At 64.5% G+C, this 112240-nt stretch carries 120 protein-coding genes and 1 tRNA gene (1 of these 121 cut by a window edge); 47 read left to right on the top strand and 74 right to left on the bottom strand.

All coding sequences use genetic code 11. The features are described 5' to 3' along the window. Together BLR03_RS09730 and BLR03_RS09725 are read left to right on the top strand one after the other, a co-directional pair. Nucleotides 1-884 carry the 3' portion of a bifunctional glycosyltransferase family 2/GtrA family protein gene (locus BLR03_RS09730; RefSeq protein ID WP_091252044.1) on the top strand. The gene continues 355 nt to the left of window position 1, outside the view, so the window shows 884 of its 1239 coding nt (coding positions 356-1239); its start codon lies off the left edge, out of view; it ends in the stop codon at nucleotides 882-884. A 131-nt stretch (nucleotides 885-1015) separates the two neighbouring features. Continuing rightward, complete coding sequence (locus BLR03_RS09725) at nucleotides 1016-2809, top strand: glycosyltransferase family 39 protein (protein ID WP_091252042.1); 1794 nt, start codon at nucleotides 1016-1018, stop codon at nucleotides 2807-2809. An 86-nt stretch (nucleotides 2810-2895) separates the two neighbouring features. On the opposite strand, the gene rpsI is transcribed toward BLR03_RS09725, so the two are convergent. Further along, nucleotides 2896-3405, bottom strand: a complete 510-nt coding sequence (gene rpsI / locus BLR03_RS09720; RefSeq protein ID WP_018773707.1) for a 30S ribosomal protein S9 — start codon at nucleotides 3403-3405, stop codon at nucleotides 2896-2898. Between the two features lie 36 nt (nucleotides 3406-3441). After that, nucleotides 3442-3885 (bottom strand): 50S ribosomal protein L13, encoded by a 444-nt coding sequence (rplM, locus tag BLR03_RS09715; protein WP_015937805.1) that lies wholly within the window; start codon nucleotides 3883-3885, stop codon nucleotides 3442-3444. Between the two features lie 316 nt (nucleotides 3886-4201). Here rplM and BLR03_RS09710 point away from each other — a divergent pair, with 316 nt between their 5' ends. The 19 genes from BLR03_RS09710 to BLR03_RS09620 all read left to right on the top strand — a co-directional run bounded on the left by BLR03_RS09710 (nucleotide 4202) and on the right by BLR03_RS09620 (nucleotide 20203). Then, nucleotides 4202-4903, top strand: a complete 702-nt coding sequence (locus BLR03_RS09710) for a prepilin peptidase (protein ID WP_091252039.1) — start codon at nucleotides 4202-4204, stop codon at nucleotides 4901-4903. Between the two features lie 271 nt (nucleotides 4904-5174). Further along, complete coding sequence (locus BLR03_RS09705; protein WP_091252037.1) at nucleotides 5175-5369, top strand: Flp family type IVb pilin; 195 nt, start codon at nucleotides 5175-5177, stop codon at nucleotides 5367-5369. A 120-nt stretch (nucleotides 5370-5489) separates the two neighbouring features. Continuing rightward, nucleotides 5490-5693: a Flp family type IVb pilin gene (locus BLR03_RS09700; RefSeq protein ID WP_368086957.1), complete on the top strand. Its 204-nt coding sequence runs from the start codon at nucleotides 5490-5492 to the stop codon at nucleotides 5691-5693. Then, nucleotides 5693-6136 carry a TadE/TadG family type IV pilus assembly protein gene (locus tag BLR03_RS09695; RefSeq protein WP_091252034.1) on the top strand — a complete coding sequence of 148 codons (444 nt, stop codon included), beginning with the start codon at nucleotides 5693-5695 and terminating at the stop codon, nucleotides 6134-6136. Before BLR03_RS09700 ends, BLR03_RS09695 begins: the two co-directional genes overlap by 1 nt. Next, nucleotides 6124-7134, top strand: coding sequence for a pilus assembly protein TadG-related protein (locus BLR03_RS09690; RefSeq protein WP_091252032.1), 1011 nt, complete (start codon nucleotides 6124-6126; stop codon nucleotides 7132-7134). The genes BLR03_RS09695 and BLR03_RS09690 overlap by 13 nt, the downstream gene beginning before the upstream one ends. Before the next feature lie 24 nt (nucleotides 7135-7158). Continuing rightward, complete coding sequence (cpaB, locus tag BLR03_RS09685; RefSeq protein WP_254788347.1) at nucleotides 7159-7908, top strand: Flp pilus assembly protein CpaB; 750 nt, start codon at nucleotides 7159-7161, stop codon at nucleotides 7906-7908. After that, nucleotides 7905-9098 carry a CpaE/TadZ family protein gene (locus tag BLR03_RS09680; RefSeq protein ID WP_091252028.1) on the top strand — a complete coding sequence of 398 codons (1194 nt, stop codon included), beginning with the start codon at nucleotides 7905-7907 and terminating at the stop codon, nucleotides 9096-9098. The genes cpaB and BLR03_RS09680 overlap by 4 nt, the downstream gene beginning before the upstream one ends. Then, the gene (locus BLR03_RS09675) at nucleotides 9098-10543 is read left to right on the top strand and encodes a TadA family conjugal transfer-associated ATPase (RefSeq protein WP_091252025.1); all 1446 of its coding nucleotides are present in this window, start codon (nucleotides 9098-9100) and stop codon (nucleotides 10541-10543) included. Before BLR03_RS09680 ends, BLR03_RS09675 begins: the two co-directional genes overlap by 1 nt. Nucleotides 10544-10698: 155 nt before the next feature. Further along, the gene (locus BLR03_RS09670; protein ID WP_368086960.1) at nucleotides 10699-11487 is read left to right on the top strand and encodes a type II secretion system F family protein; all 789 of its coding nucleotides are present in this window, start codon (nucleotides 10699-10701) and stop codon (nucleotides 11485-11487) included. A gap of 10 nt (nucleotides 11488-11497) precedes the next feature. After that, entirely contained in the window at nucleotides 11498-12388 is an 891-nt protein-coding gene (locus BLR03_RS09665; RefSeq protein WP_091252024.1) for a type II secretion system F family protein, read from the top strand. Nucleotides 12389-12655: 267 nt separating this feature from the next. After that, nucleotides 12656-12859, top strand: a complete 204-nt coding sequence (locus BLR03_RS09660) for a Flp family type IVb pilin (RefSeq protein ID WP_091252022.1) — start codon at nucleotides 12656-12658, stop codon at nucleotides 12857-12859. Between the two features lie 124 nt (nucleotides 12860-12983). Further along, nucleotides 12984-13376: a TadE/TadG family type IV pilus assembly protein gene (locus tag BLR03_RS09655; protein ID WP_091252021.1), complete on the top strand. Its 393-nt coding sequence runs from the start codon at nucleotides 12984-12986 to the stop codon at nucleotides 13374-13376. After that, nucleotides 13364-14338 (top strand): TadE/TadG family type IV pilus assembly protein, encoded by a 975-nt coding sequence (locus tag BLR03_RS09650; protein WP_091252019.1) that lies wholly within the window; start codon nucleotides 13364-13366, stop codon nucleotides 14336-14338. The genes BLR03_RS09655 and BLR03_RS09650 overlap by 13 nt, the downstream gene beginning before the upstream one ends. Nucleotides 14339-14340: 2 nt before the next feature. Beyond that, on the top strand, nucleotides 14341-15111 hold the full coding sequence (locus BLR03_RS09645) for a Flp pilus assembly protein CpaB (RefSeq protein ID WP_091252018.1): 771 nt from the start codon (nucleotides 14341-14343) through the stop codon (nucleotides 15109-15111). Next, the gene (locus BLR03_RS09640; protein ID WP_091252016.1) at nucleotides 15108-16301 is read left to right on the top strand and encodes a CpaE/TadZ family protein; all 1194 of its coding nucleotides are present in this window, start codon (nucleotides 15108-15110) and stop codon (nucleotides 16299-16301) included. Before BLR03_RS09645 ends, BLR03_RS09640 begins: the two co-directional genes overlap by 4 nt. Next, entirely contained in the window at nucleotides 16298-17788 is a 1491-nt protein-coding gene (locus BLR03_RS09635; protein ID WP_091252015.1) for an ATPase, T2SS/T4P/T4SS family, read from the top strand. Before BLR03_RS09640 ends, BLR03_RS09635 begins: the two co-directional genes overlap by 4 nt. A 7-nt stretch (nucleotides 17789-17795) precedes the next feature. After that, a complete protein-coding gene (locus BLR03_RS09630) occupies nucleotides 17796-18731 on the top strand; it encodes a type II secretion system F family protein (RefSeq protein WP_091252013.1) in 936 nt (311 codons plus the stop codon). 7 nt (nucleotides 18732-18738) lie between these two features. Then, the gene (locus tag BLR03_RS09625) at nucleotides 18739-19623 is read left to right on the top strand and encodes a type II secretion system F family protein (protein WP_091252011.1); all 885 of its coding nucleotides are present in this window, start codon (nucleotides 18739-18741) and stop codon (nucleotides 19621-19623) included. Between the two features lie 169 nt (nucleotides 19624-19792). Continuing rightward, nucleotides 19793-20203 carry an Hpt domain-containing protein gene (locus tag BLR03_RS09620; RefSeq protein WP_254788340.1) on the top strand — a complete coding sequence of 137 codons (411 nt, stop codon included), beginning with the start codon at nucleotides 19793-19795 and terminating at the stop codon, nucleotides 20201-20203. On the opposite strand, the gene BLR03_RS09615 is transcribed toward BLR03_RS09620, so the two are convergent. After that, complete coding sequence (locus BLR03_RS09615; protein ID WP_091252007.1) at nucleotides 20200-20970, bottom strand: response regulator transcription factor; 771 nt, start codon at nucleotides 20968-20970, stop codon at nucleotides 20200-20202. The genes BLR03_RS09620 and BLR03_RS09615 overlap by 4 nt on opposite strands. 464 nt (nucleotides 20971-21434) lie before the next feature. Between BLR03_RS09615 and BLR03_RS09610 the strand changes: the two genes are divergently transcribed. Beyond that, nucleotides 21435-22493 (top strand): sensor histidine kinase, encoded by a 1059-nt coding sequence (locus BLR03_RS09610; RefSeq protein WP_254788337.1) that lies wholly within the window; start codon nucleotides 21435-21437, stop codon nucleotides 22491-22493. Nucleotides 22494-22613: 120 nt separating this feature from the next. On the opposite strand, the gene BLR03_RS09605 is transcribed toward BLR03_RS09610, so the two are convergent. The 8 genes from BLR03_RS09605 to BLR03_RS09570 all read right to left on the bottom strand — a co-directional run bounded on the left by BLR03_RS09605 (nucleotide 22614) and on the right by BLR03_RS09570 (nucleotide 27994). Continuing rightward, complete coding sequence (locus BLR03_RS09605; RefSeq protein WP_175460481.1) at nucleotides 22614-23504, bottom strand: tRNA pseudouridine synthase A; 891 nt, start codon at nucleotides 23502-23504, stop codon at nucleotides 22614-22616. 31 nt (nucleotides 23505-23535) lie between these two features. After that, on the bottom strand, nucleotides 23536-24096 hold the full coding sequence (rplQ, locus tag BLR03_RS09600; RefSeq protein WP_091252006.1) for a 50S ribosomal protein L17: 561 nt from the start codon (nucleotides 24094-24096) through the stop codon (nucleotides 23536-23538). 77 nt (nucleotides 24097-24173) lie between these two features. Further along, nucleotides 24174-25184, bottom strand: a complete 1011-nt coding sequence (locus BLR03_RS09595) for a DNA-directed RNA polymerase subunit alpha (protein WP_018773683.1) — start codon at nucleotides 25182-25184, stop codon at nucleotides 24174-24176. 134 nt (nucleotides 25185-25318) lie between these two features. After that, nucleotides 25319-25720 carry a 30S ribosomal protein S11 gene (rpsK, locus tag BLR03_RS09590; protein ID WP_018773682.1) on the bottom strand — a complete coding sequence of 134 codons (402 nt, stop codon included), beginning with the start codon at nucleotides 25718-25720 and terminating at the stop codon, nucleotides 25319-25321. 50 nt (nucleotides 25721-25770) lie between these two features. Then, nucleotides 25771-26145 (bottom strand): 30S ribosomal protein S13, encoded by a 375-nt coding sequence (gene rpsM, locus BLR03_RS09585; protein WP_003803743.1) that lies wholly within the window; start codon nucleotides 26143-26145, stop codon nucleotides 25771-25773. Between the two features lie 179 nt (nucleotides 26146-26324). Beyond that, a complete protein-coding gene (rpmJ, locus tag BLR03_RS09580) occupies nucleotides 26325-26438 on the bottom strand; it encodes a 50S ribosomal protein L36 (RefSeq protein WP_009358722.1) in 114 nt (37 codons plus the stop codon). Between the two features lie 69 nt (nucleotides 26439-26507). Then, complete coding sequence (gene infA / locus BLR03_RS09575; protein WP_009358723.1) at nucleotides 26508-26729, bottom strand: translation initiation factor IF-1; 222 nt, start codon at nucleotides 26727-26729, stop codon at nucleotides 26508-26510. A gap of 188 nt (nucleotides 26730-26917) precedes the next feature. Further along, nucleotides 26918-27994, bottom strand: a complete 1077-nt coding sequence (locus BLR03_RS09570) for a P1 family peptidase (RefSeq protein WP_091252004.1) — start codon at nucleotides 27992-27994, stop codon at nucleotides 26918-26920. Nucleotides 27995-28343: 349 nt separating this feature from the next. On the opposite strand from BLR03_RS09570, the gene BLR03_RS09565 reads away from it, so the two are divergent. From BLR03_RS09565 to BLR03_RS09555, 3 genes are all read left to right on the top strand, one after another. Beyond that, nucleotides 28344-29294 (top strand): carbohydrate ABC transporter permease, encoded by a 951-nt coding sequence (locus BLR03_RS09565; RefSeq protein WP_217639755.1) that lies wholly within the window; start codon nucleotides 28344-28346, stop codon nucleotides 29292-29294. Nucleotides 29295-29449: 155 nt separating this feature from the next. Next, nucleotides 29450-30271: a carbohydrate ABC transporter permease gene (locus tag BLR03_RS09560; RefSeq protein WP_091252107.1), complete on the top strand. Its 822-nt coding sequence runs from the start codon at nucleotides 29450-29452 to the stop codon at nucleotides 30269-30271. Between the two features lie 99 nt (nucleotides 30272-30370). After that, complete coding sequence (locus BLR03_RS09555) at nucleotides 30371-31717, top strand: ABC transporter substrate-binding protein (protein WP_091252002.1); 1347 nt, start codon at nucleotides 30371-30373, stop codon at nucleotides 31715-31717. Between the two features lie 111 nt (nucleotides 31718-31828). Here BLR03_RS09555 and map read toward each other — a convergent pair whose 3' ends face one another. From map to rplN, 12 genes are all read right to left on the bottom strand, one after another. Beyond that, on the bottom strand, nucleotides 31829-32656 hold the full coding sequence (gene map / locus BLR03_RS09550) for a type I methionyl aminopeptidase (RefSeq protein ID WP_091252000.1): 828 nt from the start codon (nucleotides 32654-32656) through the stop codon (nucleotides 31829-31831). 264 nt (nucleotides 32657-32920) lie between these two features. Further along, the gene (locus tag BLR03_RS09545) at nucleotides 32921-33490 is read right to left on the bottom strand and encodes an adenylate kinase (RefSeq protein ID WP_175460480.1); all 570 of its coding nucleotides are present in this window, start codon (nucleotides 33488-33490) and stop codon (nucleotides 32921-32923) included. 5 nt (nucleotides 33491-33495) lie between these two features. Beyond that, nucleotides 33496-34806 (bottom strand): preprotein translocase subunit SecY, encoded by a 1311-nt coding sequence (gene secY, locus BLR03_RS09540; RefSeq protein WP_091251996.1) that lies wholly within the window; start codon nucleotides 34804-34806, stop codon nucleotides 33496-33498. Nucleotides 34807-34992: 186 nt separating this feature from the next. Then, complete coding sequence (rplO, locus tag BLR03_RS09535; RefSeq protein ID WP_091251994.1) at nucleotides 34993-35484, bottom strand: 50S ribosomal protein L15; 492 nt, start codon at nucleotides 35482-35484, stop codon at nucleotides 34993-34995. Then, nucleotides 35485-35691 (bottom strand): 50S ribosomal protein L30, encoded by a 207-nt coding sequence (gene rpmD, locus BLR03_RS09530; RefSeq protein ID WP_056626615.1) that lies wholly within the window; start codon nucleotides 35689-35691, stop codon nucleotides 35485-35487. A gap of 3 nt (nucleotides 35692-35694) precedes the next feature. Next, complete coding sequence (rpsE, locus tag BLR03_RS09525) at nucleotides 35695-36375, bottom strand: 30S ribosomal protein S5 (protein ID WP_175460479.1); 681 nt, start codon at nucleotides 36373-36375, stop codon at nucleotides 35695-35697. A 26-nt stretch (nucleotides 36376-36401) separates the two neighbouring features. After that, on the bottom strand, nucleotides 36402-36785 hold the full coding sequence (gene rplR / locus BLR03_RS09520; protein WP_091251989.1) for a 50S ribosomal protein L18: 384 nt from the start codon (nucleotides 36783-36785) through the stop codon (nucleotides 36402-36404). Nucleotides 36786-36787: 2 nt separating this feature from the next. Further along, a complete protein-coding gene (gene rplF, locus BLR03_RS09515) occupies nucleotides 36788-37324 on the bottom strand; it encodes a 50S ribosomal protein L6 (protein WP_091251986.1) in 537 nt (178 codons plus the stop codon). Between the two features lie 18 nt (nucleotides 37325-37342). Continuing rightward, the gene (rpsH, locus tag BLR03_RS09510; protein WP_056425243.1) at nucleotides 37343-37741 is read right to left on the bottom strand and encodes a 30S ribosomal protein S8; all 399 of its coding nucleotides are present in this window, start codon (nucleotides 37739-37741) and stop codon (nucleotides 37343-37345) included. A 94-nt stretch (nucleotides 37742-37835) separates the two neighbouring features. Next, the gene (gene rplE, locus BLR03_RS09505; RefSeq protein WP_018773672.1) at nucleotides 37836-38417 is read right to left on the bottom strand and encodes a 50S ribosomal protein L5; all 582 of its coding nucleotides are present in this window, start codon (nucleotides 38415-38417) and stop codon (nucleotides 37836-37838) included. Next, nucleotides 38417-38776, bottom strand: coding sequence for a 50S ribosomal protein L24 (rplX, locus tag BLR03_RS09500; RefSeq protein WP_024366125.1), 360 nt, complete (start codon nucleotides 38774-38776; stop codon nucleotides 38417-38419). Before rplX ends, rplE begins: the two co-directional genes overlap by 1 nt. Nucleotides 38777-38779: 3 nt before the next feature. Beyond that, complete coding sequence (rplN, locus tag BLR03_RS09495) at nucleotides 38780-39148, bottom strand: 50S ribosomal protein L14 (RefSeq protein ID WP_003803789.1); 369 nt, start codon at nucleotides 39146-39148, stop codon at nucleotides 38780-38782. 397 nt (nucleotides 39149-39545) lie between these two features. Between rplN and BLR03_RS09490 the strand changes: the two genes are divergently transcribed. Next, on the top strand, nucleotides 39546-40577 hold the full coding sequence (locus BLR03_RS09490; RefSeq protein ID WP_091251985.1) for a YncE family protein: 1032 nt from the start codon (nucleotides 39546-39548) through the stop codon (nucleotides 40575-40577). Nucleotides 40578-40868: 291 nt separating this feature from the next. On the opposite strand, the gene rpsQ is transcribed toward BLR03_RS09490, so the two are convergent. From rpsQ to rpsJ, 11 genes are read right to left on the bottom strand one after another with little or no spacing between them, the layout of a single operon-like run. Next, nucleotides 40869-41177: a 30S ribosomal protein S17 gene (rpsQ, locus tag BLR03_RS09485; protein WP_091251984.1), complete on the bottom strand. Its 309-nt coding sequence runs from the start codon at nucleotides 41175-41177 to the stop codon at nucleotides 40869-40871. Further along, nucleotides 41174-41503 (bottom strand): 50S ribosomal protein L29, encoded by a 330-nt coding sequence (rpmC, locus tag BLR03_RS25200; protein ID WP_066436863.1) that lies wholly within the window; start codon nucleotides 41501-41503, stop codon nucleotides 41174-41176. The genes rpsQ and rpmC overlap by 4 nt, the downstream gene beginning before the upstream one ends. Nucleotides 41504-41505: 2 nt before the next feature. Then, nucleotides 41506-41922, bottom strand: a complete 417-nt coding sequence (gene rplP, locus BLR03_RS09475; protein WP_018773668.1) for a 50S ribosomal protein L16 — start codon at nucleotides 41920-41922, stop codon at nucleotides 41506-41508. Then, a complete protein-coding gene (rpsC, locus tag BLR03_RS09470; protein ID WP_091251983.1) occupies nucleotides 41923-42759 on the bottom strand; it encodes a 30S ribosomal protein S3 in 837 nt (278 codons plus the stop codon). After that, nucleotides 42760-43125, bottom strand: a complete 366-nt coding sequence (gene rplV / locus BLR03_RS09465) for a 50S ribosomal protein L22 (RefSeq protein ID WP_003803798.1) — start codon at nucleotides 43123-43125, stop codon at nucleotides 42760-42762. 38 nt (nucleotides 43126-43163) lie between these two features. Beyond that, nucleotides 43164-43445, bottom strand: a complete 282-nt coding sequence (gene rpsS / locus BLR03_RS09460; protein ID WP_018773666.1) for a 30S ribosomal protein S19 — start codon at nucleotides 43443-43445, stop codon at nucleotides 43164-43166. A gap of 12 nt (nucleotides 43446-43457) precedes the next feature. Next, a complete protein-coding gene (rplB, locus tag BLR03_RS09455; protein ID WP_091251982.1) occupies nucleotides 43458-44297 on the bottom strand; it encodes a 50S ribosomal protein L2 in 840 nt (279 codons plus the stop codon). Nucleotides 44298-44326: 29 nt separating this feature from the next. Then, entirely contained in the window at nucleotides 44327-44632 is a 306-nt protein-coding gene (gene rplW, locus BLR03_RS09450; RefSeq protein WP_018773664.1) for a 50S ribosomal protein L23, read from the bottom strand. Continuing rightward, entirely contained in the window at nucleotides 44629-45249 is a 621-nt protein-coding gene (gene rplD / locus BLR03_RS09445; RefSeq protein ID WP_090575302.1) for a 50S ribosomal protein L4, read from the bottom strand. Before rplD ends, rplW begins: the two co-directional genes overlap by 4 nt. 4 nt (nucleotides 45250-45253) lie before the next feature. Beyond that, a complete protein-coding gene (rplC, locus tag BLR03_RS09440; protein WP_003803812.1) occupies nucleotides 45254-45904 on the bottom strand; it encodes a 50S ribosomal protein L3 in 651 nt (216 codons plus the stop codon). A gap of 17 nt (nucleotides 45905-45921) precedes the next feature. After that, nucleotides 45922-46230 carry a 30S ribosomal protein S10 gene (gene rpsJ, locus BLR03_RS09435; protein ID WP_003803825.1) on the bottom strand — a complete coding sequence of 103 codons (309 nt, stop codon included), beginning with the start codon at nucleotides 46228-46230 and terminating at the stop codon, nucleotides 45922-45924. Between the two features lie 398 nt (nucleotides 46231-46628). Between rpsJ and BLR03_RS09430 the strand changes: the two genes are divergently transcribed. After that, on the top strand, nucleotides 46629-48062 hold the full coding sequence (locus tag BLR03_RS09430; RefSeq protein WP_091251981.1) for a GH1 family beta-glucosidase: 1434 nt from the start codon (nucleotides 46629-46631) through the stop codon (nucleotides 48060-48062). A 24-nt stretch (nucleotides 48063-48086) separates the two neighbouring features. On the opposite strand, the gene BLR03_RS25195 is transcribed toward BLR03_RS09430, so the two are convergent. The 7 genes from BLR03_RS25195 to rpoB all read right to left on the bottom strand — a co-directional run bounded on the left by BLR03_RS25195 (nucleotide 48087) and on the right by rpoB (nucleotide 60809). Then, nucleotides 48087-48209, bottom strand: a complete 123-nt coding sequence (locus BLR03_RS25195) for a hypothetical protein (protein WP_272914133.1) — start codon at nucleotides 48207-48209, stop codon at nucleotides 48087-48089. 131 nt (nucleotides 48210-48340) lie between these two features. Then, nucleotides 48341-49531: an elongation factor Tu gene (gene tuf / locus BLR03_RS09425; protein WP_091251979.1), complete on the bottom strand. Its 1191-nt coding sequence runs from the start codon at nucleotides 49529-49531 to the stop codon at nucleotides 48341-48343. A gap of 265 nt (nucleotides 49532-49796) precedes the next feature. Beyond that, on the bottom strand, nucleotides 49797-51911 hold the full coding sequence (gene fusA, locus BLR03_RS09420; protein ID WP_091252105.1) for an elongation factor G: 2115 nt from the start codon (nucleotides 51909-51911) through the stop codon (nucleotides 49797-49799). Nucleotides 51912-51980: 69 nt separating this feature from the next. After that, a complete protein-coding gene (gene rpsG, locus BLR03_RS09415) occupies nucleotides 51981-52451 on the bottom strand; it encodes a 30S ribosomal protein S7 (RefSeq protein ID WP_011692813.1) in 471 nt (156 codons plus the stop codon). A gap of 1 nt (nucleotide 52452) precedes the next feature. Further along, a complete protein-coding gene (rpsL, locus tag BLR03_RS09410) occupies nucleotides 52453-52827 on the bottom strand; it encodes a 30S ribosomal protein S12 (RefSeq protein WP_018773658.1) in 375 nt (124 codons plus the stop codon). 464 nt (nucleotides 52828-53291) lie between these two features. Further along, complete coding sequence (locus BLR03_RS09405; protein WP_091251978.1) at nucleotides 53292-57191, bottom strand: DNA-directed RNA polymerase subunit beta'; 3900 nt, start codon at nucleotides 57189-57191, stop codon at nucleotides 53292-53294. Between the two features lie 102 nt (nucleotides 57192-57293). Further along, the gene (gene rpoB / locus BLR03_RS09400; RefSeq protein ID WP_091251976.1) at nucleotides 57294-60809 is read right to left on the bottom strand and encodes a DNA-directed RNA polymerase subunit beta; all 3516 of its coding nucleotides are present in this window, start codon (nucleotides 60807-60809) and stop codon (nucleotides 57294-57296) included. A 464-nt stretch (nucleotides 60810-61273) separates the two neighbouring features. Here rpoB and BLR03_RS09395 point away from each other — a divergent pair, with 464 nt between their 5' ends. Beyond that, nucleotides 61274-62473: an acetyl-CoA C-acetyltransferase gene (locus BLR03_RS09395; protein WP_091251975.1), complete on the top strand. Its 1200-nt coding sequence runs from the start codon at nucleotides 61274-61276 to the stop codon at nucleotides 62471-62473. An 82-nt stretch (nucleotides 62474-62555) separates the two neighbouring features. Then, entirely contained in the window at nucleotides 62556-63044 is a 489-nt protein-coding gene (locus BLR03_RS09390) for an aminoacyl-tRNA deacylase (RefSeq protein WP_175460478.1), read from the top strand. Nucleotides 63045-63171: 127 nt separating this feature from the next. Here the strand turns inward: BLR03_RS09390 and BLR03_RS09385 are convergent, their stop codons facing one another. The 10 genes from BLR03_RS09385 to BLR03_RS09340 all read right to left on the bottom strand — a co-directional run bounded on the left by BLR03_RS09385 (nucleotide 63172) and on the right by BLR03_RS09340 (nucleotide 72117). Continuing rightward, complete coding sequence (locus tag BLR03_RS09385) at nucleotides 63172-65025, bottom strand: bifunctional metallophosphatase/5'-nucleotidase (RefSeq protein WP_091251971.1); 1854 nt, start codon at nucleotides 65023-65025, stop codon at nucleotides 63172-63174. Nucleotides 65026-65289: 264 nt separating this feature from the next. After that, nucleotides 65290-65667 (bottom strand): 50S ribosomal protein L7/L12, encoded by a 378-nt coding sequence (rplL, locus tag BLR03_RS09380; RefSeq protein ID WP_091251969.1) that lies wholly within the window; start codon nucleotides 65665-65667, stop codon nucleotides 65290-65292. 77 nt (nucleotides 65668-65744) lie between these two features. After that, a complete protein-coding gene (gene rplJ, locus BLR03_RS09375; protein ID WP_091251967.1) occupies nucleotides 65745-66335 on the bottom strand; it encodes a 50S ribosomal protein L10 in 591 nt (196 codons plus the stop codon). A gap of 343 nt (nucleotides 66336-66678) precedes the next feature. Continuing rightward, entirely contained in the window at nucleotides 66679-67788 is a 1110-nt protein-coding gene (locus BLR03_RS09370) for a GNAT family N-acetyltransferase (protein ID WP_091251966.1), read from the bottom strand. 152 nt (nucleotides 67789-67940) lie between these two features. Then, nucleotides 67941-69053 (bottom strand): GNAT family N-acetyltransferase, encoded by a 1113-nt coding sequence (locus tag BLR03_RS09365; RefSeq protein WP_091251964.1) that lies wholly within the window; start codon nucleotides 69051-69053, stop codon nucleotides 67941-67943. 198 nt (nucleotides 69054-69251) lie between these two features. Then, entirely contained in the window at nucleotides 69252-69959 is a 708-nt protein-coding gene (gene rplA / locus BLR03_RS09360; protein ID WP_091251962.1) for a 50S ribosomal protein L1, read from the bottom strand. Between the two features lie 185 nt (nucleotides 69960-70144). Then, complete coding sequence (gene rplK, locus BLR03_RS09355; RefSeq protein WP_024365990.1) at nucleotides 70145-70576, bottom strand: 50S ribosomal protein L11; 432 nt, start codon at nucleotides 70574-70576, stop codon at nucleotides 70145-70147. A 129-nt stretch (nucleotides 70577-70705) separates the two neighbouring features. Beyond that, nucleotides 70706-71566 (bottom strand): transcription termination/antitermination protein NusG, encoded by an 861-nt coding sequence (gene nusG / locus BLR03_RS09350; RefSeq protein ID WP_091251960.1) that lies wholly within the window; start codon nucleotides 71564-71566, stop codon nucleotides 70706-70708. A gap of 113 nt (nucleotides 71567-71679) precedes the next feature. Further along, the gene (secE, locus tag BLR03_RS09345) at nucleotides 71680-71949 is read right to left on the bottom strand and encodes a preprotein translocase subunit SecE (RefSeq protein ID WP_175460477.1); all 270 of its coding nucleotides are present in this window, start codon (nucleotides 71947-71949) and stop codon (nucleotides 71680-71682) included. A gap of 95 nt (nucleotides 71950-72044) precedes the next feature. Continuing rightward, nucleotides 72045-72117: transfer RNA gene (locus BLR03_RS09340), tRNA-Trp, on the bottom strand. Between the two features lie 277 nt (nucleotides 72118-72394). Here BLR03_RS09340 and BLR03_RS09335 point away from each other — a divergent pair. Then, on the top strand, nucleotides 72395-73612 hold the full coding sequence (locus BLR03_RS09335; RefSeq protein ID WP_091251956.1) for a pyridoxal phosphate-dependent aminotransferase: 1218 nt from the start codon (nucleotides 72395-72397) through the stop codon (nucleotides 73610-73612). Nucleotides 73613-73695: 83 nt separating this feature from the next. Here BLR03_RS09335 and BLR03_RS09330 read toward each other — a convergent pair whose 3' ends face one another. Both BLR03_RS09330 and BLR03_RS09325 read right to left on the bottom strand, forming a co-directional pair. Further along, a complete protein-coding gene (locus BLR03_RS09330) occupies nucleotides 73696-74328 on the bottom strand; it encodes a LuxR C-terminal-related transcriptional regulator (RefSeq protein ID WP_091252104.1) in 633 nt (210 codons plus the stop codon). A gap of 80 nt (nucleotides 74329-74408) precedes the next feature. Then, nucleotides 74409-75785, bottom strand: coding sequence for an ATP-binding protein (locus BLR03_RS09325; protein WP_091251954.1), 1377 nt, complete (start codon nucleotides 75783-75785; stop codon nucleotides 74409-74411). A gap of 124 nt (nucleotides 75786-75909) precedes the next feature. Between BLR03_RS09325 and BLR03_RS09320 the strand changes: the two genes are divergently transcribed. The 5 genes from BLR03_RS09320 (at nucleotide 75910) to BLR03_RS09300 (ending at nucleotide 80143) form a co-directional block, all read left to right on the top strand. Continuing rightward, on the top strand, nucleotides 75910-77649 hold the full coding sequence (locus tag BLR03_RS09320; protein ID WP_091251952.1) for a PspC domain-containing protein: 1740 nt from the start codon (nucleotides 75910-75912) through the stop codon (nucleotides 77647-77649). 1 nt (nucleotide 77650) lies between these two features. Next, nucleotides 77651-77914: a hypothetical protein gene (locus BLR03_RS09315; RefSeq protein ID WP_091251950.1), complete on the top strand. Its 264-nt coding sequence runs from the start codon at nucleotides 77651-77653 to the stop codon at nucleotides 77912-77914. Nucleotides 77915-77917: 3 nt separating this feature from the next. Next, nucleotides 77918-78172: a PspC domain-containing protein gene (locus BLR03_RS09310; protein ID WP_091251947.1), complete on the top strand. Its 255-nt coding sequence runs from the start codon at nucleotides 77918-77920 to the stop codon at nucleotides 78170-78172. A 154-nt stretch (nucleotides 78173-78326) separates the two neighbouring features. Next, nucleotides 78327-79352 carry a 6-phosphofructokinase gene (locus BLR03_RS09305; protein ID WP_091251945.1) on the top strand — a complete coding sequence of 342 codons (1026 nt, stop codon included), beginning with the start codon at nucleotides 78327-78329 and terminating at the stop codon, nucleotides 79350-79352. Between the two features lie 80 nt (nucleotides 79353-79432). Further along, on the top strand, nucleotides 79433-80143 hold the full coding sequence (locus tag BLR03_RS09300; protein WP_091251943.1) for a GNAT family N-acetyltransferase: 711 nt from the start codon (nucleotides 79433-79435) through the stop codon (nucleotides 80141-80143). A 17-nt stretch (nucleotides 80144-80160) separates the two neighbouring features. On the opposite strand, the gene BLR03_RS09295 is transcribed toward BLR03_RS09300, so the two are convergent. From BLR03_RS09295 to BLR03_RS09265, 7 genes are all read right to left on the bottom strand, one after another. Next, nucleotides 80161-81744, bottom strand: a complete 1584-nt coding sequence (locus BLR03_RS09295) for a DHA2 family efflux MFS transporter permease subunit (protein ID WP_091251941.1) — start codon at nucleotides 81742-81744, stop codon at nucleotides 80161-80163. An 82-nt stretch (nucleotides 81745-81826) separates the two neighbouring features. Then, nucleotides 81827-82390, bottom strand: coding sequence for a PadR family transcriptional regulator (locus tag BLR03_RS09290; RefSeq protein WP_091251939.1), 564 nt, complete (start codon nucleotides 82388-82390; stop codon nucleotides 81827-81829). A gap of 167 nt (nucleotides 82391-82557) precedes the next feature. Further along, nucleotides 82558-82995 (bottom strand): ankyrin repeat domain-containing protein, encoded by a 438-nt coding sequence (locus BLR03_RS09285; RefSeq protein ID WP_091251937.1) that lies wholly within the window; start codon nucleotides 82993-82995, stop codon nucleotides 82558-82560. Beyond that, entirely contained in the window at nucleotides 82992-84074 is a 1083-nt protein-coding gene (locus BLR03_RS09280; RefSeq protein WP_091251935.1) for a CAF17-like 4Fe-4S cluster assembly/insertion protein YgfZ, read from the bottom strand. The genes BLR03_RS09285 and BLR03_RS09280 overlap by 4 nt, the downstream gene beginning before the upstream one ends. A gap of 105 nt (nucleotides 84075-84179) precedes the next feature. Beyond that, nucleotides 84180-84920, bottom strand: coding sequence for a flavodoxin family protein (locus BLR03_RS09275; protein WP_091251933.1), 741 nt, complete (start codon nucleotides 84918-84920; stop codon nucleotides 84180-84182). 53 nt (nucleotides 84921-84973) lie between these two features. Then, nucleotides 84974-85591, bottom strand: coding sequence for a nitrobindin family protein (locus BLR03_RS09270; protein ID WP_091251931.1), 618 nt, complete (start codon nucleotides 85589-85591; stop codon nucleotides 84974-84976). Between the two features lie 172 nt (nucleotides 85592-85763). Next, on the bottom strand, nucleotides 85764-86498 hold the full coding sequence (locus tag BLR03_RS09265; RefSeq protein WP_175460476.1) for a permease: 735 nt from the start codon (nucleotides 86496-86498) through the stop codon (nucleotides 85764-85766). Between the two features lie 245 nt (nucleotides 86499-86743). Between BLR03_RS09265 and BLR03_RS09260 the strand changes: the two genes are divergently transcribed. From BLR03_RS09260 to asd, 8 genes are all read left to right on the top strand, one after another. Further along, on the top strand, nucleotides 86744-87442 hold the full coding sequence (locus tag BLR03_RS09260; RefSeq protein ID WP_091251927.1) for a winged helix-turn-helix transcriptional regulator: 699 nt from the start codon (nucleotides 86744-86746) through the stop codon (nucleotides 87440-87442). 269 nt (nucleotides 87443-87711) lie between these two features. After that, nucleotides 87712-88683, top strand: a complete 972-nt coding sequence (mshD, locus tag BLR03_RS09255; protein WP_091251926.1) for a mycothiol synthase — start codon at nucleotides 87712-87714, stop codon at nucleotides 88681-88683. Nucleotides 88684-88824: 141 nt separating this feature from the next. Beyond that, nucleotides 88825-91089 (top strand): RNA degradosome polyphosphate kinase, encoded by a 2265-nt coding sequence (locus BLR03_RS09250; RefSeq protein ID WP_091251924.1) that lies wholly within the window; start codon nucleotides 88825-88827, stop codon nucleotides 91087-91089. Nucleotides 91090-91100: 11 nt separating this feature from the next. Beyond that, nucleotides 91101-92078: an NUDIX hydrolase gene (locus tag BLR03_RS09245; protein ID WP_091251922.1), complete on the top strand. Its 978-nt coding sequence runs from the start codon at nucleotides 91101-91103 to the stop codon at nucleotides 92076-92078. Nucleotides 92079-92156: 78 nt separating this feature from the next. Beyond that, nucleotides 92157-92960: a thymidylate synthase gene (locus tag BLR03_RS09240; protein WP_091251919.1), complete on the top strand. Its 804-nt coding sequence runs from the start codon at nucleotides 92157-92159 to the stop codon at nucleotides 92958-92960. Continuing rightward, nucleotides 92957-93550 carry a dihydrofolate reductase gene (locus tag BLR03_RS09235; RefSeq protein ID WP_091251918.1) on the top strand — a complete coding sequence of 198 codons (594 nt, stop codon included), beginning with the start codon at nucleotides 92957-92959 and terminating at the stop codon, nucleotides 93548-93550. Before BLR03_RS09240 ends, BLR03_RS09235 begins: the two co-directional genes overlap by 4 nt. After that, a complete protein-coding gene (locus tag BLR03_RS09230) occupies nucleotides 93550-93768 on the top strand; it encodes an NF038396 family protein (protein WP_091251916.1) in 219 nt (72 codons plus the stop codon). The genes BLR03_RS09235 and BLR03_RS09230 overlap by 1 nt, the downstream gene beginning before the upstream one ends. An 87-nt stretch (nucleotides 93769-93855) precedes the next feature. Then, nucleotides 93856-94998 carry an aspartate-semialdehyde dehydrogenase gene (gene asd / locus BLR03_RS09225; RefSeq protein WP_091251914.1) on the top strand — a complete coding sequence of 381 codons (1143 nt, stop codon included), beginning with the start codon at nucleotides 93856-93858 and terminating at the stop codon, nucleotides 94996-94998. Between the two features lie 6 nt (nucleotides 94999-95004). Here the strand turns inward: asd and BLR03_RS09220 are convergent, their stop codons facing one another. Next, nucleotides 95005-96126 (bottom strand): winged helix DNA-binding domain-containing protein, encoded by a 1122-nt coding sequence (locus tag BLR03_RS09220; RefSeq protein WP_091251913.1) that lies wholly within the window; start codon nucleotides 96124-96126, stop codon nucleotides 95005-95007. A gap of 138 nt (nucleotides 96127-96264) precedes the next feature. Between BLR03_RS09220 and BLR03_RS09215 the strand changes: the two genes are divergently transcribed. Next, nucleotides 96265-96771, top strand: a complete 507-nt coding sequence (locus BLR03_RS09215; protein WP_254788334.1) for a hypothetical protein — start codon at nucleotides 96265-96267, stop codon at nucleotides 96769-96771. 25 nt (nucleotides 96772-96796) lie between these two features. Here BLR03_RS09215 and BLR03_RS09210 read toward each other — a convergent pair whose 3' ends face one another. The 6 genes from BLR03_RS09210 to BLR03_RS09185 all read right to left on the bottom strand — a co-directional run bounded on the left by BLR03_RS09210 (nucleotide 96797) and on the right by BLR03_RS09185 (nucleotide 102797). Further along, nucleotides 96797-97948: an amidohydrolase gene (locus BLR03_RS09210; protein WP_091251908.1), complete on the bottom strand. Its 1152-nt coding sequence runs from the start codon at nucleotides 97946-97948 to the stop codon at nucleotides 96797-96799. Next, nucleotides 97930-99042: a mandelate racemase/muconate lactonizing enzyme family protein gene (locus BLR03_RS09205; RefSeq protein ID WP_091251907.1), complete on the bottom strand. Its 1113-nt coding sequence runs from the start codon at nucleotides 99040-99042 to the stop codon at nucleotides 97930-97932. The genes BLR03_RS09210 and BLR03_RS09205 overlap by 19 nt, the downstream gene beginning before the upstream one ends. 116 nt (nucleotides 99043-99158) lie before the next feature. After that, nucleotides 99159-99965 carry an amino acid ABC transporter ATP-binding protein gene (locus BLR03_RS09200; protein WP_091251905.1) on the bottom strand — a complete coding sequence of 269 codons (807 nt, stop codon included), beginning with the start codon at nucleotides 99963-99965 and terminating at the stop codon, nucleotides 99159-99161. Further along, a complete protein-coding gene (locus BLR03_RS09195) occupies nucleotides 99962-100957 on the bottom strand; it encodes an amino acid ABC transporter permease (protein WP_091251903.1) in 996 nt (331 codons plus the stop codon). The genes BLR03_RS09200 and BLR03_RS09195 overlap by 4 nt, the downstream gene beginning before the upstream one ends. Beyond that, a complete protein-coding gene (locus tag BLR03_RS09190; RefSeq protein ID WP_091251902.1) occupies nucleotides 100954-101904 on the bottom strand; it encodes an ABC transporter substrate-binding protein in 951 nt (316 codons plus the stop codon). Before BLR03_RS09190 ends, BLR03_RS09195 begins: the two co-directional genes overlap by 4 nt. A 26-nt stretch (nucleotides 101905-101930) precedes the next feature. Beyond that, nucleotides 101931-102797 carry a hypothetical protein gene (locus BLR03_RS09185; RefSeq protein ID WP_091251900.1) on the bottom strand — a complete coding sequence of 289 codons (867 nt, stop codon included), beginning with the start codon at nucleotides 102795-102797 and terminating at the stop codon, nucleotides 101931-101933. 275 nt (nucleotides 102798-103072) lie between these two features. On the opposite strand from BLR03_RS09185, the gene BLR03_RS09180 reads away from it, so the two are divergent. After that, the gene (locus BLR03_RS09180) at nucleotides 103073-104500 is read left to right on the top strand and encodes a PucR family transcriptional regulator (RefSeq protein WP_091251898.1); all 1428 of its coding nucleotides are present in this window, start codon (nucleotides 103073-103075) and stop codon (nucleotides 104498-104500) included. A gap of 90 nt (nucleotides 104501-104590) precedes the next feature. On the opposite strand, the gene BLR03_RS09175 is transcribed toward BLR03_RS09180, so the two are convergent. Genes BLR03_RS09175 through BLR03_RS09160 form a run of 4 tightly spaced genes read right to left on the bottom strand, consistent with a single transcriptional unit; the run spans nucleotide 104591 to nucleotide 107949 of the window. Beyond that, nucleotides 104591-105658: a UDP-N-acetylmuramate dehydrogenase gene (locus BLR03_RS09175; protein WP_091251896.1), complete on the bottom strand. Its 1068-nt coding sequence runs from the start codon at nucleotides 105656-105658 to the stop codon at nucleotides 104591-104593. Nucleotides 105659-105716: 58 nt separating this feature from the next. Next, on the bottom strand, nucleotides 105717-107024 hold the full coding sequence (locus tag BLR03_RS09170; protein ID WP_091251895.1) for an MFS transporter: 1308 nt from the start codon (nucleotides 107022-107024) through the stop codon (nucleotides 105717-105719). Between the two features lie 14 nt (nucleotides 107025-107038). Further along, entirely contained in the window at nucleotides 107039-107476 is a 438-nt protein-coding gene (locus tag BLR03_RS09165) for a MaoC family dehydratase (protein ID WP_091251894.1), read from the bottom strand. Between the two features lie 2 nt (nucleotides 107477-107478). After that, nucleotides 107479-107949 (bottom strand): FAS1-like dehydratase domain-containing protein, encoded by a 471-nt coding sequence (locus tag BLR03_RS09160; RefSeq protein WP_091251893.1) that lies wholly within the window; start codon nucleotides 107947-107949, stop codon nucleotides 107479-107481. 252 nt (nucleotides 107950-108201) lie between these two features. Between BLR03_RS09160 and BLR03_RS09155 the strand changes: the two genes are divergently transcribed. Next, nucleotides 108202-108633, top strand: coding sequence for an ArsR/SmtB family transcription factor (locus tag BLR03_RS09155; protein WP_091251892.1), 432 nt, complete (start codon nucleotides 108202-108204; stop codon nucleotides 108631-108633). 53 nt (nucleotides 108634-108686) lie between these two features. After that, complete coding sequence (locus BLR03_RS09150; RefSeq protein ID WP_175460482.1) at nucleotides 108687-110327, top strand: SulP family inorganic anion transporter; 1641 nt, start codon at nucleotides 108687-108689, stop codon at nucleotides 110325-110327. Here the strand turns inward: BLR03_RS09150 and BLR03_RS09145 are convergent. The 3 genes from BLR03_RS09145 to BLR03_RS09135 form a co-directional block, all read right to left on the bottom strand. Beyond that, complete coding sequence (locus BLR03_RS09145; protein WP_091251888.1) at nucleotides 110317-110541, bottom strand: DUF3188 domain-containing protein; 225 nt, start codon at nucleotides 110539-110541, stop codon at nucleotides 110317-110319. The two genes, BLR03_RS09150 and BLR03_RS09145, sit on opposite strands and share 11 nt — an antisense overlap. Before the next feature lie 147 nt (nucleotides 110542-110688). Then, complete coding sequence (locus BLR03_RS09140) at nucleotides 110689-111687, bottom strand: DUF2797 domain-containing protein (protein ID WP_091251886.1); 999 nt, start codon at nucleotides 111685-111687, stop codon at nucleotides 110689-110691. A gap of 25 nt (nucleotides 111688-111712) precedes the next feature. Continuing rightward, nucleotides 111713-112240 (bottom strand): HpcH/HpaI aldolase/citrate lyase family protein (locus BLR03_RS09135; RefSeq protein ID WP_254788331.1); only part of this gene is annotated, 528 nt, incomplete at its 5' end.

Below are 112240 nucleotides of genomic sequence, written 5' to 3'. Positions count from 1 at the left end.
GACATTCGGATATTTCCATCGGGACCAGGCTCGGGCAGAGCTCGCGGGTCAGCCGTGGCCCAAAGCGTGAGTTCATTTCCCGGTCATACAACTTTCTGCTCAAGCGGACCATGCAGGTGAAATTCTCGGACGCGCAATGCGGGTTCAAGGCGATCCGCGCCGACGTAGCCAGGCGACTGCTCCCGCACGTCGAAGACAACGGCTGGTTCTTCGATACTGAACTGCTGATCATCGCGGAGCGCTCCGGTCTTCGGATTCATGAAATCCCCGTGGACTGGGTTGACGACCCCGACAGCAGAGTCAATATCAGGCAGACAGCATTGGATGATCTCCGCGGTTTGGTCCGCGTTGCGGGCTCGCTGCTCAACGGGAGCATTCCAGTTCAGGCGATTTACGCCGAACTGGGACGCAGGCCAATCGTTCCTCCGGGCCGACCCAGCTTCTTTGGCCAAGTACTCCGGTTCGGGATAGTTGGGGCCCTCTCCACGATCGCCTTTGCGCTGCTTTATCTTCTTCTCCAGGCACCACTCGGGGCACAGCCGGCCAATTTCATGGCCCTGCTTCTAACTGCCCTCGGCAACACAGCAGCCAACCGCCGTTTTACGTTTGGCATTAGTGGTCCGGCCAGGCTCTTCACCCAGCAGTTCCAAGGGTTGGTTGTGTTCCTGCTCGCGTGGCTCATGACGTCGTCGTCGCTGGCTGTCCTTCACACGATTAATGCAGATGCCTCTCCGAACCATGAACTGATAATGCTTACCGGAGCGAATATTCTTGCAACCCTGATGAGGTTCGTGCTGCTGCGCGTCTGGGTATTCCGAGTTAGTCGCGGCGAAGAGCGCTCTGCCGCACTCGCGCTGACGCCGGCCCAAGGGCCGGCACATTGAGTCGGACTGCTGCCGGTCTCGGGAGTGCTAGCGGGACAAACAGTGTCCGGCCGCAGCCCCGGATACGGGGACAGCTAGCGAAGATTATTCGCGGTCCGTCTGCGGATCCAGTCTGGGAACGTCCGGCGCTGTTGGTCCTCCTTGTCTTCACGACGCTGATGTACACCTGGGGGCTTGACCGCAACGGGTGGGCGAATTCATTCTATTCAGCAGCCGTGATGTCCGGCTCGCTCGATTGGACCGCTTTCCTGTTCGGATCGTCCGATCCGAACAACGCCATCAGCGTGGATAAGCCCCCGCTGAGCATTTGGGTCATGTCGCTGTCGGTCCGGCTATTCGGGCTCAACTCCTGGAGCATACTGCTCCCCCAAGCCCTCATGGGCGTCATTAGCGTCTATCTGCTCTACCGCATGGTCCGCAAGCGCTTCGATGCGGCTACTGCACTGCTGTCCGCATCCTTCATGGCCGTCATCCCGGCCGCCACCGTGATTTTCCGCTACAACAACCCGGACGCGCTCTTGACGCTACTCATGATTGGGATTGTATATGTGACCCTCGAAGCCGTGGACAGTTCCAGGCTTCGCTGGCTACTGCTGGCCGGTGTCCTTACGGGCGCGGGGTTCCTAACAAAACAGCTCCAAGTCGTATTAGTCCTGCCGTCCGTGGGCCTGACCTACTGGGTCTTTGCGCGCACCTCTCTGGACCGACGCTTCATGCATCTGTTGGGTGCACTCGGAGCGGCCTCCGTTGCCGGGGGATGGTGGCTGCTCGTCGTCCAGCTGACGAGCCCCGCCAACCGACCCTTCATTGGCGGATCCAGGAACAACAGCGTCATCGAACTGACGTTGGGCTACAACGGACTCGATCGTCTCACGGGCGAGGACGCCAATAGCGCAATGAGCGTGGATGTCACGGGCACGACGGAAAAGTTGGACGCTGGCTTCCAGCGTTTCCTCCAACCGGAGTTCTCCGGGCAAGGCGGCTGGTTTCTTCCCTTGGCCGTTGCCGGTCTGTGCGTGGGTATATGGTATCTATGGCGCCGCCAGGGACAGCCGGCGGCACGTGCACTTCTCCTGGCCTGCTGCGTCTGGTTTGCCTGCGCCGCGACCGTGCTAGCTTTCATGTCAGGAATCGTGCATCCGTACTACGTGCTCACGGCAGTTCCGCCTCTGTGTTTCCTGGCTGCGTTTGCCTTGGTGCGCTTCCTAGGCGGCTTGCAACGGCTCAGGATCCGCATTCTGACCGGCCTCACCCTGATCGCGAGCATGATTTTCGCTTTCGTCTCGGCCTCGCGTTCGGTGGAGGAATTCCCGTGGCTGCCAGTGGCCACGCTCTCAATCTGGGGACTAGTCCTCGCGGCGGTCTTGGTTCGGCCACCCAGCCCGGCAGTGGCCAAGACGACAGCGGCCCTTCTCATTGTCACGTTGTTCGCTGGCCCTGTCCTCTGGTCCCTGAATACGGTTCTGAACCCCCATAACGGAGCAGGCGTTGTCGCCGGGCCCAGTATTCTCGGGCAGCGGAGTGATGACCGTTCTCGCGCATCTCGCGACACCCCAGCAAGCTCCCTGTCGCTTATGTACGGAGATCTACCGTCTAGGGCGCTGTTGGAACGGCTCCGTGGGACGCCGTCGTCCGTGACATGGGCAGCAGCTGTCGTGGGCTCAGAGACGGCGGCCAATTATCAATTGGACTTGGGCCGGGCAGTATTGCCGCTTGGCGGTTTTAATGGCACGGACCCGTTTCCCACCCTGGAGCAGTTCAAAATCCTTGTCGAGGAGGGCCGTGTGGGATCAGTCGTGATCCAGGGTCTGCCGCCGCAAACTCTGGAGGGCCGCGGCGAGTCGGCCAGGATCGTCGAGTGGGTCAGGCAACGATTCATAGCTGAGGATATCGACGGCGCACAATTCTTCCGACTGGCCACATAGGAAAGTCCTTGGGAACGGCGAAAGCCCGCCCCGCCAAGTGGCGGGACGGGCTTTCGGAGAGGCGCCTTCTGGCGTCTGAAGCGGGATTAGCGCTTCGAGTACTGCTGAGCCTTGCGGGCCTTCTTGAGACCGGCCTTCTTGCGCTCGATCACGCGAGCGTCGCGACGCAGGTAACCGGCCTTCTTCAGGGTGGCGCGGTTGTTCTCGGTGTCGATCTCGTTCAGCGAACGGGCGATGCCGAGGCGCAGGGCACCGGCCTGGCCGGAGATGCCGCCACCGTGGATGCGGGCAATGACGTCGTAGGCGCCATCAAGATCGAGGATCTTGAAGGGCTCGTTGACGTCCTGCTGGTGCAGCTTGTTCGGGAAGTAGTTCGCCAGCTCGCGGCCGTTGATGGTCCACTTGCCGGAGCCCGGCACAACGCGAACGCGTGCAACGGCTTCCTTGCGACGGCCAACTGCAGCGCCGGCAACGGTCAGTGCCGGGCGTTCCTTCTTCGGCGCAGCTGCTTCCGCAGCACCGCTCTCCGAGGTGTAGCTGGTCAGGTTTTCCTCAGCCTCGACGGCTTCGGTGGTCAGTTCTTCGTTCTGAGCCACGATTCTCCTTGATTAAAAGTTGGTTGGTGGCCAGGACTACTGGGCGACCTGGGTGATTTCGAAAGTCTTGGGCTGCTGGGCGGCGTGGGGGTGCTCAGCACCGCGGTACACCTTCAGCTTGCCCAGCTGCTGTGCAGCGAGGGAGTTCTTCGGGAGCATGCCCTTGATGGCCTTCTCCACGGCGCGAACCGGGTTGGATTCCAGCAGCTCCGCGTAGTTGACGGAGGTCAGGCCGCCCGGGTAACCGGAGTGGCGGTATGCGCGCTTCTGCTCCAGCTTGGCGCCGGTGAGGGCAACCTTTTCAGCGTTGATGATGATGACGAAGTCGCCCATGTCCATGTGGGACGCAAAGGTGGCCTTGTGCTTGCCGCGCAGCAGGATTGCGGTCTGGCTGGCGAGACGACCAAGGACAACGTCGGTGGCGTCAATGACGTGCCACTGGCGGTTGATATCGCCGGGCTTCGGGGTGTACGTACGCACGGTGTTTGCCTCGTTCTTGTTCTGGCGTTCTTGTTTTAGGCGTCACTCAAGGTGCACCTACTATCTATGCGCTACCGGAACAGAGGTGAGGGCTCTATGTAACCAGTCATCCTGAGGTCTCGAATGTGCACGTTGAGTAGCTATCCTGCAACCGGATTCTCAAGCGGGCACGCACCATCGAGTAGGACACGCACAACGACTACCAAGAATAGCCTGCCGCGGGGTCTTGGGTCAAAATGGGGTGTCCGGATGCATTCTGCGTGCTCACTGCTTCACGTACTGTCCCGTGCCGGACCGTCGCATCCCTGGAGGAACCGTGTCCGATCCCGCCGCAGCCGGCACCGCCTCACTGCTGTTCGCGCAGCCGCTTGGGTCCTTTACTGACGTTCTCTTCATAGCCGGGGTTGGCCTCGCGGGCGCTTGCCTGTCCCTGCTGGCCGAGTTCCTCATCCGGCGCGCACTCCCCCGCCTTGGCGCCTTACCGACACTACGCACCAGAATTACGACGGCGGCGGTCACTTTCGCGCTGTCCGCGCTTCTGGCCTGGCGGCTTGGGCCGTCGCCTGAGCTACCCGCATACCTACTGCTGGCTGTGGCCGGCGTCCAGCTGGCGCGGATCGACCTGATCCACCACCTGCTGCCAAACCGGATGGTTTTGCCCCTATTGGGGGCCGGACTGATGCTGCTCGGGGCGGCCGCAGGGGTGTCCGGCGAGGCCGGAAACCTGCTTCGGGGGGTTGCCGGCGGATTAATTCTCTTCATTTCTTACCTGATTTTGGCCTTGACCAGCCGAAACGGCCTCGGAATGGGGGACGTGAAGCTTGCGGCACCACTTGGCCTGTACTTGGGATACCTAGGCTGGTCCCACTTGTTCTATGGCGGAGCCTTGGGGTTCGTCACGGGCGGGATCGTCTCCGTGGTCATAGTGCTGAAAAACCGCGGAAACAAGCCAAAGGAAGTGGCGTACGGGCCCTCCATGCTGGCGGCCGGCCTGGCCGTCATCCTGCTGTTCCCCTAGGTAGCCTCCACCTACGCACCTGCGTTGATTAAGTAAGTCGGCTTATCAAATCAAGTAGTCGAGCCCTGCTCCTACTTAGAAACTGAGTACACCTCCTATTTGCGGGTAGGTGGTGCCTCCATTTTCCTTCCAAAAGTCGAGTATCGAACATCATTGCCGTGCCGTTTGCGCCCGTGCAAATGTTGTCCCAACGAACCTCCAGCAAATAGGTAATCGGGGATTTACTGGAATTCGTTTCATATTCAATACTCTCTGGAAAAGGAAAAATAAAATGACTGGTCTCATGGTCTCAATGCTTGCCTTCATCGCCGGCGCCAAGGATCGCCTCTCTTCGGAGAAGGGTGCAACGGCCGTTGAATACGGACTGCTCGTAGCGCTCATCGCAGCCGTCATCATCGGCACCGTCGTAACGCTCGGCACCCAGATCAACGGCGCGTTCACCACGATCTCGGGCAAGCTCCCGTAACTAATCCTCCGAAAACCCAGGGGCGGGCGGCGGCAGTTCGGGCGATAGTTCCGCTGTCATCGCTCCGCCCCTGGGCTTTTTGATTTGAAGCATTGTGCAAGGTCTCAATTTGGAGGGGTTGTGAAAGGTCTCAGCAGATGTAGCTTGGCCCTTCGGCGGGCGGCGGGAGCCAGCCGGTGGGGGAAACTTTCAAACGAGGCGGGAGCGACAGCGGTCGAATACGGCCTCTTGGTGGCACTCATCGCCGCCGTAATCATCGGCACCGTCGGTGTTCTTGGAGGTCAGCTAATTCCTGGCTTTCAAGCCGTGGTAGACGGCCTCTGATGACTCGCCGGCGTCGGGCGGCCGGACGCCCCGGATCTCTCAAGGAAAAGGGCGCGGTCGCAGTCGAGTTCGCGTTGGTCCTGCCGATCTTCCTCGTTCTCGTACTGGGAATCGTCGAATTTAGCAGGGCGTTCAACATCCAGGTATCGCTTTCAGAGGCTGCCCGGGAGACTGCACGGTATACGGCGATTCACTACGCCGACGCCAGCTTCAGCACGGCAACCGCCCAGGGTGTAGGCGTCAGTGCTGCACCGTCAGTCGCGCTGGCGCCTGGGAACATCAACATTTCCTACTCCGGCGGCTCTGCTTGCGCGGCTGGCGACAGCGTTATTGTCACCGTCAATTTCGCAACTCCCTACATGACCGGATTTCCCGCGCTTATCCCGGGTATGCCGGCCAGCCTCAACATCTCCAGCAAAGGTGTAATGCGATGTGGCGGCTGAGGCACGATGATCCCGAGCGAGGTGTCATTGCACCCCTGACCGCGATCCTGATGGTGGCGATGCTTGGAATGGCGGCGTTCGCAGTTGATGTCGCGATGATGTACTCCGAACACGCTCAGCTGCAAAATGGTGCGGATTCCGCCGCTTTGGCCATTGCGGACTCCTGCGCCAAAACGCCTACCGCCGCGTCCTGTACCGCACCTATGTCGTTCGCTACGGGATTTGCAAATGGCAACGCCCTGGACGGGCATACCAACGTGCTCAGTGCCACGGTGACTTCCGACGCAAGTTCCGGCACGGTGAACGTCACAACCCAGTCCCAGGACACCTCGGGAAATAATCACTTCTCACTCGTCTTCGCGCGTGTGCTTGGGATTCAGGTTACGGACATTCAGGCCTCGGCTGAGGCGAAGTGGAAGTACCCCACTAAGGGTAGGAGCGTCCTGCCGCTGGCGTTTGCCACCTGCGAGTTCATCGACGATGGTCTACCGCACAAGATCCTGATTCAGGGCGGGGCACAGGACTGCAACGGCAGGAATCCTTCCAATCAGATTATTCCGGGTGGATTCGCATGGTTGGCACCGGATGGCAACACCGGGTGCAACGTAACCGCCGAGGTCGGACAGTGGAGTTTGACCAGTTCGGGAGGAAGTGTGCCGACGGGTTGCATGGATCTATTCGATCCATCGAAGAATCCGGATTTGGCCAACTCGATCGTTGCCATTCCGGTTTACAAATACACCTGCAGTGGCATGTCCACATCGCAGTTCGGCTCCTGCAACGGCAGCACGGTCCAGTACTTCATCGAGAAGTGGGCCGGTTTCAAGCTCCAGGCGTGGAACCTTTCGGGCCAGGCCAAATATAACGCCGGCGTCTTCAGCGGTAGCGAGAAGGGGCTCTACGGCACCTTTGTGGGCTATTCGGCGGATCCGGGGCTCTTCACCGGCGGTTCAACAACACAGAACGGCAACGTCATTGTCGTTGGTCTCACCAAGTAACCGAACACAAAGGGGAAAGTAAAAGTGAAAACTCGCCTACTGGGAGGCATCGTCGCACTTGTGCTGGCAATCGTTGGCACTCTGCTCTTGGTCTCATATGTTCAAGCATCAGAAGCCAGGGCCCAAGCGGACCTGCAGCCCGTCGAAGTTCTGGTAGTTCAGGATCAAATCCCGAAAGGATCCGATCTCGACAAGATTAAATCCGGCGTCAAGCTGGCATCGCTTCCGGCAGCTTCCGTTCCCAACGGCGCTCTGAAGAGTCTCGACGGGTTGAACGGCAAGGTCGCAGGTGTTGACCTGCTGCCCGGAGAGCCCCTGCTCGGCGCCCGATTGGCCGATCCGGAGAGCCTCTCCGCGCCAGGGTCCGTTCCTGTCCCTAACGGGATGCAGGAGATCTCAGTGCAGCTGGAGGCCCAGCGGGTTGTCGGCGGACGCATCGCGGCCGGCGACACCGTGGGCATCGTCGTCCTCTTCGACAAGGGCGCGCTGAAGGACTCCCCGGACGTCGAAACCGGTCAGGAGGTCTTCCACAAGGTCCTGGTGACGAGTGTTCAGCGGTCGACGGCGAAGGCATCAACTTCCACTGACCCGGCTACGCAGGCCAACACGGAACTGCCCACGGGACAGCTGATCGTCACGTTTGCCCGGAACGACGCCGATTCCGCGAAAATCGCCTTTGGTGCCCACTTTGGGAGCCTATGGCTTACCAAGGAGCCATCCACCGCCACGGAGGGCGCCCCCGTTGTGGTCAAGAAGCCGGAACTGTACCGATGAGCCGCTTCGTACTGATCACCTCAGATCCAGGGTTTGAACGGCGTGTAAGGCAGGCAGCTTCCGGGCTGCATGGCACCTTCCACGCGATCGTGGCCGACAGTCTCCCCCAGGGGCCCGACGATCTGCTCCGGGTACTCAGTGGCGACCCGCTGGAAGTCATTCTGCTGGGCCCCGGCCTGCAGACAGAGGACTCCATCCGTCTTGCCAGTCTCTTCGACCTTCAATATCCGGAAATAAGCGTCGTCCTCGTTACCGAAAGTGAGGAGGGTGTGGCCCTCCCCGCAATGCGGGCCGGCATCAGGGATCTACTCCAACCCGGTGCGGACGTTGACACCATCCGCTCGTTGCTGGAACGGGCAAGTCTCGCCGCAGCCGGCCGGCGCCGCGGGCTGGGAAACTCGGTGGAAGGCCTGCCCAGGAGTGGCCGGATCATTGCGGTCATGTCGCCCAAAGGCGGGGTCGGCAAGACAACCGTCACCACCAACCTGGCGGTGGGGCTGGGCAAGGAGGCTCCCATGGGCGTCGTGGTGGTAGACCTCGACCTCCAATTCGGCGACGTTGCATCGGGACTGATGCTGGAACCGGAGCGGACGCTGGCCGATGCCGTAGTCGGTGCTGCAGTTCAGGACAGCGTCGTGCTGAAGTCCTATTTGACTCTGCACCCCTCGGGCATCTACGCCCTCTGTGCCCCGCTGCGCCCAACTGACGCCGATCACATCTCGGGCGAACAGGTGGGACGCCTCCTGAGCCAGCTGTCCAACGAATTCCAATACGTCGTGGTTGATACGGCGCCTGGCCTGGGCGAGCACGTCCTGGCCACGCTGGAAATGGCTACCGATGCTGTGTGGGTGTGCGGGATGGACATCCCCAGCATCCGGGGGCTTCGAACTGGATTCGGCATCCTCGCGGAACTCGACCTCGTACCTGAGAACCGCCACGTCGTGCTCAATTTTGCTGACCGACGGACAGGGCTGACGCTGCAAGACGTTGAGGCCACCATCGGATGCCCCGTTGATGTGGTACTGCCGCGTTCCCGGGCTGTGCCATTTTCGACGAACAAAGGCGTACCGCTGCTCCAAGACGGCACCAGGGATTCGGTGACAAAGGGTCTCCGCCAGCTCGTGGAACGGTTCACCGCCGCCTGGGAGTCCCGCCCCCACAAGAAACTTCACAGAAGGGCAGTAGTCTAATGAACCTCACCAAGCGTTTTGAATCTCTTCGTGGCGTCGACACGGAAGCTGCGACGAAACCAGCGGTCGCCAACGGCCCCTGGTCCAGTGGGCCATCAACTGCCGCCGAGTCACCGTCTATGTCACCTGAGCTGAAGGTCCTCGGCACGGATGCCAACGAAGCTTTGACCGCCGTCAAGGATCGGGCAGGCACCGCACTGTACGAACGCATGGGCAGCCGGATCACCGATGCGTCCCTGGACGAGGCCGAGCTGCAAAGCTACGTCAAGGAAGAACTTCGGGCCATCGTGGACGAAGACGAAATTCCGCTTACTGCCCCCGAACGGCACCGGCTCGTTCAGGAGATTATGGACGATGTCCTGGGCCTCGGACCGCTCCAGAAGTTCCTGAATGAGACGGCTGTCACGGAAATCATGGTGAACGGGCCGGACAAAGTCTACGTGGAACGTGGCGGGCGACTGTTCCTCACGAACGCACGGTTCAGTTCGGAAGACCACCTGCGACGGATTATTGAACGTATCGTCACAAAGGTCGGGCGGCGGATCGACGAGTCATCGCCCATGGTTGATGCCCGCTTGTCCGACGGCTCGCGCGTCAACGCGATTATCCCCCCTCTTGCAGTGAACGGGGCATCGCTGACAATCCGTAAGTTCGGGCAGAAACCTTTGACTGTCGACGATCTGATTACCTTCGGAACCTTGACGCCGGAGATGGCGGAGCTCTTGCACGCCTGTGTGCACGCCCGGCTAAATATCCTGGTATCTGGTGGCACCGGCACCGGTAAGACGACTCTGCTCAATGTGCTCTCGTCCTTCCTGCCGGCCGATGAGCGGATTGTCACCATCGAAGACGCCGTGGAACTCCAGTTGCAGCAGGAACACGTGGTGCGGCTGGAGAGTCGGCCGCGCAACATTGAGGGCAAGGGCGAGATCTCCATCCGGGACCTGGTCCGGAATTCGCTTCGTATGCGGCCCGACCGAATTGTGATCGGTGAAGTCCGCGGCGGTGAATCGCTCGACATGTTGCAGGCGATGAACACCGGACATGACGGTTCTATCTCCACAGTTCACGCCAACTCTCCCCGCGATGCCATCGCGCGGCTTGAAACCTTGGTGCTCATGGCCGGGATGGACTTACCGCTGCGTGCAATTCGCGAACAGATTGCATCGGCCGTGAACTTGATTGTGCATATCTCGCGGCTCAGGGACGGGACGCGACGCGTCACCCACGTCACCGAGGTTCAGGGCATGGAAGGGGACATCGTCACCCTGCAGGACGCATTCACCTTCGACTACAGCGCCGGGCTGGACGCTAACGGACGGTTCCTCGGCCGTCCCATTCCCACCGGCGTCCGGCCCCGCTTTGCCGACCACTTTGCCGAACTGGGCATCCAGCTCTCACCTGCCGTTTTCGGCGGCATGCCCATGGGCGGTGGACACCGGTGACCGCCACGAGCCCCATTTTTTTCGCCTTGGGCATTGGCCTTTGCCTCGTAGCTCTCGGCATCCTCCTATTTTCGACCATGGGCCTGGGCAAAGCCGGAATTGCTTTGTCCAGGCGGCGGCCCGGGGTTAAGGAAGAAACCTCTCTTTTGACCCGGATGACGGACCACGCCGTGACCTTCGTGGACCGGAATGTCAGCAAGAATGCCCGTTTCGGTACGAGGGAATCGCTGGAGCAGGCAGGACTGCGGCTTCGGCAGGCTGACTTCATCCTGCTGGTTTGCTGCATCGGTGTCACCGCCGGCCTTGTCGGGTTCATCCTGGGCGGCATCCTCGTGGGTCTTCTATTCTTCGCGGTCACACCGTTGTTCGCGATGCTCTTCTTGAGGATTCTCGCCAGCCGCCGGCGCGCGAAATTCGAGGACCAGCTTGGGGACACGTTGCAGATGCTGGCCGGAGGGTTGCGGGCTGGTCACAGCCTCCTGCGGGCGGTGGACGCCGTCGCCCAAGAGGCAGAATCTCCAACGTCCGAGGAATTCGCCCGCTTGGTCAATGAAACACGGCTGGGACGGGATTTGAAGGACTCGATGCTTGATGCTGCCAGACGCCTCAAGAGCGACGACTTCGACTGGACGGGGCAAGCCATAGAAATCCACCGCGAGGTCGGTGGTGACTTGGCAGAAGTTCTCGATCACGTCGGGGAAACCATTAGGGAACGCTCCGAGATCAAGGGACAGGTCAAGGCGCTGAGCGCCGAGGGGAAACTTTCCGCCTACATCCTGATCGCCCTGCCCGTGGGCATGTTCTTGTACCTCAGCGCAGCCAGCCCAAGCTATATGGCTGTTCTGTACTCGAATTTCCTTGGCTGGGTAATGGTGGGCATGTCAGTGGTGCTGCTGGCCCTCGGCTCCTGGTGGCTCAGCCGCGTCGTAAAGATCAAGTTCTAGGAGGTTCGTTGTGAGTGTAATGGCGTGGTTATGGGTCGGACTCATCATCGTTCCGATTTCCGCAATGGTCTTTTCATTGATCGCAGTCGACCGTGGCGGCCTGGCCGCGGTTCGCGGCAACCTCGGCCGCGGCCTTCGTTCGGCGGACGAAAGCACCGCGGTTGTGGCATCGCGGGGGCCGGGGGCGCTCGGAGCCCGGTTGACTCCGAAGGGTTACGCGGGATGGCTGGACAAACTCCTTGCCAAGGCGGGGCGGCCTGCCGGTATGCCCCTTGAGCGGCTTCTCATTGCGAAGCCGGCCCTGGCTTTGGTGGCGGCATTCATTAGCATGCTGTTTCTTACAAAGTCTCCGACCGGCATCCTTCTCCTGTTAACGCTTCTGCTGCCAGTGCTCGCATATTTTGTTCCAGACATCCTGATCCATGGCCGCGGCGCGGAGCGCCAGAAGGCCATCGAGATGGAGCTGCCGAATACCCTCGACCAGATGCTGATTTCAGTCGAGGCGGGCTTGGGATTCGAATCGGCGATGGCACGCGCGGGTCAGAACGGGAAGGGCCCCCTGGCACAAGAGCTTGTCCGCACGCTCCAGGACATGCAGGTCGGCCGAAGCCGCAAGGATTCCTACCTGGCCATGGCCGCAAGGACTGATGTGCCGGACCTGCGCAGCTTCGTACGGGCCGTGGTGCAAGCAGACACGTACGGAATCGCCCTGGCAAGTGTCCTTCGCACCCAGGCAAAGCAAATGAGGGTCAAGCGGCGGCAACGCGCCGAAGAGAAGGCGATGAAACTTCCCGTGAAGGTTCTGTTCCCGCTCATGTTCTGCATACTGCCTGTGCTGTTCATCGTCGTCATAGGTCCAGCAGCCATCAATGTGATGAACAACTACATCGGAGCCTTCTAGGCCTTCGTGCCACCAGGCGAGCGCTCATCCAGCGCAGCCACAGAAACCGGACCCCCTTGGACCCAGAGCCGAGGGGGTCCCTCATGCTTCCCGAGCGACGCCCCCGCAGCTCAAGCGCAGAATCCACGCAGAAAATGTACAGGAAATGTGCACTTTGGGAAGTCTTGCCACAGGATGCGTCAAAGTCGAATCGTCGGCGTGTCGGCACTTGCTATGTTCCTCTCAGCGCTGGTGCAGGACCAGCCACCGACTCGCTCAGGAGCTCACGTGCTTTCACTCATTGCAACCCTTCAGACCCTCGGCTTCGCCGCTAAGGACCGCCTCCGCGACGAGAAAGGCGCAACCGCCGTCGAATACGGCATCATGGTCGCCCTCATCGCCGTGGTCATCATTGCCGCCGTCTCCTTGCTGGGTACCCAGATCAATGACGCCTTTAAGTCAATCACCAGCGAGCTGACGACGCCGGCCTAGCAGATTTCCCACCCAGAAACACACGGTGGTGCGGTGAAGGACGGAACTCCTTCACCGCACCCCCTCCAGCCATGACTTTGCCTTCTATGGCGAGCCAGGCCTATCCGAAGAAGGGACTCGACGCATGCGTGAGCGCTCGGAGCGCGGTGCCGTGGCTGTTGAGTTCGCGCTTCTGGCGCCGGTCCTGATTCTACTGCTGTTTGGCATCACGGAATTCGGCCGGGCCTACAATGTGCAGATCTCACTTTCCAATGCGGCCCGCGAAGGCGCGCGCGTCATGGCAATCAGCAACGACCCCGCCGCCGCCCGAAGTGCCGTCCGGGGTGCGCTCGGAACGCTCCTACCGGTACTGTCCGACGACAAGATCGTGTTCACTGCATCCACCCCTGCCGGCGCCAAGACCTGCTCAGCAGGGGCGCAGATGTCCGTGACCGTTGCCTATACGCTGAGCACGTTGACCGGCATTGCCGGCCCGTTCTCCATGCAGGGCCAAGGAGCGATGCTGTGCGGGGGGTAGGACAGCAGGACGCCCGCGAGAACGGTGCGATCAGCGTGATCGTCGCCATCGTCATGGTGTGCCTGCTGGGTTTCGCCGCCCTGGCCGTTGACGTGGGGGTCCTTTACGCCGAGCGGGCCCAGCTGCAGAATAGCTCGGACGCGGTAGCACTCATGGTGGCCCAAAAATGCGCCAAGAGTACCAGTGATCCGGAATGTACGGCCACGTGGCCGCGCCCCACCGAGCTTGCCGCCAAATTGGCCAACGGCAACGCCGCGGATGGCATGACCAACATCAAATCCATCGCCCTCGATAAGACCAAGGCGACCGTCTCGGTGTCCACCGGGGCGAAGGAAACGGGCAGCCCCACCAATAGCATTTCGCTGTTCTTCGCGCGGGCGCTCGGCATTACCAGCGCCGAGGTGGGTGCTACTTCAAGCGCCCAATGGGGGGTCCCGTCCAAGGGAACCGTGATCGTGCCGTTGGCGATCGCTGAATGCAAATTCTCTCCGGACCCCACTTTTGTGCAGGTCCTCAATATGGACGCCGGGGGATGCGGCGGAATTCCTGGCGGTTTTGGCTGGATTACCGACGGGAAAGACAGCCTATGCAGCGTCAAGATTAGCGCCGGCGCATCAAATGACCCAGGGATCTGGTTCAGCAGCGACACCGGCGCCAGTCGGCCCTCCGTGTGCTCATCCGCGGACATCGGTGCCATAGCTGATCAAACCGTGCTGCTCCCCCTCTACGCCGTAGCCACGGGAACGGGGTCCCTCGGCAAGTACTACGTCAAGGGATTTGCCGCCTTTCACGTCACTGGCTACCACTTTGCCAGTGACAACTGGACTTCGGGCGGGAATATTGCCAATAAATCCATCCGGGGATACTTTGTCAAGTTTGTTTCCCTGTCTCAAGCCCTCGAACTCGGCGGCTCCTCGGACTACGGCACGTCCGTCGTCCGTCTCAGCATTGGAGCACCCTAAGCATGAAGTCCCGACTCCTCGCCGGAGTGGCAGCGGTCGTCCTGGCCATCATCGGCGCCCTTCTCGTGGTCTCCTACGCCAACGGCGCGGACGAGCGGGCTGTCAAGAATCTTGAGCCCGTGGATGTTCTCGTAGTGGCAAAACCGGTGCCGGCGGGCACCCCGGTGGAAAGCCTCCTGCCCTTCCTGACCAGCCAGAAGCTGCCGGGCACTTCCGTGGCCAAGTCTGCGCTGAAGAGTCTCGACGGCCAGGCCGGCAAGGTCACCGCCGTCGACCTGGTGCCGGGCGAGCAGCTCGTTGCGGAGCGGCTGGCCGCCCCGGAAACCAACCAGTCCGGCGGCGCTATAAAGGTACCGGAGGGCCTGCAGGAAATCTCCTTCCAACTCGAGGCCCAGCGCGTCGTCGGCGGCCAGCTGACGCCCGGCGATCACATCGGCATCTTCATCTCACTGAAAGCTGGCGGCCTCGCGGCCAGGCCGGATGCGGAGACAACACAACTGACCCTCCACAAAGTCCTGCTCACCGCGGTGCAGGGGGCCCCGGTCCAGACAGCAACTCCCCAGCCCTCGGAAAGCGCTTCCGGGGCGGCCCCGGCACCAGCTCCGCCGGTTCCCGCCGGGCCACTGATCCTCACCGTGGCCGTGAACGACGTCGACGCCAGCAAAATCGTCTATGGCAGCGAATTCGGCACGCTCTGGCTGAGCAAAGAACCGCTCAACGCCATTGACAGCGGCCGGCCTGGAATCATGACGAAACCGGAGGTGTACAAGTGAGCCGCTTCGTGCTGATCACTCCCAATACTGACTTTGACGCGCGGGTTCGAAGGGCACTGGCGGGCGGTCTAGCGGGCGGCCTGCAGACCTTCGCCTTCGTCGATCCGGCTGATCTTGGCACATTGTTCACGAACCTCAACCATGAACGCCCCGAGGTGCTGATACTTGGGCCGGACCTACCGGTCGGAGACGCGTTGCGGCTGGCCACCGTCTTTGACGTCCAGCTGCCCGAGTTGAGCATCATCCTGGTGGGCGAACCTGACCCCGACTTTGTCCTGCTGGCCATGCGCGCCGGCATCCGGGATCTTCTCAGCCCGAACGCCGATGCTGCCCAGATCCGGGTCTTACTGGAACGCGCCTGCCAGTCCTTTGCCAGCAAGTACCGAACCGCGGGCGGTCAACAGCCTGACGGTTCGAGTGGTCAGGTGATCGGCGTCTTCTCGCCCAAGGGCGGCGTGGGTAAAACGACGATTGCCACCAACATCGCCATAGGACTCGGGCAAATCGCGCCCATGAGCGTGGTGATCGTGGACTTGGACCTGCAGTTCGGAGACGTGGCCTCGGGTTTGTACCTCCGCCCGGAGCACACCGTCACGGACGCGGTCTCTTCCTCGGCGAGCCACGATTCCCTGGTGCTCAAGGCCTTCCTCACCGTCCACTCCGCCAACATCTATGCGCTTTGCGCCCCGCGAAGTCCGGTGGAAGCGGACTTCGTCACAGCGGAGCAGATCACCCGGCTGTTGCAGCAGCTCGCGGAACAGTTCCAGTACGTCATCGTGGACACGGCCCCGGGGCTGCCTGAAATAGGGCTGGCCGCGATGGAGCAATGCACAGATATTGTCTGGGTGACTGCCATGGACGTGCCCAGCATCCGAGGACTCCGGTCCGGCCTGGACATCCTCGGCCGACTGGACCTCCTGCCGGAGACGCGTCATGTGGTCCTCAACATGGCAGACTCCAAGTCCGGCCTCAGCGTCCAGGACGTTGAGGCGACCATTGGTGCGCCCGTTGACGTCAGCATTCCCCGTTCCAAGGCGGTAGCCTTCTCCACTAACCGGGGCATACCGGTGCTCCAGGACGGACGCAAGGACCCGGCGGTCAAAGGCCTGCGCCAGCTCGTGGAACGGTTTGATCCGGCGTGGCGGGCCAGGGCGAAAAAGAAACTGCACCGAAGGGTGGTGGTCCAGTGAAACTTTCCGAACGGCTTTCCGCCGCTGAAGGCGGATCCGCCCCTGAGACTATGGCGGCACCCTCTGGCCGCCGTGCCTCTCACGTTGATCCTCACCTGGCTGCGGCTCCCCCTCCTCGTGAGCAACCGCGTCCCATTCCGGCCGCTCCTACTTTTGAGGAGCAAACCGACGCGCTTCATTCCACGGGCCAACAGCCGGTGGATGCCTTCGCCACCCTCAAGGAACGCGCCGCCACGGCCCTGTTTGAACGGATGGGCGCCCGCTTCAACGATTCCGCCCTAAAAGAAGATGACCTGCGTGCAGCCGCACGGGAAGAGCTCATCCGGATCGTCGATGCCGAGCAGGTTCCCCTCTCTGCAGAGGAACGCTCCCGCCTGGTCCGCGACGTGGCAGACGATGTGCTCGGCTACGGGCCCCTGCAACGGCTCCTCGACGACCCGGCCGTCACGGAAATCATGGTCAACCGGATGGACCAGATCTATGTCGAGCGGCACGGCAAGCTGACCTTCACCGAGTCGAGGTTCAGTTCCGAGGACCACCTTCGCAAGGTCATCGAGCGCATTGTTTCCAAGGTGGGCCGTCGCATCGACGAGTCGTCGCCACTCGTGGATGCGCGACTCGAGGACGGGTCCCGCGTCAACGCGGTCATTCCCCCGCTCGCAGTGGGCGGCTCATCCCTCACGATCCGCAAGTTCAGCAAGGTGCCGCTGACGGTCCGGAACCTCATCGAGTTCGGCACGCTGACGCCCGAGATGGCCGAGCTGCTGGATGCCTGTGTGAAGGCCAAGCTCAACATCATCGTGTCGGGCGGTACCGGTACGGGCAAGACCACGCTGTTGAATGTGTTGTCATCGTTCCTGCCCTCTGACGAGCGCATCGTGACGATTGAAGACGCCGTCGAGCTCCAGATCCAGCAGCGGCACGTAGTGCGATTGGAGAGCCGGCCGCCGAATACCGAAGGCAAGGGCGAGGTCACCATCCGCGAACTGCTGCGAAACTCCCTGCGTATGCGTCCGGACCGCATCGTGGTGGGTGAGGTCCGTGGTGGCGAGTCCCTCGACATGCTCCAGGCCATGAACACCGGCCACGACGGCTCGTTGTCGACCGTCCACTCGAATTCGCCCCGCGACGCCGTCGCGCGCCTGGAGACTCTGGTCCTGATGGCCGGAATGGACTTGCCGTTGCGCGCCATTCGGGAGCAGATCGCCTCGGCAGTCAATCTCATTGTCCAGATTTCCCGGCTCCGCGACGGCACGCGCCGGATCACGCATGTCACTGAGGTCCAAGGCATGGAAGGGGATATCGTGACGCTCCAGGACGCCTTCGTCTTCGACTATTCGGCCGGTGTGGACGCCCACGGTCGTTTCCTCGGCAAGCCCGTCCCCACCGGGATACGTCCCCGTTTCATTGACCGCTTCGAGGATCTTGGCATCCATGTCTCCCCCAGCGTGTTCGCTGCTCCCCCGGTTTCTGCCGTGAGACGGTGAGGCGGACATGACGTTGTTGTCTCTTGGAGTTGTCTTTGTCTTCGCCGCGGTTCTGCTCCTCGGTGGTGCCTTGTTTGCCCCTCGGAATGCCACAGTGCCGTTGGACCGGCGCAGGCCCGTCCAGAACCAGCCCGACTCCCCGCTGACCCGGTTCGCGGGTTCGGCTGTCCAACTCGTCGACAGGCTCTTCGCGAAGCGGCAGGTGCGGCTCTTCAACCGGGAGGCCATCGAAAACGCAGGACTCAGACTGAGCCAGGCGGATTTCCTGGTACTTGTCCTGGCCGGATCCTTCGTGGGTGCGCTGACAGGCTTCGTCATTTCCGGACCACTGCTGGCTATCTTCCTCATCCTGGTGGCGCCCCTGGCGGGGCACCTTGTCCTCGGCTTCCTCGGAGGCAAGCGCAGGAGTCTGTTTGATCAACAGCTGGGCGACACCCTCCAACTGCTCTCCGGCGGCCTCAGGGCCGGCCACAGCATTCTGCGCGCCATTGATGCGGCCGCCACGGAATCGCTGAGCCCAACGTCGGAAGAGATGCGCCGGGTTGTCACGGAGACAAGCCTGGGGCGGGATCTGCTGGCCTCCCTCAACGACACGGCCAAACGAATGCAGAACGAGGATTTTGTCTGGATCGCCCAGGCAATCCAAATTAACCGGGAGGTAGGCGGGAACCTGGCCGAGGTCCTGGACCAGGTCAGTGAGACGATTCGCGAGCGCAGTGAAATCAAGGGCCACATCAAGTCGCTCGCTGCCGAGGGTAAGTTCTCCGCCTACATCCTGATGGCCATGCCGATTGGCATCGTTGCTGTGCTCATGGTGGTCAACCCTGGCTACATGAACGTCATGTTTACGCACGCGTTGGGATGGGGCATGATCGTGGCCTCCGCTGTCTTGATGACGATCGGTGGCCTGTGGATGCGCAAGATCATCGATTTGAAGTTCTGAGACGCCCATGGACCCCCTCGTTCTGCTCGCGCTACTGTTGGTGTCGCTTCCGCTCGGGTTCCTGGCGTGGTCGTGGCTGTCCGTGGACCGGAAGTCCGAGCGTGCAGCCCGGGAGCTGCTGGCGCTTGGCAGGGACACGGCGGGCCCCTCGGAGCAGGAGCAAAGCAAGCTCGTGGAGCGGATCGGCTACAGGCTGACGCCGGCCGGCTATATCAGGAAGCTAGACAGGCTTGTGTCCCTGGCGGGACGCCCGGCATCACTGCCTCTCGGGCGCGTGCTAGCGGCCAAGCCCCTGCTGGGCGTGGTTGGGGCTCTCCTCGGACTCTACTTGGGCAACGCAGGACCGACGCCGGTCCTCAAGCTGGTGGGGATCTTTGTAGCGCTGCTGGGCTACTTCATTCCCGACCTCCTGCTCTACAGCAAGGGCCAGGAACGCCAGAAGGTCATGCAGCTGGAACTGGCGAATACCCTGGACCAGATGCTCATTTCCGTCGAAGCAGGACTGGGGTTCGAGGGAGCCATGGCGCGCGCCGGCGAAAACGGAAAGGGACCGCTCGCCGACGAGCTCGTCCGGACCCTGCAGGACATGCAGGTGGGCAGGAGCCGCCGCGAGTCATATCTGGCGCTCGCGGAACGCACCAGCATTCCGGAACTGCGCAGCTTCGTCCAAGCCGTCGTCCAGGCGGACACCTATGGCATCGCCGTCAGCACAGTGCTTCGGATCCAGGCGAAAGTCATGCGGGTCAAGCGACGGCAGCGGGCCGAGGAGAAGGCCATGAAGCTACCGGTCATGATCCTTTTTCCGCTGCTCTTCTTCATCTTCCCCGTGCTTTTCATCGCCATTCTTGGACCCGCGGTCATCAATGCCGTGGCCACCTTCAGCGGCAAATAGCCACACGAGGCTTCCGGTGCCGCTCCGGCCCGGGCCCTGGCGGGCCCTGCCTCTCTGGGCGAGGCCGACAGGGCAGAACTCAGGAATGCACCCGCAAAAGCCGCAAGTTTGCCACAGGAAACGACAGAGTCTGAAACGCGAGGCCGGAGCAGCAAGTAGCGTGGTGCACATGTCATTTTCAGCTGCCGAAGACGCCAGAGCGTCCACCACCGCGTCCAAAGTTGAGACTTCCCTCGTGGACCCCTCGGCCCTTCAGGAACTCGGATCACAGCTGGAAAGCCCCGCCGTTGCCAAGGGATTCGCGAGGGACTACGCAAGGATGTGGGACCAGCGTTATCAATGCCTCGCCAAGTCCATCGACAGCGGTAACGAGTCCGCCGCGCTGGACGCCGTCCTGAGCCTGAAGACGTCCTCGGCGATGGTCGGCGGCGTTCGTCTGACCGAGCTCGCGCGAGAGCTCGAGGACGCCATCCGCGTCCGCGACATGGACCTCGCGCGGTTGCTCCTGCGTGAAGTCGCGGAAAGTGGAAACGACACCGTGGACGAACTGCAGCTCAGCTACAACCTCGGGGACAGCTAGTCCAAGGGCGGGGTGATCCGGTACCCGACGCCGCGGACTGTCTGGAGCCACCGAGGATGCAGCGGATCCTCATGCAGCTTGCGACGCAGGTTGCCTATATGCACTTCGACGGCACGCTCGTCGGAGTCACTGATGTAGGCATCCGCGCTGTAATGCTCACCCCGAACGACCCGCACCAGATCAGTCTTCGTCCGGACGGCACCGGCCCCCTTCAACAGGGCATGCAGGAGATCGAATTCACTGCGGGTCAGATTGGTAGGGATGCCGTCAACCGTCGCCAACCGTGTGTGCGGGTTCAATACCAAGCCGTTGTGCCGGAATTCCGCATCCTGGGGCGGGACCAGACCCTTCGAAGGTGCCACTCGCAGGTCCAGGGACGTGGCATCGTCGGCCTCCTGCCGAGGCCGACGCATCATCGCAGCTACCCGGGCCCGGAGTTCGCGGGGCCGGAACGGTTTGGTCATGAAGTCATCGGCGCCGGTATGCAGTGCGGTCAGGGTGTCCAGCTCGTCCGTCCTTGCTGTCAGCATGACCACGTAGGCATCGCTGAACTGCCGAATCCGGCGCAGGACTTCATAACCGTCGATATCGTTGAGGCCGACGTCCAAGGTGACAACGCTGGCCCCCTGGCTTCGTACGACCTCGACCCCCTCGCGACCGCTCGCTGCGCCGTGGACGTCAAATCCCGCCTGGCTCAACACAGCTTCGACCAGGTTGCGTACATCTTCGTCGTCTTCCACAACGACGGCGACTCCCAAGTCAGTCATGGCCCCCCTCACATCTGATGCGACACCTACCCCCATAGCGGCCACGTTGTTACTGCCGTGCAACCATAATGCAGCAGCATTGCTAGAATACCCACGCTATAGCGCTAAGAACTGTTTAGGCACAGTCACCGGAACATATTTTCGTAACTTGTCAAGTTAGCGTGACGAATGCTGTTAAATTGGAGCAGTGAGGAAGGGGCGCGGCTTCATTGAGTAGACAGCATATGGTCCGGGACCCGGCAGGTTTCTTTGCGGGACTGCCTCTGCGTGGGCAAGTGTTTCTGTGCCAACTGCCGCTCACACTTGTGACCGCGACTTTGGCGCTCGCCGCGCCTGAGGGCTGGTTCGGAGTCTTGGAGAGCGGCCTGTGGCAGGCCGCCCTAGCGCTCCATCTGGCTCTCCTCACGGCGTGCCTCCTCGTACCATGGCAGCGATTCGCGCCATACGCTTGGCGCGCAATCCCTATGCTCGACTTGATCGCGGTCGGCCTCATTCGCGGTGCCGGCGTCGAAGGCCTGCCGGACCTCGGCATTCTGGCTGTCCTCCCGGTGATGTGGATTTCGGCCTCGGGGCTGCCCCTTGCCGCCCTACTCCCGATCACGTTCTTCGGGCCATTGCTGACCGGCCTGCCTTGGTTGCTGCCTGGCAGTTCCAGCCCGGACCGGATTGCCGCCGTCCTCCTGCCATTCATCACAGTGGCGGTGTCCCTCACCCTGCGATTCGCGCCGCCGCAAGCGACTGGGCCCCAGACAACCCAGCTCGGCGCCCTCCTCGCGGACAGCCGCGAACGCGAACAGCTGCTCAATGACGAGGTCACCGGCCTAGTGGACGCCCTCGCCGCAAAGGACGAGGTGGTCTCCACGGTCTCCCACGAATTCCGTACGCCGCTGACGTCCATCATCGGCAACCTCGACCTCGTGCTCGCCGATACGGAGGGCCTGGACAGTCCGGCGGTGCGCCGCATCGAGGTCGCGCAGCGCAACGCGGAGCGGCTGCTGGCCCTGGTATCGGACCTCCTGATGTCCGCCAGCTCCGCGGTCCATGTCCATCCCCGCCGCACCGACCTCGCCGGGCTCGTGGAGGCCAGCCTCGGCTCGGCCCAGGCACATGCACAGGCGTCCCGCGTTGACCTCACGATGGACGTCCGGGGCCCGCTCTGGGCCCATGTGGATCCGCTCCGGATCAGCCAGGCCTTGGACAACCTCGTATCCAACGCGATCAAGTACTCCCCCGACGGCGGATCGGTGCGGGTCTCGGCCAGCACGGGCGATGGTTTGGTGCGCCTCCACGTCGCAGACACGGGCATGGGCATGACAGCCGCCGATGCCCGGCGGGTCTTCACCCGTTTCTTCCGCAGCCCGGCCGTCCGCGAGGGGTCGATTCCGGGGGCCGGCCTGGGGCTGTCCATCACGAAGGCCATCGTGGAGCGGCACGGCGGCTCAATCTCCTGCCGCGCGCTCCCAGGCCACGGGAGCACATTCACCATGGAGCTTCCCGCCGACGGTCCCCCGGGGGCGTTCTAGCGTCGCATCGCTGCGTCGGAGTTTCCCCACCTTCGGGCATCCCTCCCAGCGTGTTGCGCCGACCCGCCGCTGTCCAGGGCTTTTCGCGTCGTTGAAGGCGGGGAAATTCGGCGGCGACCCTTAAGCCCGCAGCGCCCTGGTTAGTTCGGCCCGGGCCAGCAACCCGCTGTCCGAGGGGTAGGCCACTTCCTCCAGCACCAGCGGATGCGGGGCAGCCAGTACCGAGCGGGCGTCGCGCTGCCGGGCGAGCAGCCGCTCGTAGAGCCACCCCGGAGCCTCCACGCCCTCTCCCACGTAAAGGGCCGAGCCCACCAGGGAGCGGACCATGTTGTGGCAGAACGCGTCGGCCTGGACGGTGGCGACAATGACGCCGTCGGTGCCGCGCGCGAACTCAAAGCGCTGCAGTTCACGGATGGTGGTGGCGCCCTCGCGCGGCTTGCAGTAGGAGCGGAAGTCCTGCAGCCCAAGCAACTGCACGGCACCCTCGTTCAGCAGCCCGACGTCGAGCGGGCTCTTGTGCCAGAGGGTCGAATAGCGCCCCAGCGGGTCCCACAGGGCCGGGCCGTCCGCGATCCGGTAGGAATAGCGGCGCCACAGGGCGGAGAACCGGGCGTCGAACCCTTCGGGCGCGACGGTCGCCCGGTGGACCTCGATCGCCCCGCTGAGGTCCCCCAGCCCCCGGCTCAGGGCGCCGCGGAGGCGCCGGACCAGGGCGACGGCGGGATCAAGTTCAACGCCGCGGTTCAGTCCCTGCCACTCGGCCTCACTGAGGTCCAGGTGGACCACCTGCCCCCGCGCGTGCACGCCGGCGTCGGTCCGGCCGGCCACCGTGACCCGCACGGGCCGGCGGACCAGCAACGCCAATGCCTCTTCCAGGACGCCCTGGACGGTGCGCAGCCCAGGCTGCACGGCCCACCCGCTGAAGGGGCCGCCGTCGTACGCCAAATCCAGCCGGATACGCAAAAACCCGCCGCCCCCCAAAACGGGGGCAGCGGGTTTGAGCTCGTTCATAGACTTAAGTCTATAAGAAGGTTTTGGCGAATTACTTCGCGTCCTTCTCGGACTCAGCGGCAGCTTCCTCAGCGGCCGGAGCCTCTTCGGTGGCTTCAGCTTCGGGAGCCTCGGCAGCGGGAGCCTCTTCGGTCTCAGCAACCGGAGCAGCTTCAGCCTTCTCGGCGTCCTTCTTGTCGGCATCGCGCTTAGCGGCGGAGGTAGCCTCGGCTACGACAGCCTGCTTGGCGGAAACCGGCTCGAGGACCAGTTCAATGACAGCCATGGGAGCGTTGTCGCCCTTGCGGTTGCCGATCTTGGTGATGCGGGTGTAGCCGCCATCGCGGTTCTCCACTGCCTGTGCAATGTCGGTGAACAGCTCGTGGACGACGCCCTTGTTGCTGATCAGGCCGAGTACACGACGGCGGGAAGCGAGGTCGCCACGCTTGGCGAAAGTCACCAGTCGCTCAGCGTAAGGCTTCAGGCGCTTGGCCTTGGTCACCGTGGTGGTGATCCGCTTGTGCTCGAACAGTGCGGCGGACAGGTTCGCGAGCATAAGACGCTCGTGAGCCGCTCCGCCTCCGAGGCGCGGACCCTTAGCGGGGGTAGGCATAATAGTTTCTCCTCATATGGAAGCCGTCGGGCTGCGCACGCCAGGGTGCATCCAGCCGGCCGGCCAAGATCTGTTGGTTAGAGCTCGTCGTCGCTGAACGCGGCGTCGTCCTCTTCGATGGCTGCGGCACGTGCTGCCAGATCGAAACCGGGAGGGGAGTCCTTGAGGGACAGACCCAGTTCGACCAGCTTGGCCTTGACCTCGTCGATGGACTTCGCACCGAAGTTGCGGATGTCCATCAGGTCAGCCTCGGAGCGGGCAACGAGTTCACCCACGGTGTGGATGCCCTCACGCTTGAGGCAGTTGTAGGAACGGACCGTCAGGTCCAGATCCTCGATCGGCAGAGCCATGTCGGCTGCCAGGGCAGCGTCCGTCGGCGACGGGCCGATCTCGATACCTTCAGCTGCGGTGTTCAGCTCGCGGGCCAGACCGAACAGTTCCACCAGGGTGGTACCGGCCGAAGCAACGGCGTCGCGCGGAGCGATTGCCTGCTTGGTCTCGACGTCGACAATGAGCTTGTCGAAGTCAGTGCGCTGCTCAACACGGGTAGCTTCCACGCGGAAAGTAACCTTCAGGACCGGCGAGTAGATCGAGTCGACCGGAATGCGGCCGATCTCGGAGTCGCCGGACTTGTTCTGAGCTGCCGAAACGTAGCCGCGGCCGCGCTCAATGGTCAGTTCGAGCTCGAACTTGCCCTTCGAGTTCAGCGTGGCAATGTGCAGATCCGGGTTGTGGAATTCGACGCCGGCCGGCGGAGCGATGTCCGCGGCGGTGACGACTCCCGGGCCCTGCTTGCGCAGGTAAGCAACAACCGGCTCGTCGTGCTCGGAGGAAACCGACAGGTTCTTGATGTTCAGGATGATCTCAGTGACATCTTCCTTGACACCCGGAACCGTGGTGAACTCGTGCAGCACGCCATCGATCCGAATGCTCGTGACAGAGGCACCAGGGATCGAGGAGAGCAGGGTACGACGGAGGGAGTTTCCGAGGGTGTAACCAAAGCCCGGCTCAAGCGGTTCGATGATGAACCGGGAGCGGTTTTCGGAGACGACCTCTTCGGAGAGGGTGGGGCGCTGTGCAATGAGCACTTAGGTTTCCTTTCGGCGAGCATCCGCTATATGACGCAACACAGGTGGTGGAAAGAGTCGGTCTGAAGACTTAACGCGGCCGGGCCTGCCCGGACCGGTGAGGGTCCGGGCAAGCTCCTGGGCGTTGGAAAGCCTTAGACGCGGCGGCGCTTCGGCGGACGGCAGCCGTTGTGGGCGCTGGGGGTGACGTCCTGGATGGAGCCAACTTCGAGGCCAGCGGCCTGCAGCGAACGGATGGCGGTTTCGCGTCCGGAACCCGGTCCCTTGACGAACACGTCGACCTTGCGCATGCCGTGCTCCTGTGCACGCTTTGCGGCGGCTTCGGCGGCCATCTGGGCAGCGAACGGGGTGGACTTACGCGAGCCCTTGAAGCCAACCTCACCGGACGAAGCCCAGGAGATGACAGCACCGTTCGGGTCCGTGATGGACACGATGGTGTTGTTAAAGGTGCTCTTGATGTGCGCCTGGCCCAGCGCGATATTCTTCTTGTCCTTCTTACGCGGCTTGCGAACCGCGCCACGAGTCTTCGGGGGCATTTTTTCTCCTACAGAAAGTTATCGGGGAAGCCGAGTTAATCCCTCAGGGATTAACGAGCCTTCTTCTTGCCGGCGACGGTACGCTTCGGGCCCTTGCGGGTACGGGCGTTGGTCTTCGTACGCTGTCCGCGTACGGGCAGGCCCTTGCGGTGACGCAGGCCTTCGTAGCTGCCGATCTCAACCTTGCGGCGGATGTCGGCGGCTACCTCGCGGCGAAGGTCACCCTCAACCTTGTAGTTGCCTTCAATGTAGTCACGCAGCTCGACCAGCTGCGCGTCGGTCAGGTCCTTGACCCGAACGTCAGCGCTGATGCCGGTGGCAGCCAGGGTTTCGTGTGCACGGGTCTTGCCCACGCCATAGATGTAAGTAAGCGCAATTTCCAACCGCTTTTCGCGGGGAATGTCTACGCCAGCGAGACGAGCCATAGTGGCAGTGCTCCTTGTATAAACCGGAGGTCGTAGGCAGTACACCCGCACGTAAAGTGCGGCCCCAGCCTCCGACCGGGGGTTAGCTGTCCGGGCCCATTACGTCCCAGTTCAGCTTGTGCTGCCTTTTCTATTTACTTGCGTGGGTTAGCAACCCAGGGTTTTCCCGAAGAGGGAAATTAGCCCTGGCGCTGCTTGTGGCGCGGGTTCTCGCAGATCACCATGACCCGGCCATTACGGCGGATCACTTTGCACTTTTCGCAGATCTGCTTGACGCTCGGCTTGACCTTCATGGCATTCCTTTGCGTGTTGCAGTTGGTCAGCTGGACCGGCCTTCGGCTGTTGCTCTGGCCGCCCAGTGTTTACTTGTAGCGGTAGACGATACGACCACGTGTCAGGTCGTAAGGGCTCAGCTCCACCACTACGCGGTCCTCGGGGAGGATCCTGATGTAGTGCTGGCGCATCTTTCCAGAGATGTGTGCCAGAACGATGTGCTTGTTGGTGAGCTCAACGCGAAACATCGCGTTAGGCAGCGCCTCGGTCACAACGCCCTCGATCTCAATGACCCCGTCCTTCTTGGCCATACCCTCCGCTAACTGTTGTTGCCGCAGCCTCCCGATTTGCACCGGTCATGACTGCGGACGTTTTTGATTGATTGGTTGGTGCCACCCGACCACAAAAGGGCACAACGGGGCAGACAACCAACAGTCAACACTACGCCATTTTGGCGGGATTGTTAAATCCAGAGTTAAATCCAGCAATCGTAGCGCACTCAGCGTCCGTACGCACCTAGCGTGCCGGCCGGCGTCGTCACTGGCTCCGCCCGTTCGATCCCATCGAGGATGGCCAGGCGCACGACGTCGGCAGCCGCGCTCTGCAGCGTAATGAGGCTGATCTGGCGGGCCGCCGGGGTGCTGCGGTCCAGTGCGACGGCGCCGGTCGCCAGGGCGAACACGGTGTCACCGTCGGCAAGGGTATGGCTTGGATTCAACGCCCGGGCCAGTCCGGCATGGGCCGCCGAGGCCGTGCGCTTGCACTCGGACTTGTCCAGGACGGCATCAGTGGCGACGACGACGAGCGTCGTGTTGAGCGGCGGGGCTGTAGCGCCAGGACCGTAGCCTGCGGCTTCGGCCTCACCTTCCGCCCCAACAGCCGAAACCCTCTGCGTGCTCGCTCCTTCGTCAACCCTCTGCGTGCTCGCTCCTTCGTCGCTTAGACGCACGCTGCCGGGTTCCGTCTGCTGGAGCGATGTGCCCCACGGCAGTCCCAGCGCGTTGACCACCGCAATGGCCCCCACCACGATTGGCCCGTCTTTTGAGATGTTGTTTAGGGTTATGGAGGCTGTTCCAACTCCGCCCTTGTAGGTGCCACGGCCGATTGCTGCTCCTGTGCCGGCACCAACGTTGCCTCGGTCGACGTCGTGGCCGTTAGCCTCGGCCCCGGCGGCTGCCGTGGCCGCGTAGCCCATCGCGTCGCCGGGGCGGGCGGTGAAATCACCGCCGCGACCGAGGTCGAAGATCGCGGCGGCGGGGACGATCGGGACAAGCCCGCCGGGGACGGCGAAGCCGCGGCCGTTCTCCTCGCACCAGCGCTGGGCCCCGTGCGCCGCCGCGAGGCCAAAGGCGCTACCCCCGGTCAGGACGACGGCGTCCACGGTAGAGGACAGCGTGGTGGGATCCAGGGCGTCCGTCTCATGCGTTCCGGGGCCGCCGCCGCGGACATCCACCGAGCCCACCGTGCCGGGCGGCGGAAGAACCACCGTCACCCCGCTCAGCCAGCCGTCGTCGGACTTCTGCACATGGCCTACCCGGATCCCGGCGACGTCGGTAATCGCTCCCGTTGCTGTCATGGCTCCATTGTGCGCCCGCAACCCAACTGACTCGCAGCAGGGGCCGTTTTGCGGGCTCATAACGGCCACAAGTGCGAGTCAGTTGGGTATAGGGATTTAGGGGTTTAGGGAATCGTTGCCGGCAGTTCCCCAGCCCTACTTTCCGGCCGCCGGCGTCGGCTCCGGCTTCCAAAACAAATGTTATGCAATCCTTCGGCGAACACTGCGTGAACGGTTTTGGAAGCCTCGAGCAACAATCTCAAGGACAGCCCGGATACGGGATTTCGCCCGTCAAGCATGTGGTGGAGTGAGTCAGGTCCCCCGCCCACCTGCCTGCCTTTCGGCCGGCCCGGATCCGTTAGAGACCCGAATGACCAGACTATTGACTGACCGGCCGCCCGCCGTTGCGGAGGCCGGCAAGGCCAGCCCGCGGCGACCCCGCTGGTCCGGCCGAACCCGCCGGGACTTCTTCGTCTTCCTGGCCCTCGCGCTCCCGAACCTCGCGCTGATCGCCGTGTTCACCTACTTGCCCCTGATCAACAACATCTACTACTCCACGCTGGACTGGACCCTCGGTTCCGCGTCCGCCACCGTAGTGGGGCTCGGGAACTACATCACGTTCTTCACGAGCCCCGACGCCGCGAACGTCCTGGGCACCACCGCCATCTTCACCCTGGTAACGGTCGGCGCGTCCATGGTCTTGGGACTATTGGTGGCCCTGGCGCTGAACTCCAAAGTCCGCGGCACCACCTTTGCCCGCTCCGCCGTGTTCGCGCCCTACGTGCTGAGCGGCGTCGGCGTCGGGCTCGTGTGGCTCTTCATCTTCGACCCCGGCTACGGGGTCCTCGCGTGGCTGCTGCGCGGCATCGGCCAGCAGAGCCCGCAGTGGATCAACGATCCCCAACTGTCGCTGGTCATGGTGATCCTGGTCTACGTCTGGAAGAACCTCGGCTACTGCGCGGTGGTGTACCTGGCCGGCCTGCAGTCACTGCCGCAGGACGTCATGGAAGCGGCCGCCCTGGACGGGGCCAACGGCTTCCGGCGGTTTGTGAACATGTCCCTGCCGCTGCTCTCGCCCACCACGTTCTTCCTGCTTATCACCACCATGCTGAGTTCACTGCAGGCCTTTGACCTGATCCGGATCATGACACCGCTGGGCAACGGCACCAGCACCCTGATCTATGAGGCCTATCTGCAAGCCTTCGGCGCCTTCAACCGGGCCGGCTATTCAGCCGCCATCTCGGTGGTGCTCTTCGCCATCCTGCTCATCATCACCGTCCTCCAGTTGCGGTTCGTCGAACGGAAGGTGCACTACTCGTGAGCACGCTCTCGCCTGTCACCCCCGATCCCGCCACCACCGGCGACGCCCCCGCTCCCGATGCAGGAGGAGTCCCGGTACCCGGCGAGGCAGCGGCACCCGAGGGCGCCGTCACCGAAGCACCGCCCCGGCGCCCGACGCCGTTCTCCCGCGCCAACCTGATCCAGACGATCGCCGGCGGCTACGTCCCGCTGATCCTGGCCACCCTGGTGGTGTTCCTGCCCCTGCTGTGGATGCTCCTGAGCTCCTTCAAGCAGCCGGGCGAGATCATCACCATGGACCTGAAGCTCCTGCCGGACAGCGTGAACCTGGAGAACTACAAGACGGCCATGACCACCGTTCCGTTCGGGCAGTTCTTCATGAACAGCCTGATCGTCACCACCGTGGGCTCCACCGTCAAGGTGATCCTGGCGATCCTGACCGCCTACGCTCTCGTGTTTGTCCGCTTTCCGTTCAAGAACGCCATCTTCGTGCTGATCCTCGTGGCCCTCATGGTCCCGCCGCAGGTGTCCATCCTGCCCAACTACATCCTGATCGCCGGGATGGGCGGCAAGAACACCTTGTGGGGCATCATCCTGCCGGGACTCGGCACCGCCTTCGGCACATTCCTGCTGCGCCAGCACTTCCGGACGCTGCCCGGGTCCATCCTCGAGGCGGCGGAAATCGACGGCGCCGGCCACTGGCGCCGGCTCTGGCAGGTCGTGGCGCCGGTCTCCGTTCCGTCGATCGCCACAGTTGCCCTGGTAACCGTGGTCAGCGAGTGGAACGACTACATCTGGCCGCTCATCATCACGGACCGGCCCGAAACCATGCCCCTCCCCGTCGGCCTGACGCTGCTGCAGAACTCCGAGGGCAACGGCTCCGGCTGGGGCATCCTCATGGCCGGCGCCGTCCTCGTGATCGTCCCGATCCTGCTGGTCTTCGCCGCCCTTCAACGCTATATCGTCGCCGGCCTCACGCAGGGCAGCGTCACGGGCTGACCCTGCCCGCGCCCGCCCGAACCACGCCCGCCCGCCCGAACCACGCCCACTATCTCCGTCATCAGAACCAACGAGTCCGTACCTTTGAGAGGATCCACCGTGGCAATCAACCTTCACCGCCGGCATTTCCTGGGGCTGGCCGGCGCCAGCGCAGGAGCAGCAGCACTGGCCGCCTGCGGCGGCCCGTCGACCGCCGGCACTCCTGCCGCCACCGGCGCAGCCGAGATCGACTTCAGCGGCGTCAAGCCGGCCGCGTCCTTCGATTTCTGGACCAACCACCCCGGCAAGTCCCAGGACGTGGAACAGTCCGTGATCGACAAGTTCCATGCGAAGTTCCCGGACATCAAGGTCAACCTCGTGACCGCAGGCGCCAACTACGAGGAAATCGCGCAGAAGTTCCAGACCTCCCAAGCCGCCAAGTCAGCGCTGCCCGGCCTCGTGGTCCTCTCCGACGTCTGGTGGTTCCGCTACTTCACCAACGGCAACATCATTCCCCTCGACGGCCTGGTCAAGCAGCTCGACATCAAGGTGGATGACTTCCAGAAGTCGCTGGTTGCGGACTACCAGTACGCCGGCAAGCAGTGGGCGCTCCCCTACGGCCGCTCCACCCCGCTGTTCTACTACAACAAGGACCACTTCAAGGCCGCGGGACTGCCGGACCGCGCGCCCAAGACCTGGCAGGAGTTCGGCGACTGGGCGCCCAAGCTCAAGGCCAGCTCCGGCGCCCAGTACGCCTACATCTACCCGGCGCTGGCCGGCTACGCGGGCTGGACCCTGCAGAACAACCTGTGGGGCTGGGGTGGCAGCTGGTCTGACGGCTGGACCGTCACCTGCGATTCCGCCGAGTCCGTCGCCGCGCTGCAGTGGGCCCAGGACTCGATCTACAAGGACAAGTGGGCCGGGGTCTCTTCCAAGGAAGCCGCGGATGACTTCGCCGCGGGCATCACCTCAACCACCATTTCCTCCACCGGATCGCTCCTCGGCGTCCTGAAGTCCGCCAAGTTCAACGTGGGGGTCGGCTACCTCCCGGGCGGCCCGAAAGCCGAAAGCGGCGTCTGCCCCACGGGCGGGGCCGGGCTCGGCATTCCCAGCGGTGTCAGCAAGGAAGTCCAGCTCGCGGCGGCCACGTTCCTGAAGTTCATGACCGAACCGGAGAACACGGCAGCATTCTCCGCGGCCACCGGCTACATGCCCACCCGTATGTCGGCCGACATGGGGGCCGTGCTGGCCAAGACCCCGCAGATCAAGACCGCCATGGACCAGCTCGCCGTGACCCGGGTCCAGGACAACGCCCGGGTGTTCCTGCCCGGCGCGGACCAGGAGATGGCCAAGGCCGCCGCCGCCATCCTCACCCAGCAGGGCGACGTCAAGGCCACCATGGCCGGGCTGAAGACGACCCTCGAGGGGATCTACACCAAGGACGTGAAGCCGAAGCTCACCAGCTAGGCCGGCAGGCGATACGCAAATCCCTGGCGTCACCGGTATTCCGGTGACGCCAGGGATTTTTTGCGCCGCGGTCGGATTCGGGCGTCGCCGTCGCCTGTGAAGCGCGGGCGGCTAGGGAATCGGGACGGGCACGACGCCGAGCGGGGCCAGTTTCGCCGCTCCGCCGTCCGGCGCCGAGAGGACCCAGATGCCTTTGTCATGGACGGCGACGGAATGCTCCCACTGGCAGGAGCGCTTGCCGTCAGTGGTGACCACCGTCCAGTCGTCGTCGAGCACGGCGGTGTCGATGCTGCCGCGGACCAGCATGGGCTCGATTGCAAGGCACAGTCCCGGGCGGATCTTCGGCCCGCGGTGGCCGGTGCGGTAGTTCAGGACGTCCGGGGCCATGTGCATCTCGGAGCCGATGCCGTGGCCCACGTAGTCCTCGAGGATGCCCAGCGGCTTGCCCGGCACCGAGGAGACGTAGTCGTCCACGGCGTTGCCGATGTCGCCGACGAACTTGCCGGTCGCCAGCGCGGCGATGCCCCGCCACATGGCTTCCTCAGTGACCTCGGACAGGCGCACGTCTTCGGGATCGGGGGTGCCGACAATCACGGTCCGGGCGGAATCGGAGTGCCAGCCGTCCACGATCGCTCCGCCGTCGATCGAGATGATGTCGCCGTCCGCCAGGATCCTGCTGCCGGGGATGCCGTGGACCACTTCCTCATTTACCGAGGTGCAGATGGTGGCCGGGAAGCCGTGATAGCCGAGGAAGTTGGACTTGGCGCCGGCGTCCTGGAGCACGGCGGCGAACACCTCGTCCAGCCGGGCAGTGGTGACGCCCGGGGCGGCCGCGGCAACCGCGGCATCCAGTGCCCGGCTCAGGACAAGCCCGGCCTCATGCATGGTGCGCATCTGGGCGTTGGTCTTGTATTCAATGCGGGGCTGGCCGAATGCCATCTCTACCTCAGTGCTTCATCTCGCGGCCCGGGCGGGTTTCCTCCCGGGCCTCCACTACGGGTCATCAGTTCAAGTCTTCAAGCTCTATTCTCCCGCACGGCCGCGGCGGTCTGGAACGGAGGCACCGCGGGCGCCAAGGCGGCCGGCGCCGCGGGCTCCCCCGCACGCGGACGCCCCTGCCGACCCGCAGGTTCCGCCAAACGCCGAAGGGCGCGTCCCGTACACGTGGTACGGGATGCGCCCTTCGGGAACAGCAGGAGCGGATCAGGCGGCCTGGGCCGACTTGATCGCTTCCATGACGCGCTCGGTGACCTCATCAATGCCGCCGATGCCGTCCACCTGGGTCAGGATGCCGCGCTCGGCATACTTCTGCACAACGGGTTCGGTCTGGCCGTGGTACAGGTCCAGCCGGTGACGGATAACGGCTTCGTTGTCGTCGCTGCGGCCGGTTTCCTTGGCACGGCCCAGGAGCCGCTTGACCAGTTCTTCATCGTCCGCGGTCAGCTGCAGGACGACGTCGAGCTTCTGGTCGCCGTCGGCCAGGATCGCGTCGAGGTAGTCCACCTGCGCGGTGGTGCGCGGGTAACCGTCCAGCAGGAAGCCGGGCTCGACGTCGTCCTCGCTGAGGCGGTCGCGCACCATCTTGTTGGTGACGCTGTCCGGAACGAAGTCGCCGGCGTCCATGTACTTCTTGGCCTCGACGCCCAGCGGCGTCTCACCCTTGACGTTGGCGCGGAAGATGTCTCCCGTGGAGATCGCAACGACGCCGAGGCGCTCCGAAATGCGTTCCGCCTGCGTTCCCTTGCCGGAGCCGGGAGGTCCGATAATCAACATTCTCGTCATCGCAAAAGCCCTTCGTAGTGACGTTGCTGTAGTTGCGCATCAATCTGCTTTACGGTCTCCAGACCGACGCCCACCATGATCAGGATCGAGGTGCCGCCGAACGGGAAGTTCTGGTTCGCGTTGATCAGAACCAGTGCAACCAGCGGGATCAGTGCCACGAAGCCAAGGTAGAAGGCCCCGGGCAGGGTGATCCGGGATAGGACGTACTGAAGATAATCCGCGGTCGGCTTGCCGGCGCGGATGCCCGGAATGAAGCCACCGTACTTCTTCATGTTGTCCGAGACCTCTTCGGGGTTGAATGTAATCGCAACATAGAAGTAGGTGAAAAACACAATCATGGCGAAATACAGCAACATATAGATCGGGTGGTCACCCTTGGTCAGGTTGTTGTTGATCCACTCAACCCAGGGCTGCATCTGCTCGCCGGCCTTGGGCTGGTTGAACTGCGCGATCAGCCCCGGCAGGTACAGCATGGACGAGGCGAAGATGACGGGCACGACGCCGGCCATGTTCACCTTGATGGGGATATAGGTGCTGGTTCCGCCGACGGTGCGGCGTCCGATCATGCGCTTGGCGTACTGCACCGGGATCCGGCGCTGGGACTGCTCGACGAAGACCACCAGGGCCACGGTGAGCAGGCCGATGATCAGGACCAGGAAGAAGGTGCCGGGGCCCTGGGCCTTCCAGATGGCACCGAGCGAGCCCGGGAAGCCGGCTGCGATGGAGGTGAAGATCAGCAGCGACATGCCGTTGCCGACACCCTTTTCCGTCACGAGCTCACCCATCCACATGATGAGGCCGGTTCCGGCCGTCAGCGTGATGATGATGAGGACTGTGGTGACGATGGAGCTGTCCGGGATGATGGGCAGCTGGCAGTTCGGCAGCAGCTGGCCCGAGCGGGCCAGCGACACCAGCGTCGTGGCGTTGAGCAGGCCGAGGGCGATGGTGAGATAGCGGGTGTACTGGGTCAGCTTGGACTGGCCGGATGCACCCTCGTCGTACAGCTGCTGGAAGCGGGGAATGACCACCCGGAGCAGCTGGACGATGATGCTCGCCGTGATGTAGGGCATGATGCCGAGGGCGAAGATGGACACCTGCAGCAATGCACCGCCGCTGAACAGGTTGACGAGCTGGTAGATCCCGCCCGTGGTCTGACCGTTCTGCAAGCATTGCTGGACATTCTGGTAGCTCACACCAGGCGAGGGGATGAATGCACCCAAGCGGAAGATTGTGATGATTCCCAGCGTGAACAACAACTTGCGTCGCAGATCAGGCGTGCGAAAGGCCCGGCCAAATGCGCTAAGCAAGCGTCCTCCTGAGTAATAAGTAAAGTCGTGTGAGACAGGTCAAATAAACCCAACAACCGAGTCTAACGGGTGGATGCGTCCGGCGAACAATCGGCGGGGCCCAGAAAATGAAAAAACTCCCGGCACCGGGGGCCTGAGCCCTTGGTACCGGGAGTTTCAACAACGGGCAACTGCCCCGCCGCCTCGTTAGAGGGCGGTGGTGCTTCCGCCTGCTGCGGCAATCTTTTCAGCGGCGCTGGCCGAGAATGCGTGGGCGGTGACGTCAACCTTGACGGTGATGTCGCCGGTGCCCAGCACCTTGACGGGCTGGTTCTTGCGAACGGCACCCTTTTCGACCAGGTTCTCCACGGTGACTGCGCCACCTTCCGGGAACAGCTCGTTGAGCTTGTCCAGGTTTACAACCTGGTACTCAACCCGGAACGGGTTCTTGAAGCCGCGCAGCTTCGGCAGGCGCATGTGCAGCGGCAGCTGGCCGCCGGCAAAGCCAGCCTTGATCTGGTAGCGGGCCTTCGTACCCTTGGTACCGCGACCGGCGGTCTTACCCTTGGAACCTTCACCACGACCAACACGGGTCTTGGCGGTCTTGGCACCCGGGGCGGGACGCAGGTGGTGAACCTTCAGTGCGTTCTGCTTTTCAGCGGCGCCCTGTGCCTTTTCGGCGGTGTTCTTCTCTGCCATTTACTTCGCCTCCTCTACCTTTACCAGGTGCGGAACCGTGTTGAGCATTCCGACGGTCACGGCGTCGGCGGTGCGGACAACGGTGTGTCCGATCCGCTTCAGGCCGAGGGACCGAAGGGTGTCGCGCTGGTTCTGCTTGCCGCCAATGGCGGACTTGATCTGAGTGATCTCCAACTGAGCGTCGGAGGGAATCAGGTTCTTAGCCATGACTCAGACACCTGCCTTCTGGTTCAGAAGTGCACGTACCAGGGCCGGCGGAGCGATCTCGTCGAGGGGCAGGCCGCGGCGTGCTGCCACTGCTGCCGGCTCTTCGAGGCGCTTCAGCGCATCAACGGTCGCGTGAACGATGTTGATGGCGTTGGAGGAACCGAGCGACTTGGAGAGGATGTCGTGGATGCCCACGCACTCCAGTACTGCACGGACCGGGCCGCCGGCGATAACACCGGTACCGGCGGAAGCCGGACGCAGCATTACGACGCCTGCAGCGGCTTCGCCCTGAACACGGTGCGGGATGGTGCTGCCGACGCGGGGAACGCGGAAGAAGGACTTCTTGGCCTCTTCAACGCCCTTCGCGATGGCGGCGGGAACTTCCTTGGCCTTGCCGTAGCCGACGCCGACCATGCCGTTGCCGTCACCGACGACGACGAGGGCGGTGAAGCTGAAGCGACGACCACCCTTGACGACCTTGGAAACGCGGTTGATGGTTACGACGCGCTCTACGAACTGGCTCTTCTCGGCCTCGCGGCCGCCGTCACGGCCACCACGGCCGCCACGGTCGCCACGGCCCTGGCCGCGGTCGCCACGCTCGCCACGACGAGCGCCACCACGGCGGTCATCGGCGGTCGCAGGCGCAGCGGTCTCAGTTGCCGGAGCAGCTACAGCTTCAGTCACCTGAATGTCCTTTTCGTTATTTTCGGTCACAGTGACAGCCCACCTTCACGTGCGCCGTCAGCGACGGCGGCGATGCGGCCGTGGTACTTGTTACCACCGCGGTCGAAGACAACTGCTTCGATACCGGCAGCCTTGGCACGCTCGGCGACGAGCTCGCCAACGCGCTTGGCCTTGGCGGTCTTGTCACCGTCGAATGCACGAAGGTCGGCTTCCAACGTGGAGGCGCTTGCCACGGTCAGGCCCTTGGTGTCATCGACAACCTGGACGAATACGTGACGTGCGGAGCGGTTGACGACCAGACGCGGGCGTACAGCCGTACCGGAGATGCGCTTGCGGATACGAAGCTGGCGGCGGCTGCGCTGGGCAGACTTGCTCTTGTTCGTACGCTTCTTGTTAATTGCGATCGCCATGGTTACTTACCAGCCTTTCCGACCTTGCGGCGGATGACTTCGCCTGCGTAACGGATGCCCTTGCCCTTGTAGGGGTCCGGCTTCCGCAGCTTGCGAATGTTGGCAGCAACCTCGCCGACCTGCTGCTTGGAGATACCTGAAACAGAGAGCTTGGTCGGGGTCTCAACTGCAAAGGTGATGCCGTTCGGTGCCGAGACGTTGACGGGGTGGCTGAAGCCCAGAGCGAACTCCAGGTCAGAACCCTTGGCCTGGACGCGGTAACCGGTACCGACAATCTCAAGCTTCTTCTCGTAGCCTGCGGTGACACCCTGGATCATGTTGGCGATCAGGGTGCGGGTCAGGCCGTGCAGCGCACGTGAGGCGCGCTCGTCGTTCGGGCGGGCGACAGTCAGGGTGCCATCTTCCAGGGAAACCTCAATCGGGCTGGGCACAGTGTGGCTCAGCTCGCCTTTGGAACCCTTGACGCTGACGACAGAGCCGTCAACCTTGACCTCAACGCCGGCAGGAACGGTGATGGGGAGACGTCCAATACGTGACATTATTCTCTTCCTTTCCCGTTACCAGACGTAAGCGAGGACTTCGCCGCCCACGCCCTTCTTGCCGGCCTGCTTGTCAGTCAAGAGGCCGGAAGAGGTGGACAGGATTGCGACACCCAGGCCACCGAGCACGTGCGGCAGGTTGGTGGACTTTGCGTAAACGCGCAGTCCCGGCTTGGAAATACGACGAACGCCAGCGATTGAACGCTCGCGGTTCGGACCGAACTTGAGCTCGAGGGTCAGCTTCTTGCCAACCTCAGCGTCTTCTTCTTTCCAGGAGGCGATGTAACCTTCAGCCTTCAGGATGTCGGCAACGCGTGCCTTGAGCTTGCTGTACGGCATGGACACGGAATCGTGGTATGCCGAGTTAGCGTTGCGCAGACGCGTAAGCATGTCTGCGACGGGATCTGTCATTGTCATGTGGGCTCTTGCCCTTCCTCATAACGGTTTCCGCCACGCTGCTTTTCCGAAAATAAACCGGAAACAGCGCGGCCGGACCTTTTACGTAGCTAGATTAGTCTTCGGTCTTGAACGGGAAGCCAAGCGCCTTGAGCAGCGCGCGGCCTTCGTCGTCAGTCTTGGCAGTGGTCACGACAGTGATGTCCATGCCGCGTACGCGGTCGATGGAATCCTGGTCGATTTCGTGGAACATAACCTGCTCGGTCAGACCGAAGGTGTAGTTGCCGTTGCCGTCGAACTGCTTGCCACTGAGGCCACGGAAGTCGCGGATACGCGGCAGTGCCAGCGTGACCAGACGGTCCAGGAATTCCCACATACGGTCGCCACGCAGAGTCGCGTGCGCACCGATCGGCATGCCTTCGCGCAGCTTGAACTGTGCGATCGACTTGCGTGCCTTGGTTACCTGCGGCTTCTGGCCGGTGATCAGGGTGAGATCGCGGACAGCGCCGTCGATCAGCTTGGAGTCCTTGGCGGCATCTCCAACACCCATGTTCACAACGACCTTGACCAGGCGGGGAACCTGGTTGACGTTCTGGTACTTGAATTCCTCAGTCAGCGTGTTCTTGATGGAATCGGCGTACTTGGTCTTCAGACGAGGAACGATCTTGCTTGCCGGAGTCTCGAGAGTCTCAGTCATTAGATGTCCTTCCCTGAGCTCTTGGCCACGCGGACGCGCACTTCACGCTTCACGCCATCGCGCTCAACGGTCTCGGTGCGGAAACCGACGCGCGTGGGCTTCTTGGTGGACGGGTCAACCAGAGCCACGTTGGAGATGTGGATCGAAGCCTCGACGACCTCGATGCCACCGGTCTTGGTGCCGCGCTGCGACTGACCGACCTTGGTGTGCTTGGTTACGCGGTTAATGCCTTCGACCAGCACGCGGTTGGTCTCCGGGAATACGCGCAGAACCTTGCCCTGCTTGCCCTTGTCGCCGCCGCGCTCAGCCTTGGCGCCAGTGATGACCTGAACGAGGTCACCCTTCTTGATCTTAGCCATGGACTAGAGCACCTCCGGAGCCAGAGAAACGATCTTCATGAACTTCTTGTCGCGAAGTTCACGACCAACCGGTCCGAAGATGCGGGTACCGCGGGGGTCACCGTCGTTCTTCAGGATGACGGCTGCGTTCTCGTCAAACTTGATGTAGGAACCATCCGCACGGCGGCGTTCCTTCTTGGTACGGACGATGACAGCCTTGACGACGTCGCCCTTCTTTACGTTGCCGCCCGGAATTGCGTCCTTGACGGTAGCGACGATTACGTCGCCAATGCCTGCGTAGCGACGGCCAGATCCACCGAGAACGCGAATGGTAAGGATTTCCTTAGCACCCGTGTTGTCGGCGACCTTGAGTCGCGACTCCTGCTGAATCACTATTTACTCCTTGCGTCGCGCTGGTTCTCAGACCGAAAATCTTCCTACGGAATGAGCCTTGCGGAACGGTTGATCGGGGTGTCTCTTGACCTGCCTGGATTTTGCCAGACCAGGCCTAAACGCCCGTGCCAAAAACATTTGCTTCCCAGGCGGTTCCGACGGATCGGGGCGCAAGGGGGCACTATGCCGTGGCACGATTGTTTACGAGGTTGATGACGGCGCGCAAAAGGCGCCATACAAACTCAAAATCTTAGCACGTTTTCGGCGTATCCCCATATCACAGCTACGCCACCTGCACACGCCAGCGCTGGTCAGGGCGCGGCAACGCGCCTCGGGCGGCAGGCCCTCTGGTCCCCTCGTCGCCAAACTCATCGTCCCTGACCGAACGGAGCCAGCCATGGGACTGAAACCATCGCGCAAGCCGTCAATGACCCGGTTTATCTCGGCAGGGATCCTGATTCTGTTGCCGGGCGCCGTAACAGCCTGCTCGGGGCCGGCCCCGGCGTCGGCGCTGCCGTTGACCCAGGTCCAGGACATCGCCCTGCCCGGCGCGGCAAGCAGGCTCGACTACCAGGCTCTGGACGCCGGAGCGAAGCGGCTCTATATCGCCCACCTCGGTGACGGCACCATCCATGCGGTCGATCTCGCCAACGGCACGGTGGTCGGAACGGTGCCGGGAACCCCCTCGGTTCACGGAGTCACCCTCGCACCCGACCGGCATCTCCTCCTGGCCGCCGTCTCGGGAACGAACGAGGTCGCCATCATCGACACCAACACCCTCACGGTGACCGCCCGGGTGCCGGCAGGCAACACGCCGGACGGGATCGCCTACGACCCGGTGCACGGCAAGGCCTACGTCTCCAACGAACACGACCACGCCGAAACGGTGATCGACCTCGCCACGAATACGGCCAAATCCCCGATCGAGATCGGCGGGGAAGCAGGCAACAGCGTCTACGACCCGGCCAGCGGAACGGTCATGGTCAATGTCCAGGACCGCAACGAGCTGGTTATCATCGACCCGGCCGCCGACACGGTCACCGACAGAATCCCGGTCCCGGACTGCGCCAGCAACCACGGCCTCTATGTCGACGGGGCCAACAAGCTGGCGTTCATCGCCTGCGAGGGCAGCGCGAAGCTCCTGGTCCTGGATCTGCACACCAGACAGGTCACCGCACGGTTCGACACCGGCGACAGCCCGGACGTGCTGGCCTTCGATCAGGGACTGCACCGTCTCTACATCGCGTCGGAGTCGGGTGTCGTCAGTGTTTTTGATGAGCAGAACCGTGCCCTGGCACCAAAGGCGTCCGGCAAGCTGGCCGACAACGCCCACACGGTGGCCGTCGACCCGGCAACGCATCGGGTCTACTTCCCACTCCAGGACGTCGACGGCCACCCGGTGCTGCGCATCATGGACGCCAAGCCATGAACTCCGGCGGCTGCCCGGACTGAACCGGGAACGGGCCCCGAACCGGATACACCACCGCCGCCCCTGCGGCCCGCAGCGCCCGACGGAGTCAGGCAGGGAAACTTTTTGGCCCGGCGGCAGCGGCGCTCCCCCGGAAACCCGGCCCGCCGGCGTCGTACGCTTCGTGAAAGCCTGCTGCCCGTGACACCGCGAGCCGCGGCCCCAAGATTTCCCGGACAACGCGGAAGCCCCCGCTCCCCCAAAGGGGGAACGAGGGCTTCTGCCGTAGCACAGGCAGCAAAGCTGCAGGTGTTACTTGGCCTTTTCGAGGATCTCGACCAGGCGCCACCGCTTGGTAGCGGACAGCGGGCGGGTCTCGGCGAGGAGCACGAGGTCGCCGATGCCGGCGCTGTTCTCTTCGTCGTGAGCCTTGATCTTGGCGTTGCGGCGGATGACCTTGCCGTAGAGGGCGTGCTTCACGCGGTCTTCGACCTGGACAACGATGGTCTTTTCCATCTTGTCCGAGACGACGTAGCCGCGCTTCGTCTTACGGTAACCGCGCTCGTCAGCCTTGGCTGCGCCGGAAACAGTTTCCGTCACGTTCTCGTCCTTTTCACTCACTTGGCATCCTCCTCGGTTTCAACCGTTTCAGCCTTCTCGGCCTTCTTGGTTGCAGCCTTCTTGGACTTCTTCTCTTCCTTGGCTTCCACAACCGGTGCGGCAACCTCGGCACGAATGCCCAGCTCGCGTTCGCGGAGAACGGTGTAGATGCGGGCGATGTCCTTCTTTACCGCGCGCAGACGACCGTGGTTCTCCAGCTGACCGGTGGCGGACTGGAAACGCAGGTTGAACAGCTCTTCCTTGGCCTTGCGGAGTTCTTCAACGAGACGCTCGTTGTCGAAACCGTCCAGCTGTGCGGATGCAAGTTCCTTGGATCCTACTGCCATTTCTACTCACCACCTTCGCGACGCACAATGCGTGCCTTCAACGGCAGCTTGTGGATTGCCAGGCGCAGGGCCTCGCGAGCTACCTCTTCACTGACACCGGAGAGTTCGAAGAGAACCCGGCCCGGCTTGACGTTTGAGACCCACCATTCCGGAGAACCCTTACCGGAACCCATGCGGGTTTCGGCAGGCTTCTTCGTCAGCGGACGGTCCGGGTAAATGTTGATCCAGACCTTTCCGCCACGCTTGATGTGGCGGGTCATCGCGATACGGGCAGATTCGATCTGACGGTTCGTGACGTAGGCAGGGCTCAGAGCCTGGATGCCCCACTCACCGAAGGAGACCTGGGTGCCGCCCGTAGCAGCGCCGGAACGACCCGGGTGGTGCTGCTTACGGTGCTTTACTCGACGTGGGATAAGCATTTAAGCCTGTCCTCCTTCTACTGCCGGTGCAGCTGCCTCAACTGCCGGAGCTTCGGCGGCAGCGGGTGCTGCCTCAGCTGCCGGACGGTCGTTACGACGACGGCGGTCACCACGGTCAGCGCCACCCGGGCGGCCCGGGCGGTCGCTGGCACCACGGCCGCGGGACGGAGCAGCAGCTGCCTGCTGAGCCAGTTCCTTGGCGGTGACGTCGCCCTTGTAGATCCAGACCTTCACGCCGATGCGGCCGAAGGTGGTCTTGGCCTCGTAGAAGCCGTAGTCGATGTTCGCACGCAGGGTGTGCAGGGGCACACGGCCTTCGCGGTAGAACTCCGAGCGGGACATTTCAGCGCCGCCCAGACGACCGGAGCAAGCGATACGGATACCCTTGGCACCGGCACGCTGTGCGGACTGCATGGCCTTCTTCATCGCGCGGCGGAACGCCACGCGGGAAGTCAGCTGCTCAGCAACGCCCTGGGCAACAAGCTGGGCTTCCATCTCGGGGTTCTTGACCTCGAGGATGTTCAGCTGAACCTGCTTGCCGGTGAGCTTTTCGAGCTCGCCGCGGATGCGGTCTGCTTCAGCGCCGCGGCGGCCGATGACGATGCCCGGACGTGCCGTGTGGATATCCACGCGGACACGGTCGCGGGTGCGCTCGATCTCGACCTTGGCGATGCCGGCGCGCTCCATGCCCGTGGACATGAGCTGGCGGATGCGGATGTCTTCGCGAACGAAGTCCTTGTACCGCTGGCCAGCCTTGGTGCTGTCAGCAAACCAGTGCGATACGTGATCGGTGGTGATGCCGAGTCGGAACCCGTGCGGGTTAACTTTCTGTCCCACTTAGCGAGCCTCCTCTTTCTCCGGGGTAGCGACTACCACGGTGATGTGGCTCGTGCGCTTCTTGATCTGAAATGCACGACCCTGAGCTCGCGGCTGGAACCGCTTCATGGTCGGGCCTTCATCAACAAACGCTTCGCTGATGATGAGGTCACCTTCGTCAAACGCCACGCCGTCGCGGTCCGCGAGGACCCGGGCGTTGGAGATTGCCGACTGAACTACCTTGAATACCGGCTCCGAAGCTGCCTGGGGGGCAAACTTCAGAATTGCCAGAGCCTCATTCGCTTGCTTACCACGAACAAGGTTGACGACGCGCCGGGCCTTCATAGGCGTTACGCGGATGTGACGCGCAATTGCCTTGGCTTCCATTGCTTTCCTTCTCTCGTCTTTGACGTAAGTGCAGGCGCCTAGCGGCGCTTGCCCTTACGGTCGTCCTTGACATGGCCGCGGAATGTCCGCGTGGGAGCGAATTCGCCGAGCTTGTGCCCGACCATCGACTCAGTGACAAACACGGGGATGTGCTTGCGTCCGTCGTGCACGGCGATCGTGTGGCCGAGCATGTCGGGGACGATCATCGAACGGCGGGACCAGGTCTTGATGACGTTCTTGGTGCCCTTTTCGTTTTCCCTGGCTACCTTCACAAAGAGGTGCTGGTCAACGAAAGGACCTTTTTTCAGGCTGCGTGGCATGTGTCCAGGCTCCTATCGCTTGTTCTTGCCAGTACGACGGCGACGAACAATAAGCTTGTCGCTCTCTTTGTTGGGGCGGCGGGTACGGCCTTCAGGCTTACCGTTGGGGTTGACCGGGTGACGACCACCGGAGGTCTTACCTTCACCACCACCGTGCGGGTGGTCAACCGGGTTCATGGCGACACCACGGACGGTCGGGCGAACGCCCTTCCACCGCATACGGCCGGCCTTGCCCCAGTTGATGTTCGACTGCTCAGCGTTGCCGACCTCGCCGACGGTTGCGCGGCAGCGCACGTCAACGTTGCGGATTTCGCCGGAGGGCAGACGCAGCTGGGCGAAACGGCCTTCCTTGGCGACGAGCTGAACAGAAGCGCCAGCGGAACGGGCCATCTTGGCGCCGCCACCCGGACGCAGTTCGACTGCGTGGATAACGGTACCGACGGGGATGTTGCGCAGCGGCAGGTTGTTGCCCGGCTTGATGTCAGCGTCGGCGCCGGCCTCTACGAAATCGCCCTGGGACAGCTTGTTCGGGGCGATGATGTAACGCTTGGTGCCATCAACGTAGTGCAGGAGTGCGATGCGAGCCGTACGGTTCGGGTCGTACTCGATTTCGGCAACGCGGGCGTTGACGCCGTCCTTGTCGTGGCGACGGAAGTCGATCAGACGGTACTGGCGCTTGTGTCCACCACCCTTGTGACGGGTCGTGATCTTACCGGTGTTGTTACGGCCACCCTTTTTCGGGAGGGGACGTACCAACGACTTTTCCGGCGTCGACCGCGTGATTTCAGTGAAGTCCGCTACGCTCGAGCCACGACGGCCCGGGGTAGTCGGCTTGTATTTACGGATTCCCATAATTTATTTCCTCGTTAAAGTGGTCTCCGCTATGAAAGCGGACCGCCGAAGATGTCGATAGTGCCTTCTTTGAGGCTCACAATGGCACGCTTGGTGTTCTTGCGGGTACCCCAGCCGAATTTGGTGCGCTTGCGCTTACCGGCACGGTTGATGGTGTTGATCGATTCGACCTTGACGGAGAAAATCTTCTCCACGGCCAGCTTGATCTCGGTCTTGTTCGAGCGGGGGTCCACCAGGAAGGTGTACTTGCCCTCGTCGATCAGGCCGTAGCTCTTTTCCGAGACGACGGGTGCAAGCACGACGTCGCGCGGGTCTTTGATGGTGGCTGCACTCACTTGGCATCCTCCTCGTTCTTTGCAACCTTGTCAGCAACAAATGCTTCGTAGGCAGCCTTGGTGAAGACTACGTCGTCGGAAACAAGAACGTCGTAGGTGTTCAGCTGGTCTGCGTACAGAACGTGAACTTCCTCGAGGTTGCGCACGGACAGTGCAGCAACATCGTTGGCGCGCTCAATGACAACGAGCAGGTTCTTGCGCTCGGAAACTCCGCGCAGGGTTGCCAGTGCTTCCTTGGAGGACGGCTTGGAGCCGGCAACCAGGTCAGCGATGACGTGGACGCGGCCGTTGCGGGCACGGTCCGAGAGTGCGCCGCGCAGTGCAGCAGCAATCATCTTCTTGGGGGTGCGCTGGCTGTAGTCACGCGGCGTGGGGCCGTGGACAACGCCACCACCGGTCATGTGAGGAGCACGGATGGAACCCTGACGGGCGCGGCCGGTGCCCTTCTGCTTGAACGGCTTGCGACCTGCACCGGAAACTTCGGCGCGGGTCTTGGTCTTGTGGGTACCCTGGCGAGCAGCAGCGAGCTGGGCAACGACGACCTGGTGCAGCAGCGGCACGTTGGTCTGTACGTCGAAGATCTCTGCAGGCAGGTCAACCTTGACAGTGCTAGTCATTGAACTAGGCTCCCTTCACGGCGGTGCGTACGAGTACGACCTGGCCGCGGGCACCGGGAACGGCGCCCTTGATCAGGAGCAGCGACTTCTCGACGTCAACCGCGTGGACCGTGAGGTTCAGCGTGGTGTGACGAACGGCGCCCATGCGGCCGGCCATTTTCATGCCCTTGAAGACGCGGCTCGGGGTGGATGCGCCACCGATTGAACCGGGCTTACGGTGGTTCTTGTGGGCACCGTGGGAAGCTCCAACGCCGTGGAAGCCGTGACGCTTCATAACACCGGCGAAGCCCTTACCCTTGGTGGTGCCAACGACGTCGATCTTCTGGCCGGCTTCGAAGAGCTCTACGGAGAGCTCCTGGCCCAGCTCGTAAGAGTCAGCATCTGCAGTGCGCAGTTCTACGACGTGGCGGCGAGGCGTGACGCCTGCCTTTTCAAAGTGACCAGCCAGCGGCTTGGTGACCTTGCGGGGATCGATCTGGCCGTAGCCGATCTGAACGGCGACATAGCCATCAGTTTCTGCGTTGCGCAGCTGCGTGATGACGTTCGAGTCAGCCTGGACCACAGTGACGGGGATGAGCTTGTTGTTCTCGTCCCAGACCTGGGTCATGCCGAGCTTCGTGCCCAGCAGGCCCTTTACGTTACGGGTTGCGGTCATAGTCTCTCAGCACCTCCCTACAGCTTGATTTCGATGTTCACGTCGGCCGGCAGGTCGAGACGCATGAGCGAGTCAACAGCCTTAGGCGTGGGGTCGATGATGTCGATCAGACGCTTGTGCGTGCGCATTTCGAAGTGCTCGCGGCTGTCCTTGTACTTGTGCGGAGAGCGGATAACGCAGTACACGTTCTTCTCCGTCGGCAGCGGCACGGGGCCAACTACCGTTGCGCCTGCGCGCGTGACCGTCTCAACGATCTTCCGTGCTGAAACGTCAATGACCTCGTGGTCGTATGACTTCAGCCGGATGCGGATTTTTTGTCCCGCCATGTCGCCTGACTCTCTTTCAGTCTGTGCTTCCCCTGATTGGGGCTGCCCTGTTCACTTACGTGTTGTGTGGCTGCCGAAGCATTTGAAGTCGTGACTACCACCCGCCGCACAAGCTGAATCCGGAAGGATCCGGGTTCCTCAACCTGCCGACGTAACCGACCCCCGCGGTCGGGCGTGTCGCACGTTTTCACACATACGAGTCCGCAATTCCATGGGGAGTGGGTTATGTTTGGTCTCTTACTTGGACCCTGACACCCGGCATTATCCGGATCGGGACGCGAAAGAGCGCTTGAACAACTCATCTAGTATGCCGGAATTTGCGGGCAGAAGCGAATCAGTCCCCGCGAAGGGGCCGTTCGGACATTGTCCTCCTCCGCCATCGAATAGATGATAGGGGCATGACTGTGCAGGATTCTGTGGCAGTTCAGGCCCTCGCCGCCCGCCTGAGGCCCGGGTTCACCCTGGGTGTCGCCTCCGCTGCCTTCCAGATCGAGGGCGGCCTCGACGCCGGCGGCCGCGGGCCCTCCGGCTGGGACGCGTTTGCCGAGAAGCCGGGGAACATCCTGCACGGGCACTCCCCCGCTATCGCATGCGATCACTATAACCGCGCCGCCGAAGACATCAGGCTCATGCGCGAGCTCGGAATCGACTCCTACCGCTTCTCGATCTCCTGGCCGCGGGTCCAGCCCGAGGGGACAGGGCCCTTCAATGCGGCCGGTCTGGACTTCTATGACCGACTCATCGACCAGCTGCTCGCCGCCGGCATCTCTCCTATGGCCACCCTGTACCACTGGGATACGCCGCTCCCCCTCGAGCAGCGGGGCGGCTGGATGAACCGCACGACGGCGGAACGGTTTGCCGAGTACAGCGCGGCTGCCGGCAAGCGGTTCGGCGATCGCGTGGCGCAGTGGGTCACGCTCAACGAGCCCGCCTCGGTAACTCTGAACGGGTACGCCCTGGGCACCCATGCACCCGGGCACGACCTGCTCTTCGATGCCCTTCCGTCCGTGCACCATCAGCTCCTTGGCCACGGCCTGGCGGTGCAGGCGCTGCGCGCAGAAGGCGTCAGCGGCACCGTCGGCGTCTCGAACCTGCACTCACCGGTCCGTCCGGCAACCGGCTCGGTCTCGGACCGGCTGCTCGCCGGGGTGTTCGACCTCCTGTTGAACCGCCTCTACGCCGACCCGATCCTGTTGGGCCGCTTCCCTAGGCCGCCCTTGATCGCCCGGCCGTGGTTCCGTTCGCTGCGGAGCATCCCCGACGCGGACCTCACCGCCATCCACCAGCCGCTGGATTTCTACGGCCTGAACTACTACTATCCCGTGCGTGTGGCCACGGGCCGCGGCGTCGACAGCCCTACCGGAGACGCGGAAGCGATGCTGAAGGTGCCCTTCCACCTCGCCGCGTTCCCGGAGTACGAGCACACGGGTTTCGGCTGGCCCGTCGCTCCGGACCACCTGGGTGTCCTGCTCCGGGAGCTGAAGGACCGGTACGGCGCGTCACTGCCACCGCTGTTCATCACCGAGAGCGGGGCGAGCTTCCCCGAACCGGACCACGTCACGGGACCTATCCCCGACGCCGGGCGGATCAGCTACCTCGCCGCGCACCTCCACGAGGCGGTGGAGGCCACCTCCGCCGGGGGCATAGCCCACGACGTCGAACTGCTTGGCTACTACGTCTGGACCCTCATGGACAACTTCGAGTGGGCGGCCGGCTACTCCCAGCGCTTCGGCCTGGTTCACGTGGACTTCGACACCCAACAGCGCACGCCAAAGGAGTCCTACTACTGGTACCAGGCCCTCGCACGGGCCCGGGGGCCAAGAAGCATCTAAACAGACGGGCGCGGCCGGAGACTACTACTCGCGGTTTGCCCGGTTGATGCGCTTGGCACGCTCGATCTCCTGGCGGAAGTGCTTCTTCACCCAGAAGTATGCGACCGCTGCCCCGACGACGAGCAGCAGAAAAATAAACCAGCCCATGGTGAGCTCCTTTCCCCTACCTGCAAAGGTAGCAGGAACTTAAAAAGAACAGCCCCGCTGCAGATGCAGCGGGGCTGTTCCCTAGTTTTCCGTGGCCGTCAGCCGGCCAGGTCAACCGTGATCAGCAAGTACTACTTGAGGATCTTGGTGACGCGTCCCGAACCAACGGTGCGGCCGCCTTCGCGGATAGCGAAGCCGAGGCCCTCTTCCATAGCGATCGGCTGGATGAGCGCAACGGTCATCTCAGTGTTGTCGCCGGGCATAACCATTTCCGTGCCTTCCGGCAGGGTGATAACGCCGGTTACGTCCGTGGTGCGGAAGTAGAACTGCGGGCGGTAGTTGGAGTAGAACGGGTTGTGACGTCCGCCTTCGTCCTTGGAGAGGATGTAGACGTTAGCCTCGAAGTCGGTGTGCGGGGTGATGGAACCCGGCTTGACGACAACCTGGCCACGCTCGACATCGTCGCGCTTCAGACCGCGGAGCAGGAGGCCACAGTTCTCGCCGGCCCATGCTTCGTCGAGCTGCTTGTGGAACATCTCGATACCGGTAACCGTGGTCTTCTGGATCGGGCGGATGCCGACGATCTCGACCTCGGAGTTGATGGCGAGGGTTCCACGCTCGGCGCGGCCCGTAACAACGGTGCCACGGCCGGTGATCGTGAAGACGTCTTCGATCGGCATCAGGAAGGGCTTGTCGCGGTCACGGATCGGGTCCGGAACGGACTCGTCGACAGCTGCCATGAGGTCCTCAACGGACTTGACCCAAACCGGGTCGCCTTCGAGGGCCTTCAGGCCGGAAACGCGGACAACCGGAGCCTCATCGCCATCGAAGCCCTGCGAGCTGAGCAGCTCACGAACTTCCATTTCGACGAGGTCGAGGAGTTCCTCGTCATCAACCATGTCTGCCTTGTTCAGCGCGACCAGCAGGTAGGGAACGCCAACCTGGCGGGCAAGCAGAACGTGCTCGCGGGTCTGAGCCATCGGGCCGTCAGTGGCGGCAACCACGAGGATTGCACCGTCCATCTGAGCAGCGCCGGTGATCATGTTCTTGATGTAGTCAGCGTGACCCGGAGCGTCTACGTGTGCGTAGTGGCGCTTCTCGGTCTGGTACTCAACGTGGGAGATGTTGATGGTAATGCCGCGCTGACGCTCTTCGGGTGCAGAGTCAATCGACGCGAAGTCACGCTTCTCGTTGAGAGTCGGGTACTTGTCGTACAGCACCTTGGAAATGGCGGCCGTCAGCGTCGTCTTACCGTGGTCAACGTGACCAATGGTACCGATGTTAACGTGCGGCTTAGTCCGCTCGAACTTTGCCTTTGCCACAGGTTCCTCCTAGAACGTTTTCAAATGACTTACCCTTCGGCCGCGCTTGTCGCGACAGAAACTCCAGTAAGTCTACTTGGGGGGCTTTGGATTGGTGAAATTGCAGATTCAGGTACTAATGCTAGTGCCTAGAGCCTGTTCGTGCAGGCGGCCGAACTCCGGCCTGGCCGGACTACAGCTGACCGGAGTCCGGCCACTTGCACCAGATGAATCCCCGCGGGCGGAGACGCATCCGAGTTCTTGCTGCTGCGATGCGTCCTAGGGACTACTCGCCGCGGTTCTTCTGGATGATCTCGTCGGCAACTGCCTTCGGGACCTCGGCGTAGCTGTTGAACGTCATGGAGTACACAGCGCGGCCCTGGGTCTTCGAGCGCAGGTCACCGATGTAGCCGAACATGCCGGACAGCGGGACGTGCGCGCGAATGACCTTGACGCCCTGGGCATCCTCCATGGACTGCATCTGGCCACGGCGGGAGTTGAGGTCACCGATAACTTCACCCATGTATTCCTCAGGGGTGCGGACCTCGACATCCATCAGCGGTTCGAGCAGAACAGGGTTCGCCTTGCGTGCGGCTTCCTTGAAAGCCATACGGCCGGCGATCTTGAACGCCATTTCCGAGGAGTCAACATCGTGGTAAGCGCCGTCAATCAGCGTTGCCTTGATGCCGACAACCGGGTAACCGGCCAGGACGCCGTCGTTCAGCGCATCCTGGATACCGGCGTCGACCGACGGGATGTACTCGCGCGGAACGCGGCCACCGGTGACCTTGTTCTCGAACTCGTACAGCTCGCCGCCTGAGGTGTCCAGCGGCTCGATCGCGATCTGGATCTTTGCGAACTGGCCGGAACCACCGGTCTGCTTCTTGTGCGTGTAGTCGTGACGCTCTACAGCACGCTTGATGGTTTCGCGGTAAGCAACCTGCGGCTTGCCAACGTTCGCCTCGACCTTGAATTCGCGGCGCATGCGGTCCACCAGGATGTCCAGGTGGAGCTCGCCCATGCCGGCGATGATGGTCTGGCCGGTGTCTTCGTTGAGGGAGACCTGGAAGGTCGGGTCCTCAGCGGAGAGCTTCTGGATAGCCGTGGAGAGCTTCTCCTGGTCACCCTTGGTGTTCGGCTCGATCGCAACTGAGATCACGGGCTCCGGGAAGCTCATGGACTCGAGGACAATCTGGTTGGCCGGATCGCACAGGGTGTCGCCCGTGGTGGTGTCCTTCAGGCCGATCGCTGCGTAGATGTGGCCGGCGGTAGCGCCCTCGACGGGCATTTCCTTGTTGGCGTGCATCTGGAACAGCTTGCCGATGCGCTCCTTCTTGCCCTTGGTGGAGTTGACCACCTGGGAGCCTGCTTCCACGTGACCGGAGTACACGCGGATGAAGGTGAGCTGGCCGAAGAACGGGTGCGCGGCGATCTTGAAGGCCAGCGCGGAGAACGGCTCTTCGGAGGAAGGCTTGCGGGTCAGTTCCTTCTCTTCGTCGCGGGGATCGTGACCGATCATCGGCGGGACGTCGAGCGGGTTCGGCAGGTAGTCCACCACAGCGTCGAGCATCGGCTGGACGCCGCGGTTCTTGAAGGCAGAACCACAGAAGACCGGGTAGATCTCGGAGTTGATCGTCATCTTGCGGATGCCGGCCTTGAGCTCGTCGATGCTGATCTCTTCGCCTTCGAGGTACTTCTCCATGAGTTCCTCGGAGGACTCGGCAACAGTCTCAATGAGCTGCGCGCGGTACTCGTCGGCCTTCGCCTGGAGGTCAGCCGGGATCTCGCGGATCTCGTACTTGGCACCCATGGTGACGTCACCCTTAGCGTCGCCGGGCCATACCAGCGCACGCATGTAAAGGAGGTCGACGACGCCGATGAAGTCGTTCTCGGCGCCGATCGGCAGCTGCATGACGAGCGGCTTGGCACCGAGGCGGCTGATGATGGTGTCGACGGTGAAGTAGAAGTCAGCGCCGAGCTTGTCCATCTTGTTGACGAAGCAGATGCGCGGGACGTTGTACTTGTCAGCCTGGCGCCAAACAGTCTCAGACTGCGGCTCCACGCCTTCCTTGCCGTCGAACACGGCGACTGCACCGTCGAGGACGCGCAGGGAGCGCTCAACCTCAACCGTGAAGTCAACGTGGCCGGGGGTGTCGATGATGTTGATCTGGTTGTTTTCCCAGAAGCAGGTCACGGCGGCAGACGTGATGGTGATGCCGCGTTCCTTTTCCTGTTCCATCCAGTCAGTCGTCGAAGCGCCGTCGTGCGTTTCGCCGATCTTGTGGTTCACACCTGTGTAGAACAGGATGCGCTCGGTAGTAGTGGTCTTGCCGGCATCGATGTGGGCCATGATGCCGATGTTGCGGACCTTGCTAAGGTCGGTAAGCACGTCCTGTGCCACGGTGTCTCCCTTTCGGATGGACTGCACGTTCGCCGCCGGCTCAGTCGAGCCGGCGGCGTCCGGGAAGTATTACCAGCGGTAGTGTGCGAAGGCCTTGTTGGACTCGGCCATCTTGTGGGTGTCTTCGCGACGCTTCACAGCGGCACCGAGACCGTTGGAGGCATCCAGGATCTCGTTCTGGAGGCGCTCGGTCATCGTCTTTTCGCGACGGGCCTTGGAGTAGCCGACCAGCCAGCGGAGGGCGAGGGCCGTCGAGCGACCCGGCTTGACCTCGACCGGAACCTGGTAAGTGGCGCCACCAACACGGCGGGAGCGTACCTCAAGCGAAGGCTTGACGTTCTCCATGGCCTTCTTGAGGGCTGCAACGGGGTCGCCGCCGGACTTGGCGCGAGCACCTTCGAGGGCACCGTATACGATGCGCTCTGCGGTGGACTTCTTGCCGTCAACCAGCACCTTGTTGATGAGCTGGGTAACCAGCGGGGAGCCGTAAACGGGATCTAGAACTAGCGGCCGCTTGGGGGCCGGACCCTTGCGAGGCATATTACTTCTTCTCCATCTTTGCGCCGTAGCGGCTGCGGGCCTGCTTACGGTTCTTGACACCCTGGGTATCGAGGGCGCCACGGACGATCTTGTAGCGGACACCCGGAAGGTCCTTCACGCGGCCGCCGCGGACGAGCACAATGGAGTGCTCCTGCAGGTTGTGGCCTACACCGGGGATGTAAGCGGTGACTTCAATGCCACCGTTGAGGCGCACACGTGCAACCTTACGCAGAGCCGAGTTCGGCTTCTTCGGGGTCGTCGTGTAAACGCGGGTGCAAACACCGCGACGCATCGGGCTGCCGTTAAGCGCGGGGGCCTTGGTCTTTTTGACCTTAGGCGTGCGGCCCTTGCGGACCAGCTGGTTAATCGTAGGCACTCTCGTGTTCTCCGTTTTATCCGGAGCGGCCGTTGGCGGACGCTCTCTTGTCGCTGCGCCTCGCCGCCCGAGCCTTGAAGTTCTCTCCAGAGCAGCTGAGGCGAAGCCTTAATAGTCGGACCGCACGCCGGGTTCCAAGGACTTTCGACCCAAATTGCCCCTAGGCATGCGAAAATGTGGCATACGTTGCACAAGAACCCTGCAAACCGGAAACGTCGTCCTGGTTAAGCTTTTCAGCTGCAACCGGCGCACTCATCCACTGCCACAATAACAATTAGTCTCCAGTCTACCACGGGCGGCTCCCAGCCCTTAATCGCGCCCCCTCTGCCCAACTGACTCGCAGCTAAGGCCGTTTTGGGGGCCCATAACGGCCTCAGCTGCCAGCTACTTGGACAGACAGGTAGGGCCCCGCCCCCACTCCGCTGAAAGCAGAGTGGTGACGGGGCCCGACGCCGAACTATCGGTTAGCGGAAGTCGCTGCCGAGATCGTAGTCATCCAGCGGGATGGCGTGGAACTCGGGAGCTCCGTCGCCGCCCAGGGTGTCGTAGGAGAAGTCACTGAATGCGCTGGGGCCGGTGAACAGGTTGGCCTTTGCTTCTTCAGTGGGTTCCACGGTGACCTCGGTGTAGCGCGGGAGACCCGTGCCGGCCGGGATGAGCTTACCGATGATGACGTTTTCCTTGAGGCCGAGCAGCGGATCGCTCTTGCCTTCCATTGCCGCCTGCGTCAGGACGCGGGTGGTTTCCTGGAAGGAAGCTGCGGACAGCCAGGACTCGGTCGCCAGGGACGCCTTGGTGATGCCCATGAGCTCGGGACGGCCGGACGCCGGCGTCTTGCCCTCGGACACAACGCGGCGGTTGGCCTCTTCGAAACGGCTGCGTTCGGCGAGCTCGCCGGGCAGCAGATCCGATTCACCGGACTCGATGACCGTGACGCGGCGCAGCATCTGGCGGACGATAACCTCGACGTGCTTGTCGTGGATACCGATGCCCTGGCTGCGGTACACGCCCTGGACTTCGTCCACCAGGAACTTCTGCGCGGCACGGGGACCCATGATGCGCAGCACCTGCTTGGGATCGACCGGTCCGTTGATGAGCTTCTGACCGACGTTGACGTGATCGCCGTCTTCGATGAGGAGACGTGAACGGCGCAGCACCGGGTAGGCGATCTCTTCGGATCCGTCATCCGGGGTGATGACCAGGCGCATCTGGCGCTCGGACTCTTCGATGGCGATGCGGCCGGCTGCTTCAGCAATCGGTGCAACACCCTTCGGAGTACGGGCTTCGAAGAGCTCCTGGATACGGGGCAGACCCTGGGTGATGTCGTCGCCGCCGCTGGCGGAAACTGCACCACCGGTGTGGAACGTACGCATGGTCAGCTGGGTGCCCGGCTCACCGATGGACTGTGCGGCGATGATGCCCACTGCCTCACCGATGTCGACGGTCTTGCCCGTGGCCAGCGAACGGCCGTAGCACAGGGCGCAGGTGCCGACGCTGGACTCACACGTGAGTACGGAGCGGACCTTGACCTCAGTGATGCCGGCTGCGAACAGTTCGGCAATGACGACGTCGCCGCAGTCGGTGCCGGCCGCGGCCAGGACCTTGCCCGAGGCGTCAAGGACGTCAACGGCCAGGGTGCGGGCGTAGGCGCTGTTCTCGACGTTCTCGTCCAGGACGAGCTCACCGTTGGCGTCAGCCACCGCGATCGCGGTCACCAGGCCGCGCTCGGTGCCGCAGTCCTCTTCGCGGACAATGACGTCCTGCGAGACGTCCACCAGACGACGGGTCAGGTAACCCGAGTTGGCGGTACGCAGGGCGGTGTCAGCCAGACCCTTACGGGCACCGTGCGTGGCGATGAAGTATTCCAGCACCGACAGGCCCTCACGGTAGGAGGACTTGATCGGACGCGGGATGATTTCACCCTTCGGGTTGGCCACCAGGCCACGGATACCCGCGATCTGACGGACCTGCATCCAGTTACCACGTGCGCCGGAGGACACCATGCGGTTGATGGTGTTCATCGGGGACAGGCTGTCACGCATCGCCTGGGCGATCTCGTTCGTGGCCTTGTTCCAGATCTCGATCAGTTCCTGGCGACGCTCGTCGTCGTCGATCAGGCCCTTGTCGTACTGACCCTGAATCTTGGCAGCCATGGTCTCGTAACCGGCAAGGATCGCCGGCTTGGACTTGGGCACCTCGATGTCGGAGATGGCAACGGTGACGCCTGAGCGGGTGGCCCAGTAGAAACCGGCATCCTTCAGGTTGTCCAGCGTTGCCGCGGTGACGACCTTCGGGTAGCGCTCGGCGAGGTCGTTGACGATCCGGGACAGCTCGCCCTTGTCGGCAACATCCTCAACCCACGGGTAGTCCGCGGGCAGCGTCTGGTTGAAGATGACCTGCCCGAGGGAGGTCTCCACCAGTGCGGTCTGACCGGGCTCCCAGCCCTCCGGGGCTTCCCAGCCGGCGTAGGGCACGAAGCCTTCGAGGCGGATCTTGACCTTGGAGTTCAGGTGCAGCTCGTGGAGGTCGTAGGCCATGATGGCTTCCGCAACCGAGGAGAAGATCCGGCCTTCGCCAGCTGAACCGACACGCTTGGTGGTCAGGTGGTAGAGACCGATGATCATATCCTGCGACGGCAGGGTCACCGGGCGGCCGTCCGACGGCTTCAGGATGTTGTTCGAGGACAGCATCAGGATGCGTGCCTCGGCCTGGGCTTCGGGGCTCAGCGGCAGGTGGACTGCCATCTGGTCGCCGTCGAAGTCGGCGTTGAAGGCGCCACAAACCAGCGGGTGAAGCTGGATTGCCTTGCCTTCGACGAGCTGCGGCTCGAACGCCTGGATGCCAAGACGGTGCAGGGTAGGTGCACGGTTCAGCAGCACGGGGTGCTCGGTGATGATCTCTTCGAGGACGTCCCAAACCTGCGGGCGGTAACGCTCCACCATCCGCTTGGCCGACTTGATGTTCTGTGCGTGGTTGAGGTCAACCAGCCGCTTCATCACGAACGGCTTGAAGAGCTCCAGGGCCATCTGCTTGGGCAGACCACACTGGTGCAGCTTCAGCTGCGGGCCGACGACGATGACCGAACGGCCGGAGTAGTCGACGCGCTTGCCGAGGAGGTTCTGGCGGAAACGGCCCTGCTTGCCCTTGAGCATGTCGCTCAGGGACTTGAGCGGACGGTTGCCCGGTCCGGTGACCGGACGGCCGCGGCGGCCGTTGTCGAAGAGGCTGTCAACAGCTTCCTGAAGCATGCGCTTCTCGTTGTTGACGATGATCTCCGGGGCACCGAGGTCAAGCAGGCGCTTGAGACGGTTGTTACGGTTGATCACGCGGCGGTAGAGGTCGTTGAGGTCGGAGGTCGCGAAGCGGCCACCGTCCAGCTGGACCATCGGGCGCAGTTCCGGCGGGATCACCGGGACGGCGTCCAGCACCATGCCGAGCGGGCTGTTGTTGGTGGTCAGGAAGGCGTTGACCACCTTGAGCCGCTTCAGGGCACGCGTCTTGCGCTGCCCCTTGCCGTTGGCGATGACGTCGCGCAGCATGTCGGACTCGGCCTGCATGTCGAAGTTCTCAAGACGCTTCTTGATGGCCTCGGCACCCATGGAGCCTTCGAAGTACATGCCGTAGCGGTCGCGCAGTTCGCGGTACAGGCCTTCGTCACCTTCGAGGTCTGCGACCTTAAGGTTCTTGAAGCGGTCCCAGACCTGCTCGAGGCGCTCGATTTCGGCGTCGGCACGCTTGCGGACGTTCGCCATCTGGCGGTCAGCGGAGTCGCGGGCCTTCTTCTTGTCGGCAGCCTTGGCGCCTTCGCCTTCGAGGCGCGCGAGCTCGTTCTCGAGGTCGCGGGCGATCGTGGCGATGTCGGAGTCGCGGTTGTCGATCAGCTGCTTCTTCTCGATGTCGTGCTCAACCTGGAGGTTGGGCAGTTCTTCGTGGCGGCTGTCGGCGTCGACGCTCGTGATCATGTAGGCGGCGAAGTAGATGACCTTTTCGAGGTCCTTCGGTGCCAGGTCAAGGAGGTAGCCCAGACGGGAGGGAACGCCCTTGAAGTACCAGATGTGCGTGACCGGGGCGGCCAGCTCAATGTGGCCCATGCGCTCACGGCGGACCTTGGCGCGGGTGACTTCAACGCCACACCGCTCGCAGATGATGCCCTTGAAGCGCACGCGCTTGTACTTGCCGCAGTAGCATTCCCAGTCGCGGGACGGGCCGAAGATCTTCTCGCAGAAGAGGCCGTCCTTCTCGGGCTTGAGCGTGCGGTAGTTGATGGTTTCCGGCTTCTTAACCTCGCCGTACGACCAGCCACGGATGTCTTCCGCGGTGGCGAGGCCGATCTGCATGAGGCCGAAGGAGGATTCGCTGGACATATGGTCCCTGTTCTCTCTTGTTCTCTAAATTCTGAAGTCTTGGGTTACGGGAAGAGGGAGGACTCCGACGACGGACGGGAACCGCCCGCCGTCGGAAGCCTGCTAAACCTCTTCTACGGAACTGGGCTCTGCACGAGACAGATCGATGCCCAGTTCTTCCGCAGCCGTGAAGACTGCGTCATCAGAGTCACGCATTTCAATTGTGGTTCCGTCCGTGGAAAGCACTTCCACGTTCAGGCACAGCGACTGCATTTCCTTGATCAAGACCTTGAAGGACTCAGGAACGCCCGGCTCGGGGATGTTCTCGCCCTTGACGATGGCTTCGTAGACCTTCACGCGACCGTGGATATCATCCGACTTGATCGTGAGGAGTTCCTGGAGCGTGTAGGCGGCGCCGTATGCTTCGAGCGCCCACACTTCCATTTCACCGAAGCGCTGGCCACCGAACTGTGCCTTACCACCCAGCGGCTGCTGCGTGATCATGGAGTACGGGCCGGTGGAGCGTGCGTGGATCTTGTCGTCCACCAGGTGGTGGAGCTTCAGGATGTACATGTAGCCGACCGAGATCGGATCCGGGAACGGCTCGCCGGAGCGGCCGTCGAACAGACGGGTCTTGCCTGAGGAGTTGATCAGGCGGTCGCCGTCGCGGGTGACGTTGGTGGAATCGAGCAGGCCCGTGATTTCCTCTTCACGAGCACCGTCGAAGACCGGCGTTGCAACAGTGGTCTGGCCACTCTCGCGCGGCAGGTTCGGCAGCTGCTTGATCCACTCGGGCTCGCCTTCGATCTTCCAACCGGTCTTGGCAACCCAGCCGAGGTGCGTTTCGAGCACCTGGCCGACGTTCATACGGCCCGGAACACCAAGCGGGTTCAGGACGATATCAACGGGGGTACCGTCGGCAAGGAAGGGCATGTCCTCGATCGGAAGGATCTTGGAGATAACGCCCTTGTTGCCGTGACGGCCGGCGAGCTTGTCGCCGTCGGTGATCTTGCGCTTGGCGGCCACGTACACGCGGACCAGCTGGTTGACGCCCGGGGGCAGCTCGTCGTCGTTGTCGCGGTCGAAGACGCGGACACCGATCACGGTGCCGGACTCGCCGTGCGGGACCTTCAAGGAGGTGTCGCGCACTTCGCGGGACTTCTCACCGAAGATGGCGCGCAGCAGGCGCTCTTCCGGGGTCAGCTCGGTTTCGCCCTTGGGGGTGACCTTACCGACCAGGATGTCGCCGGCCTCAACTTCGGCACCGATGTGGATGATGCCGCGCTCGTCCAGGCCTGCCAGGACTTCCTCAGACACGTTGGGGATGTCACGGGTGATTTCCTCGGCACCAAGCTTGGTGTCGCGGGCATCGATCTCGTGCTCCTCGATGTGGATCGAGGACAGGACGTCCTCGGCCACGATGCGCTGGGACAGGATGATGGCATCCTCGAAGTTGTGGCCTTCCCATGACATGAATGCCACGAGCAGGTTCTTACCGAGGGCGAGCTCGCCCTGGTCCGTTGCCGGGCCGTCAGCGATGATGCCGCCGACCTCCAGGCGCTGGCCTTCGTTCACCAGGACACGGTTGTTGTAGCAGTTGCCCTGGTTGGAGCGGGCGAACTTGTTGATGCGGTAGTTGGTTTCCGTGCCGTCGTCGTTGAGCATGATGACGAGCTCGGCGGAAACCTCGGTGACCACACCGGCCTTCTTCGCGATGGTGACGTCACCGGCGTCGACGGCGGCGGCGCGCTCCATGCCGGTGCCGACGAACGGCGCCTCGGAGCGGACCAGCGGCACGGCCTGGCGCTGCATGTTGGCACCCATGAGTGCACGGTTAGCATCGTCATGCTCGAGGAACGGGATCAGGGCGGTTGCCACGGACACCATCTGGCGCGGGGAAACGTCCATGAACTCGACGTCGGCGGCGGGAACCAGCACGGGCTCGCCTCCACCACCGCGGGCACGGACCAGGACGGTCTCCTCGGCGAAACGCTTGTTCTCGTCGAGCGGGGCGTTGGCCTGAGCGATCAGGACCTCGGCTTCGTCGTCGGCGGTGAGGTACTTGACCTCATCGGAAACGACGCCCTCGGAGACAAGGCGGTACGGGGTCTCGATGAAACCGAACGGGTTGATGCGTCCGTAAGAAGCCAGCGAACCGATCAGACCAATGTTCGGGCCTTCAGGAGTTTCGATGGGGCACATACGTCCGTAGTGGGACGGGTGCACGTCACGGACTTCCATGCCGGCACGGTCACGGGACAGACCACCCGGGCCAAGCGCGGACAGGCGGCGCTTGTGGGTCAGACCGGAGAGCGGGTTGTTCTGGTCCATGAACTGGGACAGCTGGGAAGTTCCGAAGAACTCCTTGATGGCTGCCACAACGGGACGGATGTTGATCAGGGTCTGCGGCGTGATGGCCTCAACGTCCTGGGTCGTCATGCGTTCGCGGACAACGCGCTCCATGCGGGACAGGCCGGTGCGGACCTGGTTCTCGATGAGCTCGCCGACGGCGCGGATGCGGCGGTTGCCGAAGTGGTCGATGTCATCGATCTCGACGCGGAGCTCGTGGTCCTGGCCGTCGCGCTTGCCCATGAGGGTCTTCTCGCCGGCGTGCAGGGCAACCAGGAACTTGATCATGGCCACGATGTCTTCAACGTGCAGGACCGAAGCTTCCTTGTCGCCAAGGGAGCGGTCGATGCCAAGCTTGCGGTTGATCTTGTAACGGCCAACCTTGGCCAGATCGTAGCGCTTGGAGTTGAAGTACAGGTTGTCCAGCAGGGACTGGGCAGCCTCAACCGTGGGCGGCTCGCCCGGGCGCAGCTTCCGGTAGATGTCCAGCAACGCGTCTTCGCGGGTCTCGGTGGCGTCCTTCTCCAGCGTCGCGCGCATGGAGTCGTACTGGCCGAATTCCTCGAGGATCTGACCTTCGGTCCAGCCGAGGGCCTTCAGCAGCACGGTGACGGACTGCTTGCGCTTGCGGTCGAGACGGACGCCGACCTGGTCGCGCTTGTCGATTTCAAGTTCGAACCAGGCGCCGCGGGAGGGGATGATCTTCGCAGTGAAGATGTCCTTGTCACTGGTCTTGTCGGCGGTGCGCTCGAAGTAGGCGCCCGGGGAGCGGACCAGCTGGGAGACAACGACACGCTCGGTGCCGTTGACGACGAAGGTGCCCTTCTCGGTCATCAGCGGGAAGTCACCCATGAACACGGTCTGCTGCTTGATTTCGCCCGTGTTGTTGTTCATGAATTCGGCCTTGACGTACAGCGGAGCCGAGTACGTTGCGTCCCGGTCCTTGCACTCGGCCATGGTGTATTTGGGGTCAGCGAACTCCGGCTCGGAGAAGCTCAGGGACATGGTGCCCTGGAAGTCCTCGATCGGGGAGATCTCTTCGAAGATGTCAGACAGACCCGAGGTGGTGGCGACGCTGAGGTCGCCTTCTTCGACGGCCTTCGCCACGCGCGCCTGCCAGCGTTCGTTTCCGACCAGCCAGTCAAAGCTGTCCGTTTGCAGGGCGAGCAGATTCGGAACATCAAGAGGTTCGTGAATCTTTGCGAATGAGAGCCGGCGAGTGGCACCATCGGTGCTGTCGGCATTGATAGCGGTAGCGTTGTTTACATTAGAGGTGCTCGAGGCGACCAAGAGGGATCCTTCCACAGACCTTCAGGCGTTGTCAGATCTCCCCCGTTATGCACCCTGCAGAATGACTCCACAGTGCTACCAGTCCGGTTCCGCTATATGACCCGGGACCCGCGCTGCCCACGCTGGTGCACGTTGTAGACGGCACATTGATGGAGCAGCTGTCAGGCTAAGCCCACCGCTATATGAAGGCTGAAGGTAAACAGGGAAGACGCAAATATCTACGATACGGCAAAGCAACCTACTTGTCTACCCCACTTCCGGCGGGATTGCAAGCACGAAGTTTGGCGGATGTTGCTCGGACGTTGCACAGAGGACGCTGTGCAGAGGCTGTGCGGCGGCTCCCCCGGCGTCCGGCCGGTGTCATGCGGCGGCGCCGGCCCGGGGCCGAATGGATAGGTGATGGGGCTCACGATAACGTAGACAGTAAGCCGTCATAGAGCCGTCGCAGATCGGAAGAGAAGACCATGAACAATCCTGCAGACAACAACGACGTTGTCATCCTCGCCGCCGCCCGCACCCCCCAGGGGCGCCTGAACGGGCAGCTGGCCAGCTTCACCGCCGTCGAACTCGGCTCCCATGCCATCAAGGCCGCCCTGGCCGCCAGCGGCGTCAAGGCGGACCAGGTGGACAGCGTGATCATGGGCCAGGTCCTGCAGGCCGGGGCGGGCCAGAACCCGGCCCGCCAGAGCGCCATCGGCGCCGGCATCGGCTGGAACGTCCCCACGGTGACCATCAACAAGGTCTGCCTCTCGGGCCTCACCGCCGTGATCGACGGCGCCCGGATGATCCGCAGCGGCGACGCCACCGTGGTGGTGGCCGGCGGCCAGGAATCCATGACCCGCGCCCCGCACGTGCTGCCCGGCTCACGGCAGGGCTGGGCGTACGGCACGGTCCAGGCCCTGGACGTGGCCGCGCACGACGGCCTGACCGACGCCTTCGACGGGCAGTCCATGGGGCTCTCGACGGAAAGCAAGAACCTGACCCTCGGCATCGACCGGGCTTCCCAGGACGAGGTCGCGGCGCAGTCGCACCAGCGCGCCGCCCGGGCCGCCAAGGACGGCGTCTTCGACGGCGAGATCGCCGCGATGAGCGTCAAGCAGCGCAAGGGCGATCCCGTCGCCGTCACCTCCGACGAAGGCGTCCGGCCGGACACCACCGTTGAGTCGCTGGCCGGCCTGCGCGCGGCGTTCGTCACGGACGGCACCATCACCGCGGGCAACTCCTCTCCCCTGTCCGACGGCGCTGCCGCGCTGGTGCTGTGCAGCCGGAAGTTCGCCGAGGACAACGGCCTTGAGTACCTCGCCGTGGTCGGCAAGCCCGGCCAGGTCGCCGGGCCGGACAACTCGCTGCACTCCCAGCCGTCCAACGCCATCAAGAGCGCCCTGGACAAGGCCGGGTGGACGGTCGCCGACCTCGACTTCATCGAAATCAATGAGGCGTTCGGCTCCGTGGCGGTGCAGTCCCTGAAGGATCTCGGCTACCCGCTGGAGCGGTGCAACATCCACGGCGGGGCGATTGCCCTGGGCCACCCGATCGGGGCCTCCGGCGCGCGGCTGGCCCTGCACGCGGCCCACGAACTCAAACGCCGGGGCACCGGCAAGGCCGCCGTGTCGCTGTGCGGCGGAGGCGGCCAGGGCGAAGCACTGCTGCTGTACCGCGAGTAGGGCTGAACTGCAACTAGGGCTGAACTGCGACTGAACCGGCACCCGCCGGGTTCAGGAGTTCCAGGGAGGGGTTTTGGCAGGCATGGCAGAGCAGACAACAACCGGCCGCGGCCGCCAGCGGTTCCTGGCCGACGCCGCGGCCCGCGGCCTGGACGTCGAGATCGTGGAACGCCTCGCCGCCCGCAGCCTTGAGGAAGCGGCCGACATCCTGGGGATCCGGCCCGCGGATATCGTGAAATCGCTGGTGGTCAAGCACAAGGACGGCAGCTTCCTTTTCGCCCTCGTGCCGGGTGACCGGCAGATCTCCTGGCCCAAGCTGCGGGCGCTGCTGGGCGTCAACAAGCTCTCGCTCCCGGCGGCGGAAACGGCGTTCGAGGCCACCGGCTACGAGCGCGGGACCATTACGCCGCTCGGCAGCACCCGGCCGTGGCCGGTCTACGCCGACCAGACCATCACGGGCCGGCGGATCTCCATGGGAGCCGGGGAACACGGCTACAGCGCGTTCGTCGACGCGGACGCCCTGACGGCGGCCCTGGGGGCCGTCGTCGCCGACATCACCGAACCCGGCTAGCCGAACCAATCCGACTAGCCCAGCCGGGTTAAAAGCAATGCGGGGATCCTTCGCGCCCATAATCCCGTCATGGATGGGCGCCAGGGATCCCCGCGTTCCTGTTGGGCCGTGTTGTGTGTAGGCCGCGTCAGGCCGTGACCGTGAGGGGCGCGCCGTTAACGGTGAGCCGCCAGTTGGCCTGACTGAACACGGCAACATCCAGGGTGCCGTGGTCCACCACGTAGTCGATGATGCGCTGCCGGATCTCCTGCTGGCTGTTCGAGAGCACCGGAGCGGTCTTGACGGCCGGGAAGTTCCCGCCGCCGCTTTGCCGGTAGTTGTTGATGGCCAGGGCAAATTCCTGCTCGGGCCGCAGCGTCTGGCCGCCGTAACTCAGATTGGCGATCCTGTCCCCTGCAGGCCGGGCGAGGTCGATCTCATAGTTCAGCGGAGCGTCGAGTCCGTAGACGACGTCGTAGTTATAGTCCGGTGTGCCATTCGGGGCCACGGCGGTCACGGCGTTCGTGACGTCCTCGGCCCTGGCCGTGGTGCCGGTCACCGGTTTGAAGTACTGCGCGGACCACTCCAGGTAGTCCTTGACCTGGGCACCGGTGACTTTGATGGAGAGCAGGGTGTTGTCGAAGATGTACAGCCCTGCGACGTCGCGGATGGTCAGCGGTCCGGCCTTGACGTCGACGGCGCGGGAGAAAGCCGCCGCAATGGAGAGCACGGGCAGCCCCGCCGCGGGTCCGTTGGCCAGCTCGGCCTTGATGGTGCTGGCCTGGATGTAGTTGATGGCGTCGATCGCGGCGGAGTCCTCCCAGCAGGCGGCTGCCGTGCTGAGCGGGGCTGTGGAAGTGCCGATCACCTCGTTGACGTAACTCACCGTGGCCTCGTGCCCGGCCTGAACGGCCCGGACGACGGCGGGATCGGCGTCGACCGTCTTGGCGTCCAGCAGGAGCGAATGTGCCGATGTGACGGTCCACTGGCCCTTCTCCTTGGCGAGTTCGAGGTCCATGACGGACACCCGCATGCCCCATTTAAGCGGCTCGGTCAGGAGTACCTGCTTGCCGGTGGCTTTGTTGGTGACGAAGCGTTCCGGGATTTCCAAGTGGGCGTGCCCGACCAGGATGGCATCAATGCCGGGGACTTCCTCGGCGAGCTGGGTGGAAGCATTCTCCGGGAAGGGCAGGGCGTCGCCGTAGGATGATCCGGGTGTCGCGCCGGAGTGGCTCGTGACGATTACGATGTCGGCGCCGGCGGCTTTGACCTGCGGGATGACCTTTTTGGCCTCTTCGACGATGCCGTTGAAGTCGAGCTTTCCCTGGACGTTGTCGCGGTCCCAGAGCGCGCACCCCGGCGTCACGAAGCCGACCAGGCCGACCGTCAGCCAGCCGTTGTCCGTCTTGACCCGTTTGAGGACGTAGGGGGTGAAGGCGCGGCCGCCTGTGACGGCGTCGTGGACGTTGGCGCCCAGGAGCGGGAAGTCCAGTTGCTTCTCCCAGGTGCGCAGGAGCGGAATGCCGTAGTTGAACTCGTGGTTGCCCAGGCCCACGGCGTCGTAGCCGATCGTGTTCATGGCCAGTGCCATGGGGTGTTTCACGGTTGCGGAGATGGGGTTGATTTTAGCGAAGTAGTAGGCCAGCGGCGTGCCCTGGATGGTGTCCCCGGCGTCGATGGTCAGAGTGTTCGCGGCGCCGCGCTCGGCCCGCATGGCGTGGATCAGGGTGGCCGCCTGGGCGATCCCGATCTTGTTCCCGGCGGTGTCGGCGTAGGCGGTGTTCTTGAAGTAATCCCAGTTGAAGACGTTGTTGTGCAGATCGGTGGTGCCGAGCACGGTCAGCGTGAACTGTTTCTTCCCGCCGGGCTGGCCCCCTTCTGAAAGTTTGCCGGCGGCCTGTGCTGCCGGGGCTCCGGCCAGCGCGGCAGCGGCGGCGCCCCCGCCCACGAGGGCTGCTGTGAGCATGGCGCGGCGGGAGAAGGAATCGTGAGGGTCCGTCATTGTGGGTGAACTCCTGAACTTTGGGGGGCCGGTGGGCACAAATCCAAAGTCTAGGGACGCGCCAGCAAGTGCGACAGGGGTATCAGAAAATCTTTGCCTAATCCTTGCACTCCGTTCACCCGGCGCCCGGCGGGACAGGTTCTGTCCATCGATCCCGCCAAGCCGGCCCGGAGTTCGGCCCGGGAACGCAGGAAACCCCGCCCACCGGAGTGGACGGGGTTTCCGTGAAGCAGTGCGGACCGCGAAGGATCCGGACGGCGAAAGTTACTTGAGGGTAACGGTGGCGCCGGCAGCCTCGAGCTGCTCCTTTGCCTTCTCGGCAGCTTCCTTGGTGGCGCCTTCGAGAACAGCCTTGGGAGCGCTGTCAACCAGGTCCTTGGCTTCCTTGAGGCCCAGGGAAGTGATGGCGCGAACTTCCTTGATCACTGCGATCTTCTTGTCGCCAGCAGCTTCGAGGACGACGTCGAAGTCGGTCTTCTCTTCGGCTTCCTCAGCAGCAGCGCCACCGGCGGGGCCGGCAACGGCAACAGCAGCAGCGGTAACTTCGAAGGTCTCTTCGAAGAGCTTGACGAACTCGGAGAGCTCGATGATGGTCAGTTCCTTGAAAGCTTCAATGAGCTCTTCGTTGGTGAGCTTCGCCATGGTGTGGCGTCCTTCCTATAGTGGTGCCCGGCGGACCTGAGGCCCGCTGTCGCACCGGAGTCTTATGGAGAAGAGAGTTAGTTCTCTTCGGGGGCTGCGGCTTCGGCCGGTGCGGCCTCGGCTGCTGCATCTGCTGCGGGAGCTTCTTCAGCGGCGGGTGCTTCGGCTGCTGCCGGTGCACCGTTCTCTTCTTCAAGCTTGAGGCGCAGTGCGTCGATGATGCGTGCAGCAGCGGCAGCAGGAGCCTTGAGGACACCTGCAACCTTGGCGAGCTGCAGCTCACGGGACTCGAGTGCTGCCAGGGCAGCAACTTCGCTGGCGTTCAGTGCCTTGCCTTCGAAGTAACCGGTCTTGATGACCAGCTGCTTGTTGGCCTTGGCAAAATCCGTCAGGCTCTTGGCAGCGGCAACTGCGTCACCCTTGATGAACGCGATTGCAGTGGGGCCGGCAAGCTGACCGTCGAATGCTTCGACACCAGCTTCCTTGGCTGCAATAGCGGTCAGGGTGTTCTTGACGACCGAGAACTTGGTTTCCTGGCCGAGAGAAACACGCAGCTGCTTGAGCTGTGCAACGGTGAGCCCACGGTATTCGGTCAGGACAGCGGCGGTCGATTCCTTGAAATCGTTAGTGATCTCAGCTACTGCTGAAACCTTGCTAGGCGTTGCCATAACCCTCCTTCCGGGGATAGTGCCGGTGTGTCCGGGTCCCCGCTCAGGTGAGCTAAAAACTAAAAACGCCCCGCGCAGATGCACGGGGCTTGTCTCGACGCAGTCCATGACCGCGGAGCTTTGCTTCGTTCACCTGCGCCGGCCGCCCTATGTTCAGGGTCCTTCGTCCGGAAACCTACTGTGTTCTCCCGGCGCGACTGCAGAAGTGAGTCTTGCTTGGGAGAGTGGATTTCCAACAACCGACGGTCTTTGGTCCTCCCAGCTTACGGGACACCGTGCGTGTGCTCCAAATCGGGCCGGCACGGGAGCCCGCGCCCGAGGATCAGCGCGCACGCGCCGGCCCTCAGCTGACAGACGGACCGAAGTTGGGAAGTTCCTTCTGCCAGAGACCGGTCACGCCTGCTGTCGTGAACCCCAGCTGCTGGTTGACCTTGAGCAGGTAGCGGTTCTCCGGGGCGTTCCAGGTGTAGAGGACCCGCGCGTCCGGGAACTGTTCGCTGAGCCGCTCCATGTTAGCGACCTTGATCAGCAGTCCGAGCTTGTTGCCGCGGTGTTCCTGCAGCACCACAGTGTCATCCTGGAACACGACGTCAGGGCGCAGCGCGAGGACACTGATGGTGGTCAGTCCCACGAGAGTTCCGCTGGCGATGTGCTCGACGGCGGTCACCACCGTCCGGCGGCCCTGGGCAATGGTCACCTCCTCCGCTTCGCGGAGGATGCCGCCGTCGAACACCATCTCCTCGGCATCCGGCCCCGGCACTTCGTCCTCGCCTGCCTGGTTCTCCAGGGCGGCGACCGCCTCGAGCCACTGGTCCGGGCAGCGGTCCGTCCAGTGGTGCAGGCGGTACCGGCCGGCATTGGCTTCCTCGGCCTCCGCCTCCAGTTCGGCGACGAGCTTGCTGTCCAGGGGCAGGGCGCAGGAACTGAACTGTTCAATGTGCTGCAGCGTGTATCCGGTGTGGCGGGCGAACTCGACGTCGCGGCTTCCCAGCGGGACAAACCCGACACCGCTTCCGGGCACCAGCTGCTCGGCCTCCGGGTCCGTCAGCGTCGATCCCGGATGGTTGGTGTCGATCAGGATCGTGTGGCGGCCCTCGTCCCGGGCGAAATGCTCTGCGGCCTCGAGCAGCTGCCGCCCCACACCCCGGCGCCGGTACTCCGGAAGGATATCGAGGGTAAATTCGGCGAGGTCCAGGTTGTCCACGAGCGGCAGGGCGATGTCAGCTGTCCCGACGATCACGCCGTCGACCTTGGCCACGAGGATCACCTGGCGTTCGTAGGGGTCCGCCATCTCCAGCAGTTTCTCCTGCGGCGCGTAGGCGAGGTCGTCGGTACCCCAAGTCTGCATCCTGACCCTTCGCCCCACTTCGATAGCGGCGAGAAAGTCAGCGGCATCGGGCGCGTCGAGGGAATCGGGGATCCACAGCTGCTCAATCCGTACATCGTCTGCCATAGAGGGCATCATCCCAGCCGTTCTGCCACCCGCCATCGGTACGGCCCGGTTCAGACCGGGCTTTCAACCGCCAGCATATGCCGGTTTGGGCTGCTGTTCCATTGGTGACGCGGGCCAGTTTCCGAACTCAGGGCGTCCGGCCTCCACGGGGTTCAGTTCGGGGTGCCATTGCCGGCCGCGACAACAGAGCGCTGCCATTCGCCGTCGTACCCCGCCGGCTTGAAGCCCAGTGCGATGTTGATACCAAGCATGTGGTCGTTCTCGGCTGCGTTGAAGGTGATGACCCGCTGCACCTCGGGATAGCCGTCACGCAGCCGGCGCAGGTTGAGGATCTTGACGAGCATGCCCAGCCGGTGACCCCGGTGGCTTGCCGCGACCAGGGTGTCATCCTGGCTGGCCAGCCAGGGTTTGTCGGCGGCGACCTGAAGGACGGTGTAGGCGGCGAGCTCACCGGTGGCCCGGTGCCGCGCCGCCGCGACCAGGGAGGACAGGCCGGCTCGTCGCCAGGTGTCCTCGACGTGGCGCACCCGCGCGACGTTCCACGTTTCCGGCTCGTAGCTGAGCGCGCCGGCGGGAGCGTCGGTGCTCATGCGCGACATCAGCACGGCCAACTGGGCGGCATCTTCCTCAGGGCACGAATCGCTCCAGTGCAGAAGTTCATAGCCTCCCGCGCGGGTCAGGGCGTCCCGCGCCAGAGCAGCGAGGTCCGCGGCCGCCGGAACCTCCAGGGCGCTGAAGCGTTCCACCTGCTCCAGGCGGTAACCGGCCCGCCCGGCGAACCGGACGCCGGACGCACCGGCCGGAAGCTCCCCGGTCCCGGTGGCCGGCCTGATGAGGTTCGGACCGTCGACGTCGAAATCGGCCGGGTGCTCCGTGAACGTCTGCAGTATGGTCCGGCCGTCGCCGGCGGCCAGCGCTTCGGCGTGCTGCAGCAGTGCCCGGCCGATCCCGCGGCCGGCGAAGGAATCGAGAACGTTCACGTGCAGGAGCGCACTGCTGAGGTTTTCCTGCAGTTCGTAACGGATCCACGAGCGGGCCACCATGCGCCCGTCGACCCGGACGAAGAAGAGCCGCAGCCGGCTGTAGGGGTTGTCCCGCCAGTACTGGAGCCGGGCCGCCGCGGATGCTGAACGGTCCAGGTTTCCCCAGGTCTGCAGGGCGAGCTCGTCGCAGAGATCCACAAATTCACGGAACTCCCCCACGTCGGCGGCATCAACGTCCGCGGGGAGGGAAACCTGCTCGATGCGGTACGGCGGCGTCGTCACCGGGAAATCCTAACCGGCCGCCCGGGCGGCGCCAAGCGTTTCCGGACGGCACCTGGTTTCCGCGGGGCACGAAGTGTCCGGGCGCAGGAGGGATTCCCGCGCCGGATACGGCGAAAGGCCGCCCCGCAGTTGCGGGACGGCCTTTCGCTGGAAACTGGTGACGCCCTGAAGCCGGCGACGCCGTGGATCCGGTGAGGATTAGACCTCGGTCAGGACCTTGGTGACGTTGGGGTCAACCGAGATGCCCGGGCCGAACGTGGTGGCCACGGTGGCCTTCTGGATGTAGCGGCCCTTGGAAGCGGACGGCTTGAGGCGCAGGACCTCTTCCAGAGCGGCTGCGTAGTTCTCAGCCAGCTTGATGGCGTCGAAGGACACCTTGCCGATGATGAAGTGCAGGTTCGAGTGCTTGTCGACGCGGAAGTCGATCTTGCCGCCCTTGATGTCGTTGACGGCCTTGGCGACGTCAGCGGTCACGGTGCCGGTCTTCGGGTTCGGCATCAGGTTACGCGGACCCAGGACCTTACCGAGGCGGCCAACCTTGCCCATGAGGTCAGGGGTGGCAACGGCGGCGTCGAAGTCGGTCCAGCCGGCTGCGATCTTTTCGATCAGGTCATCGGAACCAACGAAGTCGGCGCCGGCAGCGATTGCTGCCTCAGCCTTGTCGCCCGTTGCGAAGACGAGGACGCGGGCAACCTTACCGGTGCCGTGCGGCAGGTTGACGGTGCCGCGGACCATCTGGTCGGCCTTACGCGGGTCAACGCCCAGGCGGAAAGCGACCTCAACGGTGGCGTCGAACTTGGACGGGTTGGTGTCCTTGGCGAGCGTCACTGCCTCGAACGGCGCGTAGAACTTCTCCGCGTCGATCTTGGCCGCGGCTGCCTCATATGCTTTGCTGCGCTTTGCCATGCTGCTTATTTCTCCTTGTGCAGTTGTGGTCTGCGGACCGCGCTGGGCCCTGCCACAGGCGGCATTCCGGCTGGTTTATCCATCCCGGAATTCCGCTTTTCAATGTTTAGGTGTTGCCGGCGGACCGGCGGTGCTGACCGGCGTCGTGATCGGTTTTCCGAACCCGGCGCATCAGCGGTGGGGAATTAACCCTCGACGGTGATACCCATGGAGCGGGCGGTGCCGGCGATGATCTTCGCTGCGCCTTCGAGGCTCGTGGCGTTGAGGTCTTCCATCTTGGTGGTGGCGATCTCGTTGACCTGGGCCTGGGTCAGCTTGGCAACCTTGACGGTGTGCGGGGTCGGTGACCCCTTGGCAACGCCTGCAGCCTTCTTGATGAGCTCTGCAGCCGGCGGGGTCTTGGTGATGAACGTAAAGGAACGGTCTTCGTAGACCGTGATTTCCACGGGGATCACGTTGCCGCGCTGGGCTTCCGTCGCAGCGTTGTACGCCTTGCAGAATTCCATGATGTTGACACCGTGCTGGCCAAGCGCAGGACCGATCGGCGGGGCCGGGTTAGCGGCACCTGCCTGGATCTGCAGCTTGATGAGGCCGGTGACCTTCTTCTTGGGAGCCAATGTAGGTCCTTCTCTCAAATACGTCCTGGGACACAGGAGCGTGCCTCAGGTTGGTGGCCGCCATGGCAAGGCGGCCGGCCGCTCCGTGGCTGCTAAGCGGGCAGCCCGGGGCGAATTCTTGTAGTCCAGCTAGATCTTGCTGACCTGGTTGAACGCCAGCGTGACCGGAGTCTCGCGTTCGAAGATGGACACCAGCACCACGAGGGTCTGGGAATCGATCTTGATCTCGGAGATCGTGGCCGGAAGGGTCTCGAACGGGCCCTCCTTGACGATGACGGACTCGCCAACCTCGAAGTCGACGTCCACCTGGGCGGCAGCGTGCTTGACGGGCTTGCCTTTCTCGGCCTGCTCTTCTTCGAAGACCGGGGCGAGCATGGAGAAGACCTCATCGAGGCGCAGCGGGACCGGGTTGTGGGCGTTGCCCACGAAGCCGGTGACGCCGGGGGTGTGGCGGACGGCGCCCCAGGAAGCGTCCGTCAAGTCCATGCGGACCAGGACGTAGCCGGGGATGCGGACGCGGTTGATGACCTTGCGCTGAGCGTTCTTGATCTCAACGACTTCCTCCATCGGAACCTGGATTTCGAAGATGTAATCTTCCATGTCCAGGGTCTGGATGCGGGTCTCAAGGTTGGCCTTGACGCGGTTCTCGTAGCCTGCGTAGGAGTGGATGACGTACCAGTCACCCTCCTGGCGGCGCAGCTTGGCCTTGAACTCTTCGGCGGGGTCGACGTCGGCCTTGGCGGCCGCGGCTGCCAGCGCGTCGGTATCTTCTTCAGCTTCGCCCGTTTCGGCGTCAGCGTCAGTGTCTTCTTCAGCGTCGACGTCGGCGGCAACTGCTGCCTCTGCGTCTTCTTCCGGGGCTACGGCCTCGTCAGTGACGTCGGATTCGGGTGCAGCAGACACAGCCTCGGACTCTTCCGCGGCTTCCACCGCGGCGTCCTGGCTCTTATCCAGCCCAGTCTCAGTTACCTCGAGCTCCTGCTCAGACACTTGGTCTCCTGCTTCCTCATTGCCTAACATGCCTATTTAAATGACTCAATTCCGCACACCCCGCGGAATCTCCGGTTTCCCGGGGCATCCACGCAGTCTGCGGACCGGTCGCCTTAGCGGTCCGTGGGGGCGGTGCCGCCGAAGACCCAGCTGACTGCGGTCCCAAAGGCCAGGTCCAGCAAGGTGACTATCACCATCATGATGATCACGAACACCAGCACCACGAGCGTGTAATTGATCAGTTCTTTACGGGTTGGTGCGACGACCTTCTTCAGTTCGCCAATGACCTGGCGGATGAAGATCGCGATGCGAGCGAAGAAGCCGGGCTTGGCGGCATTCTTGGCGGGGCGGCCTTTGGAGCTGCTGGCAGCCGTTTCGGTCACCTGGTCCTCACTCAATCCTCGCAATGATCGGATACCCGGCTCTGAACTGAACCATGGTTGCTGCGCTGGTTCCGGATGATCCGGAACAGCATGCGCAGGGCAGACAGGACTCGAACCTGCAACCTGCGGTTTTGGAGACCGCTGCGCTACCAATTGCGCCACTACCCTTCGGGGCTAAAATCCGCTCCGGCCGACGCATTCCGCAGGCTTCCCTGAGGCGCAGGCCATCATCGTGTTTTCAACACCGGAGAACCAGTCTACGCAAGAACTGCGCCTACGTCGAACCGGCCCTCTTCCGGACTCCTGCGTGACCGTGAAAACCAACTGACAGCCGTCAGTCACATTTCCGTTTCGGCACCGCGGGGGATCCGGTGAACAGCATAGAGTAGATTCCGTCGAATCCCACATCCAGCCTTCCAGCTGCAAGCGAAGAACGGACCCGCCCATGTCTGCTGCCCGCATTTCCCAGCGCATTTCCGCCATAGCCGAATCCGCCACTCTGGCCGTCGATGCCAAGGCGAAGGCGCTGAAGGCAGCCGGCAGGCCGGTCATCGGCTTCGGTGCCGGGGAACCTGACTTCCCGACCCCCGGCTACATCGTGCAGGCCGCCATCGAGGCCGCGAGCCAGCCGAAGTACCACCGCTACTCCCCCGCCGGCGGGCTGCCGGAGCTGAAGCAGGCCATTGCGGAGAAGACCTTCCGGGATTCCGGCTACAAGGCCGAGGCATCACAGGTGCTGGTGACCAACGGCGGCAAGCAGGCCGTGTACAACACGTTCGCCACCCTCCTGGATCCCGGCGACGAGGTCATTGTTCCCACCCCGTTCTGGACCACGTACCCGGAGGCCATCCGGCTGGCCGGCGGCGTGCCGGTGGAGGTCTTCGCGGGCCCGGAGCAGGAATACCTGGTCACCGTGGACCAGTTGGAAGCCGCCCTCACGGACCGTACGAAGATCCTCCTCTTCGTCTCCCCCTCCAACCCCACCGGCGCCGTGTACTCCGAGGAGCAGGTCAAGGCGATCGGCCAGTGGGCGGCGTCCAAGGGCCTGTGGGTTGTCACCGACGAGATCTACGAACACCTGACCTACGACGGCGTGCCGTTCACCTCGATCGCCACGGCCGTCCCCGAACTGGGCGACAAGGTGGTCATCCTCAACGGCGTCGCCAAAACCTACGCCATGACGGGCTGGCGCGTGGGCTGGATGATCGGCCCCGCCGACGTCATCAAGGCCGCCACCAACCTGCAGTCCCACGCGACGTCGAACGTCTCCAACATCATGCAGATTGCTGCCCTCGCCGCCGTGTCCGGGCCGCTGACCGCCGTCGATGAGATGAAGGTGGCCTTTGACCGCCGCCGCAAGGCGATCGTCGCGGGCCTGAACGCTATTGACGGAGTTGAATGCCCGACGCCGAAGGGCGCCTTCTACGTCTACGCGGACGTCCGCGCGCTGCTGGGCAAGGAGTTCCCGTCGGCGAACGGTCCCGTGCGGCCGGCCACCTCTGCCGAACTCGCGGCGCTGATCCTGGACGAGGTCGAGGTGGCGGTGGTTCCCGGCGAGGCCTTCGGCCCGTCCGGCTACCTGCGCCTTTCCTACGCGCTGGGGGACGAAGACCTGGCCACGGGCGTCGCCCGCCTGCAGGACTTCCTCGGCAAGGCGAAATAGCAGCCCCAATCCCCGATGCGCTATCACTTGTGGTTGCTTTGCCCCCGGCGAGGCAACCACACAAGTGATAGCGCATCCCTGGGTTAAAGGAGGCGGCGCTCGGCGGCCCAGCGGGTCAGCTCGTGGCGGCTGGAGAGCTGGAGTTTGCGCAGCACCGCCGAGACGTGGGTTTCGACTGTCTTGATCGAAATGAACAGTTCCTTAGCCACCTCCTTGTAGCTGTAGCCGCGGGCGATGAGGCGCATTACCTCGAGCTCCCGCGCCGAAAGCTTGTCCAGTTCGTCGTCGGCAATGTCCGCCGGGGCCGTGCCGAACGCATCCAGGACGAAGCCTGCCAGCCGTGGCGAGAAGACGGCGTCGCCGCCGGCCACTCGGCGGACGGCGCCGCTGATCTCCGGCCCGGAAATCGTCTTGGTGACATAGCCGCGCGCACCCGCCCGGATCACGGACACCACATCTTCCGCCGCATCGGAAACACTCAGCGCCAGGAACCGTGTGGCGGGCAGCAGCGGCGCCGAGCCGGCCAGAACCTCACGGCCGCCGCCGCCGCGGCCGCCGGGGAGGTGGACGTCCAGCAGCACGACGTCCGGACGCCGGGCTGCGATGACGGCAATTGCCTCTTCCACGGTGCCCGCCTCGCCCGCGACGACGATGTCCGCGTCCAGATCCGCCTTCAACCCGGAGCGGAAAATGGCGTGGTCGTCGACGATCACCACGCGGATCGGGGATGGGTTCCCGGCTGCGGGGTTCACTGGTGCCGCGTTTCCGGTTGCGGGGTCTCCCGGGGCTGGGATGGTCACGGTTTGGCCTCTCCGTTGCTGTTGTTGGCGGCAGCCGCGGCAGTTCCGGCAGATGGTGCGGCGGTGACGGGCAGCCGGAGCCGCACTTCGGTGCCGTCCGGGCTGCTGATGATGGCTGCGGTGCCGCCGTGGCGGTTCATCCGCCCGATGATCGATTCGCGCACGCCGAGCCGGTCCGGGGGAACCGACTCCGGTTCGAAGCCCGGCCCCCGGTCCTTGACGAAGACTTCCGCGGCGTCGTCGGTGACTTCAAGGTAGACGGAGACGGTGCCGCCGCCGTGACGGGCGGCGTTGAGCATGGCTTCACGGGCCGCCTGGACGAGGGCCTCGTGACGTTGGGTCATGACGCAGTCGCCCACGCTGACCACTTCGACAGCGTGTCCGAGGGTGTCTTCGACCTCCGCGGCGGCGGCCTCGATACCCTCGGACAGCCGGCCGGGTTCCTTGTCGGCATCCCGGTACAGCCAGCCCCGCAGCTCCCGCTCCTGGGCACGGGCCAGCCGGATGACGTCGTGCTCGTTGCCGGCACGCCGCTGGATCAGGGCGAGGGTCTGGAGTACGGAGTCATGGAGGTGGGCGGCAATCTCGGCGCGTTCGGTGGCGCGGACACGCCCCGCACGCTCGGTTTCCAGGTCGCGCCAGAACTTCAACCCCCAGGGCAGCAGCACCAGGGCCACGCCGCCGAGCACCGCCACCGAGGCCAGGAGCGCCAGCCAGGTCTCTTCCCAGGACCCCGAGCCGGACACCATCACCAGCACGCCGGCCACCACGAGGGCGAGCCCGGCTGCGAGCCGTGCCCAGCCGCCGGCCTGATCCGCCTTGGTCTTGTCCACGAGCCCCGCCCGGCGGGTCTCATCCAGTTGCATCCAGGCGATTGCAGCGCCGCCCAGGATCGCCGCGACCGGGATCAGGGTGCCCAAAGGCACGTCAACACCGAGGAGCCGGGCGATCAGAATCCCGGCGGCCAGCAGCAGGCCGGCGCCCAGCAGGATCTCTTTGCCAAACGGCATGCCCGGAACCCGGGACCGCCAGGACCGTTGCCCCGCGCTGCCGCCGGCGTCTGCACTCCCGGTGCTTTCCGGGGAGCCGGGAACTCCGGGGGTGCCGGGCATACCGGGCGCACTTACTGCCGGAGCGATGGGCGACGCCGGACGGCGGGCACTGCGCCTGGCGCTTTCATCCGCTGTGGGAACCATGATCCAGAGCCAGCCGTAGAAGACCACCCCGGCGCCGCCTGCGAGCGCGGCCACCAGCATGCCGATTCTGACCATGCGCACCGGCCAGCCCAGGTGGTTGGCGAGGCCCGCGCAAACGCCGGCGATCACGCGGTCGCTGCTGCGGACCAGCGGCGGGCGGACGGGCGGGGTTGTCATGCTTCAATCCAAGCACGGATCGGGGGTCCCCGGACGTCTTTGCGGGCCTAACCGGGGGCAGCTCAGGGACCGTTCAGGGTGTTCCCCAGTAGAGCGCGGCACCGGAAACGTGAAGGATCGAAGTATGAACCCGCACACTCCGCACCCCGATGAAGGCCGGTCCTCCGCAGACCGGCAGCCTATGGATCAACCAGGCCCGGACCTTCCCGCCGCAGCCGAGCCCGCCACGGGCCTTCCCGCCGACGGCCAACCCGTTCCCGGGCAGCCCTCCGCTGAGCCGGCAGGTTCCGAGCCGACCGGTTCTGAGCCGGCAGGTTCCGAGCCGCTCCCGGAGCCGCCACGGCTCTACGGGGCCGGCGACCCCGACGGGCCTTACGGCCCGCCGCCGTACTCTGCCCCGCCGCCGTACTCTGCCCCGCCCCCGTACACCGGCGCGACTCCCCCGCAGGGCGGCCCGTCGCAGTACGGGCCGGGCCTGGACGGGCAGCTGCCGGGGCGCCAGCCGCAGAACTTCTTCGACTGGATCCGCAGCCAGGGCATTTACCGCGGACGCGACCGGTGGATCGGCGGCGTGGCCAGCGGCATAGCCCAACGGCTCGGCGTCGACCCCCTGATTATTCGCGGCGTCCTGATTGTCCTGACCGTGTTCGCCGGAGTCGGCGTGCTCGCCTACGGCCTCGCGTGGGCACTCCTGCCAGAACCCGACGGCCGCATTCACGTCCAGGAGGCCGGCGCAGGCCGGTGGACTGCCGGGATGACCGGCGCCCTCATCACCGCAGTCATCGGCTTCCCCAGCCTGGGCGCCGGCGTCTGGGGCTGGAACCGCTACGGCTTTGGCGCCTTCGCCTGGACCGTCTTCTGGGTGGGAGGCGCGATCTACCTCGTGTACTACCTGACCCAGCGCAACAAGACCCGCAACGGAGCCAGTCCCACGCCCTCCCGGTACGAATCCAGCAGCCCGGCCGGTGCCGCAACGTTGGCGGGCACCGCTAGCGCGGGCGCCGGGCAGCGATCGGCCGGGGGCTTCCCGGCGGGTCCCGCACCGGCCTATGGCCAGTACGACGGCGACTCCGGCGTCTCCGCAGCCGGCCAGGCCTGGGGCCCGCCGCCGTCGGGCCACGCCCTGCCCGGCTCCACCGTGCCCGTTCCGCCCGATTCTGTTCCACCCGATTTCGTTCCGCCCGCCGGCTACGGCCCGGGGGCAGGAGTCCCGCCGCTGCCCCCCGCGCGGCGACGCAACCCGGGCCCGGGCACTCCGGCTGTCGCCATCACAGTCGGCGCCGCCCTCCTGGTGGGAGGCGGCATCAAGGCCCTCGACGCCGCCCACGTGATCAATCTTGGCGATTCCGGCAACGCTCTGGTCTGGGCCATCGGCGCGGCCATCCTGGGACTCGGGATCCTGATTGCAGGCTTGCGGGGCCGGACCTCGGGGATCCTGAGCTTCTTCGCCGTCGTGGCCCTGCTGATCGGCGGAATCTTCAGCGTGGTCCCGCACGGCGACCGGTTCCGGTTCCAGAATGCCGACTGGACGCCGTCCAGCATTCAGCAGGCCCGCGGCGGCTTCGAAATCACCGGCGGCGCCGGAACCGTGGACCTGACCAAGCTGGCGCTGAATCCCCCGTTGGGCTCCGACGTCGTTGTTCCAATCGACGCGACGGCAAGCAACGTGACCGTCGTCATCCCGGACACAGTCCCCGTGCAGATCCAGGCGGACATGACCATGGGAAACCTGCACGAAGGCAACCAGGACCACGGCGGCATGATGAACCAACAGAGCGACTACAACGCCTCCAAGCCGGGCGCCCGGCTGGTCGTCCAGATCTCCGGCACCGTCAGCAACGTGACCATCAAGGAAGGCAACTGACATGAACAGCTATGACGACTCCGCGGACGGCGCCGGACAGGCGCCGGAAGCGGCGAACTCCCCCGCCCGGGTGGGCACAGTGGTCTGGGGGCTCACAGTGGTGGCCCTTGCCGCGCTGCTCATCATCTCCCGGCTGGACATCGTGGCCCTGAACGGTACCTATGTCCTGATCGGCCTGATGATTGGCGCCGGTGCCGCACTGATAATCGGCGGCCTACTCTCGGCCCGCAGGCGTGACAATAAGCCAACAACAGGGAAGTCTTGAACCATGGATAAATTCTTCAGCACCATCCGGGGCTTCGGTCTGAAACGTGGTCCGCAGCGCTGGCTTGGCGGCGTCTGCGGCGGAATTGCCGCAAAACTGGAGGTGAATGTGGCCTGGGTCCGGATCGCCTACCTTCTGCTGGGGCTGTTCCCCGGCCCGGCCTTCGTGGTTTACCTCGCGGCGTGGCTGCTCCTTCCGGACCAGCGCAACGCCATCATCCTGGAAACCTTCCTCAAGAAGCTTTCCTCGCCGTCCTAACGTCCGCCGCAGCGCGAAAGGGTGCCCCTGCCTTCACGGCGGGGGCACCCGTTTGTAACCGTTTGTGTCCTGCCCCACACGCGCTATTAGACTCTAGGTGAGCTCAGCGTGGCGCTCTGCCTGTACCCCTTCAAACCAGGATTTGAGCCAAGACATGAAAATTGGAATCCTCACCAGCGGCGGAGACTGCCCCGGACTGAACGCCGTCATCCGTGGCGCCGTCCTCAAGGGCATCGCCGTCCACGGCCAGCAGTTCGTGGGATTCCGGGATGGCTGGCGCGGCGTTGTCGAGGGGGACATCGTCGAGATTCCCCGCACCATGGTCCGCGGCATCGCCAAGCAGGGCGGCACCATCCTCGGCACGTCCCGGACCAACCCGTTCGAGAACGGCGGCGGTCCCGAGGTCATCAAGGCCAACATGGACCGGCTCGGGATCGACGCGATCATTGCCATCGGCGGCGAGGGCACCCTGGCCGCGGCGAAGCGGCTCACCGACGCCGGTCTCAAGATCGTGGGCGTGCCCAAGACGGTCGACAACGACCTCGATGCAACGGACTACACCTTCGGCTTCGACACCGCCGTGGAGATCGCCACCGAGGCGATCGACCGGCTGCGCACCACCGGGGAATCCCACCACCGCTGCATGATTGCGGAGGTCATGGGCCGGCATGTGGGCTGGATCGCCCTGCACGCCGGCATGGCCTCGGGCGCCCATGCCATCCTGATCCCGGAGCAGAAGGCCTCCATGGAACAGATCGCCGAATGGGTTGTCTCCGCCCGCGACCGCGGCCGCGCACCGCTCGTGGTCGTCGCCGAGGGATTCGTCCCCGAAGGCCAGGAGTCCCCGCATTCCGAGCGCGGCCTGGACACCTTTGGCCGCCCGCGCCTCGGCGGCATCGCCGAGATGCTGGCCCCGGAACTCGAAGCCCGCACCGGAATCGAAACCCGCGCCACGGTTCTGGGCCACATCCAGCGCGGTGGCGTCCCGACCGCGTTCGACCGCGTCCTGGCCACCCGCCTGGGCATGGCGGCCATCGACTCCGTGGTGGAAAAGCGCTGGGGCACGATGGTTTCGCTGCACGGCACCGACATTGTGCACGTCGGCTTCGACGCCGCGCTCGGCAACCTCAAGTCCGTCCCGCAGAGCCGCTACGACGAGGCCGCCGTCCTCTTTGGATAGACCACTTCGGATAAGCGGCCCGGAGGCGCGCATGGCACGATGCGGCCGGGGCGCCCGCCTGCGGTGGGTAGGGTTGATTCATGACTCTTGAGCCCGGTTCCGCCGAAATCGTCCAGCTGGCATGGGCACGCCGTTTGGGGTTCGACGACGGCGCCTTCGCGGCCGCCGCGGGTGAGCGCCTCACCCGGGCCGATGAGTCGGCCCGGTCCGTTCAGTTCGTCCGCTTGTTCGGCAACTCGGCTTTGGTGGGCCCGCAATGGGCGCTGGACGCCGCGGCCGGTCTCGCCGACGAGGAGCTGGCCCAGCATGTGACGCTCCTGACCATCACCCGGGGCCACGGCGGCCACGGGCTTGGCGCCGCGGCACTCTTCTTCGCCGACGACCTCCCCTTGCAGCAGCCGTCCGAGGAACTGACGGTCTCGCACGGAAACCCCGAGGCGATCGAGCTGGAGACGTTCTGCCCGCCCGACGACGTCAACGAGGTGGGCCTGGCGGACCTCGAACACCGCTTCACGGTGATGCATGTCGAAGACGGGCGCCGGACACCCGTGGCCTGCGGCGCGTACGCCGAGTGGGAGGGGCTCCTGGCGCACATGGGCGTGCTGGTGGCGCCGGAGTGGCGGCGCCGCGGGCTGGGCAAACTGGCGGCTTCGATCGCCGCCCACGAGGCCCTCGCCGCCGGGCTGACGTTGCAGTGGCGCTCCGAGGTCAGCAACAAGGGCTCGCTGGCGCTGGCCAGGAGCCTGGGCTTCTCCGCGGGCGGCATCCAGACCAGCGTGCTGCTGGGCTGATCCGGATGCCGGCCGGCTCAGCGGCGCTCTGCGGCAGCCTGGCCCGTGGCCCCGGCAGCCGGTTCCGCGTCTGACTCCGCAGCTGTGCGTGCTGCGTCCGGCGCAGCAGCAGTGCCTGCGGCCGCGGGGGCCGCCTCGCCCCAGCCCTGGACCGGCTTGGGTTTGGCGAAGAAGAGGACCACGGCTGCGCCAAGCAGGATTACGGCCGCCGGGAGCAGGATGGACTGGCCCATCGCCGTCGAGAACCCCTCATGGAGCGGCTCGGGCAAGGCGCCCCCGAAGCCCATCGGGCTGGCGTCCGGGCTTGCTCCGGGACGGGCGGGAAGCTCGGCGGCCAGCCGGGCCTGGATGAGGACGGCGATGGCGGCGCTCCCAAGCACGGCGCCGATCTGGCGGGTGGTGTTGTAGACGCCCGAGCCGGCGCCGGCCTGCCGCGGCGGCAGGTTGCGCGTGGCGGTGGAACTCAACGGGGCCCAGATGCCTGCATTGGCGAAGCCCAGCACAGCGCTCGGGAGCAGGAACAGCCAGATGGGCGTGTCCGGGTGCATGAGGAGGGCGTTCCAGAACAGCGCCACGGACATCAGGACCAGGCCGCTCGCGGTGATGAATTTCGGGTTGACCTTGTCGATGATCCGGCCCACAACCGGTGCGAGGCCGCCGGAGATCAACGCCATCGGCACCATCATGAGCGCCGACTCGGTGGGGGTCAGGCCGCGGACAATCTGGTAGTAGAAAATCAGGGGCAGGGTGAACGCCGTGACGGTGAAGCCCACCGTGGTGATCGCAATATTGGCGAGCGAGAAGTTGCGGTCCTTGAAGAGGGACAGTGGCAGCAGCGGTTCACCCGTGTTGAATTTCTGCCACAGGACGAAGACGACCAGCACGGCGATGCCGCTGATGATCAGGCCCCAGACGGTGATGGGTCCGGCTATGGTGCCCCAATCGTACTTCTCGCCCTCCTGAATGCCGAAGACGACGAGAAAGAGTCCGAGGGCACTGAGCAGCACGCCGGGAATGTCGAACTTGTGCGGGTGGGTGCTCAGCGTGGGGACGAAGCGCATGGCAAGGATGAAGCCGGCAATCCCGACCGGGACGTTGATGAAGAAGATCCACTCCCAGCCGAGGCCGTCCACCAGGACGCCCCCGAGGATCGGGCCGACCAGGGTGGCGACGCCTGCCGTGGCACCCCAGATGCCCATAGCTGCTCCGCGGCGGTCCGGCGGGAAGATCCGGGTGATGACGGCCATGGTCTGCGGCGTCATCATGGCCGCGCCGAGGCCCTGGACCACGCGGGCTGCAATGAGGGTCTGGACATCCCCGGAGAGGCCGCACCACAGCGATGCCAGGGTGAAGACGACGAGCCCGGAGAGGTAGAGCTTTTTCGGTCCGAAGCGGTCGCCAAGCCGGCCCGTGATGAGCAGGGGCACGGCGTAGGCGAGCAGATAGCCGCTGGTGACCCAAATGACCGAGTTGATGTCAGTGTTCAGGCCCGCCATGATGCTCGGGTTGGCCACCGAGACGATGGTGGTGTCGATCAGGATCATGAAGAAGCCGATCACCAGGGACCAGAGTGCCGGCCACGGCCGGGCTACGTTTTCCATGGGGTTCCTTAGGGGCTGGTGTGAATGCTGGATGGGCAAGGATGGGGGCGGCCGGGGTCCGGCGTGATGTACTGCACGGGCCTCACCACGGCAGTTCGCCGGAGCGGAGCTGGTCCTGAACGCTGCGGATCCAGGCGATTTCGGCCTGCAGCATGCTCTGCTGGTACTGGATATCGACCCAGTACTTGCGCTCTACGCCCTTCGTCCGGAGCAACTCTTCGCCGGAATCCAGGTAATCAAGCTGCTCCTGCAGTGCCGTGAGCCGCTGGTCGAGGAGTCCGGCGACGACGTCGGCCGGCAGGTTGTAGGCCTCGGAAATGGCCAGCGGAAAGGACGGGTATTCGTTGACCGGGGCGGCGAGCATGTCCCGAATGCGCGTCGTGAACGCTTCGCGGCCGGCGGCCGAGATGGTGTATGTGGTGCGTTCCGGGCGGTTGCCTTCCCGGTCCGTTCCCGTGGCAGCGACGAGGCCCTGCTCCTCCAGCCGCCCGACCGCGTGATAGAGGGTTCCGGGCCGGACCTTGACCAGCCGGTCCTCGTGCCGGGCGATCAGGAGCTGGTACATCTCGTAGGGATGCATCGGCTCTTCCACGAGCAGGGAGAGCGCGGCGAGACCCAACGGTGTCAATGCGGTTCCCCGGGCCATGGTGCGGTGTCCTCTTCGTTCTGCAGTGCTTGTACTCCGCAACGATTATTCCACGTGGAATAATCGGGTGCAATCGTTCCTTGCCCCGGCACTAGCCCCGCCCCGCGCCCGGCCCTGGCGTGGTCCCCGGCGGGGCCCGCCCGGAGGCAGGCCCCGCCGGGCCTTCGTCAGCCGAGGAGGGCCAGGATGTCAGTCCGGGCAAACATCTGCGCGGCGGCCCGCGCGGAGGGGGTGCCGGCGTCGGGGTCGGCCCCGGCCTCCAGCAGCTCGCGGGCGACGTCGGTGTAGCCCTTGAAGACGGCGCCGGCCAGCGGTGTCTGGCCGCGGTCATTGGGTGTGTTGGCATCGCCGCCGTGCTCCAGGATCAGCCGGACCGTGCCGGCGTGGCCGTGGTAGGCCGCCAGCATGACCAGCGAGTCACCGGAGGCATTGGTCAGCGTGGCCGGGGCGCCGGCCGCCAGGTAGGCGCCCAGCACTTCGGAGCTGCCTTCGCGGGCCGCATCGAACAGCGTGTGGGCGAGCGCCAGCGCCTCGTCGTCGGGCGCGGACCCGTTCTGTGCGGACCCGTTCTGTGCTGACCCGTTCAACGGAGACTCGGCGCTCATCGGGTGCCCCGCAGGAAGCCGGTCTGACGGCCCACGACCTGGCCGGCGTCGGGCGCCACAATGAGTTCCTGGGCCGCGGCGTAGGGCTCGTCGCCGTCGACGACGGTCAGGACCTCGTCCGCGGCGACGGAGCGTTTGATGACAGCAAGGGCCACCGGGCCCATTTCGTAGTGCTGCGCCACCGAGGTCACGGCGCCCACCTTGCGGTCGCCGGCGCGGACTTCGCTGCCGACGGCGGGCAGAGTGTGCTGGGAGCCGTCGAGCTGGAGGAACACAAGCCGCCGCGGCGGGTGGCCCAGGTTGTGGACGCGGGCGACTGTCTCCTGCCCCTTGTAGCAGCCCTTGGACAGGTGCACGGCGGTGCGGAGGAGGTCGAGCTCGTGCGGAATGGTTTTGTCGTCGGTTTCCGCACCCCACCGGGGACGCCACGCGGCGATCCGGAGCGCCTCGGCCGCAAGGGTGCCGGCGAGGGGCCGGTCGCCCACCGTGGCGGCAAGGTCAGCCGCGGGGACGAGGTACTCAAACCACGGCCGTTCCAGGCCGGGATGGGCGTCCTCGCCCACCACGGCGTAGGAGTAGCCGCCCGCGCCCACGTGCGGCCACGGGTCCTCCCAGACCAGCAACTGCGCCCACTCTTCGATCCGGCGGGTGGACCCGAGTACGGCCCAGTCCGCCGAGACGTCGGCGACCTCGACGCGGAGCATGAACTTCATCTTGGTGAGCCATTCGGCGAGCGGTGCCGCCTCGGCTCCTTCGACGATCAGCCAGGTGGTGGCGCCGTCGTCCACCACCCGGGCGTCAAATTCGATCCGGCCCTGGACGCTGAGCAGCAGCAGTTCGGTGGACTGGCCCGGGGCCAGGCTGGCGAGCTGCTGCGAGGACAGGGTGTCGAGCCAGCTGAGCCGGTCCGGTCCCGTGACGGTCACCACGCCGCGGTGTGAGAGATCGACGACGGCGCTGCCGGCAGCCAGCGCCCGTTGCTCCCTCAGCGGCTCACCGTAGTGGGCGGCGACGCCGGCGTCGGCACCGCCGGCCTCAACAGCGGCCGGGCGCGACAACAGAGGGCTTGTGATAGTCATATTGAAAGGAACGTCCTTTGGTGTGTGCGTATTCCGTCACCGACACGCCGGCACCGCCGGCCTAGCGTCCGGCGCCAGGTCCGCCGTGCGGAGTTAAGTGCGGGGTTAGCGGTATTCCGGATTTTCGAAGTCGAACCGGGTGCCGGCCTTCCAGGCGTCGGGCAGGTTGCCGTAAGCGGGGATGCCGCCGGCGTCCTTAAGCATCCGGGCCAGGTGCAGCATGTTCCAGGTCATGAAGGTGGTGTTGCGGTTGGTGAAATCGCTCTCCGGGCCCCCGGACCCCTCGTCAAGATAGCTCGGCCCTGGCCCGACGGGGCCGATCCAGCCGGCGTCGGCCTGCGGCGGGATGGTGAACCCGATGTGCTGGAGGCTGTACAGGACGTTCATGGCGCAGTGCTTGATGCCGTCCTCATTGCCGGTGATGAGGCAGCCGCCCACTTTCGGATAGTAGGCCCACTGGCCCTTGGCGTTCAGCTGCCCGGAGTGGGCGTAGAGGCGCTCGATGAGCTTCTTGGTCTGCGAGGAGTTGTCCCCGAGCCAGATGGGGCCGGCAACGACGACGATATCCGCCTCCAGGACGGCCGGGTAGAGGTCCGGCCATTCGTCGGTGGCCCAGCCGTGCTCGCGCATATCCGGGTAGACGCCGCTGGCGATGTCGTGGTCCACGGTGCGGATCACGCGGGTGGTGACGCCCTGCTTCTCCATGATCCGACGACTCACCTCGATCAGACCCTGGGTGTTGGACACGTCCGGGGACTTCTTGAGGGTGCCGTTGAAGTACACGGCCTTGAGGTCGGCGTAACTGGTGCTACCGGCGCTGCTGCTGCTGGTGACTTCGTCGGTCACGGTGTTTCTCCCTGGTCGATACGGACAACGGAAAAATCAGTGAGACCGCGTGTTCAGCTTACTTTCGCAAGGATGGCCGATGCATGGGCGTGCAGGCCGCCGCTGCCGGACGACGAATCCTTGCCGGTGGCCACGTCCCAGCGCCACAGCAGGTTCCCGTCCACGAGACCGAAGATCCGGGTGGCCGCCGTGTACTCCTTGGAGTGGCTGCCGCGCATCACCATATCGGTGCTGAGCTGGATCTGGGGCCCCTTGATCTGGCCGTAGTAGAGCTCCGAGATCCCGCCCGGGTGGGCGACGGACACCGAGATGTCGAAGCCGCCGTCGCTGTTGCGCAGGGCCTCGACCTCGTCGGCGCTCTTAAGCACGGGGACGATATCCGCCGGGATCAGGCCGGGGCCGCCGTCTTCCTCGCGCTGCTTGCGCTCCAGCGCCCAGAAGCCGGTCTCGACCGTGAGGGGACGCAACGTGGTGCCCTCGTCGTCGGTCAGCCAGCTCTCGGCGCGGTACTGCAGGTACGGCAGGCCGTTGTGCGTGAACGAGACATGCTGCAGGAAGTGCTCTGAGTCCTCGTCCCCGGCCCCCAGCCGGCCACGGCCCTCCCACTCACCAATGAGCCAGGACAGCGGAACGATTTCGGGCGTCAGATCTGTAGGAATTTCAATCGGCACAGCAACTACCTCTGGAAACTACGGTGACTGGAAAGTATCGGGTTACTTCTGGCCTTTGAAGAGGCGGTAGACGACAAAGCCGGCAAACCACGCCATGGACAGGCTGGCCACGCCGAGCAGGACAAGGAAGAAGATCTCATATGCAAGTACGGACATGATGCCATCCTAACGCTTAGAAGATGAGTAGTTTGTCTATGAAGTAGGCCAAGGAACCGACCGCCGACACCGGGCCCAGCCCCATGCCGACGGCCGCCAGGATGGTCAGGCCCTCACCGCTAAGGATGACGAGGCGGCGGAAACTCACCAGCACCGCGCCCACCACGACGCCGGCCAGGGCGGCCGGCAGCACTGCGATATCGGAGAACACGAGGCCGGCCAGCGGCCCGGCGAGCCCGGCGCCGATGATGCCCAGCGGTGCCACGATCCGGTCGGGCCAGCGGATCAGCCCGGCCAGCAAGGCGACCGCAGCGCTGATGGCAGCCACGAGGAACATCTCCCGGACCCCGTTGAAGCGCGAACTCGCAATCCAGCCGGCGCCCAGGCAGGACAGCAGGACACCCGCGCACGAGCCCAGCGTGGATTCGAGTCGCTGGGCCTGGCCGGTACCTCGGAGCAGCTGCATGACGAAGATGGCCATGACCCCCACCGCAATGAACGACGGCGTCCAGTCCAGGAAACCGGGGGCCGGAAGGTATGTCGCGGCCACCGCCGCCCCCACACCGGGCAGGCCGATCAGGGCTGCGAGGGTTTTTTTGGCGGGGATGCCTAGAAAATAGGGCCAGCCGATGCCGATGCCGGCGGCGGTGAGGGCAGCGACGGCGAGGAGGACCTCAGGCGAGGAGTAGGCGCCGGCAACTATGGCCGCGAGACCGGCCAGGCCGATAATCCCGACGCTCCACAGCTTCACTGGTCTACTCGCCCTCGGCAGACCCGCCATGGCTGTACCTTCGCTCACTGCGGACCCCAATTCGACTCGGCTCAATTTCCACGGGCCGCGGGCCCTAACGGTTCAATCCTGCCCTATATGAACGCTATGTGTCGCAAACGGACCGGCCGGAGGTGACGGGACCATGGCCGGAAAGGGGCCTTTAGGTATACTCATGATCAGCACCACAGACGCCCAATGATGCGCGGACACCCCTTGGAGGAACAATGTCGCACATCCTGCTATTGACGAACAGCACCGGAACATCCGTGGACGTCCTGCCTGCTCTGGAACTATTGAACCACCGGGTGCATATCCTTCCCGCCGAGCCCACCGCCCTGCTCGAGACCGACCCCTGTGACATCGTCCTGCTGGACGCCCGCAAAGACCTGGTCGGCGCCCGTTCCCTCACCCAACTGCTTAAAGCAACCGGCCTCAGCGCCCCCCTGATGCTGATCCTCACCGAGGGCGGCATGGCCGCCGTGTCCTCGGCGTGGGCCGTGGACGACATCCTCCTCGAATCCGCCGGCCCGGCCGAGGTCGAAGCCCGGATCCGCCTCGGCGTCGCCCGCGCCGTCCCCGAGCAGGACGACGCCCCGACCGAAATCCGGGCCGCCGGCGTAGTAATTGACGAGGCCAGCTACACCGCACGGGTCAACGGCGCCGCACTCAACCTGACCTTCAAGGAATTCGAACTCCTGAAATACCTGGCCCAGCACCCCGGCCGGGTTTTCACCCGCCAGCAGCTGCTGACCGAAGTCTGGGGCTACGACTACTACGGCGGCACCCGCACCGTGGACGTCCACGTCCGGCGGCTCCGGGCCAAACTGGGCGCCGACCACGAGAACCTGATCAGCACCGTCCGCAACGTCGGGTACCGCCTGACCCTGGTCCGGCAGCCCGAGGACGAGCTCACCGAGGCCTGAGCAGGCTTGACCGGGCCGGCACCCACAAATACAGGCGCACGAAATACGGGCGCTCAAACGCCGCCACAAAGACCGAAGGCCCCGGACGAATGAGTCCAGGGCCTTCGGTCTGTCAGTGGAGGACATACGGGTCGAACGTATCGAGGCCACCCCAGTGGTGGATCCCCCTCGCATCTGGCTCAACGCCGGACGAGATATCGACTATACGTTGCCGTGCGGAGTTCGACAAAATCGGCCGCCGGCGGCCCTGCGCCCGATAGCCTTGCACCATGAGCCCTGCGCATCCGGAAAACTGGCCTGTACTTACTGTCAAAGGAACCGTCGACGGCGGCCTGCTGCGGGACGTCGCGGCCCTTGTCGCCGCCGCGGAAGAGTCCGACGGCAATCCGCCACTCTCCGAACAGACCCTCGTAACGCTGCGCGCCGCCGACCCCGGCGAGCATTCGGTGCTGACCCTCGCGCTGTACGCCGCGGACGACAAGTCCGACCCCGCGACGGCGCAGGACCTGGCCGGCGTCGCCGTCATCATCGAAGAACCCGACGGAACCGGGGTCCTCGAGGTCGCGGTCCATCCCAGCTACCGCAACCAGGGCGTCGGCGACCGCCTGGTGGGGGAACTGAAGAACGTCCGCGGCTTCGCGGGCCTCAACGCCTGGTCGCACGGAAACCACGAGGCCGCCGCGGACCTGGCGGCCCGCTACGGCTACGGCGCCGTCCGCGAACTGTGGAAAATGCGGCTCATGACGGCGGCGGCGGAGCTGCCGGAAGCCGGGCTCCCGGACGGTGTCCGGCTCCGGGCCTTCGTACCCGGCCGGGACGAGGACGCGTGGCTGGCCGCCAACAAGGCCGCTTTCGCCCATCACCCGGAGCAGGGCAACATGACGCGCGCCGATCTGGACGCCCGCATGGCCGAGCCGTGGTTTGATCCGGCAGGCTTCCTATTGGCCGTGGACCCGGCAGACCGGATCCTCGGGTTCCATTGGACCAAGGTGCACCCCCGGCACGGGGACCACCCGGCGATCGGGGAGGTCTATGTGGTGGGCGTGATCCCGGAGGCCCAGGGCTCCGGACTGGGCAAGGCGCTCACTGTTGCCGGCATCAAGCACCTGCAGGGCCTCGGGCTCCGCGCCGTCATGCTCTACGTCGACGCCGACAACGCCCCCGCCGTCGCGCTCTACCGCCGGCTCGGCTTCACCCGCTGGGATGTGGACGTCATGTACGCGCCGCTCCCGCAGCAGTAATCCCGCAGCCCTCATCGGCCCCGCGGACAGGCGTTAGTCACGTCGGCGGACTACCGGCCCGACCGGGCCGAAATCTGGGGCCATCGGGCCGCTATTGCTTGTAAGGTTGAACCTACATCGCGCCAGCATTGAGGAGACACCATGCCACGGGAAACTGCCCGGACATCCACGTCTGAACCCGCTACGCCGGAAAAGGGGGCGCGCCCGGTACGTGCCCGCTTCGGCTCCTCCGAAGTGCCGGCCTCGCGCGCCACCCAGGACCGGATCGACATTCCGGAGTTCGCGCCGAACCTGGAACCGGAAGGCGAAATCAGCCCGGACCGGTTCCTGGACCGGGAGCTGAGCTGGCTTGCCTTCAACGCCCGGGTCCTGGAACTGGCCGAGGACCCCAATCTGTACCTGCTGGAGCGCGTCAGCTTCCTGTCCATCTTCGCCTCGAACCTCGACGAGTTCTTCATGGTCCGGGTGGCCGGGCTGAAGCGGCGGATCGCCACGGGACTCGCCGTCCCCTCCCCCGCCGGGCTGAGCCCCATGCAGGTCCTGGAGCAGATCGGCGACGCGGCCCACCGGCTGCAGCAGCGCCATGCCCGGGTCTACGCCGAACAGATCCGGCCAGCCCTGGCCTACGAGCACATCCACCTCATGCACTGGGAGGAACTCGACTCCCAGGCCAAGGACCAGCTCAGCGCCATGTTCGCGGAAAAGGTATTCCCGATCCTGACCCCGCTGGCGGTGGATCCGGCCCACCCCTTCCCCTACATTTCCGGGCTGTCCCTGAACCTGGCCGTGGTGGTCCGCAACCCGGTCAGCGACAAGGAGCTCTTCGCACGTGTCAAGGTTCCTGACCAGCTGCCGCGCCTGATCTCCATCGACGGCCCCCGCGCGGGCTCCGTCCCGGGACGCGTGGCACGGTTCATCGCCCTCGAAGAGGTTATTGCCGTGCACCTGGACCAGCTGTTCGCCGGCATGGAGGTCCTGGAGCACCACTCCTTCCGCGTGACCCGCAACGAGGACGTCGAGGTTGAAGAGGACGACGCCGAAAACCTCCTGCAGGCACTGGAGAAGGAGCTCCTGCGCCGCCGGTTCGGCCCTCCTGTCCGGCTCGAGGTCACCAACGACATCAACCCGAACATCCGCGCCCTGCTGATCCGCGAGCTCGGCGTCGAGGAATCCGAGGTCTACTCCGTCCCGGCACCGCTGGACCTGCGCGGCCTCTCGGTTATTGCCGGGATCGACCGGGCGGACCTGCATTACCCGAAGCATGTCCCGCACACCTCGCGGCACCTCAACGAATCGGAGACGTCCAAGGCGGCCAACGTCTTTGCCGCCATGCGGCGCCGGGACATCCTCCTGCACCACCCCTATGACTCTTTCTCCACGTCCGTCCAGGCGTTCCTGGAACAGGCGGCCGCGGACCCGAAGGTCCAGGCCATCAAGCAGACCCTCTACCGCACGTCCGGGGACTCGCCGATTGTCGACGCCCTGATCGACGCCGCCGAATCCGGCAAGCAGGTCCTTGCCCTCGTGGAGATCAAGGCCCGCTTCGACGAACAGGCCAACATCTCGTGGGCCCGGAAACTCGAGCAGGCCGGCGTCCACGTGGTGTACGGCATCGTGGGCCTGAAGACGCACTGCAAGCTCTCGCTTGTGGTCCGCCAGGAAGTGGACGGCCTGCGCCGCTACTGCCACATCGGCACGGGCAACTACCACCCGCGCACCGCCCGGTACTACGAGGACCTGGGCCTGCTGACGTCCAACGAGCAGGTGGGCGAAGACCTCTCGAAGCTGTTCAACCAGCTTTCCGGCTACGCGCCGAAGTCCACGTTCAAACGGCTGCTCGTGGCGCCGCGGTCGGTCCGGTCCGGTCTGATCGACAGGATCGAAACCGAGATCAAGAACGCCAAGGCCGGCGTCGCCGCCCGGGTCCAGATCAAGGTCAATTCGATGGTGGACGAGGCCATCATCGATTCGCTCTACCGCGCGTCCCAGGCCGGGGTGCCGGTGGACGTCATAGTCCGCGGCATCTGCTCCCTGCGTCCCGGCGTTCCGGGCCTGAGCGAAAACATCACGGTCCGCTCGGTGCTGGGCCGTTTCCTGGAGCACTCGCGCGTCTTCGCCTTCGCCAACGCCGGCGACCCCGTGGTGTACATCGGCTCGGCCGACATGATGCACCGCAACCTGGACCGCCGGGTGGAGGCCCTCGTGCAGCTCACGAGCGGCGACGACACGAGCTATGTCCTGGACCTGCTCAAGCGCTACATGGATCCGGAAACCGCCAGCTGGCACTTGGACAAGCAAGGCGACTGGACCCGGCACCACCTCGCGGAAGACGGCCGGAACCTCGAAGACGTCCAGTCCTGGCTGCTTGCCTCCCGCTCGCGTCAACGTTCGACCAGCCTTCGGTAGGGGCCGTGAGTGTGAGCAGCGATGCACTGGTTGCGGACCAGACGGACCAGCCCGGCGAGCCGGTTGCCGTCACGGCAGCCGGCGCCATTCCGTGGCGCCTCAATTCGGTAAACAAAGACCAGCTTGAGGTCCTGCTGATTCACCGCCCGCGGTATGACGACTGGTCCTGGCCAAAGGGAAAGATCGATCCCGGCGAGACCATCCCGGAATGCGCCGTCCGCGAGGTCTGGGAAGAAATCGGGCTCGTTGCGCCTCTCGGGATCCCGCTTCCGCCCATCCACTACCACGTGCCCGCCGGGCTGAAGGTGGTGCACTACTGGGCTGTCGACGTCAACGGCGCTGCGCTGGTGCCGGACGGCAAGGAAGTGGACAGCATCATGTGGTGTTCACCCGAAAAGGCCGCCCGGCTGCTGAGCAACCCCAGCGATGTCGAGCCGCTTGAGCATCTGGCATCGGCCCATGCCCGCGGGGAACTGAAGACCTGGCCCCTGCTGGTGGTCCGCCACGCGAAGGCCAAGCCGCGCTCCTCTTGGAGCAAGGCCGAAGGTGACCGCCCGCTGGCCGCGACCGGCATGCGGCAGGCGCAGGCGGTGGGCCGGCTCCTGCAGGCCTGGAAGCCGGCGCGGATCGTCTCCAGCCCGTGGCTCCGGTGCGTGGCCACCATCGCGCCCTACGCGAAGGCGGCCGACGCCAAGGTGAAGCTCAACGAGGCCCTCACCGAGCACCGGCACGGCCGCAGCCCGCACAAGACTGCTGCCGCCGTCGAGGCACTGTTCGACAAGCAGCGGGCCGTGGCCCTGTGCACGCACCGCCCGGCGCTGCCGACCGTCCTGAAACAACTCGAAAAACACATGAACTCCCGCCTCCGGGACGAACTGCCGTCCTCGGACCCATACCTGGCCCCGGGCGAGATGATCGTCTGCCACGTGGCCCACGGCAGCAAGAACAAGGTGGTTGCCGTGGAGCGATTCAGGCCCTTCGACGACTGACGTCCCGCAACACGTGGCGCTCTGCTGCCCGGTGCCTTCACACTGCGAAGCCTTGGACCGGACCTCTAGACTGGAACCGTGAGCATTCCTACGCCCTATGAAGACCTGTTGCGTGACGTCCTCGAGCACGGCACGCACAAATCGGACCGTACCGGAACCGGCACCCTCAGCGTGTTTGGTCGCCAATTACGCTTTGACCTGAGCAAAAGCTTCCCGCTCATCACCACCAAACGGGTGCACTTCAAGTCCGTGGCCGTGGAGCTGCTGTGGTTCCTGCGCGGCGACACCAACGTCAAATGGATGCAGGACCAGGGCGTGACTATCTGGGACGAATGGGCCGACGCCGACGGGGAGCTCGGCCCCGTTTACGGGGTCCAGTGGCGCTCCTGGCCCACGCCCGACGGCGGCCACATCGACCAGATCGCCGAACTCGTCGAGAACCTCAAGTCCAACCCGGACTCGCGCCGGCACATCGTCTCGGCGTGGAACGTCGCCGAGCTCAAGGACATGGCCCTGCCGCCCTGCCACGCGTTCTTCCAGTTCTACGTGGCCGACGGCAAACTCTCCTGCCAGCTTTACCAGCGCTCGGCGGACACCTTCCTGGGCGTACCTTTCAACATCGCGTCCTACGCGCTGCTGACCTGCATGCTGGCCCAGCAGACCGGCCTGGAACCGGGCGAATTCGTCTGGACCGGCGGAGACGTGCACATCTACGACAACCACATGGACCAGGTCCTCAAACAGCTCGCCCGTGAGCCCTACGACTACCCGCAGCTGAAGATCACCCGCAAGCCTGACTCCATCTTCGACTACACCTTCGAGGACTTCGAGGTGATCGGATACCAGCACCACCCGACGATTAAGGCCCCGATAGCCGTATGAGCACAGAAAAGACCCCGGGCGTGCAGCCCGGCGATTTCACCGAGCAACTCCGAGCCTCCACCACCGGCCTGGGGCTGGTCTGGGCCCAGACCAGCACCGGCGTCATCGGCAAAAGTGGCGCCATGCCGTGGCACCTGCCCGAGGACCTCAAGCACTTCAGCAGCCTCACCGCCGGCCACCCGGTCATCATGGGCCGCAAGACCTGGGAATCGTTCCCGGAGAAGTTCCGCCCGCTGCCCGGCCGGACGAACATCGTCATCACCCGCCAGGAAGCCTGGGGCGGAACGCCCGCGGCGGCCGGTGCCGTCGCCGTCAGGTCCCTCGACGATGCTCTCCTGGAATCGCAGTTCGCCCCCGGCCACGAGATGGTCTGGATCATCGGCGGCGGAAGCATCTACGCGCAGGCACTGGACCTTGCCGACGTCGCGGTTGTGACCACGATCGACACCACGGCGGAAGGGGACACCTTCGCGCCCGAACTCGGCTACGAATGGGCCGCCTCGGCCAGCCTTCCCGCCAACGGCTGGCTGACGTCCGCCAGCGGCACCCGCTACCGGGTCACGCTATGGCGCCGGACGGAGGCCAAATAGTGCTGAGGAAGCCCGAGACACTCTTTGTCCTGGGGTACATGCTCCTGCCCCTGATGGCGCTGCTCTCGGCGATCGTGGGACTGACCATGATCCTGGGCGGCAACAAGATCCCCGGTGCCATCGTGCTGGTGGTGGTGACCCAGGTCTTCGCGTTCGGGGCGGTCTTTGCGCTGCGCCGACGCAAAGCGGCGCTGCTGGAAGACCCGCACGGCGACTAGCGCCAGCCGCCTCCCGGCCCGGCGTCGTCCGCGCCCGCGTGACGTAACCGACTGCGTCCTGCGGCCGGTGAAGTCTAAACTGGGCCCATGACTACAGCAGCTACCCCGTCCGTCGGCCTGGTCGGTTGGCGTGGCATGGTCGGTTCCGTCCTGATGCAGCGTATGCAGGACGAGGGCGACTTCGCCAACATCAACCCGGTCTTCTTCTCCACCTCGAACGCGGGCGGTGCCGCCCCGGCAATTGCCGGTGCTGCCGCGGGCGCGGCCGGCAAGCTTGAGGACGCGTTCGACGTCGAGACGCTGGCGAAGCTGCCCATTATTGTCACCGCCCAAGGCGGCGACTACACCAAGCAGGTCCACGGCGAGCTGCGCAGCCGGGGCTGGGACGGCCTCTGGATCGACGCCGCGTCCACCCTGCGCATGAATGATGACTCCATCATCGTGCTGGACCCCATCAACCGGGATGTCATCGACGCCGGCCTGTCCGGCGGTGTGAAGGACTACATCGGCGGCAACTGCACCGTGTCCTGCATGCTCATGGGCCTCGGCGGGCTGTTCAAGAACGGCCTCGTCGAGTGGGGCACCTCCATGACGTACCAGGCAGCCTCCGGCGGCGGGGCACGCCACATGCGTGAACTGCTGAACCAGTTCGGCACCCTCAACGCGGAGGTCAGCAGCGAACTGAGCGACCCGGCGTCGGCCATCCTGGAAATCGACCGGAAGGTCCTGGCGCACCAGCGCACCGACATCGACGCCACGCAGTTCGGCGTACCGCTGGCAGGCTCCCTCATCCCCTGGATCGACGCCGACCTCGGCAATGGCCAGTCCAAGGAGGAGTGGAAGGCCGGAGTGGAGACCAACAAAATCCTCGGCACTTCGGCCGAAGACCACGTCATCATGGACGGGCTGTGCATCCGGATCGGCGCCATGCGCTCGCACTCCCAGGCCCTGACCCTGAAGCTGCGCGAAGACCTCTCGGTCGCCGAGATCGAGAAGCTCCTGGACGCGGACAACGAGTGGGCCCACGTGGTGCCGAACACCAAGGAAGCCTCGATGGCCGATCTCACCCCTGTGGCGGCGTCCGGAACCCTGAACATTCCGGTGGGACGCATCCGCAAGATGGAGATGGGCCCGCAGTACATCAGCGCGTTCACGGTCGGTGACCAGCTGCTGTGGGGCGCCGCCGAGCCGCTGCGCCGCATGCTCCGCATCGCCACCGGAACCCTCTAGGGCTCGTCAGGAACCCGTTCCGGCACCAAGATATCTGCGGTACTTCGCGGCCTGCAGCTCAAAGGATTTTTGGGCGGCAGGCCGCAACCCGTTAACGGCATCGAAGGGTTCGGGCACGACGTCGCCGCCCCGGCGGCCCGCCGGTCCCGCCCAGGTGCCGATCACCCCGCCGCCCGCCACAATGGTCTTCTTGAACACGCCGTTGCCGCCCGGGACGATTCTGTCCGCATGCTCGGCCGGCAGCACGAGGGACCGGTCCGCGTAGCCGAGCAGGAATTCGTCAAACCCCGGCAGTGCCAGCACGGTGCGCTGCCCGGGGACGCCGTCGTCGAGCAGCGCCGCCGTTTCGGGCGAGAGCCAGTAGCTGGTCCCCTCCTCGAGCCGCAGCTCCACGAGCTGGTCCTTCACCTGTGCCAAGGCGGCCCGGGTTTCCGTCAGCGGAAGGCCGGACCACCAGGCAAAATCACGTTCCGTGGCGGGGCCGTGGCTGCGGAAGTAACGCAGCAACCATTCGGCGATACCTTCTGACCGGTCCAGGGTGCGCGACCCGGTGATCCAGTCGTCGAAAGCCACGATCAGCTGGTGGTTGCCGGCCAGCGGACCCTGCACCAGCAATCCCCGCTGGCACAGGGCGCCGAGCAGATGAATGCCGCGCTGGCCGGCCGTGGACTGGCCCGCCCGTTCCAAGGCCTGAAACAGCTCCGTCCGGCTGGCGGCTGCTCCTCCGGAGACCAGCTGCAGCGCGGTGTCCGCGGCGGCGTCAAGGTCCGCGGCGGTGATCTCCAGCTCCCGGTGGCGCCCGGCCAGGCCGCGGATCAGCCGGCCGGAGGTAATGGCCAGCATCCACTTCAGGTCCTCGGGAGCCAGCACGTGCAAGGTGCCGCGCATCGGCCAGGAGCGGACTATCTCCCCCCGGTCCAGGGCGGCGCGGACATCGTCAACACGGGACCCCGGCACCCGCTGGCCGACAGCCCAGAGAACGGACGGCAGATCCTGCGCCTGCATGGCCGTCATTCGGCGGACGGCGTCCGGGACGCTCTGAAACCCTGGCCCCAGCAGACCCTGCGCGGCCAGCCGCAGCCTGCCGATGATGCCGGGGCTAAGCCGGGTGCCTGTCGCTGCTGTCACGTGTCAATGGTAGGCCGGGCAATGCCTGGACGGCTTCGTCCACTGCCGGGTTAGCCGGGTTTTCTGCCGGGTTGCTTGCCCGGCTTGTTGCCCGGTTGCTCCCAGCCGCCGTACAGCGGGCCTCATTACCCTTGATGCATGACTATGAGTGACGTGTGGCCGCAACTGCGGCCCCTGTGCCGGAAGCTGGCCCTGCTGGGCTGGGCCTCCAGCGCCGCCGGCATGGCTGCCGGACTCGCCGTCGCAATTGCCAGCGGGACGCGGCTTTCGCCCATGATGAGCACCCTGCAACTGGTGGCCGGGTTGTGCATGGCTGTTTCCGTGGCCAGCTTCGTCACGGCGGCGGCCCTGCAGCCGCGCGCCCGGGTCCGGGAAGGCGCGAAGCCCGGAAGCGTGGCCCCGCGCGGCCGGGACCTTCAGCTCGACTACGCCGGGGAGTTTCCGGCCACCGTCCAGGCCTTCCTGCTCGGCTCGCTGGCCCTCCTCGCCGGCGCCGTGGCATTTGCGTGCGCCGGACTCGTGCTGCAAAGCGGGCCCAGCGTCCAGTCCGTGGCCTTCTGCCAGGTGTTCCTGCTCGGGGCCGCGGCCTCCGGCTTCACCTTCATGCTCTTCAGCAAAGTGACCCCCCGCCGTACGGACCGCTAGGCCGGCTTTTCCTGAAGGGCCTTTCCTAAAGGGCGACGCCGATCAGCAGCGGTTCCGGGCGAAGGCAGGCTTCAAGGAGCACGCCAACCGCCCGTTCCATGGATTCGGCTTCGAATATCATGGCCGGGTCGTGAAGTCCTGGCTGGACGTTCGCTCCGACGGCGAGCATGGCTGCCTGAATTTCGGGGTTTCGCAGTGTGTAGAAATGGAAGTCGTCCGATCCCGATGTAACAATCCGTGGCCGCAAGTGATCGTCGCCCAGTTCCGTGGCCACTGCCGCTTCAAGGGCGGCTTCGGCGCGGGGTCCGATCATGGCCGCAGGTACGGCATCCCGGAAGTCGAGGTCGATCACTGTCCCTGTTGACGCAGCCACCCGTGCACAGACCGATTCGAGTCCTGCGCGGAGGGCGGACATGACTTCATTGGTTTGGGCGCGCAGGTCCACTCCGAAGCTTCCGCTGCCCGGTATGACGTTGAGGTTCTCCCCACCGGCGTGGAGCATAGTCATCTTTGCCGAGCTGGGAACCTGCGGGTCAACCCTTATGCGACCCAACCCCTCGGAGATTTCGAGCGCAACCTCAACGGCGTTCGCCCCGAGGTGTGGACGCGCCCCGTGATGGTCAGACCCCGTGATGGTTCCCGCCGCAAACAGGCATGATCCGTGCGAAATGGATGGCGCGAAATATGGAGCCGGGAGTTCTTCTTGCGGACGTAAGTGCACGCCGAAGAGATACCTCAGCCCATCACTCACGCCCAGGGCAGCCACGTGCTCGGCACCGTTGCCCAACTCCTCGGCCGGCTGGAAGATCGCCCGCACGGAGCCTTCCAGCAGTTCCCCGAGTTCTCCCAGCTCCAGCATCACGGTGGCGACGATTGCCATGTTGGCGTCGTGACCGCAGGAGTGGACCGCCGTCGGCCCCGCGGCCGTGTTTTGCACAAGGGCGTCCATTTCTGCCCGCAGTCCAATCACCGGAGGACCCGTCCCGACGTCGGCCGTGAAACCCGGGAGGGACTCGAACCTGCGAACCTCAAGTCCCGCTTGCTCCAGAAGTCCCGCGAGATACTCTGCCGTGCCGAATTCCTGCATGCTGGGTTCAGGATGGTTGTGCAGGTGGGTCCAAATTTCCGCCAACCGGCGCCGCCTCATGGCGCCGCCGCTCACGCGCTGACGTCGCATTCACTCACGGTGAGTTCAGCAAGAATGTCCGTGTCCACGTCGACTCCGAGCCCGGGCCGTTCAGTGATCTGGACGTTGGGGAGAATGTATTGGAGGTCGCCAGGTTCCTTGGCGAACTTGATGGGACCGGAGAGTTCGGTGGAAACGATGTTCGGGTGGCTGAGTGCCAGGTGGAAACCGGCAGCGGAGGCAACGCTTGTTTCCAGCATGGAACCGATCTGCACTTTGAGTCCGCCGAGTTCGGCCTGAGTCGCAAGGCGATGACAAGGTGTGATGCCGCCACTCTTCATCAATTTAAGGTTGACCATGTCCACCGAGCGCTCGCGGACGAACTGCGCGATGTCGCTGGCGTCAACCACGGACTCGTCGGCCATGAGGCGGGCGCTCGTGTCCTTGCGGAGCAGCCGGAAGCCATCGATATCGTCCGCGAGGATTGGCTGCTCTACCCAGTCAATTGCGAATGGTTCAAGGGCGCGGATCATGGTGCGTGCGGTGGCGGTATCGCCCCAGCCCTGGTTGGCGTCCACCCGAATGGCCATGTCGTTGCCGATCGCTGCCCGGACCGCTCGCACGCGCTCGACGTCCTGCCCGTCATCGCTGCCGAGCTTCATTTTGAGATGGCGGTAGCCTTCCCCGCGAGCTTGGATTGCTTGTGCCACCAGGACTTCCGGTTCCAGGATGCTCAATACCTTGGCGATGGTTGGCTGTTCAGGCCGCCGGCCGCCGAGCATTGCGTAGATCGGGCGCCCGGCTGCTTTTCCCGCCAGGTCCCAGCACGCAATGTCGACGGATGCCTTCGCTGCTCCGCAGCCCTTGAGTGCCTGGTCGAGCCGCTGATGGATGGCAGTGATGTCTCGGGGATCCAAACCCATCACGGCGGGAAGTAACTCGGTTTTGAGGGCTTCGACGGTCCCGGTGGGGGTTTCTCCTGTGATGTGGCCGTCCGGAACGCTCTCGCCGTACCCAATTAAACCGTCGTCGGTCTCGAGGGTAAGGATAACGCTCGGCATTGAGGCGTACGTGGCATAGGAGACCACGAAGGGTTCCAGCAACGGAACATCAATGAGGGTGACGGTGGCGCGGGAGATCTTCATTTAGGGCTCACTGTTCATAGGGCGGGAAGAAACGAGGAACGAGGAAAGGCGCAGTCAGGGCGTTCCGGGCCCGGCCGCCAAACATGACATCTGGTTTGGCAGCGCATCCGGGCTTCTTACATAACGCTGTTGAGGAATGCGATGGTCCGGGGGTTTTGCGGGTTGTCCAGCACGGATGCCGGCGCTCCTGATTCCACCACCACGCCGCCGTCCATAAAGACGACGTTGTCCGCAGCGCTACGGGCGAAGCCAATTTCATGAGTGACAACGATCATGGTCATGCCATCGGAGGCCAGTGTGCGCATAACGTCGAGGACGTCGCCCACCAGTTCCGGGTCCAGGGCGCTCGTCGGCTCATCAAAGAGCAGGAGTTGGGGGTCCATGGCCAGTGCCCTGGCAATGGCAACCCGTTGCTGCTGCCCCCCGGATAGCTGCGCCGGGTAGGCCTTCGCCAAGTGTGCCAGGCCCACCCGCTCCAGCAAGTCCATTCCGCGCTTTAAAGCTTGCTGCTTGGGCACTTTCTTCACTCCGACCGGCGCAACCGAGATGTTCTCCAGGGCAGTCATATGCGGGAAGAGATTGAAGCGCTGAAAAACCATGCCGATGCCCCGCCGCTGCGTGGCCACTTGACGGGGATTCATTTCAAAAATCCGGTCCTGACGCTGGGCATAGCCGATCAGGTCCCCGCCGACGGAAATCCGTCCTCCGTCGATCCGTTCCAAATGATTGATGCAACGCAGGAAGGTGGACTTGCCGGAACCGGACGGGCCTAGAAGGCACATGACCTCCCCGGCGTTGACGGTCAGCGAGATGCCCTTCAACACCTCCACGCTGCCGTAGTGTTTGCGGACGTTGCTGGCAACGAGGAGCGGCGAGGCGGCGGGGCCGACCGCATGCTCACGGGTGGCGAGGGCATCGGTCATGGCTGAAGTCCTTTCGATTCTGCGCGGGGCTTGCCGTGTTTGCGGAGTGTGGAGATCATCCTGTCCAGGGGTGTGGGGGTCTGCTGGCGTACGTTTCCACGGCCGTAGTGCCGTTCCAGGTAGTACTGCGGAACGGATAGCACGGTGGTCAGGAATAGGTACCAGCAGCTGACCACTACGAGCAGTTCCACTTGGCGCAGGCTCTGCGAAGAGATTTGCGTTGCCACGGTATAGAGCTCGAGTACCGCGATGACTGACAACAGCGAGGTGTTTTTCAACATCGAGATGGTCTCGTTGCCCATCGGCGGAATGATCACGCGCATCGCTTGCGGCAGCACCACCCGGAAAAGGGCGAAGGCTGGTGACATCCCGAGCGAATACGCGGCTTCGTGCTGGCCGGTGTCCACTGAAAGCATCCCTCCCCGGATTATTTCCGCTGAATACGCTGCCTGGTTCAACGTCATGGCCAGCAGCCCGGCCGTGAACGCTGGAACCAGAACGTTGGTGTCCATGGAGAAAAACGTGAAGTCAGTGAACGGGAGGCCCAGGGAAATCTGTGAATAGAGCAGCCCCAGGTAGCCCCAAAAGACGACTTGGATCAGCAGTGGGGTGCCGCGGAAGACCCACACGTAGAGCCAGGCGAAGGCGTTCATCACCGGATTTCTGGACAGGCGCATGACCGCGAGCAGCACGCCAAGCAGCGTGGACACGAGCATGGAAATGGCCGTCAACGCCAGGGTAAGGCCTATTCCGCCGAGGATCCGGGGATGGAACAGGTAGTTTTTGATGGTCGAGTGGTCGATGTTCGGGTTGGACCACAGCGATGAAAGAAGGGCCACAAACCCGAGGGCCAACGCTGCCGCGACTACCCAGCGCCAAGGGTGGCGCAACGGAACAGCTATGACATCGTCCTCGGCAGTGCCGACGATTGCGGTTTCGGTTGCGGTCTCAGCCGCTACTTTCGGGGATGGGAGCGTGCTTGCCTGTTTCATGGTTTGGCCGTACCCAAGTTGAGGCCGGTTTCCTTGACCCGGTAGTCCGAGAGGTCGTACTTCTCAAGGATCGTGCCATAACTGCCGTCGGCGACGATCGCTTGGAGTGCTGCCAGCAAGGCCTTGCCGAGCTCCGCATCCTTCTTAAGGACACCGATCCCGGTGTAGACCGGGTTGTAGCCGGCAGGGTTTGCCGGGTCTTTGACGATGTCGAAGATCTTGCCGTTCCCGGCGGTCTTGGCGGCGTATGCAGCCGCGGCGGAATCGACGACGTCAGCTGCGGCCTTTCCTGAACGGACGGCCGTCTGGACATCCGTTTCCAGCGGAAGTTCGGAGACGCGCACCGGTTCTGATCCCTTGTCCTTGCACTGCTGGTCATAGCTGCGGAGAATCTCCGCCTGCACAGTCGCCTTCTGCACGGCTACGTTCCTGCCGCAAAGGTCCATCACGGTTGTGATGCGGTCCGGGTTGCCCTTGGGCACGAGGATGGAGAACCCGGCGTGAAAGTAGTCCACGAAGTTCAGGGTCGCCTGGCGCTCGGCGGTGTCGTTCATCCCTGACATGATGATGTCGTTTTTGCCCGACTGCAGCGACGGAATGATGCTGTCGAAAGCCTGGGTCTGCAGTTCCAGGCGCACCCCGAGCTTCGCGCCCAAGGCCTGGGCAAGGTCGTAGTCCAGGCCGGTGAGTTTTTGGTTCTCATCGAACATCTCCATCGGCGGATACGGAATGTCCGAGGCGACCTTGATGACTCCGGCCGACTTGTAGCGCTCTGGCAGGGCCGCTGCTGCGGCGGGGTCGACGTCGGCGGCGGACAAAGTCTTCGAATCCGCCGCCGGCACTGCTCCTCCCGAACAGGCCGCTAGTCCGAAGGTGAGGGTCAGGCTGGCAGCGCCGAGGGCCTGGCGCGCGATACGCGCGGCAACCGAACGATTCCTGGGTCGCATTCTGTACTCCTGGTGTTGGGTAAGGGTCATGCCTGGTTGGTTTTTGTCAGCCGGTACCAGCCGGTTCGGGTGACTCCGGAAGCGTTGTAGCCGGACGCGAAGGCCGATTCGAAGATTCCGCGGATCCGCAACCGCCACAGTCCTGCTTCATCGGAATTCGCGGCCCTCAGCGCCACGATGTCTTGGGGTGCACGGCACCAGAGGGTGTCCGGCATTTCGAGGAGGACCGGTCTGGAGTCCGGGCCGTACTCGAGGATGTTGTTCAGGGCCGTCTCGGGCAGTTCCAGTTCTTCGACGGAACCTTCGCTGCACCTGATGCTGCGCTCGGAGGACAAGGGCCAAACGGCGACGAGCCGGTCGCTTTCATCGTTGGCGTTGATGTCGTCGTGCATTTCGCCGTAAAAATCGCGCGCGTACTCGAAGGCATGGGCTCCGAGTTTCGTGAGGTTGAAACGCGCGTTCCGGCTGACCAGCGGGTCAAAGGTCCACGTCATCGTTTCGATTCCGCGGGCAAGCGACCACGCCCGCTGATGCTGTTTGAGGGCGAAACCGACCCCTTTGTCCGCCGCGCCGGGCAGGACACCGGCGATCAGGGAATAGGTAGCCGTTCCGCCGGGGGACACGATGCCGACGGCGGCTCCGCACAGGGCCCCGTCCGCGTTGTACGCAGCGGAAACATTGCAGCCCGCGTGCGAAATGCTCCGTAGCAAGTCAAAAGGAATAGGCGCTCCGTGGGGAGACATGCCCCAGATCGCGATGAGCAGCTCTTCAACATCCCTGAGCTTGTCGCGGCCATGTTCGTCGACGACCAGGACGCCGGCCCTGGATGCTGCCGCTGCTGCCGCTTTCCCGGCCTGGTGTGCTGTTGGACTAGCTTCAACAATAAGTGACATGCATCAACTATGGGCTTGCCCCCTACGGGCTGACTTCGGTGTTGGGCACCATCATCAGTCTTCAAGCTTGTGGGTCAGCACTACGGGCAGTAGATTTACGCCTTGTGGAACCCATCCCGAAAACTCCGGGCAGCATCGCTTTGCCTGACCTCCTGCAAGTCCTTGCGAACTCCGGACTGGCTCTCCGCTCACACGGAAATTCACCCAGACTCTCCCTGACGAGCCCGACCCTCTACGATCCCCTCGCACCTTTGGAAGGGTTCCGGGGAGGAATCTTGCTAGGGATAGGACTCCACCCCGCAGAACCGCAAACGCCCCTCATCGTCCGGGAAGCAGCACAAGCAGGCTTCGGCGCGATCGTGCTCAAGCAGCTGTCTCAGGACATCGAAGAGCTCGCGAACACAGCTGACCAGGCCGGCATAGCGCTGCTGGTCGCAGACGACGCCGTGGGGTGGCGGCAACTCGACGCGCTCCTGGAATCTGCCCTCAGTGCTTCGGCGGAAGCCAACCGCTCGCTCTCACCGCTGGGAGTAGGTGACTTGTTTGCCCTGGCCAACGCCATTGCCGCACTGGTAGGTGGTGCCACCGCCATCGAAAACCTCCAGGAACAAGTTCTCGCATACTCCACCCTTTCCCACCAACCGATCGACGACGACCGGCGGAACGGAATTCTGGGCCGCCAGGTTCCCTACCTACCCGAGAATGCCGGTCAATACGCCAGCGTGTTCCGGTCCCGCGGCGCCGTGCGCATTGAAGGGGTCCGTCCGGCGATGGACCGTCTGGCCATCGCCGTTCGTGCCGGTAACCAACCGCTGGGGTCTATCTGGGTAGTCGACGCCCACGGGGACCTGGATTCCGACGCGGAGCAGGCTCTGGAGCGCGCCGCGGATATCGCAGTCCTCCACATTCTGAGGGCACGAAGCACCATTGATCTTGCACGGCAACAACGGGCCGAGCTCCTCCGCCGGCTCCTCGAAGGCGGAGACGACGTCCAGCTTGTAGCCGAACAGCTCGGACTGACGCATTCAGGTCCCTTCGTCGTCGCGGCTTTCCAACTGGAGCTCGGCCAGTCCGACGAGCTGTCCCTGATCCGCCTCGTCGACCTTGTCACGACCCAATGCGAAACGCACCGGCAAGGTGCGCAGTGTGTACTCATCGGCACCACTATTTATGCGTTGTTCGCCGATGCGCCCACGTCGGGCCCCGGATCCATTGAGACCTTGGCGCGCCGCCTGATCGAGCGTTCAGCGGCGTCACTGCGGGTCAAGCTGCGGGCGTCAACGGGCTCGACCGTCATCGCCGTTGCCGACATCAGCCGCTCCCGGCACGACGCGGACCTCGTCTTGCTGATGCTCGCCTCCGGCCGGAGCCCCGGCGACTACGCCAACGCTCAGGAAGTGCGCAGTCGCCTGACCCTGCTGGAACTCGGCGCACTGTTCCGAAACACGCCCCACCTGGTGTCTCCGGCCGCTGCCAGCATGAGGAAGTACGACGCCGAATCAGGAACCGAATACGCGAGCACTTTACGCACTTACCTCGATTTCTCCCGCGATTCCGCCAAAACCTCGGCGGCACTTTCAGTGCACCAAAATACCCTCCGCTACCGCCTGCGGCGTCTCCGGGAACTTTTTGGAATTGATGTGGACAACCCCGAAGACACAGTGGTCTTGTGGCTCAGCCTGCACGTTCAGGAGTTGCTCTAGGGAAATCGACCCGACCTCGCTGCGTCCCTTGCCCGGGCGTGGCGGCGGGCGGCCCCGGTGCGGTGGCCTTCGCCAAAGGACCGGCTTTTCCTAAAGGGCGACGCCGATCAGCAGCGGTTCCGGGTGCAGTTCGATCCCGAAGCGTTCGACGACTCCACGGCGCACCTCGCGGGCAACGGCCAGCATGTCCGCTGTGCTCGCCCCGCCCCGGTTCGTGATGGCGAGGGTGTGCTTGGTGGAAAGCGATGCCCGGCCGCACGAGACACTGTCCGGGGCCAGCCCAAAGCCCTTGGCGAAGCCGGACTGGTCGATCAGCCACGCCGCCGAGAGCTTGGTCAGCCCGTCGGCACCGCCGGGGTAGCGTGGGGCGTCCTGCGGCAGCCGTGCCGCGACGTCCTCGGACACGATCGGGTTGGTGAAAAAGGACCCTGTCGAGTACGTGTCCCGGTCGGCCGCGTCCCACACCATGCCCTTGGCGGCCCGGAGCCGCAGCACTTCCCGGCGGACGTCGTTGGAGTAGGCCCGCTGGCCCTGCTCGACGCCGAGCGCCCGGGCGAGTTCGGCGTAGCGGATCGGGGCGCTCATCCGGCCGAGCGGGAGCTGGAATTCCACGGTAAGGACCACATAGCGCGGCGAGCCGTTGACGGTGGCCTGCTTCAGGACGGAGTCGCGGTAGCCGAACTTGAGTTCGGAATTCGTGAAAGTCTTGACCGCGTTGCGTTCCCGGTCCCACGTACGGACCGCGGCGATCGTCTGCGAGACGTCGGCTCCGTAGGCTCCGACGTTCTGCACGGGAGTAGCTCCCGTGGCGCCGGGAATTCCGGAGAGTGCTTCGACGCCGGACCAGGCATGCTTCACGGCGTGGTCAACGAAGGCATCCCAGTTGTGGCCGGCCTGCACAACCACGGCCACGCCGCCGCAGGAGTCCTCGGCGTTGACGGTGAACCCCGCCGAGGCGATCTTCAGCACCGTTCCGGGGAACCCGTCGTCGGACACCAGCAGGTTGGAACCGCCGCCGATGATCAGCAAGGGTTGGCCGGCGGCGTCCGCCGTCCGCACGGCATCGATGATCTCGGCCTCGCTGCGGGCTTCGATGTAGCTGCCGGCGGGGCCGCCGACAGCGGAGGTGGTCAGGGCGGAGAGCAGAATCGGGGTCACCTGACCAAGCCTAGCCGGGATCGTGCGCCGGCCTAAGCCGGTGGTGGATTGTACCTAGCTACGCGGCGGGAACGGCTGTGGGGAGCTTGCGCGCCACCGGGGAGAGCAGGAAGCTGCCGATCAGCATCACCATCACGGCCAGCAACGAGTGCAGGATGCCCACGTGTTCGGCCAGGAGCCCCAGCAGCGGCGGACCGCACAGGAACGCGCCGTAGCCGATCGTCGAGACGACGGAGACACGTGCGGCAGCCTTGCCGGGATCGTCGGCGGCGGCGGACATGCCCACCGGGAAACCGAGTGAGGCGCCAAGCCCCCAAATGGCCAGGGCCACGTAGGCCAGCCACGGCACGGGGGCGAAGACGAACAGTCCGAGGCCCGCTACTGCCAGTGCGGCGCACCACCGCATCACCGGGACGCGGCCGAACCGGTCCAGCACGAGCGTTCCGGCGAAGCGGCCCACCGTCATGAAGGTGACGAACAGTCCGTATCCGGCGGCCCCGGCAGCGTCGGACTGGCCGTGGCCGTCCGCGAGCGCCAGTGCCACCCAGTCCCCCGCTGCCCCTTCGGCGAGGGCAAGGCCCAGGACCAGCACGCCCAGCAGCAGGGTGCGCCGGTCCCGCCAGGCCTGGGCGATCTGGCGCTTGTTGTCCAGTGGCTGTTCGGGGACCGCGTCCGCCTGCCGGACGATGGGGATGGGCCCGGTGGAGGGATCTTCGAAGGTATCTGTCCCGGAGGCGGTGAACGGCCGTTCCCCCTGCACCGGTGTGATGTCGGCGCGGAACCACGCCGCCGCGCTGGTCACGGAGCCGGCCACCAACAGGCCGGCCGCGGCGAGGTGCCAGAAGACCGGGATCCCGGCGCCGGCAGCCCATGCACCCAGCCCGGCTCCGGCCACTGTCCCCAGGCTAAAGGAGCCGTGGAGCCGTGGCATGATGTGGCGGCGGACGGCGCGTTCCACCGCGGCGCCTTCGACGTTGGACGCCGTGTTCCAGCTGGCGGTGCCCAGCCCGATGATTGACAGTCCCGCGGCGACGGCCACCGGGTTGGCGAGCACGGAGGTGCCGAAGCCTGCCAGCATCAGCCCGAATCCGACCATGATGCTGCCGATCCGGATGGTGCGCTTGGAGCCGAGCCGAAGGACAATCAGGCCCGAGGCGGACACGGACAGGAAGGACCCCGCCGTCAGGCAGAGCAGGAGCAGCCCGATGGTGCCGGGAGTCAGGTCCAGGCCGTCGCGGATGGCCGGCAGCCGGGATACCCACGTGGAAAACGCGATTCCGCTGGCCGCGTAGGCCACCACCACGGCATTCCGCCAGTGCGTGATCTCGGCAGCCGGGACGAAGGCCTCTTTGGTCTCCTTGGTCACAGCAGCGCCACGGGCTACGCCAGCCTGACGACGGCCTGGGCCTTGACCAGGACTTTCTGACCGGCTGAGACGACCGTGAGGTCGACGCGGGCGGTGCCGGCGTCGGCGTCGAGCGCTCCGATGGCGCCGCTGACCTCGATCACGGCGCCGGCTTCCGGCGTCCCCGTGGTGTCGGCCACCGGCACCGGCTTGGTGAAGCGGGTCTGGAAGTCCACGACGGCAGCGGGGTCGCCGGCCCAGTCCGTGACGAGCTGGACGGCCGCGCCCATGGTGAACATGCCGTGGGCGATCACGCCCGGCAGGCCCACGCCCGTGGCGAAGGCCTCGTTCCAGTGGATCGGGTTGAAGTCACCGGATGCGCCGGCGTACTTGACGAGGTCGGTGCGGGTGACGGCGATGCTGCGGCTGCCGATATCCTGGCCGACCGTAAGTTCTGCGATGTTGATGCTCATGGCTACTGTCCCTCTCCGCGGACCAGGATGGACGAGGTGGTGGTGGCGACCGGCTCGCGGACATCGGCGGAATCGCTGCTGCCCAGGGCGAAGATCTCCGAGCGGGTGGTGATCATGGCCCCGCCGCCCATGGCGCGGACGCCGTCGACGTGCAGTTCGGCGACCAGCCGGTCCCCGGCGATGATCGGGCGGTGGTGGGTGAACCGCTGGTCGGCGTGGACCACGCGGGAGAAGTCGATGCCGGATTCCGGATCCTCGATCAGCTGCGCGTCGGCGCGCTGGGCGACGATGATGGCGAAGGTCGGCGGCGCGACGAGGTCGAGGTGGCCCAGTGCCTTGGCCGCGGCGACGTCGAAGTGGGCGGGATGAGTGGCCTTGACCGCGCGTGCGAACTCGCGGATCTTCTCGCGGCCGACGTTGTACACCTCTGCGGCAGGGTAGCTGCGCCCCTGCAGATCCGGATTGATAGTCATGGTTCCAGCCTATCGCCACGCCCGCGGCGCCCCGGCTTCATGACAGGGTGCGCGCCGGGCGGGAGGGGCGCCCGACTCGGGCGTGTGCACCGGGGCCAGGCGGGCGCGGCGCCCGACTCGGGCCGGGCGGGACTTGACCGATACGATATGATGAAAACATCAATCCATCAATCCACTCGTGATCGCAGCCTGCCGGGCACCGATGCCGCTGGATGCGAGAAAGCGTTCTCCTGCCATGATCCCCTTCCGCCCATGATCACCCCCGCGCAGACCCCGCTGTACGAAATCAAGGCCAACCTGTTCAAGGCCCTCGCCCACCCGGCCAGGATCCGGATCCTGGAGCTTCTGGCCGCGGCGCCGGACACGTCAGCCCCTGTGAGCTACCTGCTCGCCGAGACGGGTCTGGAGGCCTCGCATTTGTCCCAGCACCTGGCGACGCTGCGCCGGCACGGGGTGGTGACGTCGGTCCGGACGGCAAATGCCGTGACCTACCGGCTGGCGCATCCCAAGATCGCGGAGCTGCTGGCGATCGCCCGGGTCTTCCTGCTCGACAGCCTGGCCGGATCCAGCGAACAGCTTCGGCTGGCGCAGGAGCTGCCCGCCGGCCACCTCGGCAGCTCGGGTCCCCTAGGCAGCCCCGGCCGTCTCGGGAACACCGACAGCTCCGAGAGCACAGCGCCGTGAGCGCGGCCCAGACCTCACGCCCGGACCGGGCAGCCGTCACTGCCCGGGGCCGCATGGCGCGGCTCCTGCCGTCACGAGGCGACTATGGGCTTCTGCGGTCCGCCTGGAAGACGGACTTGTTCGCCGGCATCACGGTAGGCATTGTGGCGCTTCCGCTGGCCCTGGCCTTCGGGGTGAGTTCCGGCGTTGGGGCAGAGGCCGGACTCATCACGGCGGTGGTGGCCGGGCTGGTGGCGGCCGTCATGGGCGGATCCAACGTCCAGGTCTCCGGCCCCACCGGCGCCATGGTGGTGGTTTTGGCCCCGGTGGTCGCCGCCCACGGCGTCGGCAGCATCGCCTTGGTTTCGGTACTGGCCGGACTGATTGTCATGATCCTGGGGGTGAGCGGACTGGGCCGCGCCGTCGCCTTCATCCCGTGGCCCGTCGTGGAGGGCTTCACGCTCGGCATCGCCGCCATCATCTTCCTGCAGCAGGTCCCCCTGGCCACGGGCACCGAGGCAACGCCGGGCCACAACACCTTCCTGGCCGCCGTCGAGAGCGCGTCGCAGGCTACCGTCCCGGCCGTGCTGCAAACGCTTGCTGTGGTGGCAGGTGTCGCCGCCGTGATGTATCTGTTGCCCAAGCTCAGCAAGGCACTGCCCGCAAGCCTAATTGCGGTGTTGCTCGCCACCGTGGCGGCCGAGGTGCTGGCGCTGGACATCCCCCGGATCGGCGCGCTTCCGCACTCCCTGCCGGCGCCGTCCATGCCGTCCCTGGATCCGGGCGCACTGGGCGGTCTTCTGATGCCTGCCGTCTCGATCGCCACGCTGGCCGCCATCGAATCCCTGCTCTCGGCCCGGGTGGCCTCCGGCATGGCGGGCCCGGACGGCCGCCCGTCCGGCGCGTACAGCCCCGACCGCGAGCTCACGGGCCAGGGCCTGGCCTCGATCGCCGCGGGTTTCTTCGGCGGTATGCCGGCGACGGGCGCGATCGCCCGGACCGCTGTGAATGTCCGCTCCGGTGCGAAGACGCGGCTCGCCGCGATGGTGCACGCGCTCGTGCTGCTGGCCATCATCTACCTGGCGGCCGGGCTGGTCGGACGGATCCCGCTGGCGGCTCTGGCAGGCATCCTCATGGTCACGGCCACACGCATGGTCTCGCGGCACACGGTCACGGCGATCCTGCGGTCCACCCGGGCCGACGCCGCCGTGTTCGTGATCACGGCCTTCATTACAGTCGCCTTCGACCTCATTGTGGCCATCCAGATCGGATTCGCCGCGGCTGCCGTGTTCACGCTGCGGACGTTCGCTTCCCTGAGTGGGGTCCGGCGCGAGGCGGTTCCCGGGCCGACGCTTCCCGGGGATGAGCACATCGCGATTTTCCGACTGGACGGGGCGATGTTCTTCGGCGCCGCGGAGCGGGTCCTGCAGGAGATCGGCCAGGTCAAAGACATCCAGGTGGCCATCATCCGGCTGTCCCAGCTGCGGATGCTGGATGCCACCGGCGCCCACGCGCTCGTGGAGGTGATTTCCGCACTGGAGTTGCGCGGCGTCACGGTCCTCCTGAAGGGGGTCCAGCCACAGCATCTGGAGCTCGTCACCAACGTGGGAGTCATCCGCTCACTACGGCATCACAAGCACCTGTTCACGTCCCTCCCGGACGCCGTGGAGCATGCCCGGAGCCATGTGCTGCGGAACGCGGCCGCTAGCGCTTGAGGTTCTTCCGGATCGCCTGGCCGCGGACCACAAGCCCGGCAAGGTGGAGGATCAGCCCCAACCCGATCACCGGCAGTGAGGCGAGGGCCAGGGCCTGGTTGCCAGTGCTGTTGCCCACCACGTTGAGGACGATGCCGAGGGCAATCAGTCCCATGGCGCCGAAGACGAGCACCTTGTAGGCGGTTGACGCGGTGGCCCAGAATTCATTCAGCACCGTGCCAGTCTACCGGGGCCGGCGACGCACGCCGCGAGCCGCAAATTTCGTGGCGACGCGCAAAATGCCCGGCGACACTCAAAATGCCTGGCGACGCCGGAATACGGGGGCGTCCGGTATTTTGCGCATCACCAGGGAATTTCAGCGTCAGAACAGGGATTCCTGCACGGCCGGGACGTCGGACTTGTACTCCCCCAGCAGAATCGTCTTTGCCTTCAGCAGTCCCAGGTTCACGATGAATTCCAGGTCCGTTCCGGCCAGACCGGCGACGGCGCAACTGCCGCTCAGGGAGGCGATCCCGAACCCGTGGTCCCCCGAATCGAACCCGTGCGGGTACGGGTGCCGTGTGGCCCGCGCGCCAGCGCCGTTTGGCAGGCAGGCGCCCTCCGCCAGGCCGGGCCGCAACCACGGCTCGTCCACGATCCCGAAGCCGTCGGCGGGGACCCTGGACAGCAGATCCCGGACTTCAGCGGCCAGCCGCCGGTTGAGGGCGTCGAGTTCGACGGCGGCCACCGGCCCGGCCAGCGCTGCGGCCTTCGCGGCGGAGCGGACCTGCTGCGGCAGCCCGGCGTCGCGCGTGATCATGTCCTCAAGGATCCGTACCACGCGACCGTCCTCGGCGCGGGCGACGTAACGGGCGACGACGGCGCCCTGCTCGGCGAGGCGGTTCCATTTGCGCAGGTGGGAAGCGGTTCCGACCTTGCTGGCACCGCCGGCGAAGGTGGCGATGTAGAGCCAGTGCGGCTGCATGAGGTAGGCGCGCAGGCCCGGCGGGACCCGTCCCCCGCGGTGGAAGTCGTGGATCAGCCGGGAGTCGTCCAGAACGAAGCACCGTCGGCACTGGCTGCCCCGCTCCGCGGGTTCCTGCGACGGGCAGGGAACGTGGTCCCGGTCCGCCGGCCCGTGGACCACATGGCGCCCCAGGCAGGCCTTGCCGGCGGCGGCGATCCGGAAACCCAGCCGGGTGCCGGCGTCGAGCGTCAGTTCGCTGAAGGCGTCCGGGGCTTCCCCGCCGTCACCATCGCCGCCGAGCGGCTGCAGGCGCAGCACTGCGCGTCCGCCGTCGGACTCCCCGGCCCCGGGCAGAGATCCGGGCGCGGGCCCATCCCAAAAGACCCCGTGGACCAGATAACGGGTATCGGTCACGGGGTCTCCTTCAGCGGCGGGGCGGCTACAGGGCCGGCTTCACGCCAAAGGCTACCGCGAGCTTCATGATCTTCTCGGCGCGGCCCAGGCGCGGCAGGTCGGAGCCGTCCCGGATGACGCGGCCGTTGGCTTCGAAGTCGGCCATGAAGTCCGTGGCCCAGGCGACGTCGGACGGCGTAGGGCTGATGACTTCGTTGATGACCGGGGTCTGGTCGATCGCCAGGCAGAGCTTGCCGGTCATGCCCATCATCACGGTGATGCCGGTCTGCTCGCGCAGGATCGGGTGGTTGGTGCCGACCGTGGGGCCGTCGATGGGGCCCGGCAGGTTGCCCACGCGGCTGGCCACCACCAGCTTGGCCCGGGGGTAGGCCATGGCCTCCGGGGTGGCGGCCATGCCGGTGTCGCGGCGGAAGTCGCCGGAGCCGAAGGCCAGGCGGAAAGCACCCTGGGCCTTCGCGATGTTGTTGGCTTCCTCGATGCCGACGGCGGACTCGACGAGCGGGATGACCGGGGTCTTGCCGTCCATCCGGTGGAAGCTCTCCGTGACCTGGTC

The sequence above is a fragment of the Arthrobacter sp. ok909 genome (assembly GCF_900104405.1).
Taxonomy (GTDB): domain Bacteria; phylum Actinomycetota; class Actinomycetes; order Actinomycetales; family Micrococcaceae; genus Arthrobacter; species Arthrobacter humicola.
The sequence above is the reverse complement of the archived record's forward strand: the minus strand, read 5'-3'. Positions and strand labels throughout refer to the sequence as shown.

Bases quoted from the DNA above. Each gene is read 5' to 3' on its own strand.
- BLR03_RS09705 (WP_091252037.1), top strand. From the start codon at position 5,175: ATGACTGGTCTCATGGTCTCAATGCTTGCCTTCATCGCCGGCGCCAAG.
- BLR03_RS09695 (WP_091252034.1), top strand. From the start codon at position 5,693: ATGACTCGCCGGCGTCGGGCGGCCGGACGCCCCGGATCTCTCAAGGAA.
- BLR03_RS09690 (WP_091252032.1), top strand. From the start codon at position 6,124: ATGTGGCGGCTGAGGCACGATGATCCCGAGCGAGGTGTCATTGCACCC.
- BLR03_RS09680 (WP_091252028.1), top strand. From the start codon at position 7,905: ATGAGCCGCTTCGTACTGATCACCTCAGATCCAGGGTTTGAACGGCGT.
- BLR03_RS09675 (WP_091252025.1), top strand. From the start codon at position 9,098: ATGAACCTCACCAAGCGTTTTGAATCTCTTCGTGGCGTCGACACGGAA.
- BLR03_RS09670 (WP_368086960.1), top strand. From the start codon at position 10,699: ATGACGGACCACGCCGTGACCTTCGTGGACCGGAATGTCAGCAAGAAT.
- BLR03_RS09655 (WP_091252021.1), top strand. From the start codon at position 12,984: ATGCGTGAGCGCTCGGAGCGCGGTGCCGTGGCTGTTGAGTTCGCGCTT.
- BLR03_RS09645 (WP_091252018.1), top strand. From the start codon at position 14,341: ATGAAGTCCCGACTCCTCGCCGGAGTGGCAGCGGTCGTCCTGGCCATC.
- BLR03_RS09630 (WP_091252013.1), top strand. From the start codon at position 17,796: ATGACGTTGTTGTCTCTTGGAGTTGTCTTTGTCTTCGCCGCGGTTCTG.
- BLR03_RS09625 (WP_091252011.1), top strand. From the start codon at position 18,739: ATGGACCCCCTCGTTCTGCTCGCGCTACTGTTGGTGTCGCTTCCGCTC.
- BLR03_RS09620 (WP_254788340.1), top strand. From the start codon at position 19,793: ATGTCATTTTCAGCTGCCGAAGACGCCAGAGCGTCCACCACCGCGTCC.
- BLR03_RS09615 (WP_091252007.1), bottom strand. From the start codon at position 20,970: ATGACTGACTTGGGAGTCGCCGTCGTTGTGGAAGACGACGAAGATGTA.
- BLR03_RS09610 (WP_254788337.1), top strand. From the start codon at position 21,435: ATGCTCGACTTGATCGCGGTCGGCCTCATTCGCGGTGCCGGCGTCGAA.
- BLR03_RS09605 (WP_175460481.1), bottom strand. From the start codon at position 23,504: ATGAACGAGCTCAAACCCGCTGCCCCCGTTTTGGGGGGCGGCGGGTTT.
- rplQ (WP_091252006.1), bottom strand. From the start codon at position 24,096: ATGCCTACCCCCGCTAAGGGTCCGCGCCTCGGAGGCGGAGCGGCTCAC.
- rpsK (WP_018773682.1), bottom strand. From the start codon at position 25,720: ATGCCCCCGAAGACTCGTGGCGCGGTTCGCAAGCCGCGTAAGAAGGAC.
- rpsM (WP_003803743.1), bottom strand. From the start codon at position 26,145: ATGGCTCGTCTCGCTGGCGTAGACATTCCCCGCGAAAAGCGGTTGGAA.
- rpmJ (WP_009358722.1), bottom strand. From the start codon at position 26,438: ATGAAGGTCAAGCCGAGCGTCAAGCAGATCTGCGAAAAGTGCAAAGTG.
- infA (WP_009358723.1), bottom strand. From the start codon at position 26,729: ATGGCCAAGAAGGACGGGGTCATTGAGATCGAGGGCGTTGTGACCGAG.
- BLR03_RS09570 (WP_091252004.1), bottom strand. From the start codon at position 27,994: ATGACAGCAACGGGAGCGATTACCGACGTCGCCGGGATCCGGGTAGGC.
- BLR03_RS09565 (WP_217639755.1), top strand. From the start codon at position 28,344: ATGACCAGACTATTGACTGACCGGCCGCCCGCCGTTGCGGAGGCCGGC.
- map (WP_091252000.1), bottom strand. From the start codon at position 32,656: ATGGCATTCGGCCAGCCCCGCATTGAATACAAGACCAACGCCCAGATG.
- BLR03_RS09545 (WP_175460480.1), bottom strand. From the start codon at position 33,490: ATGTTGATTATCGGACCTCCCGGCTCCGGCAAGGGAACGCAGGCGGAA.
- rplO (WP_091251994.1), bottom strand. From the start codon at position 35,484: ATGGCAGAGAAGAACACCGCCGAAAAGGCACAGGGCGCCGCTGAAAAG.
- rpmD (WP_056626615.1), bottom strand. From the start codon at position 35,691: ATGGCTAAGAACCTGATTCCCTCCGACGCTCAGTTGGAGATCACTCAG.
- rplR (WP_091251989.1), bottom strand. From the start codon at position 36,785: ATGGCGATCGCAATTAACAAGAAGCGTACGAACAAGAGCAAGTCTGCC.
- rplF (WP_091251986.1), bottom strand. From the start codon at position 37,324: ATGTCACGTATTGGACGTCTCCCCATCACCGTTCCTGCCGGCGTTGAG.
- rpsH (WP_056425243.1), bottom strand. From the start codon at position 37,741: ATGACAATGACAGATCCCGTCGCAGACATGCTTACGCGTCTGCGCAAC.
- rplE (WP_018773672.1), bottom strand. From the start codon at position 38,417: ATGACTGAGACTCTCGAGACTCCGGCAAGCAAGATCGTTCCTCGTCTG.
- rplX (WP_024366125.1), bottom strand. From the start codon at position 38,776: ATGGCTAAGATCAAGAAGGGTGACCTCGTTCAGGTCATCACTGGCGCC.
- BLR03_RS09490 (WP_091251985.1), top strand. From the start codon at position 39,546: ATGGGACTGAAACCATCGCGCAAGCCGTCAATGACCCGGTTTATCTCG.
- rpmC (WP_066436863.1), bottom strand. From the start codon at position 41,503: ATGGCAGTAGGATCCAAGGAACTTGCATCCGCACAGCTGGACGGTTTC.
- rplP (WP_018773668.1), bottom strand. From the start codon at position 41,922: ATGCTTATCCCACGTCGAGTAAAGCACCGTAAGCAGCACCACCCGGGT.
- rplV (WP_003803798.1), bottom strand. From the start codon at position 43,125: ATGGAAGCCAAGGCAATTGCGCGTCACATCCGCGTAACGCCTATGAAG.
- rpsS (WP_018773666.1), bottom strand. From the start codon at position 43,445: ATGCCACGCAGCCTGAAAAAAGGTCCTTTCGTTGACCAGCACCTCTTT.
- rplB (WP_091251982.1), bottom strand. From the start codon at position 44,297: ATGGGAATCCGTAAATACAAGCCGACTACCCCGGGCCGTCGTGGCTCG.
- rplD (WP_090575302.1), bottom strand. From the start codon at position 45,249: ATGACTAGCACTGTCAAGGTTGACCTGCCTGCAGAGATCTTCGACGTA.
- rplC (WP_003803812.1), bottom strand. From the start codon at position 45,904: ATGACCGCAACCCGTAACGTAAAGGGCCTGCTGGGCACGAAGCTCGGC.
- rpsJ (WP_003803825.1), bottom strand. From the start codon at position 46,230: ATGGCGGGACAAAAAATCCGCATCCGGCTGAAGTCATACGACCACGAG.
- BLR03_RS09430 (WP_091251981.1), top strand. From the start codon at position 46,629: ATGACTGTGCAGGATTCTGTGGCAGTTCAGGCCCTCGCCGCCCGCCTG.
- BLR03_RS25195 (WP_272914133.1), bottom strand. From the start codon at position 48,209: ATGGGCTGGTTTATTTTTCTGCTGCTCGTCGTCGGGGCAGCGGTCGCA.
- rpsG (WP_011692813.1), bottom strand. From the start codon at position 52,451: ATGCCTCGCAAGGGTCCGGCCCCCAAGCGGCCGCTAGTTCTAGATCCC.
- BLR03_RS09405 (WP_091251978.1), bottom strand. From the start codon at position 57,191: ATGTCCAGCGAATCCTCCTTCGGCCTCATGCAGATCGGCCTCGCCACC.
- BLR03_RS09395 (WP_091251975.1), top strand. From the start codon at position 61,274: ATGAACAATCCTGCAGACAACAACGACGTTGTCATCCTCGCCGCCGCC.
- BLR03_RS09390 (WP_175460478.1), top strand. From the start codon at position 62,556: ATGGCAGAGCAGACAACAACCGGCCGCGGCCGCCAGCGGTTCCTGGCC.
- BLR03_RS09385 (WP_091251971.1), bottom strand. From the start codon at position 65,025: ATGACGGACCCTCACGATTCCTTCTCCCGCCGCGCCATGCTCACAGCA.
- rplL (WP_091251969.1), bottom strand. From the start codon at position 65,667: ATGGCGAAGCTCACCAACGAAGAGCTCATTGAAGCTTTCAAGGAACTG.
- rplJ (WP_091251967.1), bottom strand. From the start codon at position 66,335: ATGGCAACGCCTAGCAAGGTTTCAGCAGTAGCTGAGATCACTAACGAT.
- BLR03_RS09370 (WP_091251966.1), bottom strand. From the start codon at position 67,788: ATGGCAGACGATGTACGGATTGAGCAGCTGTGGATCCCCGATTCCCTC.
- rplA (WP_091251962.1), bottom strand. From the start codon at position 69,959: ATGGCAAAGCGCAGCAAAGCATATGAGGCAGCCGCGGCCAAGATCGAC.
- BLR03_RS09335 (WP_091251956.1), top strand. From the start codon at position 72,395: ATGTCTGCTGCCCGCATTTCCCAGCGCATTTCCGCCATAGCCGAATCC.
- BLR03_RS09325 (WP_091251954.1), bottom strand. From the start codon at position 75,785: ATGACAACCCCGCCCGTCCGCCCGCCGCTGGTCCGCAGCAGCGACCGC.
- BLR03_RS09320 (WP_091251952.1), top strand. From the start codon at position 75,910: ATGAACCCGCACACTCCGCACCCCGATGAAGGCCGGTCCTCCGCAGAC.
- BLR03_RS09315 (WP_091251950.1), top strand. From the start codon at position 77,651: ATGAACAGCTATGACGACTCCGCGGACGGCGCCGGACAGGCGCCGGAA.
- BLR03_RS09310 (WP_091251947.1), top strand. From the start codon at position 77,918: ATGGATAAATTCTTCAGCACCATCCGGGGCTTCGGTCTGAAACGTGGT.
- BLR03_RS09305 (WP_091251945.1), top strand. From the start codon at position 78,327: ATGAAAATTGGAATCCTCACCAGCGGCGGAGACTGCCCCGGACTGAAC.
- BLR03_RS09300 (WP_091251943.1), top strand. From the start codon at position 79,433: ATGACTCTTGAGCCCGGTTCCGCCGAAATCGTCCAGCTGGCATGGGCA.
- BLR03_RS09295 (WP_091251941.1), bottom strand. From the start codon at position 81,744: ATGGAAAACGTAGCCCGGCCGTGGCCGGCACTCTGGTCCCTGGTGATC.
- BLR03_RS09290 (WP_091251939.1), bottom strand. From the start codon at position 82,390: ATGGCCCGGGGAACCGCATTGACACCGTTGGGTCTCGCCGCGCTCTCC.
- BLR03_RS09285 (WP_091251937.1), bottom strand. From the start codon at position 82,995: ATGAGCGCCGAGTCTCCGTTGAACGGGTCAGCACAGAACGGGTCCGCA.
- BLR03_RS09280 (WP_091251935.1), bottom strand. From the start codon at position 84,074: ATGACTATCACAAGCCCTCTGTTGTCGCGCCCGGCCGCTGTTGAGGCC.
- BLR03_RS09260 (WP_091251927.1), top strand. From the start codon at position 86,744: ATGTCGCACATCCTGCTATTGACGAACAGCACCGGAACATCCGTGGAC.
- mshD (WP_091251926.1), top strand. From the start codon at position 87,712: ATGAGCCCTGCGCATCCGGAAAACTGGCCTGTACTTACTGTCAAAGGA.
- BLR03_RS09250 (WP_091251924.1), top strand. From the start codon at position 88,825: ATGCCACGGGAAACTGCCCGGACATCCACGTCTGAACCCGCTACGCCG.
- BLR03_RS09235 (WP_091251918.1), top strand. From the start codon at position 92,957: ATGAGCACAGAAAAGACCCCGGGCGTGCAGCCCGGCGATTTCACCGAG.
- asd (WP_091251914.1), top strand. From the start codon at position 93,856: ATGACTACAGCAGCTACCCCGTCCGTCGGCCTGGTCGGTTGGCGTGGC.
- BLR03_RS09215 (WP_254788334.1), top strand. From the start codon at position 96,265: ATGACTATGAGTGACGTGTGGCCGCAACTGCGGCCCCTGTGCCGGAAG.
- BLR03_RS09210 (WP_091251908.1), bottom strand. From the start codon at position 97,948: ATGCGACGTCAGCGCGTGAGCGGCGGCGCCATGAGGCGGCGCCGGTTG.
- BLR03_RS09205 (WP_091251907.1), bottom strand. From the start codon at position 99,042: ATGAAGATCTCCCGCGCCACCGTCACCCTCATTGATGTTCCGTTGCTG.
- BLR03_RS09200 (WP_091251905.1), bottom strand. From the start codon at position 99,965: ATGACCGATGCCCTCGCCACCCGTGAGCATGCGGTCGGCCCCGCCGCC.
- BLR03_RS09195 (WP_091251903.1), bottom strand. From the start codon at position 100,957: ATGAAACAGGCAAGCACGCTCCCATCCCCGAAAGTAGCGGCTGAGACC.
- BLR03_RS09190 (WP_091251902.1), bottom strand. From the start codon at position 101,904: ATGCGACCCAGGAATCGTTCGGTTGCCGCGCGTATCGCGCGCCAGGCC.
- BLR03_RS09185 (WP_091251900.1), bottom strand. From the start codon at position 102,797: ATGTCACTTATTGTTGAAGCTAGTCCAACAGCACACCAGGCCGGGAAA.
- BLR03_RS09165 (WP_091251894.1), bottom strand. From the start codon at position 107,476: ATGAGCATCAACATCGCAGAACTTACGGTCGGCCAGGATATCGGCAGC.
- BLR03_RS09160 (WP_091251893.1), bottom strand. From the start codon at position 107,949: ATGACTATCAATCCGGATCTGCAGGGGCGCAGCTACCCTGCCGCAGAG.
- BLR03_RS09155 (WP_091251892.1), top strand. From the start codon at position 108,202: ATGATCACCCCCGCGCAGACCCCGCTGTACGAAATCAAGGCCAACCTG.
- BLR03_RS09150 (WP_175460482.1), top strand. From the start codon at position 108,687: ATGGCGCGGCTCCTGCCGTCACGAGGCGACTATGGGCTTCTGCGGTCC.